Here is a 113,523-nt window from a genome sequence, read left to right on the forward strand (position 1 = left end):
GTCCAGACCGCGCTCACGATGTACGCCCTGGTGATGGCGTCCCTGATGATCACAGGTGGCAAGGTCGGTCGACTCCTGGGCAGGAAGCGTGCGTTCGCGATCGGCTGTGTCATCTACGGCTGCGGATCGTTCACGACATCGCTCGCTCCGAACCTGCCGGTGCTCATCCTGGGCTGGTCGTTCCTCGAAGGCGTCGGCGCGGCGCTCATCATGCCGGCGGTTGTCGCGCTCGTGGCATCGAACTTCGGCCGGCCCGAGCGGCCACGCGCCTACGGTCTGGTCGCCGCCGCGGGCGCGATCGCCGTCGCCGCCGGGCCGCTCGTCGGCGGGCTGTTCACGACGTACGCGTCCTGGCGATGGGTCTTCGCGGGCGAGGTGCTGCTCGTACTGGTCATCCTGGCCTCGGCCAGGAGAATGTCCGACACGCCGCCCGAGCACGACGGCGGGCTCGACCTCGTCGGCACCCTGCTGTCGGCTCTGGGCCTGGGCCTGGTCGTGTACGGCGTCCTGCGCTCGGGGACGTGGGGGTTCGTCATCGCCAAGCCCGGCGCGCCGCAGTGGCTGGGGCTGTCCCCGGCAGTCTGGTTGATCTTCGCCGGATGTGGGGTGCTCGCCGGATTCCTCGCCTGGGAGCGACGCAGGCGGGACCGGGGCGGGGCAGTGCTCATCGACCCCGCGATTTTGCGCCACAGGCACCTTCGCGGCGGACTTGGCTCGTTCTTCTTCCAGTACCTGCTGCAGGCGGGGCTGTTCTTCTCCGTACCACTGTTCCTGTCGGTCGCGCTCGGACTGTCCGCGATAGAAACCGGCCTGCGACTCCTCCCGCTGTCCGTCACCCTGCTGCTCGGGGCGGTCGGTGTGCCGAAACTCTTTCCGAACGCGTCACCTCGCCGCGTCGTCCGGCTCGGCTTCCTCTCGCTGTTCGTCGGAATTCTCATGCTGGTCGCCGCACTCGACCTCGGTGCCGGACCCGAGGTCGTCACGTGGCCCATGCTCCTGGCCGGGCTCGGTGTGGGTGCACTCGCCTCGCAACTCGGCAGCGTCACCGTGTCGGCGGTGCCCGACGCCCAGGCACCGGAGGTCGGCGGCCTGCAGAACACCGTCACGAACCTGGGCGCATCCATCGGGACGGCTCTCGCCGGCACGGTGTTGATCTCCGCGCTCACCACGTCGTTCATCACCGGGATTCAGGACAATCCCGCGATTCCCAGGGAACTGTCCTCGAAGGCAGCCGTCGAACTGACGAGCGGAGTGCCGTTCATCCCCGATGCAGATCTGAGGCGGGCCCTCGACGCCGCGGGTGTGCCTGCTCCGACTGCGGACGCCATCGTCGACGAGAACACCAAAGCTCGCCTTGTCGGTCTCCGTGCCGCACTGGCGGTTCTGGCTCTGATCGCGCTCGCGGCCACCTTCGTCTACCGCGGCATTCCCACCCGCCAACCGGGCACTCACGTGGACGGTGGGGACGCATGAGCAGGCCGAACTGGTGCTCCCACCAATGTGATCGCTACCCGCCATCACGTTCGGGCTGTACCAGCGTGTGCGGCAGGTAGGCCGACGCGACGAGGCCGATGACGGCAACCACGGCCAGCACGATCATGGCGAGCCCGTACGCACGCGCGGGAGTTGCGGTGATCCCGGCGACGAGGATCGTTCCGGCGATCGCCGTGCCGAGGGAGGAGCCGAGGTTGGACACGCTGCGGGACAGGCCGGAGATCTCGCCCTGGCGTTCCTCTCCGAAGCTGGACTGGACGACGTTCACCGAGGGAGTGAGCATGACGCCGAGTCCGAGTCCGATCAGGAGAAGGCCGGGCGCGAATGCCCATGCGCTCGGGGAGCCGATCACCATTGCGAGCAGGACGACGATGCCGGCGATCGACACCACGAACCCGGTGAGGACCAGCGTGCGCTGTGAATGCCGCTTGGCCAGTCGTTCGGCGGCGAGGGAGGACAGGAGGAGACCGCCGGTCGCGGCGGTGAAGATCACGCCGGTCTGGATCGCGTCGTAGCCGCGTACGACCTGAAGGTAGGCGGCGACGACGAACGAGGTCCCCATCAGCAGCAGCCACTGGGTGTTCTGCGTGATGAGGCCGAGGTTGGAAGTGCGGCTACGGAACAGGCTCGTCGACAGCAGCGGTTCCTCTCCGGCGTGTTCCTTTGCCCGTACGGAGCGGAAGAACAGCGCGAGGACGAGGCCGCCGGCGACGAGGAGGCCGAGCATCAGCCAGCCGTTGTCGTCGGCGGCCAGGATGCCCATGACGACAAGGACGAGCCCGACGGAGGAGAGAACCGCGCCTCGAGTGTCGAACGGCCGCGTGGGCTCCGGCGCAACCGGGTCGTCGAGGTGACGGCTCAACCAGACGATCACGACGATGACCAGAGCCTGGAACACGAAGGCAGCCCGCCAACTGATCGCCGAGGTGATGACGCCACCTATCAGCGGTCCCGCGGCGGCGCCGACGCCTCCGAGGGCGCTGATGACACCGAACGCGCGTGCCCGCGAGGTGATGTCGGCGAACAGCAGTGTGGCGAGGATGTAGACGGGCGGGATCAACAGTGCAGTCCCCACGCCTTCAAGAATGGAGTTTCCGAGAATGAGGATTCCCAGGCCCGGAGAGACCGCGCTGAGCACAGCACCGACTCCGTAGACGACGAGTCCGACCGTGAAGCAGCGTTTTCGCCCATAACGGTCCGTCAACTTTCCGCCGGGGATCATCAACGCGGCCATGACGAGCAGGAAAATCGTGATCGCCACCTGTACGCCGCGGACGGTCGTGTCCAGGTCCCGGCTGATGTCGTTGATCATCACGTTCATGTTGGAGCCGGCGAAGCTACAGATGAACTGGGCCAGGGCAAGAGGAATCAGGGCCGAACGAAGCGCTCTTGGCGGACGTCCACCCCTGACGGACTCGTCCTGAATTCCCATAAACCTCGAACCGGCACCGATGGAACCACGCACTTATATCGTAGCTTCACTTGTGGAGCGCGTTCGCAGGTGCTTCCCTAGATTTCAAGAGAAAGTCTCCTGCCGGGGCGAAACCTGTGACTTTCCAACACAATTCGATCCCGACACCGGGCGTGGGTCGGGCCGCGCGCCCCGGAGACAATGGAAATGCTATTTCCAGGGGGATCAGATGGACGCCTATCCGGAGATCGACGACCATGCGCTGATCGGTGATCTGCAGACGGCGGCCCTGGTCGCAACCGATGGCACGATCGACTGGTTCTGCGCACCGCGGTTCGACTCACCGAGCATCTTCGCCGCCCTGCTCGACCGCCGTCGCGGAGGCAGTTTCCGGATCGCACCGGTCGGTACCGAATACGTGACCAGACAGCTGTATCTACCGGGCACGCCGATCGTGGTGACGCGGTTCCTCAGTGCGGACGGTGTGGGCGAAGTCATCGACTTCGCACCGATTGCCGGTGACAAGGCCACCGACCGGCACCGCCTGGTGCGGATGGTGCAGGTGGTTCGCGGCCAGATGCGCTTCCAACTCGACTGCGAGCCGAGATTCAACTACGGACGTGACACGGCGCAGATCGAAGTGACCCCCGACGGTGCCGTCTTCCGCAGCCCCACCATGACGATGAACGTCTGCGCCTCGCGTAAGCCGAATCACCGCCTGGTCCGGGAGGAGGACGTCCGGCGCACAGAACACGGTATGCAGCTCGTGGCCGACCTGGCGGCCGGCGACATCGGCGGCGTCGTGCTGGAGACCTCACCCACCGAACCCGTACGCGTCGTCCAACCACACGAGCTGAGGGCGCTGTTCGAGCAGACACGCGACTTCTGGCGGTCCTGGATCAGCCAGTCCCGCTATCGAGGACGCTGGCGGGAGATAGTCGAACGCTCCGCGATGACGCTGAAGCTGATGACGTACGCGCCGACCGGTGCCCTCGTCGCCGCGCCCACCGCCGGACTGCCCGAGCAGATCGGCGGCGAACGCAACTGGGACTACCGCTTCACCTGGGTACGCGACGCCTCGTTCTCGGTGTACGCGCTGCTCGGGCTGGGTTTCACCTCCGAGGCGCAGGCGTTCATGAAGTGGCTGGGAGACCGGGTTCGCAACGCCACGGAGGACTCGGGCGCCCTGCAGATCATGTATCGCATCGACGGATCCCCGCACCTGGAAGAAGAGGTCCTCGACCACTTCGAGGGGTACAAGGGGTCCCGTCCGGTCCGGATCGGCAACGCCGCCGCCGACCAACTTCAGCTCGACATCTACGGCGAAGCGCTGGACTCGCTGTATCTCGCCGACACCCACGATCTGCGCATGTCCCACAACGCCTGGCGTCACACCACCGGCCTGATCGAGTGGCTGTGCGACCACTGGGATCGGCCCGACGACGGGATCTGGGAGACCCGCGGCGGCAGGCAGAACTTCGTGTACGGCCGCCTCATGAGCTGGGTCGCCTTCGACCGCGCCATCCGCCTCGCTCACAGCCGTGGCCTTCCCGCCGACATCAGCCGCTGGACGGACATGCGCAACCGGGTCTACGACCAGATCATGGACCACGGCTTCAACGGCAAACGCGAGGCCTTCGTCCAGCACTACACGACGGACGTACTCGACGCGTCGCTGCTTTCCATGCCTCTCGTCGGGTTCATCGCCCCCACTGACCCGATGTGGCAGTCCACCCTGCACGCCATCGACCACGAACTCGTCTCCGACAGCCTCGTCTACCGCTACGACCCCATCGCCTCACCGGACGGCCTCCGCGGCTCCGAGGGCACCTTCACCATCTGCACCTTCTGGTACGTCGACGCACTCGCCCGATCCGGGCGCCTCGAGGACGCAAGGCTCACCTTCGAGAAGATGCTGACCTACAGCAACCACCTGGGCCTCTACTCCGAGGAGATCGCACCTACGGGCGAACAGATCGGAAACTTCCCCCAGGCCTTCAGCCACCTCGCCCTCATCACCGCAGCGATGAACCTGAACTACCAACTCGACCACGGCCCCGGCTACGTCGAACCCGTCCTCGGACACGGCCTGACCACCCACTGACGTCTACGTTCGGGAGCGTTGGTCGCGGCCTGCCCGCAGGGTCGGTACCTATACCGACCCTGCGGACTTCGGTACACCGAAACGGCGCAGGGCGACGGCAATCAACGTCGCCACCTTCTCCAGCGTGGCAACGAGTTGTGCATTCGGAACGCCTGCGCGTGTCCAAAGGGCACCGATCGCCCCGAACGGCGCGTCCACACCGATGGGAGACATGATCATGCTGTGTACCGGCACCGGCAGCTCCTCCTCGCGACAGGTGCGCTGATCCTTGTGGACGTCAGATGACACGGCCGTAGTCGCGTGCACTATCGCCCATCCGCTGAGGCACTTGGTGACAGGAAATCGAGAACCCAGCCAGAGCGGGAACTGGGAGTCTTCTGCCACGTGGTGGGATTCGTCGCCATCCGCCAGGACCAGAGTTGTCCCGGCCGCATCAAGCAACTCACGTGCCAGCCGGCACGCCTCCGCCTGTAGCTCGTCAAGAGTCGAGCAAGCCTCAAGTCGCCCTTGGAGATGTATGAAAGGATTCTGGGGATCCATGACGGTCTCAATTCCAGGGAAATCTACCGCTTCCCGGGCCGATACACGATATGCCAATGGACTCGCAAATTCGGGCTGGGGCGTACCTTCCGCCTGCTGCTCACGCTACCTCGTGACTGGGACCGGACTCCTGGGGGACACCCGTCCCTTGCATGTGCAATTTCGTCGGGCAATGTTACCCGTGACGTCAGGTCGAGTGGTCATTCCGGGCCGCAGTCCGGTGTCTTTGGTAGATGCCTGACAAAGACCCTGCTTCAGCAGAAGCACTGCTCGGCTTCCACCAGCCGAGGGGGTTTTCATGAACATGGCTGAGGATTTCCGGCCAGTTTGGGACCGGGTGATCGGGTTCCTCCCGAACCTCGTAGGGTTCCTGGTACTTCTGGTCATCGGCTACATCGTCGCCAAACTGGTTGCAGCCGCCGTGCGAAAGATCCTCGAGAAGGTAGGTATCGATCGACGCCTGCAGGAGTCTCACGGGCACAGGTACCTGTCGGTCGTGGCCGGCGACAGTCCGGCGCATCTTGTCGCCAGGTTGGTCTTCTGGCTGATTTTCCTGATCTTCGTGTTCGTCGCGGTCGGCGTACTGCACATCGCAGCGCTCACGACGTTCATGTACAGGATCATCGCGTACCTGCCGAACATCGTCGCGGCGATCCTCATCTTCGTCGTCGCGGCGATCCTCGCCGGCCTGGTCGCTGCCGCCGTCAACAGGACGATGGGAGACAGCCCGACCGGAAAGATCGCCGGAACCGTTCTTCCCGCCCTGATCATGGTCATCGCGGGCTTCATGATCCTGCAACAACTGAGAATCGCCGAGCAGATCGTGCAGATCGCGTTCGCCGCGACCATGGGGGCACTCGCACTCGGCCTCGCGCTGGCCTTCGGTCTCGGCGGCCGGCCGATCGCACAACGAATGCTGGAAGACGCCTACCGCAGGAGTCAGGAGCAGCGGGAGGAAAGGAGGCGCCGGGAGTACGCCAGAGGCTCCGACGAGATGGGCCATGAGAGAACGCCCACCACGACGGGAGAGGAGCCCGCGACCGAGAGGAAACCCCCGTCAGGAGAGGACCAGCCCCCGCCTGGACTGTGATCCGCACCAGCAAGTCCGGGAAGTGGATTCGGATACGGCCTGCATCGGCGGATCGCAGTCGCGGGTGTATCGAAAATCGCGGGTGACCGACCACTCCGGAGTGGCACCGGTGCCACTCCGGAGCAACTCGGTCAGCCGTCGGCCACCGGACGCCCGACGACCATCGACTTGAGCACGTCGGCCGGGAAGGTCGCCGCGGTCTGCGCGTCCAGTTGGGTGCCCAGGCCGTCGAGCACCCGGGTGAAGAAGGCGCGCGCCGCGGCAGCGAAGACGACATCGGCGATGTCCGCATCGGACAGCCCCACCTCGCGCAGTTCGTCGACGTCGGACTGCCGTACCGACGCGGCATCGATGGCGACCTTGGCCGCGAACCGGTACACCGCCCGATCCTGCGGTTCCAGCGCGGACCCGTCGGAATGTTCGGCGATCGCTCGCACCGACACCTCGTCCGCACACACGTCCCGCAGGAACGACGCGTGCGCGACGGTGCAGTACGTCGACCGCGACACCCGGGCCGCAGCGATCGTGGCGATCTCGAACCGCCGGCGATCCATCCCGTCCCGGACGGTCCTGTTCAGCGTGTTCCACGCCGCCGCCACATCCGGGCGCGACGAGAAGCACGCGGCGTAGTTCGGGAGGAACCCCCAGGCCTCCCGCTGCTGCGCGTAGTACGCGGCGACCTCACCCTCGGCGGCATCCTCGGGCACCGACTCGACGAACATGCGATCCTCCTCAACCTGCCGCGGCTCAGCGAGGCTGGTAGGCCTTGGGCAGCCGCATACCGCGGTCGGCCATGATCTGCCGGACGTGGTTCGGGTAGTTGGTGATGATGCCGTCGATGCCCATGTCCATGAGGGCCTCGATGGTGGCGGGGTCGTCGCAGGTCCACGGGATGACCTTCAGGCCACGCGCGTGTGCCTCCGACACCATGTCGTCACTGACGTAGAAGCGGAACGCGGGATCGCTGATCGTCCCGTTCTGGGGGAAGCCGTACACCGGAGACAGCGCCTTGACGCCGGGGACGGCGGCGACGGCGGCCTTCACGAAGTCGCCGTCGTAGTCGTCGGCGTCGATCCCTCCGAGCCACGGCGAGGCGCCCGGCTGGCCCACCTGGAGGAAGTCGTAGTTCGTCAACGCCACCAGTGGGTACGTCGGCGCGAGCCGGTGCATCTCCTTCAGCGCGCCCCAGTCGAACGACTGGATGGTGACCTGATCCTCGATGCCGGAGGCGTGGATCTCCTCGTACACCCGTCGCACGAACAGCTCACGCGGCGCGGTCTGCTCCGGCGCGCCCGCCTCGACCTTGGTCTCGATGTTCAACGTGACCTGGTTGGCGTGGTAGCTCCTGACGAGGTTCAGCACGTCCTTGAGCTCGACCATCCGGAAGCCGTGGATCACTTCCTGCTCGGGGAACCCGGGCAGCTGCTGGTATCCGCAGTCCATGGTCTTGATCTGAGCGAGCGTCAGGTCCTTGATGTACTTGCCGACGTACGGATACATCGGGTCGCCTGGCGTGACAGGCGCGGTGTCGCGGCACTTCTGGGAACTGATCTGCCGGTCGTGGTTGACGACGACCTTCTCGTCCTTGGTGACGTGTGCGTCCAGCTCCAACGTACTCACACCCAGGCGCAGGGCCTTGGCGAAACCCTGCAACGACTCCTCGGTGGTCATTCCGATGCCGCCGCGGTGCGCCTGCAGGTCGAAGTGCGCCTTCTGCGGCAGCACCCCCGGTCCTGTCGCGGGGGCCGCCTGCGCGGTCACCGGTATGGCGACAACCGGCAGCACGGCCAACGATGCCAGCACATGACGTAAAGACATGGGAACCTCGCAGATGTCCGGTCTTCTCGAATGCTCAGAACCTAGATCGTCAACCGGCTCACTGTGAAGCTTGACCTGCCTGTCGCGCGACGTAATGTAGCCGTGAGAGGACACACCCCCGTGACTTGTACCCTCCAGCAGCCGGTCGGTCAGATGCAGGCCGGCGATCATGGTTGCCTCAGCTTCGACACCGATGCTGAGCAGCGTGAGGTGCTCACCTCCTATATCCGGACCGGGCTGGAGCGGCACGAACAGGTCATGTACTTCGCTGCCGGTGATCCGACGACGGTGCTGGACTTCCTCCGCGACAGGTCACTCGAACCGGACAGGTTCCTGGCAAGCGGTCAGTTCCAGGTGATAGCACCACAACAGGGATTCCACGCCTTCACGCCGTTCGATCCCGACATCATGGTCGGGCAACTGAGGCAGGCAGCCGCACGAGCATTCGAAGCGGGCTACCGGGCTTTACGGCTCACCGGAGAAGAGAGTGCTCTTCGCGGCCGGCCGGGCTCGGAGAGATTGCCGGAGTACGAACAGAAGACCGTCGACATCTTCGCCGAAGGACCTGTCCTGGGTTTGTGCCAGTATGACCGTCGCATTTTCTCCCCGGCCGAGATGACCGCAGCCGAGTCCGGGCACGCCAAATCAGTGGTCCCCGATCCCGTCTACCAGGACGCACGGTTGTTCATCACCCGGATGTTCCGACCGCCGGGCTACCGCATGGTCGGTGAGCTGGACATCGCGCAGGTAGCCGCCTGGCTCGCCTGGATCAGTCGCGCGGCACTGGGCAAGGAGGACGACCTGCATCTGAACCTGGCCGGTCTGCGCTTCATCGACGTCGCGGGCGCACGCATGCTGGCCCTCCTGTCCGACAAGCTCGCGCTGCGTGGCAGACGACTGGTCCTGCACGATCTGGAACCCGCGCAGTGCATCGTGTTTCACCTGGCGGGCTGGGATCGGCTGCCGAACCTCGTCATGACGGCGGAGGTGCCGGCATGAGGGCCGGTGCGGCGAAGGGCTCGGCGGGATACTTCCACGAAGCTGGTTTCTACGCTTCCGACGCGGAGTTCCGCGCGATGATCGTCCCGTTCGTGGAGGAGGGTCTCATCGCCGGCGAGCCGGTCGTCCTCTGCTACGACGAACGTAGGTCCGACCTGCTGCGGTCATGGCTGGGCGAACCATCGGCGGTCACCTTCGTCACCGGCAACGGCCTGTACGCCACACCCGCGCGGGCGATCGCGGCCTACCAGGGCCTGATCGAACGCCACCTCGCGGCCGGCGCACCGCAGGTCCGGCTCACTGGTAGTGTCCCGCATCCGGGCAACGGCGGCCGCTTCGAAGGTTGGGACCGCTACGAGTTCGCCCTCAACACCGTGTGGGCGGGGTTGCCTGCGCACAGCCTGTGCATGTACGACGCCGCCACCGTCCCCGGGCGAGTGCGGGATGTGGTCGAGCGGGCACATCCCCACGTCCTCACCGGCGCCGGGGAGCACCGCACCAACAGCCGCTACGAAGGTCACGCCGCGAACCCCCACCTTCCCGTACCCGCCGATCCGCTGGAGGCGTCGGCGCCCACCGTCGAACTCAGCAACCCCAGCGCGGCCGAAGCCAGGCACGCCATGGAGCGGACGGGACGCGGCCGGGTGAACGACCGTGCACTCGATGAACTGCTGCTCGGCATCTCCGAGGGCGTCACCAACGCGCGCCTGCACGGCGTGCCCCCCATCCTCGTCCACATCTGGGCCACCCGCGATCGCCTGGTGGCCACGGTGCAGGACCAGGGCCACGGACCGACCGACCTGCTCGCCGGCCTCGTTCCCATGTCGAAAACCGTGTTCGGCACCGGCCTCGGCCTCTGGGCCACTCATCTGCTCGACATCGACGCCGCCCTCATCTTCGCGGCAGACAGCTTCTCGTTACGGCTACGCGCCGGCCGAATCCCACCCCCCGAAACGCACTGAGGGCCGAGGCGAAGCCTCAGCCACTCAGTAGCGCAACGGCCTCAGCCGACATCAGGCCGGCACGGCGATGACGCATGTCGTGTACCACAGGTGGGGCGCGCCGTTTCCGTGCTTGGGCGCACGGATGGCCGAGTACGAAGCGTCCGGACGGAAGGGCTCCAGGATCGTCAGTCCGACCTTCTCGTACGCCTTCCGTAGATAGATCTCGTCGTAGGCCACGCTGGACTCAGGGCTGTCCTCCTCCTTGAGCCGATAGGCCCCGTGGTCGTGCGGCCAGATCTCCTCCAGGCGTCGACCCGGGAACCGTTGGTGCGACTCCGCGTTGTAGAGGTTGAACGTAGCCACGAGGACGCCGCCGGGGCGGAGCGTCCGCAGCACCTCGGCGAGGTAGTTTTCCGTGCCGGCCGGAGTGAGGTGGGTGAAGAGTGACCCGGCATAGGCGAGGTCGAAAGAATTGTCCTCGTACGGAAAACGGTAGTCCGCAGCCGTCTGCTCCGGGAAGGTGCTCCCGGTGGTGCTGGCCACGGCCGCGGTGCGAAACTGGAAGTTCGGATGTCTGCTGCCGATGTTCTGCTTGCACCAGTCGACCATGTGATCGAGTACGTCGAAGCCCTCGTAAGCGCCCTTGTCGTTCAGGTATCCGCTGAGAGGGAGCGCCAGGCGTCCGACCCCACAGCCGATGTCGAGTACGCGGTGCGACGGCTGCAGTCCGCACAACTCGACAAGGAACTGCAGTTGGTCCTCCCCGGTGTCCGCGAAGTCGAACCACAGGGGGGAGATTCCTTTACGGATCCGCCGCGGAGGGAGATGCGACACGCGGCTGATGGCTGACTCCGACGCGTTGCGCACAAGCCTCAGTCGATCCTTGAGAGAGTCCTTCACGCCTATTCCCTCTTCTCGTAGAAGCAGTCACCACAATTGACGTGCAGCCGTAGCTGGGCACGCCTGATTCCGTACAAGCAGAATTCAAGTTGACGGTCGCGACTACTCCCGAACCGAAAGTGTGACAAAGGACGGCACTACTGTTGGGACCGCCAACTTCTGAGGCAGAACAATACGTCGGACAGATCGTACGTCGACCCGATTGCGACTGCGGCCGGATCCCATGGATGGCCAGTCCTGGCCTTTTGGCTGTTCGGCTTACAGGAGACACGACTCCTGCTACGCGGAGCCCTTTCCAGTTACAGGCACTGTGGCGCCGGCCGGGCCACCAGGTCCACAAGCATCCGAGCTACCTCTGGCCGGACGGGGCAGTGCGCCGCTTCGGGACCGGCCGGTGAGGGCAGGAGAGGTGATTGATCGTTCCGCCGTCGAACGCGTCCTCACGGCGAACCGCTACCTCGTTCTCGGCACGGCCGACGAGACCGGGAACCCGTGGGTCTCCCCCGTCTTCTACGCGTCCCTCGACTCCGACCACGTGGTCTGGGTGTCGTCCCCGGACAGCCGACACTCCCGCAACATCGCCAGCCGGGCCGCGGTCGCGATCACGGTGTTCGACTCCACCGGGGCCGGGTGGGTGCAGGTCGTCCCGGCCATGACTCAAGCCGTACGCCGGTCGAACTCCAGGACGTCCAGCCCGAGTGCGAACCCGGCCGACCGCGGGTCACGTCCCACCACCACCGCCTCGAGTACGTGCGGGCCCTCGGAGAGAACGCGGTCGGGCAGCGTGAGCGTCTGCCGGGCGAGGGCCGGGCGGTAGGTGTCCACGGGCGGGCCGACTGCCTCCCCGTCGACCGACAGGAGGTACTGCCCGCCGTCGCGGTCCTTGCTCACCGTCAAGGCCATGGACCACGGACCGGCGCGGTCGAGGTCGAAGGTGGCGCGGAACCGGTCGCCCGGTCCCGACGAGTCAACCAGGAGCTGAGCGTCGCCGGACCACTTGCAGCCGTTCATTCCCTGGTTGGGCTGCGTCGTGAGCCCACCGGACGCCTCGGCGACGGACAGCAGGGACTCCGCCTCGACACAGAACGACTCGCCGTCGCGCAGCGCCCGCACGATCCGGCCGGGGTAGTCGGTCACCACCCCGTCGATCCCGTACGGCACCATCCCGAGGACATCGGCCGCCGTACTCGTGTTGAGCAGGACGCCGAGCCCGAGCTTGTGCAGGCGTTCCACCTGGTCCTGCGGGAAGCTCGGCTGCCCGGTGCCGATGAAGTCGGCGTACCCCGCGATCTCCTCGAGTTCGGCCAGCGGCGAGTGCGCGCGCACGACCAGCGCGCCGACGGTCGCCTCCGGGCGAAGGTGTCGGTAGCGAGCCGCGTGGTCGCGTTCGATCGAACCGATCACGACCTGCGGCACGGAGGCGCCGGAGCCGACCAGGTGCCGGTCGAGTGCCGCCGCCACCTCGCCCGCGAGGTCGTCCTCCTCGCTCGGCCGCTTCAGCTCGAGCAGCAGCCCGGTGCGACTCCCCCGGACCAGGTCGAGCGCCTCCCGCAGCGTCGGGATGCGCTGACCGGCGAAGCGTTCGTCGTTCCACGAGCCCGCGTCGAGCCGGCGGAGCTCGTCGAGGGTGAAGTCGCGAGGTCGCCAGGGTGAGCGCCCGGGAAAGACCTGCACTGCGTCGGTCGTGCGGAGCAGGTCGGCGTCGTGGAAGAGCACGAGTTCGCCGTCGGCTGTTCGTCGTACGTCGGTCTCGATGAAATCAGCGCCCTGATCCAGGGCGGCCGAGAACGCCGCCAGGGTGTTCTCGGGAGCGTCACCCGACGCGCCGCGGTGCGCGATGACCACCGGGCACGTGCCGGGGTCCAGGCGTCCCGTCCACCTGCGCATCCGGACCTCCCGTCGGCCGACCTGTGAGTCCATCGCTGCAGCATAGGCTGACGACCGCGGACGGGGTTCAGTCCGCGAACTGCTCCTTGAGCCCGGACCCGCTGCTGGGGCAGAGTCGGCCCGATGCGGATCTCGTTCAACGACGGCTGGTCCTACCGTGCGCCGGCCAGTCCGTTCGCCGTTCTGGAGGCCGGGCAGGCCGCACCGGTGTCGGTGGTGCTGCCGCACGACGCCCTGCGGGACACCGAGCGGACACCCGATGCGCCCTCCAGGGGAGCGTCCGCGTACTACCCGCCGGGCAACTTCACCTACCTGAAGTCGTTCGACGTTCCGCCCGACTGGTCCGGGAAGGTCGTCTCCCTGGAGATCCAGGGCGCGTACGCCCATCCGATGGTGTTCTGCAACGAGGAGTACGCCGGGAACAGGGCGAACGGCTACACCAGGTTCGTCGTCGAGCTCACACCGTACCTCCGGGTGGGCGAACGCAACGAGCTCCGTGTCGAGGTGCGGTCCGGCCAGGACTCCCGCTGGTACTCCGGAGCCGGCCTGCACCGCCCGGTGATGCTGCACGTCACCGAACCCGTGCACGTCGGCCCCGACGGAATCCGGGTCACGACCCTGGACGTCGATCCGGACCAGGCGGTGGTGGAGGTGGCGACCCGCGTCACCAACCGCGGCCTGACCACCGCCCACGTCACGCTCGGCACCACCGTGCTCGACCCCGACACCCGACCGGTCGACGCCGACGAGGTGCCGGTGACCGTGCCACCCGGTGAGACGTGCCTCGTCCGCCGGCGCTGCTACCTGCCCGACCCGGTGCTGTGGAGCGTCGACCGGCCCGCCCTTTACAGCGTGCGTACGTCGATCGGGTCGTCCGGCGACGACCGGGAGACCACCTTCGGCGTCCGGACCGTGCGGGTCGACCCCCGCCACGGCCTGCGGATCAACGGCGAGCCGGTGCTGCTGCGCGGTGCGTGCATCCACCACGACAACGGCCCGCTCGGCGCCGCCGCCGTCGGCCGGGCCGAGGAACGCCGGATCGAACTCCTCAAGGCGGCCGGGTTCAACGCGATCAGAGCCGCCCACAACCCGGTGTCCGTGGCGATGCTCGACGCCTGCGACCGGCTCGGGATGCTGGTCATGGACGAGGCGTTCGACATGTGGGTTCGCGGCAAGACGCCGTACGACTACGCACTGGACTTCCCGCAGTGGTACGAGTCCGACCTGGCTGCCATGGTCGCAAAGGACTACAACCACCCGAGCGTGGTCATGTACTCGCTCGGCAACGAGATCGCCGAGGTCGGCACCCCACACGGCGCCGTCCTCGCCCGCCGGATGGCCGAGGTGGTCCGCGCCGAGGACCCCACCCGGCCGGTCACGAACGGCGTCAACTCGGCGCTGGTCGTCCTCGACGAACTCGCCGACCGGCTACGCGAGCAACCGGCCGGGCTGAACGAGATGATCGACGACGCGATGAACACGCTGTCCACCGGCGAGAACGTCACCCGTCGCACGGCGGAGTCCCACTCGGTGCTCGACGTCGTCGGCCTCAACTACGCCGAGGCCCGTTACGCCATGGACCGTGAGCTGTTCCCGCACCGGGTCATCGTCGGCTCGGAGACCTTCCCCTCCCGGATCGGCCGGCTGTGGCCCATGGTCGAGCAGCACTCCCACGTCATCGGCGACTTCACCTGGACCGGCTGGGACTACCTCGGCGAGGTCGGTATCGGCGCCACGACGTACGCGGAGGACACCACGGCCGTCGCCGCGCTCGAGCGCGAGTTCCCCTTTCTCACCGCCTGGTGCGGCGACCTGGACATCACCGGCCACCGGCGCCCGGTGTCCTACTACCGCGAGATCGTCTACGGGCTGCGCCACGAGCCGTACCTCGCCGTGCGGCGGCCCGAGCACCACGGTCACTCCGTCACGCTGCAGTCGCCGTGGGCGTGGAGCGACTCGGTGAGCTCGTGGACCTGGCCCGGGTACGAAGGACAGCCGGTGACCGTGGAGGTCTACGCCGACGCCGACGAGGTCGCGTTGTTCCTCGACGGCACCGAGGTCGGCCGGAGCCCGGTCGGTGACTGGCGCCCGAAGGTCGCCGTGGTCGAGACGACGTTCCGGCCGGGCACGCTGGTCGCGGTCGCCTACGCCGACGGTACGGAGGTGGGGCATACCAGCCTCTCGACCGCGACCGGCCCGGTGCGGCTGACGGCGGCCGCGGACCGGACCGAACTGCGGTACGACGGGACCGACCTGGCGTACGTCAGTCTCGCACTCACCGACCACGAGGGGCGGCTGGTGTCCGGGCAGGACCGGCCGGTCACGGTCGAGGTGTCCGGCGCCGGCACGCTGGCCGGGATGTGCAGCGCCAACCCCAGGACCGCCGAGCGGTTCGCCGACCACACCTGGCGCACCTTCGACGGCCGTGCCCTCGCTGTCGTACGCCCCACCGCGGAAGGCCCCATCACCGTCACCGCGACCACCGAGGGCTGCGCTCCGGTCGAGGTTGCCCTGCACGCCTAGCGATCGAGGCCGAACGCTCCGTCGGCGATCGCCGGCACCGGTCGGAGCCCAGCACATCGGGGGCGGTTTCGGAGGCAGATCTCCGAAACTTCCCCGGCGACGGCTGGTTTCCCGTTTTGCCAGCGCGCCCTGTCTCCTCGTGTTTTGATCGGTGATCATCTCGGCATCTCGGGGGGAGACGTCGTGCGTGTCCAATCGCTCTCGTCTGCACTCGGTGGTCCACGCCATCGGGCTGTAGGACTGCTACTCGCGATGTGCCTGGGCGTGGCATCGCTGCTCTTCCTGTCGACGCCGCGTGCAGCCGCCGCGCCGTGCGATCCGCCGGTGCTCAACCCGGTCGCCTGTGAGAACACCCAGGCGGGCTCCACCGACTGGGACGTGTCGAGTCCCGACAGCGCGGCGCTGCAGGGTTTCTCCACCGACATCAGCGTGAACCGCGGCTCGACCATCGGGTTCAAGGTCGACACCGCGCTGACGTACACGATCAACATCTACCGGATGGGCTACTACGGCGGCGCGGGTGCCCGCAAGGTCACCAGCATCGCGAACGTCGCACCGACCAACCAGCCCAACTGCAACAAGGACACCGCGACCGGCCTGATCGACTGCGGCAACTGGTCGACCAGCGCGACCTGGGCCGTCCCGTCGACCGCGGTGTCCGGCATCTACTTCGCCGAGTTGAAGTCCGGCACGACCCGCGGCCACATCGTGTTCGTGGTCCGCGACGACGCAAGCCGCTCCGACCTGTACTTCCAGACCTCCGACACCACCTGGCAGGCGTACAACGCGTACGGCGGCAACAGCCTCTACGTCGGCGGCCCCGCCAACCGCGCCTACAAGGTCAGCTACAACCGCCCGTTCAACACCAACAGCGGCGACACCTTCCACGACTTCGTGTGGAACGCGGAGTATCCGATGGTCCGCTTCCTCGAGGCCAACGGGTACGACGTGAGCTACGAGACCGGGGTCGACACCGACCGGTACGGCTCACTGATCAAGCAGCACAAGGCCTTCATGTCGGTGGGCCACGACGAGTACTGGTCGGGCCAGCAGCGCACGAACGTCGAGGCGGCCCGCGACGCCGGCGTGAACCTGGCGTTCTTCAGCGGCAACGAGATCTTCTGGAAGACGCGGTACGAGAACAACTACCGGACGCTGGTCACCTACAAGGAGACCCACGCCAACGCGACGATCGACCCGCTCGACCCCACGGTGTGGACCGGTACCTGGCGTGACCCGCGGTTCAGCCCGCCCGCTGACGGCGGCCGGCCGGAGAACAGCCTCAGCGGCACGATGTTCATGGTCAACTGCTGTGCCACCGACATGCACGTCGGTGGTGCCGACGCGAAGCTGCGGTTCTGGCGCAACACCAAGGTGGCCAACCTCGCCGCCGGCGCCACCACGACGCTCGGGCACGGGATTCTCGGCTACGAGTGGGACGAGAGCCCGGACAACGGGTCCCAGCCCGACGGGCTGATCCACCTCTCCACCGACACCCACGACGTCTCCAGCTACCTGCAGGACTACGGCTCGTCGTACGCGTCGGGCACCGCCACCCACCACCTCTCGCTGTACCGCGCACGCAGCGGGGCGCTGGTGTTCGGCGCCGGAAGCATCCAGTGGGCGTGGGGTCTGGACGACACCCACTGGAGCGACGTCTCGGGCGCCACGTCCGACCCGGCGGTCAAGCAGGCGACCGTCAACCTCTTCGCCGACATGGGCGCCCAGCCGGCGACGTTGCAGACCGGACTGGTCGCGGCCACCCAGTCCACCGACACCACACCTCCCAGTACGACGATCACCTCACCGGCGGCCGGTGCGACTGTTCCGGTCGGCCAGCCGGTCACCATCAGCGGTACGTCCTCGGACACCGGTGGGGGCGTGGTCGCGGGAGTCGAGGTCTCCGTCGACGGCGGCGTGTCCTGGCACCCGGCCACCGGCCGCGGGTCCTGGTCGTACACGTTCACACCGACCGTCAGCACGGACCTCGCGGTGATGGCCCGGGCGACCGACGACAGCGCACGGATGGAGACGCCCGCTCCGGCGCGCACGGTGACCGTCGGCAACGGGTCTCCGCCTCCGGTCAGCTGCCCGTGCACCATCTGGCCGAGTTCCACGGTGCCGGCCGTGGCGGCGGAGTCCGACTCCGCCGGAGTCGAGGTCGGGGTCAGGTTCCGTACGACCAAGGCCGGGACGATCACCGGCATCCGGTTCTACAAGGGTTCGGGGAACACCGGCACCCACGTGGGGTCACTGTGGACCTCCGGCGGGGCCAAGCTGGCATCGGTCACCTTCAGCGGTGAGTCCGCCTCGGGCTGGCAGCAGGCCAACTTCGCGAACCCGGTGACCGTCGCCGCCAACACCACGTACGTGGCGTCGTACTACGCGCCGAACGGTCACTACGCGATCTCCGAAGACTACTTCGCCACGGGGGTGGCCCGCGGCCCGCTGACCGCGCTGGCGGACAACGCCGACGGCCCGAACGGGGTCTACAGCTACGGCACCGGCGGGTTCCCCGGCCAGGGATACCGATCGACCAGCTACTGGGTGGACGTGGTCTTCGACGACGGTGGCGGCGCCTCGGACACCACGCCACCGACGATCACGGCGCGCACCCCGGCGGCGGGCGCGTCGAACGTCGCCACCAACACCACGGTGACGGCCGCCTTCAGCGAGCCGATCCAGGATTCGACCGCGCGGGTCAGCGTCGCCCCGGCGAGCGGCACGGCGGTGGCCGGGACGACGTCCTACAACGCCACGGCGCAGACGGTCACCTTCACGCCAAATGCGTCACTGAGCAACAGCACCTCCTACACGGTCACGGTGTCCGGCGCCAAGGACAGCGCGGGCAACACGATGAGCCAGGACAGCTGGACGTTCACCACGGCCGCCCCGTCAAGCAGCGGTTGCCCGTGCACGATCTGGGCCGGCACCGCGACTCCGGGAACCCCGGACGAGGCGGACGCCGGCTCGGTCGAGTTGGGCGTGAAGTTCCGTACCAGCCAGGCAGGGTTCGTCACCGGGATCAGGTTCTACAAGGGCCCCGGGAACACCGGCACCCACACCGGAACACTGTGGAGCCGGACCGGCACGAAGCTCGCGACGGCCACCTTCACCGGCGAGTCCGGTGGCGGATGGCAGCAGGTCAACTTCGCCAGCCCGGTGGCCGTCTCGGCGAACACCACGTACGTCGCGTCGTACTTCACCACCGCGGGCCACTACTCCGTCGACGAGAACTACTTCGCATCCGCGACCACGCGAGGCCCGCTGACGGCTCTGAGGAACGGCACCGACGGCGTGAACGGTGTCTACCGCTACGGCGCCAGCGCATTCCCGAACTCCGGCTACCTGTCCAGCAACTACTGGGTCGACGTGGTCTTCACGACCAGCTGACTCATACCAACTGATTCAGACGAACTGATCAGAGTCGGGGGGCTCGATGTCAGTAATCTCCGGGGGCTACCCGGCCCGCGTCTCGCGGCGCCGGGTTGCCCTGGTGCTCGCGTTCGCCCTGCTGCTCGGCATTCTGGGCAGCCTGTCCACCCAGAGTGCGCGGGCGGCGACCTGCCCGTGCACGATCTTCGGCTCACAGACGCCCGGAACGCTCGCCGAGGCGGACACCGTTCCGGTGGAGCTGGGCGTGAAGTTCCGTGCCGACCAGGACGGGTTCATCACCGGGATCCGGTTCTACAAGGGCCCGGGGAACACCGGCACGCACACCGGTTCACTGTGGAACGCCGCCGGCACCCGGCTCGCGACGGTGACGTTCACCGGCGAGTCAACCTCCGGTTGGCAGCAGGCGAACTTCGCCACGCCGGTGACGGTCACCGCCAACACCACCTACGTCGCCTCCTACTACGCGCCGGTCGGGCGATACTCAGCCGACGTCGGGTACTTCGCGTCCGGGAGCACCGTGAACTCCCCGCTGACGGCCCTGCAGGACGGTGGCGACGGAGGCAACGGTGTCTACCGTTACGGCACCGGCGGCGGCTTTCCCAACAGCACGTTCCAGTCGACGAACTACTGGGTCGACGTCGTCTTCAACCCCAGCGGGACCGACACCACCAAGCCGACGGTGACCGACCGACTGCCCGCCAGTGGGTCCACCGGCGTCCCGGTCGGGACGTCGGTGTCGGCGACCTTCGGCGAGAGCGTCCAGCAGACGAGCATCAACTTCACTCTGACCGGAGCGAGCGCCGTCCCGGCGACCCTGAACTACAACTCGACCACGCGGACGGCCACCCTCACCCCCAACGCACCGCTCGCCACCTCGACCACGTACACAGCCAGTCTCAGCGGCGCCCAGGACCAGTCCGGGAACGTGATGGACACGATCACCTGGACGTTCACCACCGCCGCGACTACCTCCGGCTGTCCATGCACGCTGTGGCCGAACACCACCACCCCGGCTACGGCCGCGACCGCGGACAACTCTGCCGTCGAGGTCGGCGTCAAGTTCCGGGCCGGCCAGGACGGCTTCGTCACCGGCATCCGCTTCTACAAGGGTTCCGGCAACACCGGCACGCACGTGGGCAGCCTGTGGACCCGCACCGGTACCAAGCTCGCCTCGGTCACGTTCACCGGCGAGACGGCGACCGGATGGCAGCAGGCGACCTTCGCCTCGCCCGTACCGGTGACCGCCGGAACGACCTACGTCGCTTCCTACTTCGCACCAGTGGGGCGGTACGCCAACAACAGCGGCTACTTCGCGAACACCGCGACGTCACGTGGTCCGCTGACCGCCCTTCGCAACGGCACCGACGGCCTCAACGGCCTCTACAAGTACGGCGCGAGCGGGTTTCCGACGAACGGCTTCCAGTCGACCAACTACTGGGTCGACGTAGTGTTCGACACCAGCGCCACCGACACGACCGCACCCTCGGTGGTGTCCATGGCCCCCGCTGACGCAGCGACCGGAGTCGCGGTGTCCACCCCGGTCACGGCGACGTTCTCCGAGGACGTGAGCGCCGCCACCATGACGCTGACCGGCCCGAACGGCGCCGTGGTGCCGGCGGCCTTCAGCTACGACACACAGAGCCTGACGGCGACCCTGACCCCGAACGCAGCGCTGGCCGCCTCGACGAGCTACACGGTCTCGGTCAGCGGGGCCAAGGATGCCGCCGGCAACACGATGACGCCGGCGACCTGGTCCTTCGCGACCGGTGCACCTCCGCCGCCGGGCATCGCTCAAGGTCCGGGAGGACCGATCGCGGTCGTCACGAGTTCGGGCAACCCGTACTCCAAGTATCTCGCCGAGATCCTGCGCACCGAGGGGCTCAACGAGTTCGCCACGATCGACGTGTCCACACTGTCGGCTTCGAAGCTGGCCTCGTACGACGTGGTGGTGCTCGGTGCGGTGACCGTCGACTCCGACCAGGCGGCGACCCTGTCCACCTGGGTCAACGGAGGCGGCAACCTGATCGCGATGAAGCCGAGCAGCACGCTGTCCGGTCTGCTCGGGCTCACCCCCGCGGGTGGTTCGGTGGACGACGGATACCTCAAGGTCGACACCACGACGGCGCCGGGCTCGGGCATCGTCTCCGACACGATCCAGTTCCATGGTTCGGCCGACCGGTACACCCTCTCCGGTGCCCAGTCGATCGCGACGCTCTACTCCAACGCGACTACGGCGACGAGCAATCCGGCCGTCACTCTGCAGGGCGTCGGCAGCAACGGTGGAGAAGCGGCCGCCTTCACCTACGACCTGCCCCGGTCGATCGTCGCCATGCGTCAGGGCAACCAGGCCTGGGCAGGGCAGGAACGCGATCGTCAATCGCCGATCCGATCCGATGACATGTTCTTCGGTGGCAGCTCACCGGATTGGGTCAACCTGAGCAAGGTGGCGATTCCGCAGGCCGACGAGCAGCAACGGCTGCTGACCAACCTGATCGAGGTGATGAACCGGGAGAAGAAGCCGTTGCCACGGTTCTGGTACTTCCCGCGCGGGCTCAAGGCTGTGATCGTCGGTACCGGTGACGACCACGGCAACGGCGGAACTCCGGGCCGCTTCGACCAACTGCTCGCCAACAGTCCCGCGAACTGTTCCGTGATCGACTGGACCTGCTATCGGTACAGCTCGTACGTCTATCCGAACACTCCGCGCCTGACCAACTCGGCCGCGGTCTCGTACACCAACCAGGGTTTCGAGGTCGGTGTCCACGAGACGACGAACTGCGGCGACTTCACGCCCACGTCGCTGGCGAACAACTACGCCAATGACCTGTCGGCCTGGCGGAGCAACTACCCGGGTCTCCCGTCACCGGTCAGCAACCGAACTCACTGCATCGCGTGGAGTGACTGGGCGTCGCAACCGAAGACCGAGCTCGCCAACGGCATGCGGATGGACGGCAACTACTACTACTGGCCCGGCAGTTGGATCCAGGACCGGCCAGGGTTCATGTCGGGATCCGGCATGCCCATGCGGTTCGTCGACACCGACGGAAGCATGATCGACGTCTACCAGGCGGTCACCCAGATGACCGACGAGTCGGATCAGACCTACCCGTTCACGGTCGACCAGCTGCTGGACAACGCGACCGGACCCCTCGGGTACTACGGCGCCTTCACGGCCAACATGCACACCGACGCTCCGACCGAGCCGCAGAGCGACGCGCTGATCTCCTCGGCGCGAAGTCACAACGTGCCGATCGTCAGCGGTAAGCAGATGGTCACCTGGCTGGACGGGCGCAACGCCTCCGCGTTCGGGAACATCACCTGGAGCGGCAACACGCTGAGCTTCACCGTCACCGGCGGGACCGGCTCGAACGAGCTGACCGGGATGCTGCCCACCGCCGGTCCCGGTGGGTCCGTGCTGAGCGCGGTCTCCAGGGCCGGCAGCGGGGTCGACTACACCACCAGCACCGTCAAGGGCCTGGAGTACGCGTCGTTCCGCGCGGCCGACGGCTCCTACACGGCCACCTATTCGGCACCTGCCGCCGGCGCGATGGCGTTCTCCGCCCTGAGTGTCGACAACGGCGCGGCGACCGCCGAGCAAAGCGCCACGGCGTCCTGGACGACGTCTCGAGTGGCGACCAGCGAAGTCGCGATCGGCACGTCCCCGAGCGCCCTGAACACCAAGGTCAAGATCGGTGACGCCACCCGGAAGCACAGGCTCGAGACGCGGCGGCTGAAGCCCGGCACGAAGTACTACTACCGGGTCACCTCGACCGACCTGAAGGGCCAGTCGGGCACCTATCCGGCGGCGGACAAGGCGCCGGCCACCTTCACAACGCCGACGAGGGACACCAGGGCCCCCAAGGTCACGTCGGCGCGGGTGACTCCCCTTCCCGGCGGGACGGCGACCGTCCGGTGGACCACCGACGAACCGTCGACCGCGGTGGTCCAGGTGGGCACCAGCAAGGGGAACCTCGAGCCGGTTGCCCGGGCGGACGAGCTTGCCACCGACCACGCCCTGGTACTGACCGGCCTCGACCCCGGCAGGACGTACCTGATCAACGGCCTGTCGACCGACGCCGCCGGAAACCAGGGCCAGTCCGGCACCCTGAAGTTCGTCACGCCGGCCTGGGGCGTCAGCGAGCAGAGTGCGCCGTCGTTCAGGCGGGGCTCGCTAGGCGGAGACGCGAACGTCGACGATCAGGATACGCTCGGCCGGGTCACCCTGGCCGGTGACTCGAGCACGGCGAGGTCCGGCACCTTCGTCTCCGGTTTGCTGGACACCCAGGCGATGGTCGTCTGGGACCGGGCGGTCTGGGACGGCACCATCCCGAAGGGCGCCACGGCGGCGCTGCTGGTGCGGACCGGCAGCACTTCCAGCCCGGACGCGACCTGGACGGACTGGACCAGGGTGCCGGCCGACGGACGGATCGACGGCGCGTCGCGCTACCTGCAGTACCGCGTCCAGTTCACCGCCGGGGCCGGTGCGAAGGCCCCGTCGCTGTGGGCCGTCGGCTTCTCCCACAACGCCGACGCTCCACCCGAGGACGCTGAAGGGCCCTGACGGACCCTGACGGACCCTGACGGACCCTGAATGACGCTGAACCGCGAGTGACACAGAACGGGGGACTGGTGGGAGCCGGGCGATGCCCGAGTCCTGCCAGCCCCTCGCTGTGTCGCCGTGGTCGTCGCGCTCAGTGGTGGTGCTTCCTGGCGGGCTTCCCGTGCCTGCGATGCCGCATGGCGGCGATGCCCGCGACGCCGAGCCCGACGGCGACGGCCGCAACTGCGGGTGGCTTTACATGCATGCCGATTCCCCCTTACTCAGTACGCATCTTCCCGGTACGCAGCTTCTCCATTTCCCGTCCGTGAACGGAGAGGGCGTAGATGACGAGAATGTCGACGGCGATCATCACCAGCGACCAGAACGGGAATGCCGCGAGCGTCAGGAAGTTCGCGAACATACTCAGGGCCGCCAGGCAGATACCGACGTAGCGCGCCCACCGCTGACCCGCGAGCACCGCCAGGCCGGTCAGCACCAGCAGCACGGCGAGCCCGATGTGGACCCATCCCCACGCGGTGTAGTTGAAGGCAACGACGAGTCCGGAGGACGGAACGACGAAGTACGTCGTACTGAACAGGGCGGTCAGGCCCCAGATCCCCTCGAACACGCCTACCACGATCAGCACCGCACCCGCATACGTGATCCAGCCGAGCCCGCCGGCACCGGCCGGTCGTACCTCCTCGGCTTCGGCAGGCCTCTGCCCTGCCGGTGCTTCCGCGCGCGATGTTGTGACCTCACCGGGCCGGGCCTGCTCTGGTACCTCTGCCCGCTTTTCCTGTGCCCCGGCGCCGGTGTCGCGCTGTCCCATGTCAGTCATGGCACAACCCCCATTACCTCGTCCCTTCCAATGGATCGGAAGGTCCTCCACAACGCTACTCCGAGGCGGGGTCATCCCCCACCGGGCGAAATCCCTTTAGCTCACGCAAAACTGCGAAAGCTTGGCATTTCCGGTGGGCAACGACAATGTCAAGGTCACCTTGCACACGTCGCCGCGGACCTGGCCGAAGCCGAGGACGCTCTGCGGCTGGGCAGCTACGTCGGCGGCACAGTCGTCTTCGCCGACGGCGGTGAGCTCAGCACCCTGCCCGGCCGAGAAAGGCTAGATTTTCTGCCGACAACGTGTCGGATCTGGCGCGGGGCGTTCGTAGTAGGGCTGAGAGGCGGCCAGAGGTGGCCGCCGGAGCAAGGAGTCGTGACATGCCGCGGTACCTCATCTCGTTCGACAACGCCGCGCCGGACCTCCCCGAGGAGGACCTGCCCGACGTGGCCAAGGCCGCTCAGGCGGTCCGCGAGGAGGCCACGGAGGCCGGAGTGTTCGTCTTCGCCGGCGAGCTGGACTACGCCGTGAAACCCATCGTGGTCGCCACCGACGGGATGGTCACCGACGGTCCGTACCCGGAGAGCAAGGAACTCCTCGGCGGCATCACCATCGTCGAGGTGACCAGCTGGGAGGCGGCGCTGGAGTGGGGCGGAAAGATCGCGGTCGGCTGCCGCACTCCGCAGAAGGTCCGTGCGTTCAGGCGAGGCAGGGACGAGCCTGCGCGATACCTGATCTCGTTCGACAACGGCGACATGAAGTTCCCCACCACCGAGGACTGGGTCGCGGTGGGCGAGACCTCCCACGCAGTGATCCAGGAGGCCATGGACGCCGGCGTGTACATCTACGCAGGCGGACTCGACTACGCCCCGGAGGACCCCGCCGACACGCCGGCGTGGGTCGGCGCGGTGGCCGCGGACGGGACGGTCACCGACGGCCCGCACCCGAAGGCCAAGGAGCCCGTAGGCGGCCTCACCATGGTCAAGGTACCCACCCCGGAAGAGGCGCTGGAGTGGGCCGGGAAGATCGCGGTCGCCTCCCGCCGTGCGCAGTACGTCCGCATGTTCATGCCCGACCCGGCCGTCGACTGAGATCGCGTTGGCAGCGCGGCAGGACTTCGATGCGCCGGGTCCCGACGACCCGGCGCGGATCCTCTGCGTACCAAATCCGTTGCGTTGGCGCCGGCGGACGACGCTACTGTGCGCCAGGTGAAGCCGAAACCGCCCTCCGTCCCCTTGTTCCTGGTCACCGGCGCACCAGGAGTAGGCAAGACGACGCTCCTGCCCGAGCTTGTCAGGCTCGGGCAGGGCCTGGTGGTGATCGACCTGGACGAGCTACTCGAGGACGGCGCCCTGCTCGGCGTGCCGATCGCCTTCCCGGACGCGGCGCCGAACTGGCCGGCGTACAACCGAATGTGGGATCGCATCGTCCACATCGTCCGACGGGCGGGCCATCCGGTGCTCCTGCTCGGTCCTACACCGTCACCGGAGGAGGTGGCCACGACGGCGGATCAGGACGGACCCGTGCACTGGGCCCTCCTCGACTGCGCCGAACCCCTCAGGCGTGCCCGCCTCCGGACGCGTGGTTGGCCGACGGAGTGGATCGAGGACGCCGTGCTCGACGCGGCTCAGACCCGAGAGTTCGTCCCCACCGTCATCACGACTGACGACGAGGACTCGGAGAAGCTCGCGCTACGAATTCTCTCGTGGGCCAGGACCGTCGACGATTCTTCCGCGGAAGAATCCGCCCGGTCCAGGTCAGCAACCTGAAGGTCAGGACGCCTTCGGCGCGGTGTCGGTAGCGAGCTGCGCGGCACGTTGGTGGGAGATCCCAAGGAGTTGCCCGATGTCGCGTAGCGGCAGGCCTGCGTCGACGAGTTCGCGCACTGCCGCCCGGGCCTCCTCCGCAGCCTGGGACTTCGCAAGGTCGCTTGGGCTAAGCAGAGCGCTACGGGCGTCCGGGTCGAGTCGCCAACCGCACTGCGCGGCGACTCGACCCGGCTCCCGTACGGCAGCTACTCGGGGTTTACCAGGCGGGGTTCTCGGGGCCGTCGCCGAAGTCCGGGATCGGCAGCCGGGCGCCGTCCTGGCGAGCCGACTCGAGCGCGATCACGCCCGGCAGCGTGAACCTGGCCGCCTTCCAGGCGTTCACCGGCGGCTGCGTCTTGGTCGTCACCGCGCGGACGAAGTCGTCGGCGAGGAAGTGGTGCGAGCCCTCGTGACCGTTGTGCGCGCCCTCGAACTCCTTGGGCAGCCGGCTGCGGTCCTGCACCTTGGCGTTGCCGGAGGCGAAGCTCTGCATCAGTGCCGGGTCGACGTCACCGAACCCCTCGGGCACCTGACCGCCGCGGGTGTAGAAGAGGTCGCTGATGTCGAGGGTGTCGCCCTTGCGGTAGTCCTCGCCCTCGGTCTTGACGCTCCAGGTGGCGCCGTGGCCGGTCTGCTCCATCACCGAGTCGGTGCCGTAGAAGCGGAACCGGGACTCGTGCCCCTTCCAGTAGCCGACCCGGCGGAACTCGTTGGTGCGCATCGCGCCGCCGTCGGCGAGGTGGAACAACGCGCTCATGTTCGAGAAGTCGTTGCCCCACAGCGACACGTTCTTGTCGAACACGCCGTCGCCGCGGTCGTCGTGGATGCCGATGCAGCTGACGCTGGTGGCGTACGTCGGGAGCGCGCCGAGGACACCGCCGATGGCGTGCGTCGGGTAGAGCATGGGCGGGTAGCTGGCGGTCTTCTTCCATTCGTCGCCACCGCTGTACTGGTAGGCGGCGTAGAAGCCGTTGTCCATGTCGTGGACGTAGTCGCCCTCGGAGTAGAACACCCGCCCGAACGCACCTTCGGTCACCTTGCCCCGGGCCCAGACGACGGCCGGGTTGTAGTAGCTGGTCTCGCCCATCATGTAGATCAGGCCGGTCTCGGTGACCTTGTCGATGATCGCCTTGATCTCGTCGACGGAGATCGCCATCGGCACCGCGGAGTAGACGTTCTTGCCCGCCTCCAGCGCCTGCAGCACCAGCGGGCCGTGGGTCCAGCGCTGCGTCATGACAGCCACCGAGTCCACCTCGTCGGAGGCCAGCATCTCCTCGGCATCGTTGAAGATGCCGGCCAGGTCGTACTTCTCCTGGTGCTCCTTTGCACGCTCCGGAACGACGTCACAGGCGTAGACCGCCTCGACGTCGGGATGCTTCTGCCACAACGAGATGAAACTGCGAGCGAACTGCCCGGTACCGATGACGCCGATCTTCATGTAGATCATCCTTGCCGCTGGTCTTGATCGTGTTCGAGCGGGGGACCGCCCTGCCGGGTTCACACCGACGCGCTTCGTACGTTCTGCGAATCGTGTCAATGTTCCCAGGTCCGGCCCGCGCCCCTCTCGATCGCTGGGCACTGACGGCCGCAGAAGTCCGGAGTCGGACTCGAGGGGACCGCCGACACCCGGTTGACCGCCCGGTTGACCGGCTGTCGCGCGCCCCTCAGGTCACGGAGAGGTACCCGGCACGGTACGTCGCGTGAACGACGACCGCGCCGGGTACCGGTCGCAGCTCAGGGCGTGACGCCGAAGCCCGCGAGGAACGCCAGGTCGTCGGGCTGGTCGATGCGGTACTCGTCGTCGGTTCCGGTGCAGTTCGGACTGACACCGAACGACGTGACCGCGACGACCGTGTTCGCGCCGCGGAACGTCGGCCCGCCCGAGTCGCCGAAGCAGGTGCCGCCCTGGTGGACCTTGCCGTTGTTGTTGCTGAACCGTGCGGCCGTGCCGTACGGCAGCCCGAACAGGCCCCTCAGGGTGACGAGCTGGGTGCTTCCCTGCTCCCGGGTGTCGCCGCCGACGTCGCGGCCCGGCAGTACCTTGTTGAGGCCGTACCCGACGACGGTGAACAGGGCTTCGTGCCGCGGACCGGTCTGGAACTGGTCCAGGTAGCCCTGCGTGGGCAGTTTGCCGTACGTCGGCATCGAAACGGAGTCCTGCAGGTCGAGCACGCCGGCGTCGTGGAGGTAGAACGCGTCCGGGTCGAACTGCGGGTGCGGGTGGGACGTCGCGCGGTGCCAGCTGGGCGAGGAGTTCAGGGCGGCGGCCCAGTCGTGGTATCGCTGGGCGTTCTGGTCCCGGCCGTACGACGAGCTGGACTTGAGGATGCCGAAGTTCGGCTTCTCGTCGAAGTTGATCCACACGTCGTTGCCGCCCGACCCCGATCCGCCGTTGGCAGTGGTCGACGCGCCGTTCAGACCGACGGCGTACGTGCAGTGGCCGGCGGTCAGGGCGATGTGACCGTTCAGCAGCGTGCCCGAGCAGGTGAACCACGAGCCCGGATCGTCGAAGCGGCTGTCGGCCTCGTCAGGCACGTAGAACAGCAGTTCACCGACGAACGGGTGCCGCTGGCCGTCCGGGGTGCCGCGGGTGATCGCCTGCGCGGGCACGGTGCCCGCGATCACGGCGAGGACCGATGCCACGGCAACGAGCAGGATTCTGATGCGCATCCGGGCTCCCTCTGTCAGGTGCGTGGTGCCGCATGTGGTCGCGCATATGGTGCACCCAGATCGGCGCAAGGGGATAGACCCGAAGCGCGGCGCGTCGCCGTCAGGGGCGGAGCGGACGGAAGTACTCGCACGGCGGCCCGGCCACCTCGGCGATGGCCCGGAGCAGGACCCCGTCGCCCACCGGCGACCGGCCGGGCACCAGATCGGTGAGCGGCGCGGTACCAAGACCGGGCGCGTAGGCGTCCAACGCGGCCAGCTTGGCGGCACCTGCCTCGGGGGACCATTCGGCCGCCATGACGTCGTCGGCCGACGTCCCGACGATCCTGGTCGTACCGATCTCACGGTCCGGCACCAGTCCGGACAGGCGCTCGCGGGCGGTGACGACGTCCTCGGAGCGGACGCAGCCGCCGAGCGTCAGGGCCGGGACACCGGTGCGTCCCAGGAGGTCAAGTGCCCGCTGGACGGCTTCGTGTGCGCGCACGTGGTCGGGGTGGCCGGTCACCCCGTCGGCGTCGACCGTGACAAGGACGTCCGGCCGGTAGTCCGTCACCAGGTGCCTGACCGCCTCCGCGATCTCGTCCGGGTCACCGGCGGCCAGCGAACCCGGCCCCGCGTCACCGAGGTCGCGCCAGCGGCCAGGGCCAACGACACCGAACTGGCGCACGCCGAGCGCGGTGCATGCGGAGGCGTACCTCGAGAGTCCAGCCGCGGCCGCTGCCTCGAGGGCGCCGCGATCGGACCTGTCCTGCGCGGCGCGTGCCGGCCCCACTCCGATCGCACCGGCCTCGCCGGCCGTGAGGGTCGCGAGGCGTACGTCGCCTCCGGCCGCGGCACACGCGGCGAACGTCGCGCCCCCGAAGAACGTCTCGTCGTCGGGGTGGGCGAACACGCCGAGCACCTTCCGCCCAGTCACCAGCGCACTCAGGTCAGCGAACAAATCGGCCATCACGGCAGGCTAGAGCCCCACCATTCGGCGCGTTCGACGGCGGAGAGGCGGCGACCCGGACGGGCCGGAGCCGTCGAGCGCGACGGCCGACTTGACCGAGGCGACCAGACCGGGCAACGTCGGCCGCGGACTTCGGGGGAACCTCCTCTGTACGAAGGACGACGGGTCGTGGACTCGTCCACACACCTCGGATAGCTGGATGAATCGGACCCTCCGCATCGTTATCGCCGCAGCCGTCGGCATCCTCGTCGTCACCGGCGGCATCGTGGCGGCGCTGGGCGCAGGCCGTGACCACTTCCGGACAGCGGACCCCACTGCCACCGCCACGCCGTCGCACGCGGCGAGCCGCACACCGACGCCCAGGGCGTCGTCGCCCACGGCCACACCGAAGCCGTCGGTCACCCGGGGAGGGTCGCCGTTCACAGGTCTGCCGATGGGCGGAAGTGCTCCGAAGCGCGTCCTCGCGGTGAAGATCGACAACGTGCCCGCGGCCCGGCCCGCCACCGGCCTGTCCCGAGCGGACATCGTCTACGTCGAGCCGGTCGAAGGCGGACTGGCCCGGATCCTCGCCGTCTTCTCCTCCAGGGTGCCGGCGGCTCTCGGACCCGTGCGGAGTGCGCGGGAGTCCGACATCGAGTTGCTGCGCCAGTACGGGCGGCCGGCGTTCGCCTACTCCGGTGCGAACTCCACGGTGCTCTCGCGGCTTGCGAAAGCTCCGGCGTACGACGTGTCGCCGGCGCACGCCGGCTCGGCGTACTTCCGTGGCAGTTCGCGGCCGGCCCCGCACAACCTGTACGCCAGACCCGGTCAACTGCTGGCTCGGGCACCGAAGGCGAGCACCGCGCGCGACATCGGCTTCCGGTTCGGCGGCCGGCCTGCGGGTGGCCGGGCCGTGGCCACGCATCGCGTCAGCTACCCGTCGTTCCGCGCCGACTTCCGCTGGTCGGCGAAGCAGCACCGCTGGCGGGTGTCGATGGACGGCACGCCGCTGCGGGCCACCGACGGTGCGCCTCCCACCCCCGCGACGGTCGTCGTGCAGTACGCCAACGTTCGCCGTTCGGCGCTGAAGGACTCGGCGGGCAACTACTCGCCGTACACCGAGACCGTCGGCTCCGGCCGCGCGCTGGTGCTGAGGGACGGCCGTGCGTACGACGCCCGCTGGTCGCGGCCGCGTGCTGCCGCGGGTACGCGTTTCACCACGAACTCGGGCCGGCCGATGACCTTCGCGCCGGGACAGACCTGGGTGGTGTTCGCTCCCAGGTGACGCTTGCGGCCCTTACGCGGTGGCCGTCAGTCCCAGACCTGGGCGTACTTCTCGAAGGTCCCCGGATCACTGTGCAGCGGGATCACGCACAGGAGGTGGCCGCCGGGCGCCCGCAGGATTCGGCAGTTGAGCCACCGGTTGACTTCGACGGCCCCGAGGTCAGTCAGCCGCGCGGTCTCGGCGTCCACGTCGTCGGTCTCGATGTCCAGGTGGTAGCGAGCCTGGTCATCGACCGCCTGGATCGCCATCACGAGTCCTGGGAACGCCTCGCGCAGACTGGTGAACTGCTCCTCGCCCGGGACCGGCCGTGCCGGAACTCCCAGCGCCGCAGACCAGAAGCCGGCCGCAGCAGGCACCTCGTCGCGGGGTACGTCGATGAGAAGTGTCGAGAATCGGCTCCGATGCACGGCGGCACTGTAACGCCTGCTTGTCCGGTTCGTCCCAGGCTGAGTGCGGCCGGCTTTCGTCGGCTGTGCAGGTCCTACGCCGACGGGTGGAAGATGGAGGCGTTGGCATTCGTGTCGTGCCGAAAGAAGGTCCGGGATGTACGATTCCGGTGCACTTGAGGCGCTGAGCCAGGAGGAGTGCCGTCACCTGCTTCGCGAGACGAAGATCGGCCGGTTCGTGTTCTGGGACCGGACCCATTACGCCGTCCACCCGGTGCGATACATCTGTGAGAACGACGCCCGGATCGTGTTCCGGACCGAGCACGGGGCCAAGGTGGAGGTCGGGGCCCAACGCCAGGACGTGAGCGTGGAGATCGACCACATCGATCCGATCAACGGGCACGGCTGGAGTGTTGTGGCCAGCGGTCCGGCAAGCCACGTCACCGATCCCTTCCAGGTCGAGCACGTTCTCAGTGAGCTCCCGCAGCCCTGGGCGTCCGACGAGGGCAGGGAGGTCGTGTGCGTCTACGTCGACTTCCTCGAAGGCCGGCGGTTCCAGGCGCCCCCGTTCGTGCCGTAGTGACGTACAACGAGACCGCTGGTCGGCAGGTCCGGCAGTCTGGTCGTACGAAGCGTCAGAACCCGGTTGGCAGGTGGGGCGTTCCCCCCGGCACGTGTCAACCGCCCCTTGGCAACCGGGCAACCGGGCGGCTGGGCGGTCAGCCTCGATCCGGCCGAGCAGGCAGACCAGCCGGAGTCGAGTTCTCGGTGACGAGCAGTTCGGCCTCGACCTCGCCGTGGATGATCTGTCCGGTCGGCTGGAATCCGAGGCGACGGTAGAAGTCCTCCGGGCCGTGCTCGTCGGGAACCCACCGCACGCTCAGCCGCTGACCTCCTCGGCGGAGCACCTCCCTGCAGACGGCCTCCACCGCGAACCGGCCGTACCCTCGTCGCTGGTGGTCCGCGGCGATGTTCAACCGCCAGATGCCGCATCGCTTCGGCGCGGTCTCCGCATCGAAGGCGGCCATCACGAACCCCACCAGCTGGTCGCCGTCACAGACCACGCGCGGCCAGGCCTTCTCGCCGTGGACGTAAGCCTCGGCCAGCGACCAGGCCACCGGCGCCACCATGTCCCTCTGCTCCGGCCGAACCCGGAGCCGGCACGCCTCGCCGACGTTCTCCGGAGTGACCGTCACCAACCGCAGACCTGAAGCCATGCGGGCACCTTATGTAGCCGGTGAACGTCGTCAAGGCCGGTTCCGCGTCCGTGGACATGCTCGACCCATCTACCCCTGGTAACGTCACGTCCCCGCGCCCAAACCGGGTGGCTGCGCGGCGACGCAGGAGGCAGTTGTGCTCATCAATGGAATCATCACCGCCGTTGTCGTCGGCGCCATCCTCGGCGCCCTGGGACGTCTCGTGGTGCCCGGGAAGCAGAGGATCGGCTGCCTGCTCACGGTCGGCATCGGGATTCTCGCAGCCCTCCTCGGCACCGTCGTCGCCCGAGCTCTCCACGTCGCGCACACCCCCGGCATCAACTGGATCCAGCTCGCGATCCAGGTCGGATTCGCTGCCGTCGGCGTGGCGCTGGTGGCGGGAACAACAAGGCGCCGCTGAACCAGCGGGCAGCGAGGCGGCCGGTAAGCCATCAACCCTCGCAAACCTCGCCGTCAGGGCATTCTCGTCACGACGAGCCGTGGTTCGAGCTGCGAGACGTGGGCGTCGCGCGGGAGACTGACAGCCCCGGACGAGGAGACCTACCGCTCATGACCGACGACAGCACCCGCCTCGCCGTCCTGATCGACGCCGACAACACCTCCTCGAAGCTGATCAAGGAGATGTTCGAGGAGCTCGCCGGCTACGGGACCATCACCGTGAAACGGGCCTACGGCGACTGGACCAACCCCCACCTGACCAACTGGCGCGACGTACTTCTCGGCAACGCCATCGCGCCGCAGCAGCAGTTCGCCTACACCTACGGCAAGAACGCGACCGACTCGGCGCTGATCATCGACGCCATGGACCTGCTGTACTCCGGCAACGTCGAGGGCTTCGCCATCGTCTCCAGTGACAGCGACTTCACCCCACTGGCCACCCGCCTGCGCGAGTCCGGCAAGCGGGTCATCGGCGTCGGGGGACGCAAGACACCGAAGGCGTTCGTCGAGGCGTGTGAGAAGTTCGTGTTCCTCGAGGTTCTCTCCGGCGAGCAGACCACGCCCGAGTCGACCACCGAGGCGACGAAGGCCGACCAGCCGCGTCCTATCCAGAGCGTCCTGACCAAGGCACTGAACAGGGTCGACACCGATGACGACGACTGGGCTTCCCTCAGCGCGCTCGGCAACCACCTGAACCGCACCGACCCGGCGTTCGACTCGCGCACCTACGGGTTCGCCAAACTGAGCGAACTCGTCAAGGCGCAACCGTTCCTCGAGACCAAGACAGTCGTCGGGACAGGCGGCCGGGGCAGGTTGTGGCTGCGTCTGAAGGGACGTCGCCCTGCCGAGGAGAAGCCGGTGGCGCCTGAGGCGGTGAAGAAGACCGTCAAGAAGGCGGCCGCGAAGAAGGCCACCAAGGAGGCCGCCAAGAAGACGGCGAAGAAGGCCGCGTCGAAGACGGCGAAGAAGGCTCCGGGTCGATCCTCTGCGTGATCGCATCGCACCGCGACAAAGGCCGCGAGGGACGATGATGGACGACGACGAGTTCTACCGGTGGTACGGCCCGTGGGAGAGCCTGTCCCCGCCCGAGGTTGCCGCCGACGGGTGCGAGCAGTTGTGGGTACGCCGGGACGGCGCCGGCCCGTGGCTTGCCGACCTCGGGCTCACTCCGCACGACGGCACGACCTGGATCTCCAAACGGGACGAACGCATCCGGCTGCCGTTCGATCGGGCCACCTTCGTGGCGACGGACGGGATCCGCTATCTGCGGCCCGAGGTGTCTCTGCACATGAAGGCGAAACTCCTTCGCTCCAAGGACGATGTCGACCTGGACAGCACTCTGCCGCTCCTGCGTCCCGAAGACGTCGACTGGCTACGTGGGACGATCGCGCTCACCCAACCGGACCACCCCTGGCTGGCCGTCCTCGATCAGCGCCGTTCCACGATTCGGCGCGGTTCACCTCCGCACGTAGAGCGATGAGCCTGCGCGGGGACTGGTACCAGATCTCTGAGTTCTTCCGGCCGAGGATTCCAGTCCCGGTACGGAAGAAGGGCAATTCGCCAAGCGATACGGAACGTCCAGAAGATGTTCCAGAGCGGGATGAGAAGGAACAAGCAGTCGCGTCCCATGTCGTGGCAGGGAGACCAGCGGGACACCGCAATTCGCGGGGAGTGGTTTCGTTCGTCCTCAGTCGGTGGCCAGGGAAAGAGGACCTCGTTCGAGAACCTCGGCGAGACGTCGACTAGTAGCGGCGAGAGCCTCCTGGTTCTTGGTCCACACGTTCCAGCCCAGGTGGGTGAAGCCGATGTGCAGCTCGTAGCAGTGGTGCCGGGTGGCGGCATCGACCAGGGCACCGGATTCGGCCCGCACGCCGGGGTCCCGCAACAGCCCGGACAGCGGGTCGGCAGCGGCGATCCCCGGATGCCACGGCGCCCAGAAGCTGCACCAGGCGGCGTCGAAGAGGAAGTCGCCGCGCACCGAGCACTTCCAGGACAGCACGGCCTCGATCCGCTGCGCGTCCGGGCTCACCAGCACGTTGCCGTGCAGCAGGTCACTGTGTAGGAGGTCGCGACGCTCCGGGCAGGCGTCCACCAGATCCGTCACGCGCTTGGTCACCGCCGCGGACAGCGCGGCCAGCTCCCGGTCCTCGGCCAGGGCGGCACCCCATCCGTGCACCAGCTTGTCCGGGTCGTCAGCCAGGCCGGCAAGGAGGAACTCCCGCCAACTCTGGGTTGACGGGGGCTGGTGCCAGACCACCGGGGAGTCCGGGGCCGCCGGCGCTCGGTAGAGCGCGACGAGCAGACGGGTGAGGGTCGGGCTGATCGCGTCTGCCTGCTCGACCGGAGTGTCCTCCAGGAACCGCCCGTAGTGGCGTACCGAGATGGCGTACGCCCGTCCGGATGCGGTGGTGCCCACCTCCCTGACCTCCGGCACGGGCAGGTCCGGACCCGCGAACGCCATCGCCATCCGGTCGGCTTCGTACCAGCTCGCGTCCGGACCGAAGCGAACCACCAGCTCCTCGCCACCCGCGCGGTAAGCCCACGCCGAAGACCACGAGCCACCCGACAGCGGCTCCAAGTCCTCCGCGCCACCAGGCCGTCCCGCAAGGAATGCCTCTACCTCGTCCTGCTTCAGCTCGTCGACGCCCATCGCGCCAGTATCCGCCACGTTCTGGGTAGATAGGGAATCAGGCCGGGCCTGCGACGGAGGGTGAGAGTGTCCGAGCAGAGCGAGCGACCGCGCCTCGACCCGACCGAGCGGGTCGAGTTGCTGCTGCGGGACCTCCGCACCTCCCGGCAGGGACTGTCCTCGCGCGAGGCGGAGCGGCGGCTGGTCCACTACGGCCCGAACGAGATCACCCGCCGAGGTGGTCGTCGCTGGCCGAAGGAACTCGCCTTCCAGTTCACCCATCCGCTGGCGCTCCTGTTGTGGGTCGCCGCGGGCCTCGCCTGGCTGGCCGGGATCGGGGCGGTCGCGGTGGCGATCGTGATCGTCATCGTCGTGAACGCGCTCTTCGCCTTCGTCCAGGAAACCCAGGCCGAACGCGCGGTGGAGGCGCTGGCCGCGTACCTGCCGGTGCGTGCGAAAGCGGTCCGGGACGGCCGCGTGCAGACTGTCGAGGCGACCACCCTCGTCCCCGGCGACCTGGTGGTGATCGGGGAGGGTGACCGGATCTCCGCCGACGCCCGGCTCGTCGAGGGTGGGCTCGAGGTCGACCTGTCCACGCTGACCGGTGAGTCGATGCCGGCGTACCGTTCGGCAGACCTGCTGGACACTCGGGTGAGCCTGCTGCAGGCCCGGGACCTCGTCTTCAGCGGCACGACCTGCACCGAGGGCGAGGCCAGGGCGGTGGTGTTCGCGACCGGCATGCACACCGAGATCGGCCGCATCGCCGCGCTGTCCGAACGAGTCGAGCGGGCGGAGAGCCCGTTGGAGGCGCAGGTACGCCGGGTGGCCTGGCTGATCGCCGTGATCGCCGTGGCGCTGGGCGTGGCGTTCATCCCGGTCGCGATGGTGGTCGCCGGGCTGTCCCTGGAGCACGCGGTGGTGTTCGCCGTCGGACTGCTCGTCGGCAATGTGCCGGAGGGTCTGCTGCCGGTGATCACCCTCGCGCTCGCGCTGGGAGTTCGTGGCCTGGTCCATGCCGGAGCGGTCGTCAAACGCCTGAGCGCGGTGGAGACGCTGGGCTCGACCAGCGTCATCTGCACCGACAAGACCGGGACGCTCACCGAGAACCACATGCGCGTCGCCACCGTGTGGTCAAGTGCCGGCACGGTACGGATGCAAGACGGCGTTGACAGACCGCCCGGGTCACCCGAGTTGGCCGGTTCGTCCCGGCAGGCTGCCGACCGGCTCGCCGCCGTGATCTCGGCCTGCAACAACGCCGAACTCCGCGACACCGGCGCTCCCATGGGCGACCCGACGGAGATCGCCCTGCTGGAGGCCGCGGCCGTGCTCGGCCGTCAGGTGGACGCCGACGAACGACGGCGTCGACGCGTACGGCAGTTCCACTTCGACCCGGTGCTCAAGCTGATGTCCACCGTCGACGAACGCGACAGCGGGGTCTGGGTCGACGTGAAGGGCGCCCCCGAAGCATTGCTGCCGCACTGCGCCAGGCTGGCCGAGGACAATGGAGAGAGCCGTCCGCTCTCGTCGGGACTGCGGCACGAGATCGGCGAACTCGTCGACTCCTACGCCCGAGCAGGTCTGCGCGTCCTCGCGGTTGCCGAACGCCGCCTTCGGCCCGACGAGCCGGTGCCCCTACGTCGTGAGGATGCCGAACGCGACCTGGACTTCCTCGGCCTGGTGGCCATGCAGGACCCACCGCGGCCCCAGGTGGCCGATGCGGTCGCGCAGTGCCACACCGCCGGCGTACGGATCATCGTGGTCACCGGTGACCACGGGCTCACCGCGACCGCCATCGCGTCCCAGGTCGGGATCACCGGCGAGCACCCGACCGTGGTGAGCGGCGACGAGCTCGCGCGGATGCCCGAACCCGACCTGGACGTCGTCCTGCGGAACGAACGAGAACTCGTGTTCGCCAGGAGTTCCCCCGAGGCGAAGCTGCGGATCGCCGACGCGTTACGCGCCGAAGGTCACGTCGTCGCGATGACCGGCGACGGGGTGAACGACGCACCGGCGCTGCGCCGCGCCGACATCGGCGTCGCGATGGGCCGCGCGGGCACCGACGTCGCGAAGGAAGCGGCGACGATGGTGCTGACCGACGACAACTTCGCCACCATCGTGACCGCGGTGCGGGCGGGTCGACAGGTGTACGACAACATCCGCAAGTTCATCGTCTACATCTTCGCCCACAGCACGCCGGAGATCACTCCGTTCCTCGTGTTCGCGTTGTCCGGCGGAGCTGTTCCGCTTCCCCTGACAGTGCTGCAGTTGCTGGCGTTCGACGTCGGCACCGAGACCCTGCCCGCGCTCGCACTCGGCCGCGAACCCGCAGAGCCCGGGCTGATGAACCGGCCACCAAGGCGACGTTCGGAAGGCGTGATCAGGCCGGGCATGCTGGTCCGGGCCTGGCTGTTCCTCGGGGTGATCTGTTCGGCACTGTCAATGGCGGGTTTCTTCTACGTACTCCTGGGCGCGGGATGGCACCCGGGTGATCCCACCGGGCCGGGTGCGCCGCTCCACCACGCCTACCAGCAGGCGACCACGATGACGTTCCTCGGAATGGTCGCGGGGCAGATCGGCACCGCGTTCGCCGCCCGTACCGAGCATGCCTCGCTGCGTTCGGTCGGCGTGTTCTCCAACCGGTTGCTGTTGTGGGGCATCGGTTTCGAACTCGCGCTCACGGCCCTGCTCATCTACACCCCGCCGTTCCAGGACCTGCTCGGCACCGCCGCTCTCACCCCGGACATGATCGTGTTCGTCGTTCCCTTCCCGTTCATCGTCTGGGGTGCCGACGAGATCAGACGTTGGCTCGTACGCCGCTCCCGTCAGCGGAGGTTCAGGGTGTGATGCGGCTCGGAGGCCGTCGCGAGGGAGCCGGTCCGGTCGCCGAGGTGCCGGGCGCTGTTGACCAGGCCGACCATGCTGAACGCCTGAGGCGTGTTGCCCAACTGCCGGCCCGTGCGGGGGTCGTACTCCTCGCTGAGCAGCCCGACGTCGTTGCGCAGTGAAAGAAGGCGCTCGAACAGTTGCCGCGCCTGGTCCTGGCGCCCCAGTGCGTGCAGGGCGTCGACGAGCCAGAAGCTGCACGCCAGGAACACTCCCTCGCTGCCCGCCAGTCCGTCGACGTTCTCGTGGCCGGGGTCGTAGCGGAGTACGAAGCCGTCGACGCTGAGCTCACGCGCGATGGCGTCGACGGTGCCTACGACCCGCGCATCGGTCCAGGGCAGGAAGCCGGTGCGCGGAACGAGGAGAAGGGCCGCGTCGAGCCCGTTGGAGCCGTAGTACTGCGTGAAGGTGTTGCGGTCGGCGTCGAAACCGTGCCGGCACACCTCGGCGTGCACCTCGTCCCGGAGCGAGCGCCACTTGTCGACCGGCCCGTCAAGGTGGTGGCGTTCGACCGCCTTGATCGCCCGGTCGAAGCCGGTCCACGCCATCACCTTGGAGTGGACGAAATGCTGGCGTGGCCCGCGTACCTCCCACAGGCTGTTGTCCGGCTCGCGCCAGTTGCCCTCGAGGAAGTCCAGCAGTGCGCGCTGGAGATCCCACGCCTGGTCGGTGGCGCCGATGCGGGTCTCCCGGGTCAGGTGCAGGCCGTCGAGGACCTCTCCCCACACGTCCAGCTGGAACTGGTCGGCTGCGGCGTTTCCGACCCTGACCGGCGACGAGCCGTCGAACCCCTTCAGCCAGTCGAGTTCGTATTCGGGAAGGCGGCGGGTGCCGTCCAGCCCATACATGATTCGCAGGTCCGCCGGATCGCCGGCCGCCGCACGAAGCAGCCAGTCACGCCAGGCCCTGGCCTCGTTCACGAACCCGGCGCCGAGCAGGGCCTGCAGGGTGAAGGTGGCGTCGCGAAGCCAGCAGTACCTGTAGTCCCAGTTCCGCTCTCCGCCGAGTTGCTCCGGCAGTGACGTCGTGGCCGCGGCCAGGATGCCCCCGGTAGGCGCGTACGTCAGTGCCTTCAGGACGATCAGCGCCCGCCGGACTTCACTCGACCACGGCCCGTCGTAACGGCACTGCTCGATCCACCCGGTCCAGAACGCATCGGTCTCCGCCAGTGCCCGGTCGGGATCGATCGCAGGCGGGGGTGAATGGTGGGAGGGCGTGTACGTCAGGACGAACGGAACCCGCTGCCCGGCCTTGACGGTGAACTTGCTGTGGGTGGTCAGGTCCCGCCCGTGCAGCGGAGCATCCGTACGCAGCCAGAGCGCGTCCGGGCCGGCAACCGCGCACAGTCCGGTCGGTTCCCGCCGTACCCACGGGACGATGTGCCCGTAGTCGAAGCGGATCCGCAGCTGCATGGTCATCGGCACGGTCCCGGACACGCCCTCGACGATGCGGACGATGTCGGCGGCGTGGCCCCGGGGCGGCATGAAGTCGATGACGCGGACCGAGCCGGAGGGAGTGTCCCAGTGGGTTTCCAGGACCAGCGTGTCGCCGCGGTAGCGACGCGTGGTGGCTCGTCCAGAATCGTCACTGCTCCCGGCCGGCGCGATCCGCCAGTGACCCGCCTGCTCGTCGTGGAGGAGCGCCGCGAAGCACGCGGAGGAGTCGAACCTGGGCAGACATGCCCAGTCGATGGAGCCGTCAAGTCCGACCAGGGCGGCCGTCTGCAGGTCGCCGATCATGGCGTAGCTCTCGATCGAGGCGGGCAAGAGCCGATCCTTTCGACGACGACGCGGTGGGGCTGAGCGGGAGTGTAGGCCGTCAGAGTGTGAGAACGACCTTGATGTCGTCGGGCTCGGCGGTGAGCGCCTCGCTGAAGCGCTCCAAGGGGACTCGGCGGCTGACCAGGCGGTTCAACCAGTCCAGGTCCGCGTCGGCCAGCGCTGTCGCGGCGGCGGCGTAGTGGCGTTGGTTCGCGTTCACCGAGCCGATCACCACGTCGTTCTCCAGCACAATGCTCCGGTTGGTAGCGCCGGCGTCGATGGTCAGCCGGTGCCCACCGGCCGACACACCCGTGAGGCAGACGATGCCGTACGGCGCGGTGGCGGCGATGGCGTCGAAGACCACCTCCCCCACCCCGGTCGCCTCGATCACCACGTCCGGCTCCAGCTTGGCCACCACGTCCGTGACCGGATCGGAATGGTATTCCGCACCGAGCGCCCTTACCGCGTTGGGTTTCTGGCCACTTGTCACCAGGTCGGTGACGTGGACGTCGAGTCCACGCTGTCGACCGATGAGGGCCGCGAGCAGCCCGATGGGGCCCGCCCCGGTGACCAGGACCCGCTGCGGCTCGAACCACGACCGTGCGCCCACCCGGTCGATCTGGTCCCATGCCTTGGCCACCACGCTGGTCGGCTCCACCAGGTTTCCGACCGACTCCAGCCGCGGGTCCACCCGGATCGCGTAGTCCGTCTCCACCGTCCACAGCTCGCTGCCGTACCCGTCGAGTTCCTTGATCCCGCGCTCGGTGTAGTGGCCGTTGCGGCACATGTCGAACTCACCCCTGGCGCACGCCCCGCACGGCACCGGATCCGGCCGACGGACCACCCCCACGACCAGGTCGCCGCCGGCGAACCCGCTGCCGTCCGGTGCGCTGACAACCCGCCCGAACGACTCGTGCCCGAGCACCAGCCGGGACGACCCTGGAGGCGCCCAGCCGTAGTGGCCACCGACGATCTCCCGGTCCGTGCCGCAGATCCCTATCGCGAGACCGCGTACGAGCAGCTCGCCGTCGCCCGGCGAAGGATCGGGCAGCTCCTCCACCGACACCGGGATCGAGTTGCCCTTGCCGGCGGTGCCCGGCTGGACGGTCAGTGCGCGCATCTGGCTGGCTCCAAGTCGGCTCGTGTTCGCTTGCGTGGAAGAGACAACGTACGCGTACTCCCCCAGAACCCGACCCTCGCCCACGTCTCGTTCACGACTACAGAGGCGGACAGCAAAGACTTGTTCAAGCGCCCAGGGGTCTGTCCCGCGGACACTAGTTTTGCGAACGCTTGAAGCGGTTCCTTCTGTACGTCTCGACCGCTTTGCGGCTGGACCGCCACATGCCGTCCGAGGCGAGTTCGGCCTCGAGCCTGCCTCGTCGCGCCGCCTGCCGCAGCGCCTGGTAGGAAAGGGCCTTCGTGGCCAAAGAGCTGAGCGGCACCAACCGCTCCGGCCCGGCGACGCTCGGGACGACGAAGCGATGCAGGTTGTCGATGACGGAGCGCGCGATCAGCTCCCCCAGCGCCCCTGGATCGCCGTCGTCGGCTCGGGCAAGCGCGTCAAGATACCGATCCCTGTCTCGCTTGAAGATGATCGCGGGCGGATAGCCGAGGCGAACAAGAATCAGGTTGAGCACCAGCCTGCCCACCCGGCCGTTGCCGTCGATGAAGGGATGGATCCGCTCGAATCCGCAGTGCAGTGCCGCCAGCCACACCGGCAACTCAGCAGGTGAGCATGCTCCGGTACGCACAGCTTCGCCGAAGTCGTTGGCCTCACGCACCCAGCCCGACAGCTGTGGCTCGACGTCGGTCCAGGACGGAGGCCGCATGCCCTTGCCGAACGGTCGAATGTCGTGGCGACGGAACTTGCCGGGCGACTCGTCAGCGGTGGCATCCGGGTGTGGCGCGACCTCCCACACCATTGCCATCGTCTCATGATGGATCTGACGAACCTCGGTGATGGTGATCAGTCCGTCCAATCGCCACTCCGCGGGTTCGAGAGCCTGGCCGTAGACCCAGCGTGCGGCCTCCCCGTAGCCGAGGACCTCCATGTAGTCCTTCAGGTCCTTGGCTCCGACCGCCCGGCGTTCGTCCAGGAGTGCTTCCACCTCCCGCAACACCAGCGTGTTGCCCTCGATGGCGGTCGAGTTGTGCGCCTCCAGGTGCCAGATCTCGTCCCAGATCTGCTCCGCCGCACCCGGCCGAGGGAGGCCGCCGAACCGCCGCAACTCGTCGGCGGCGGCTGCAAACCGCGCGTACACCGTTTCGCGCCTTTGCCTCCCTTTGGGAGCCATCCGAGCCTTCCCGAAGTTGATACACCTGGTCGGCAGCTAAATGTACAGGACAACTTCGCGAAGTTGATACACCAGAAGAGCGGTTAAAGGTACAGGACAACTTCGTGTCGAGATGGTCTCCGGATCACTCGCCGTCGTGGTTCGGCACCCACCCGAACGGCGCGGTGGCGCGCGCGGACAGGCAGCAGGTCGCTCCGCTCCGGGGTTGGGGTGGGATAGTGCTCCGTGGCACCACAGTTACCGGTGCCGGACACTGGAAGGGCATCGGGAAACGCAGGACGCCATGACCGGAAGTGAGCGTGCGATGGCGAGGCCGAAGGGGCAGCAGCAGGGGGAGCCAGGGCGGTCGACACGCGCCAGGGTGGCGGCGCTCAGGGCGGAGCAGGCCCGCCAGGCGCAGCGGCGACGGCTGGCGATCGTGGGCGGCGCGGTGGCCGTGGTGCTCGTGGTGATCGCCGCGATCGTGGGGATCTACCTGACCAGAGGCAGCGGCACCAGCACCCAGCAGGCCGGCGGAAGCGGGGCCCAGCCGTCGGTGGAGAAGGCGGTGACGACCGTCCCGGCCGAAACCCTGGCCGCGGTCGGCAAGGGCAGCGTCCAGCAGTGGCCCCAGTCGGTGAAGGCGAAGCCGGTCACGGCGGGCGGGAAGCCGAAGGTGCTCTACGTCGGGGCGGAGTACTGCCCCTACTGCGCGGCCGAGCGCTGGTCGATGGTGATGGCGCTGAGCAGGTTCGGCAGCTTCAAGAACCTCGGTACGACCCACTCCGCATCGGAGGACGTCTTCCCCAACACCGCGACGTTCAGCTTCCACGGCGCCGGCTATTCAAGCCGCTACCTCAGCTTCGTCGGCAAGGAGCTGACCACCAACCAGCGCAGCGGGAACGGCTACAAGCCGCTGGACAAGTTGACGGCGGCCGAGCAGTCGCAGCTCAACCAGGTCACGGGAGGCGGCCAACTGTCGTTCCCGACCGTCGACTTCGGCGGCCGCTACCTGGTGTCGGGCTCGCAGTACGACCCCTCGGTCCTGCAGGGCAAGACGATGCAGCAGATCGCGTCCGCGCTGAAGGACCCGAACGACCCGGTAGCCAAGGCCGTCGACGGATCGGCCAACACGATCACCGCGACGCTGTGCAAGCTCACCGGCAACCAGCCCGGCAACGTGTGCGGTACGAGCACGGTCAAGCAGCTGCAGAGGCACCTCGATGCCGCAAGCTAGCCGACCGGCCTGGGCGGCGCCGGTGTCGCTGGTGTTCTGCCTGGTCGGGCTCGGCCTGTCGGCATATCTGACGTACGCCCACTTCACCAGCGCGAGCGCACTGGCCTGTCCCGACAGCGGAACGGTCAACTGCATCCGGGTCACGACCAGCCCGCAGTCGATGATCTTCGGTGTCGTCCCGGTCGCCGTCGCGGGCCTGGCGTACTTCATCGGGATGACGGCCCTCTGCCTTCCGGCGGCCTGGCGGTCAGAGTCGGCGCTGGTGCGCTGGGCCCGGCTCGCCGGCGGGGTCGCCGGTGTCGCGATGGTCTGCTACCTGATCTACGTCGAACTCCTCGTCGTCGGCGCGGTCTGCCTGTACTGCACCGCCGTCCACATCGTGACGTTCCTGCTGTTCGTAGCCATCCTCGCCGCCGACGTCCTGTCGATCGGGCGCGCGCACGCCGACGACCTGGCCCAGGACCTGGCCCAGCCTCAGTCCTAGCCGGCGACCGCGAGGCGTTCGCGCCGGGCGAGTTCGGCCTCCGTCGGCACCTCGAAGTCCATCTCCCCGATCGGGATCTCACCGTCGCGAACGTAGGTGTTGATCATCACCCCGGTCTTCGAGACCCAGCTGTCGACGAGCTTCAGCGCGGCCGGGGGCGTGCCACCGTCGAAGAGCCGCTTGCCGGAGCCGAGGACGACCGGAAAGATCCACGTGCGGAACTCGTCGATCAGGTCGTGCCGCAGCAACGTCTGGATCAGCCCGGGGCTGCCGTGCACCTGGAGCTCGGGCCCGTCCTCCCGCTTCAGGGCGGCGACGTACTCCGCCACATCCCCAGGGATCAACGTCGAGTTGTTCCACTCGACCCGATCAAGTGTCGTGGACGCGACGTACTTCCTTGTGCTGTTGAGATGCTCGGCGACCGGTCCCTCGTCGTAGGGCCAGTGCGCGGCGAAGATCTCGTACGTCCCACGGCCGAGGAGAAGCTCGTACGACGTCTCCGACGCCCGGTTCAGCATCTCCTCGTCGAAGTAGGTCACGGCCCAACCGCCCCTGGTGAAGCCGCCGGTCGGGTCCTCGTGCGGTCCGCCGGGCGCCTGCATGACTCCGTCCAGTGAGACGAACGTGGGGACGGCGAGAGTTCTCATCGGTTGCTCCTTCGTTGTAGAGGCCTTCTCCCCTCTACAACGAGTGCCGGTGAGAAACTCATCGGTCCAGGCTCAGCGGCAGCCCGAACATCACGAAGTACGCAGAACCATCGAAGGACGTGATCTCGGCGATCTTGCCGTCCTCGACCCGCAGTACGTCGACCGCCAGCGGCTCGAACCGCGTCTGCCCCGGTGCCCGCAGGTAGTGGGCGGCGCCCGGCTGGCGGTTCGCCCAGACGGGCACGCTGCGCAGGTTGCCGAACGCCGGGGTGAAAGCCTGGGTCGACGCGAGCATGATCGCGGCTCGTCCTTCGAACCAGGTCGGGTGCGGCGGCATCGTCAGGCGCGCGTCATCACGCAGCAGCGCTGCGAGCGCATCGGCGTCGGCGCTTTCGTGCGCCTCGACGTAGCGGCGGAGAAGCTCCCGCTCCTCGCTGGTCGGTTCCGAACTCGTACGCCAGTTCGTCCGCTCTCCGAGGCGTTGTCGAAGTGTCGACCGGGCCCGCTGCAGGGCGCTGTTGGCCGACGGGACGGTGGTCTGGAGAAGCGACGCCGACTCCTTGGCGGACCAGCCGAGGACGTCGCGGAGGATGAGCGCGGCGCGCTGGCGAGGCGGCAGGTGCTGGATCGCGGCGATGAAGGCGAGCTCGATGGTCTCCCGGGCGACAACGATCGCACCCGGTTCCTCGCCGGGCGGCGCGACGGCCTGGTCGAGCAACCGGTCGGGGTACGGCTGCAACCACGGCAGGTCCGCGGGCGGGGACGGCGGGACCGTCGGATCCGCTGCGGGCGCGACGTCGGGTGGCAGCACCCGCCGCGACCGAGAGCGGAGTACGTCGAGGCATGCGTTCGTCGCGATCCGGTAGAGCCACGCCCGGAACGAGAACCGTCCCTCGGTGCCGAAGCTCTCCCGGCTCCGCCAGGCACGCAGGAAGGTCTCCTGGACGAGATCCTCGGCGTCCTCGAGTGAGCCGAGCATGCGGTAGCAGTGGACCTGAAGCTCACCGCGGTGGCGTTCGAAGAGCGCGGTGAACGCGGCCTCGTCCCGAAGGTCAGGCTGCTCCGCGGTGTCCGTCGGGTCACGTCCGGTGGACAAACGGCGGCCGTGACTCACGACCGCCTGAGGATCGCATCCGGCATCGGGTGGACGTCGACCGGCCCCAAGCCGGCGACGACCACGGGGTCACCCGCACGGATGGCCTGTACCTGGTCGGGGGTTTCGGCCTCGACGACGGCGACACCCCAGAAGCCGACCGGGTCCGCGACCGGACCGAAGACCACCGCGGTGCCCTTGTCCGCGAGGTCCTGCCAGTAGGCGACGTGTTCGTGCATGACCGCCGCCTCGGCTTCGGTCATGGTGGTGGGGAAGTCCGGGCGGGGCACGAACCTGTAGAGGAAGTAGCTCATGCGTACTCAGCTACCACCGGCCCCCGCGCGATGTCCAGCACATCGACTCACGTCGCCGGGTGAGGGATTCGCGGATGTGACGCGCGCGCCACGGACTCACGACGCGCGCCACGAACTCACTCGGTGGGGAACGCCTGGTCTCCTTCGCGCCGCTCCCGGTTTCCGGCGACCATGAGACCGGCCCGCCCGAGGGACTGTCCCGCGGTCTGGCGGTTGTGTGGGTGGCGGTAGCCCATCCGGACCAGGCGCCGGGGCTGCGACGAGCGGTTGATGTCGGACCCGTGCACCGTGTTGATCGTCATCAGTACGACGTCACCGGCGTTCGCCGGAACGGGCACCGTGTCGGCCAGGCGGTAGTCGTCCATCGGCAGGTGCGGCGAACACGGACCGTCCTCGGTCTCGGTGATGTGCTGCAGCGCCCCGCCCTGGTGCGAGCCCTCCAGGAACCGGATCTCGCCGTTTCCGCTGTTGGTGTCGTCCAGATGCAGGAGTACGTCGATGAACCGGCCGTCGTCGTGCTTGTAGAACGGGTGGTCCTGGTGCATCGGGAACGGCATCCCGGTCTCGGGCACCTTCACGTGCATCGTCGTGTGGTGGAACTCCACGTCGGGCCCCAGCAGCTTCGACAGGACCGCGACCAGCCTCGGGTTGGAGATCGCCCGCAGCCAGGGGGCCGAGTAGTACTGCAGGTCGTGCATGCCGGCGAACTTGCCGGCGCGCTCGGTCTCCTCGTCCATGTACGCCTGCCGCCACGGCCCAGTCCACTCCGAGTCGCGGTTGGCCCACTCGAGGATCAGCCGGTCCAGCTCCCGCTTCAGCTCGGCGGTCTCCTCGGAGGTGAACACCTGAGGGACCCGCAGGTAGCCCCGCTCCCAGAAGAACTCCGCATCGCTGTCTGTGAGCACCTGGCCCTGCCCGACGGTCGCGGTCATGACGACGCCTCCAGTAGATCCGTACGAACCCAACCCTCAGCGTCCCACAGGCGGTGTCGCGAACGCTGCGATGGCAGGCGATCACGACCAGATGTGGCTACCTCCGCGGGTGAGGTCGACCAGCTCCGGTCCGGCTCCCGGCGGCGCGGACGGGTGCCGGCATGGCGGCCGTACGCCGACGATCAGCGCGCCTCCGCCGCGGTGCGGGCGCGGCCGCCGTCGGCACTCACCGAGATCTCCATCCTCGCCCGATACAGCCGCGGCGCTTCGGAGAAATCGACCCGCAGTTGCGCGGTGGCCTTGCCACCCGGCGCGATCCGCGCGGCGACGGGCACCGGGAACCTGGCCGGGTCGCGCCCCTCGACCACCGGTCGCTTCGAGCCCGGCCAGTCGGCGCCGCCGGCCGGGACGAACGCGTCGAGGCGTACGTCGTGGGCATCCCCCGCCCCTGTGTTCGTCACCTCCACGGTCCAGGTGGTCATTCCCGGAGGGCCGGCAGGTCGGGAAACCCGCAGCGACGCGGTCAGCCGTGCGGCCGGCGGCGCGGCCGGCTCGTCCACCTCGAGAAGCAGGGTGTCCCATCCCAGGCCGTCACCGGCGGGGGTGCCGGCGCCGCGGGTGAGGGTCACGGTGTTCGCGCCGGTTCGGAGCATCGCCGCCGGGAACGACAGGACGGCAAGGCGGGGATGCCCGCTGCGGTCGGCCTGCCGGGGGATGGTGGAGTCCTTGTTGTCCGGCAGGGTGCCGGTGATGTCGTCCGTCGAGCCGTTGACCGCCACCGTCGGCGGACTCCCCTGCTGCATCGAGGACGACATCGTGAGGTACGCCGTGCCGGTGTAGGCACGGTCGAGATCGAACCTGATCGTCCAGGTGCCCTCCTGGGTCTGTGCGTAGTACCAGTCCTCGGGCTCCCAGCTACGGCCGATCGTGAACGTCAGGTCGCCGGGCACCTTCGACGGTTTCTCGTAGCTTCGCGGGTGGGACCAACTCGCCGGGTCGGTGGCGAGCGCGAACTCCGCGCCGGTGCGGCCGGCTCCTCCGATCTGCCACAGGAAGGTCGTCCGGTCGGTCGGCGTCCACATCAGCTCGCCGAGATCCTGCACGCGTCCGCTCACGGTGATGCCGGTCCGCTTGTACTGGTCGGTGACGGAACCCCTGCCGGCAAAGGCGTACAGCGTGTACGTGCCGGCGTTCGTCGTCCCTGGCTTCCACGCCGGCGGAACGCCGGGGATGCGGAAGCTCCCGTCTGGTTGGGTTTTCACGAAGTAGGTCGGTTCGTGCACCGTGTAGAGGTCGTCCACGTCCTGCGTCGTCAGCACCACCCACACCTCGCCGGCGGCACGTCCGTCCGCGATGCGCAGCCGACCGGTCACGGTGGTCCGCTCACCCGGGCCCGGATACAGCGGATCGTCCACCCAGGAGGCGCCTCGCCGGTCGGCCGCGATCTCCTCGTCGGCGATCCGCCGCGCGTCGGCGATCATCGCCGACGGGTCGTCCGGGTCCCCGGTCGTGACGTAGGTGAGCCACGGACCGTAGAGGCGCCGGTAGCCGGCCGGCAGTGCGTACGCGGGAAGGCCGTAGTGGTTGGCACCGAAGTAGTTCAGGACGATCGCGTCCTGGTGGATTGCGAGATCCTGGTGGTTCGGCCCCACACCGTAGTACGCACACAGGGTGTCCTCGGTGACCCCGCCCAGCGGCGTGAACCACACCCCGAAACCGTGGCCGTAGTGGCCGAACATCGGGTTCTCGTGGTGGTAGAGACTCCAGTTGTACTTCGAGTACACAGTGCCCCGCGGAAGGTTGCCGGAGTTGCTGTCCGGTGCCGGCAGGTCGGGGTTGTTGATCCCGTCAACGCGCCAGGTCTCGTCCTGCACACGTTCCTGCGTGTTCAGATAGGCGTACGTCGGTTGCCGGCCGCTGCCCCGCTCCCAGCTGAAGGCGTGGTCGAAGATGGCGCGGTCCCACCGGCTGTTCATCCGTACTTCGTTGATCTCGGTGGCTTCCCGCGCGGTCATGACGTCGTAGCCGTAGAGACCACGGCGGCCGCTGCGCATGATCAGGTGATGCTCGTGGCCCAACGGCGAACTCGTGGTGTCGACGAGCGCGACCTCCACCAGGTCGGGGGTGAGCCGGAGCACCTGTACCTGCGAGCAGACCAGCCCGGCCTTACCGCCCCAGGCGTCGACGTAGAACGACCGGCCCGTGAGGTTGTGGGCGAGTTCGGTGCCGTCGACGACGACCGAGCTCACGCTCGCGTTGCTCGCGCCGAACGTGAACCGGATCAGTCCGTTGTCGAGGACGAGTTCGCCGACCTCGCTCGGATAGGCGTACGTGCGAACTTCGGCCGGGACGCCGTCGACGAGCACCCTCGGAGCGTTCCCGCCGGCGCTGGTGGCTGCTGACGCGACGCCACTACTCGTGCCGAGGGCCGTGACAGCCGCAGCCGCGCCGAACACGCCGAGCGCCTGCCGGCGCGAGACCCTCCCCGATCCGATCTCCATCCGCCTTCTCCTCCCGTGAGTGACACTAGGAGAGCGCTTTCCCGCATCGGCCCACAACCGGCATGCGTGCATCCGGTCGGCCAGCACCGGACGTGCCGGCCTGTCGGGATGTCAGCTGGACACCGGGCACTCCAGCCGGCGCTCCGGCTCCTGGTTCGTGGCCGCGGGAGTCGATCGGTGCAGCAGCGCGTAGCCGGCGAAGCTCAGCAGCGCTGCGGCCACGGTGACGATCCCCAGCGGTACGGCGGTTCCGGCTCCGGCGAGGCCGACGAGCGGTGCGGTGAGACCACCGAACGCGAAGCGGGCCAGGCCGAGCAGTGACGAGGCCGATCCGGCGACATCGGGGTAGTTCTCCAACGCCAGCGACGTCGCGGGCGGCGCGGTGACGGCGACCCCGCTGACCAGGGTGAGCAGCGAGACGACGATCGCGGGCAACGGCAGGTGGGCCACGGCCGTGACCAGCACTCCGCTCGCCCCGGCCACGACCATCACCTGGCCGACGGCCAGCGTTCCGCGCACCGACCACCGCGCCGAGATCCGGCCGGCGAGGAACCCGAAGGTCACGAACCCCAACGAATTGAGGCCGAACGCGAGGGAGTATCCCTGCGGCGAGAGTCCGTAGATGCCCTGCAGCACGAACGTCGCGCCGCTCAGGTAGGCGAACAAGGCAGCGTTGACGAACCCGGTGACGAGTACGGCCCCCAGGAAGACCTTGTCGGTCAGCAGCCGGCGGAAGACCCGGCCGCTGTCGACCAGGCCGCCCGTGTGCCGCCGGGCCGGCGGGAGGGTCTCGCGCAGTACGCAGGCACTGGCGACCAGGATCGCGGCACCGACCAGGGCGAGGAACCCGAAGGCTCCTCGCCAGTCGGTCAGCCTGGCGAGCTGCCCGCCGATCACCGGACCGACGATCGCCGCCAGTCCCGCGAGCACGGTGAGCCGGCTGTAGTACCGCAGCAGGCGGGCACCGGAGTACAGGTCCCGGCCCGCCGCCTGGGCGATGACGATGCCGACCGCACCGGCCAGCCCCTGCACCAGGCGGGCCGCGACGAGCGCCTCGATGGTCGGGCTCAGCGCGCACAGCACCGACGCGGCGATGTACGCGAGTACACCCACCAGCAGCGGCCGTCGCCGCCCGAACCGGTCGGAGAGCGGGCCGGCGACGACCTGGCCGGCGGCGAGCCCGAGCAGGCAGGCCGTGACGGTGAGCTGCGCGGCCGACGTACTCGCACCGAGATCGTCGGTCAGCGCGGGCAGGACCGGCAGGTAGAGGTCCATCGAGATCGGCCCGAAGACGGTGAGCAAGCACAGGACGGCTGCCATCATGGGCGGAGCAGCACCTTGATCGCGCGCCGTTCGTCCATCGCCTGGTAGGCCTCGGCGGCCTTCTCCAGCGGAAGCTCCAGGTCGAAAACCCTGCCAGGGTTGATCTTCCGGTTCCAGATGAGGTCGATCAGCTCGGGAAGGTACTGCCGAACCGGGGCCGGGCCGCCGTGCAGATGTACGTGGGAGAAGAACAGCTCCGCACCCGGCAGAGCGACGTCGTGGGAGACGCCGACGTAACCGACGTGGCCACCCGGACGGGTGGCCCGGATCGCCTGCATCATCGACTCCTGCGTACCCACCGCCTCGATCACCGAGTGCGCGCCGAGGCCGTCGGTCAGCTCCTTGATCCGGGCGACTCCCTCGTCACCGCGCTCGGCCACGACGTCGGTGGCGCCGAACTCCCGGGCGAGGTTCTGGCGGGACTCGTGCCGGCTCATCGCGATGATCCGCTCCGCGCCGAGCTGCCGGGCGGCGAGTACGCCGAGCAGGCCGACGGCGCCGTCACCGACGACCGCGACCGTCTTGCCGGGGGCGGCCTGCGCGGCCACCGCGCCGAACCATCCGGTGCCGAGTACGTCGGAAGCGGCCAGCAGGCTCGGGACCAGGTCGTCGGCGGGCTGGCCGGGGGTCGCGACCAGGGTGCCGTCCGCGAGGGGGACGCGGAGGTACTCCGCCTGCGTACCGAGCGCGCCCATGGGCACCCGGTTGACGCAGGAGGTCTGGTAGCCGGCCCGGCAGTTCTCGCAGGTGTTGTCGCTGGCGAAGAACGAGCCGACGACGAACTGCCCCGGCCGGATCGTGGTGACCTGCTCGCCGACCTCCTCCACGACGCCGACGTACTCGTGTCCCATCGGGGCGGGACCGTCGACCGTCTCGATGCCGCGGTAGGGCCACAGGTCCGAGCCGCACACGCAGGCGGCGGACAGCCGGACGACCGCGTCGGTGGGCTCGACGAGCTTGGGCTGCCCCCGGTCCACGACGCGCACGTCGCCCGGGGCGTTCAGTACTGCTCCTCGCATATCGGTACTTCCTCACAGGGGTCGGGTGGTGCCGTGGTGTCGGGCGGTCCGGTTCGTCGCCGGGCGGTCCGGGTCGACGCCGGGCCGACCGGCCGCTCCCATGAAAGCCCGGTCGGCGCGCGTGTGGGAGGTCGCGTTTGTGGGGGTAGAAGCTCGACCCCCTTCGGTGACAGCGAACCCGGGGGCGGCGGTCGTACCGTGGGGGCGTGGACAACCGCTCCGACATCCGTGACTTCCTCGCCACCCGGCGTGCCCGGCTCAGCCCGGAGCGAGTCGGGCTGCCCTCCGGCAGTGGGCGCCGCCGGGTGCCCGGGCTGCGGCGCGAGGAGGTCGCCGTCCTCGCCGGAGTGAGTACGGAGTGGTACACCCGGCTGGAGAAGGGCCACATCAGCGGCGTCTCCGAGGAAGTCCTGGACGCGGTCGCCCGGGCGCTCCAGCTCGACGAGGCCGAACGCGTCTACCTCTTCGACCTGGCCCGCGCCGCGAAGCCTGCCCGTACGGCACGGCGACGGACCAGGACCCGGGTCGCTCCGGCGGTCCAGTGGATGCTCGACTCGATGACCGCCTCTGCGGCCTTCGTACGCAACGGCCGGATGGACATCCTCGCGATCAACCCCCTCGGCCGTGCGCTGTACGCACCGATGTACGACAGCGACACCACCGACGAGCGCGGCCAGGTCAACATCGCGAGGTTCCAGTTCCTGGACCCCAGGGCACAGGACTTCTTTGCCGACTGGGACAGCGCCGCCAACATCACTGTTGCCCTGCTGCGCTCGGAAGCCGGCCGCCATCCGTACGACAAGGCACTGCGCGAGCTCGTCGGCGAGCTCTCCACCGTCAGCGAGGAGTTCCGCACCCGGTGGGCCGCCCACAACGTGCGCATCCACCACAGCGGCGTCAAGGCGTTCGCCCACCCCGACGTCGGTCTGGTCGAGATCACCTATCACTCCATGCAGCTTTCGTCGTCGGAGAACGACCTGCACGACATGACCATCTACACCGCCGAGCCGGGATCCGCCTCCGAGGACCGGCTCAGGCTGCTCGCGAGCTGGGCGGCCACCCACCCAGCTCTGACTCACACCCCCGCAGAGGAAGTGAAGTAGGCATCAGGGCAGGCCGGCGCGGTCGAGTTCCTCGCAGAGGGCGCGCTTGGGCTTGTGGGTCGTTCGCAGGGCGAGCAGGTGAGCGTCGAACTCGTCCAGGTGACCGCAGCCCTCGGCCAGGGTCCGCGCCTCCGCCAGGAGACCGGCCGCCTCGTGGTACGAACGCCGGTCCTTCTTCTCGATCTCCAGGTCCGCGGCGGCTCGCAGCACCACGATCGCGTCGTCGGGATGGGAGACGCGTTGCCCGGGGACCGGCTCGTCGCGCAGAACGCTCAGCGCACTGTCACGCCGGCGAGCGAACGCCTTCTTCCCCGCCAGCTTGCGCAGGGCGATGTACGCATCCACGCTCGGACGTTCCGCGAAGTTGTCCCACAGCAGTTCCTGCGCCCTGGCCCGATCACCTGTGCGTACGTGGCATTCTGCGGCCAGGCTGCGCAGTCGTGGATCCGGCGGGAAGTCCGACAGGCCACGCTCGAGCCACTGCAGGGCCTCCGCGTGCCGACCGTCCTCGTGCAGCCGTTGCGCGATCCGCAGAACGTCGTACGCACTGGCGACGTCCCGCGACAAGACGTCGACCAGCGCGTTGGTTCCGCCCTCGCACTCGGCGAGGCGTTCCATCAGGAACGTGACGGTGAACCTGCGGCTGCCGTAGTCGTGGGATCGCTTTGGCGGCAGGGCGTTCCACGCGTCCTCGACGAGTTCGCGGTACCTCGCCATCCCTGCGGTCCCGAGCACCGAAACGTAGTCGGGCACGGCGGTGAGGAACACTTCGTACTCGCTGCGGAGGGCGCGTTCGGCGAGGAACTCCGCCAGCTGTGGAGGATCCGGCGCAGAAGCCGAGCAGGCGTCAAGATGGACTTGCTCCGCCCGCTCGATGGCCACCCGCAGCCCGCCGTCGGAGTCGTCGATCAGGCCGGCGACAGACTCCAGGAGATCCAGCGCGTACACCGCCAGTTCTCTTGCAGCGTCGGGGAAGCCGTCCCCGATCAGCTTTGCCACCTCGGTCAGCGCTTCGTCGACGCCCCAGAAGTACGCTTCCGCCTCGCGGTGGTCAACGAAGTAGCCGACGTCGACCGTCTGCTCCAGGCGGCTGCGAAGGTGCCGGTCGTCGAACGCCTCACTGGCATCGGCGCCGGCGGCCACCTCCAACCGCGCACGCAGCAACGGGTCGTTGTCCGCCGCCCGCAGCAGCTCCGCGACCAGCCACGGCCCCTCCTGGCGGAGCAGGAAGTTTCGCAGCCGGCGGTCGCGTCCGCCCTTGCTCTTCGCGTCGGCCTTGCCCTTGCCGGTGCTCGTGCCGGCTCTCTTGCGCCGGCCGCCCTTCCCCTTGCTCACGGTTGAGGCTTCGGGCGGAGCGTCTGCGCTGTCCAGCCACGCCAGCGCCGCCGCGACGCAGTGTTTGCAGAAGAAGCCCTCGGCGCCGTACGGACAGTTGCACCGGCCTTCCAGGCCGACCGGCGTCAGGTCGAGCCGCACGCGATAGGCGCGCCCGCCGTCCACGATCGCGGACACGGCCCGGCCGTCGACCGTCAGCTCTCGAACCCGGCCCGACAGGTAGTAGTCCCGGCCTCGTTGGAACGACCCGGGGTCGGCCGCCGCGCTGACCATCGGTTCACTCACCGAGATCGCCACCATGCCGGCTGATCATGCCACGCCGCCGGTGCGCGCCGGAGACCGGGTAGCACAAAACGTAGCGGATCGACTACCTTACGGAGCCAGGCTACCGGGTCCGCTTCAGCTGTACGCCAGCACGAGACTTACCTGCCGGGTAAGCTTCGTGTAGTATTGGGGAGGAGTCATGCACGATTATTACCAAACCGGTTAGTTTGATGCTTAACACAATGCGGATCCTCTACGAGCTCGCCGAACCGCAAGCGGGATACTTCACTGCCCGGCAAGCTGTCGAAGCAGGCGTGTCCCACAGAACCCTGTTCGGACGTGCCAAGCGCGGCGACATCGAGCCTGTGCGTCATGGGATCTACCGCTTGCGCGATTTCCCCAGCCATCCGTTCGAGGACGTAGCGGCCACCTGCCTGTGGGCGGGCCACGGCAGTGCGGCAAGCCATGAAACCGCTTTGGCGGTCCACGGCCTGTCCGACGCGATGCCCGCCACCATTCACATCACGGTCCCCAGGCTCTTCCGCGGGAAACAGGCCGGCGTGAGGATCCACTGTGCCGCCTTGGCCGACGATGAGCGACAAGTTCGGGAGAGCGTTCCGGTCACCACGATCGCCCGCACCCTCAAAGACGTCGCCGCCTCCAGCGATCCCGATCTGGTGCGGCAGGCAGTGGCGCAATCGGTGGTGCGCGGCGCGCTGAGTCGCCGAGAACTGCGCAGGATCGTCCGCGAGGCGCCCGAACTCGCCCCTCTCGCCGTAGACGCCCTCGTCGAGGGCAGATGAGCGCGCAGGAGCGATTCAAGACGCCGGCCGCCTTTCGAAGGGCCCTTGAACAACGGCTACGCGGCGAAGCACTCAGCACCGGAACACCGCTGAACCGGCTACGTAGGGAAGCAGCGTCCAACCGGCTCCTGGTCAGGCTTTGCCTGGTCGACTCCGACAGGTGGGTTCTCAAGGGTGGTCTCGCGCTGATCGTCCGAATTGGTGTCGGCGTACGCGGTACGAAGGATGTCGACACCAACTGGCGCTCCGACCGTCGCGACCTCGAGGAGACCTTGACCTTCGTCGAAGAGCTTGATTTCGGGGACTGGTTCAACTTCCGCATCGGCGACCCGCGACCACTACAAGGTGAAGGCGAGCCGGGCGCGCTGCGCTACCCGGTAACCGCGAGCCTCGACGGACGTACGTTCGAGCAACTCAGCCTGGACGTCAACTTCGTCAGCCCCAACGACCCGCGCCCCGTCGACCTGGTGGCGATGAGGCGCAACGCTTTCCAGTTCGTCGACGAGCCTCCCCTACGGGTTCCGATGGTTACGCCCAGCCAGCAACTCGCTGAGAAGCTACATGCCTACACCCGGCTCTACGACGACGAGCCCAGTAGCCGCGCCAGGGACCTGTTCGACATGCTTGTCATAGCCGACCAGGTTCAGCTACCCGACTCCACGGCGCTGACAGTCGCTGTACGTCAAACCTTCGACATCAGAGCGACCGCCTGGCCGCCAAGCCTCGCAGCACCACCAGCTGATTGGGCCATGCCTTGGCGGGCATTCATCACCGACTACCCCCTTCAGTGGGAGAGCCTCGACGAGGCTTACACGGCGCTGAAGGAGTTCTGGGCACCCATCCTCAGTCAGACCACAACCAAATTCTCCACCTGGGGCCCGCATCAGTGGCGATGGAGCTGACGATATTCCGGCGAAAGCGGACAAACCGCCCGTGCGACGCCAGCACAGTTCCGCTGAGGGACATTCCATCCGCCGTCGCCCGATGAGTTCGGGGAGCGGACCGGGTCTACACCCCGAGCCACAGGACGTGGACACGAACGAAGATCGTTGGGGAGCCCATGACAGCCACCGCACTACCGAAGATCGTCGACGCCGAGACCTGGAAGCGTCACCTCGATGAGCTGCGCGTCCGGGAGAAGGCAGCGACCCGAGAGCTCGACGCGATCGCCGCGCAGCGCCGCCACATGCCGGCGGTCCGGATGCCCGACTACACCCTCGAGGGCGAGGAGGGGCCGGTCCGGCTCGCCGACGTCTTCGACGGCAAGTCGCAGCTGATCGTCTACAACCACATGTGGTTCCCGGGCGAGGAGTGGCAGTGCCCCGGCTGCACCGGGTTCACCGCGCAGTTCACCCGGCTGGACTTCCTGGACAACTACGACGCCCGGTTCGTCATCGTCACGCAGGGCCCGATCGACGAGGCGCTCGCCTACAAGCGACGGGTCGGCAACCAGATGACGTGGTACTCCACCGCGAACAGCTCGTTCGGTGCGGACGTCGACGCGCCGGCCGGCGGCGGGTTCGCTGTCAACGTGTTCTTGCGCGACGGCGACACGGTCTACCGCACCTGGCACACCAACGGCCGGGGCACCGAGCAGCTCAGCCACTTCTTCGGGTTGATCGACCTTCTGCCGTACGGCCGGCAGGAGGAGTGGCAGGACTCCCCCGACGGCTGGCCGAAGGCGCCCACCTACAGCCGATGGGAAGGTTCGCAGGACATCGCCGCGCTCTACGGCCCGCGCGCCTGAGCGCATCGGAGGCGGGGCCGACCACGACCGGCCGGCCCCGCGGCGGCAGCAGAACCCCTGTGGAGGAGAAGCGCATGACCAAGGTGACCAGCGACCTCTCGATCTCGGCCGATGGTTACTCGGCCGGACCGAACCAGACCGAGGAGCGCCCGTTCGGCGACGACGGCGGAGACGGCTGGGGCGACAAGCTGCACGCCTGGATGTTCGAGACCCCCGAGGAGGACCCGGCAGGCGGTGACGCGAACGTACAGGCCGCCGCCGCCCGGGCCGAGGTGGCGGCGCCCGGCGCATTCGTCATGGGGCGCAACATGTTCGGTCCCGTTCGCGGCGAGTGGGATCGGGACTGGAAGGGCTGGTGGGGCGACGACCCGCCGTTCCATGCCCCGGTCTTCGTACTCACCCACTACCCGCGCGACCCGCAACCGATGAACGGCGGCACGACGTACCACTTCGTCACCGACGGAATCGAGTCCGCACTGAAACAGGCGCGCGAGGCCGCAGGGGATGGCGACGTGTCGATCCAGGGCGGAGCGACCACGATCAACCAGTACCTCGCCGCCGGCCTGATCGACGAGCTGCGGCTGCACATCGTGCCGTTGACGCTCGGCGCCGGCACCCGGCTCTTCGACGGCGTCCCGCCGCTGAAACTCCGGCAGGTGGAGTCGCCGGCGGCGAAGGGCTCGGTCACGCACGTGACCTATCGGGTGCTGCGCTGACCAGAGGTCACCCGCGCATCGCGACGCCATGCCGCCAGTAGCCCATGAACGCCACCTGCCGGCGGTCGAGCCCGGCTTCCCTGACCAGGCAGCGTCGCAGCGTGGTGACCATCTTCGACTCCCCCGCGATCCAGGCGTAGAGCCCGCCGCTTTCACCCGCACCGGCTGCCGAGTCCGTCGTCAGCTCGCCGGAGGAGGAGTACGTCGGGGTCTCCCACAGGTCGGGTAGCACCTGACGGTCGTCGACCAGGGCGTCCGTCGGAGCGAGCCCGAGATGGCGGCGCACCGCGGCGACCTGGCGCCGGCCGTGCGCCGCGCCGTCGCGGGGCAGCCAGACCACGTCGATGCCGGCGGGCACCGGGATGTCCTGCACGTCGCCGGACTCCGGGACCTCGAGGAAGGCCGCGCCGCGTACGCCGGCGTCCAGGGCGGACAGGATGGCGCACGCCGCCGGCACCGCGGTCTCGTCCGCCACGAGGAGTACCTCCCGTAGCCCGCCCGGGGCGAACTCGATGCCGCCGAAGTACTCACCTCTCCTGGGCCCGACCAGCACCAGCCGGTCGCCCACGCGCGCCTTCGCCGCCCAGGACGAGCCGGGCCCGGACTCCCCGGGCCCCGCACCGCGTTCGGGGTGTTCGGCGTACTCACCGTGCAGCACGAAGTCGACCACCACCCGCGCGTCGCGGCCGGATCCACGTACTTCGCGAACGGTGTAGGTGCGCATGTGCCCGCGCTCGGCGTCCGGGAGGTTCAGCCAGGCGGAGTACCAGGACTCGTGGCCGGAAAGACTTGGCAGCTCACCGCTCACGCCGGGGAAGATCAGCTTGATGCGCTGGTCGTACAGCTCACCCTGCACACCGAAGTCGGCGAGCTCCGGGCCGGCCAGCTCCACCCGCATGAAGCTCGGCGAGAGGCGTTCGACGTCGACGGCCTCCACCTCGCCGAGGATCATCGGCAGGGTGCGCCCGGAGGTTGCTGTCATCGTGCCTCCTGGTGATGGCGTCCGATCGGGACGACCAGCGGCGTGTGCGACACCGGGTCGGTGACGACCCGGCTGTCCAGGCCGAAGATCTTCCGTACGTTGTCCTCGGTGACCACCTCGCCGGGTGCACCCTCCGCGATCACCCGGCCCTCGCGGAGCGCGACCAGGTTGTGGGCGTATCGCGTTGCGAGGTTCAGGTCGTGCAGCACCATCACGATCGTGGCGCCCCGACGGTGGTTGAGGTCGGCGAGCAGGTCGAGCATCTCCACCTGGTGGGCGACGTCGAGGTAGGTCGTGGGTTCGTCGAGCAGCAGCAGGTCGGTCTCCTGGGCGAGCGCCATCGCGATCCAGGCCCGCTGGCGCTGGCCACCGGACAGTTCGTCGACCACCCGTTCGGCGAGACCGACGGTGCCGGTGAGGGTCATCGCCTCCACGACCGCACGTTCGTCGGCCGCGGACCGTCGGCCGAAGATGCCCTGGTGAGGATGCCGGCCGCGGGAGACGAGATCCACCACGGTCACGCCCTCCGGGGTCACCGGCGACTGCGGAAGCAGCCCGAGCGTTCGGGCCACCGCCCTGGTCGGCAGGTGGTGGATGGCGGAACCGTCGAGGAGCACCGATCCTCCACTCGGCCTGAGCAGCCGGGCCATGCCGCGCAGCAAGGTCGACTTGCCACAGGCGTTCGGGCCGACGACGGCCGTGACCTGATGGTCCGGGATCCGTACGGACAGCCGCTCCACGACGGCCCGGTCGCCGTACCCGAGCGTCACGTCCTCCGCGCGCAGGCGTGCCGACACGGCTGCGGTGCTGGTGCTCATCGCGTTCTCCTTCCGGTACGGCCGCCGGCCAGCAGCCAGAGCAGGAACGGCGCGCCGAGAGCGCCGGTGACGACGCCGACGGGGAAGTTGATGTCGGCGAGCAGGTAGTCGGCCACGTGGTCGGCGGCCACGACGATGGCCGCGCCGGTGAGGGCCGCTCCGAGCAGTGTCGTACGCCCGGCATTGAGGCCTCGGGCGAAGGGACCGGCGAGGAAATGCGACGAACGCCACCGGCCCGGCCGCCGCCACCCCGCACGCGGTCAGCACCACCGCGACCAGGAGCAACAGGTCGGCACGGCTGCCGGGCACGCCGAGTCCTGCGGCGGTGTCCTCGCCGAGCTCCAGGGTCCGCATGCCCCGGCCGAGCCAGGCGACCGTCGGCAGCAACCCGACCAGCACCACCGCCAGCAGGCCGATGGTGGGCCACGCGGCGCTGCTGACACTGCCCGTCAGCCAGCGCAGCACCACCTGGGCGTCGTACTCGTCGGCCCGGGTGAAGACGTACTGGATCACCGACTGCGGGGCGGCGGCCGTGCACACGCCGACTACCACCAGCCGGTAGCCGCCGCCGGGTCCGGCCACCAGCCGCACGAGGACCGAGACCGCGACGGCGCCGGTAACCGCGGCCAGCGAGACGGCCGGGCCGCCGAGCCCCAGGATCACGATCGCGACCACGGCGGCGGCGCTGGCTCCCACGCTGACGCCGATGACGTCCGGGCTGGCGAGCGGGTTCCGGAGAACGGTCTGGAAGATCGCGCCACCGGTCCCGAACGCCGTACCCACCAGCACCGCGAGCACCGCCCGCGGCAGCTTGCTCTCCATCAGGATGTACGTCGCACCGGGGATGTCCGTGCCGGTGAGGATGCGGAAGAAGTCCGGGATCGTGATGGTGAAGTCGCCCAGCAGCACCCGGGCGGCGAAGGCGAGCAGCAGCACCGCCGCCAGTCCGCCGACGACCGCGCGGTGCCGGCGCCGTGGGATCCGCCGGGCCCTGCGTACGGTCTCGGTGGCGGTCTCGGTGGCGATCTCCACCGCGCCGTCGACCACCGCCGCTTCGGTGTCGAGGCGGGCCATCACAGCCCTCCCATACGTCCGCGGCGGAGCAGTACGAGGAAGGCGGGCACACCGACGACGGCCGTCATGATCCCGACCTGCACCTCGGTCGGTGGGAGTACGACCCGGCCGACGGTGTCCGCGAGACCGACCAGAAGCGCGCCGCCGACGGCGCTGAGCGGAACGACTCGCGCGTGCCGGGGCCCGGTCACCGCTCGGACCGCGTGCGGCACGATCAGGCCCACGAAGGCGATCGGCCCGGCCAGCGCGGTGGCGGTGCCGGCGAGCAGCACGATGGCAAGCCCGAGAACGAGTTTGTCGAGCCAGACGCGGCGGCCGAGTCCCCGGGCCAGGTCGCTGCCGAGGACCAGCGTGTCCAGCATTCGGATGCCGGCGAACGCGAGCACCAGGCCGGCCACGAGGAACGGCAGCCCGGCGGCCAGCACGTCGAACCCCCGTCCGCCCACGGTGCCCACCTGCCACAACCGGAAGGACTCCATCGTCTTCCGATCGACGAGCAGCACGCCGGAGGTCCAACTGCTCACCGCTGCGGTCACCGCCGCGCCCGCGACGGCGAGCTTCAGCGGGCCGGCACCGTCGCGACCAAGGGACGCGATCACGTGCACCACGACGGCGGCGACCGCCGCGCCGCCGAACGCGAACCAGAGGTACTGGTGCAACTGCGAGACCCCGAGGTAGGAGATCGCGAGCACCATGGCGAAGCTCGCCCCGGCGTTGACGCCGAGGATCCCCGGGTCGGCCAGCGGGTTGCGGGTCAGCCCCTGCATGCAGGCCCCGGCCACGCCGAGTGCGGCTCCCACCGCGAACGCCAGCACAGTGCGTTCCAGCCTGGCCTGGTAGACCGCGTGCAGCGGGTTGCCGGGGTCGAACAGCGCCGCCCACGACAGCCCGCTCGACCCCACCAGAACGGACGCGGCGAACACCCCGGCCACCGCCACCGGCATGACGGCAGCGGCCAGGGCGACCCGTCCCGGCGCCCGCGGGTGGGCCTGGCTCGGCGCCTGTCGGGGCGCCTGACTCGGGATCTGCGCCAGCGTCACGAGCGGTCGACCGCCTGCGCTACGTGCGGCACGAAGTGCTCGATGACGTACGGGATCGACAGCGGAGTCGGGTTGGTCACCGCCAGGCTGACGTGCTTGTCGGCCTCGGCGTAGGCGTGCCCGTCGGCGATCGCCGGGATCCTGCCGATCAGCTTGTGGTCGGTGAACGTCTTGTGGTCACCGGGGTTCTCCGACCAGGTGAGCAGGACGTCGGAGGTGAGCTCCGGTGCTCGCTCCGCCGACACCGTTCCGTAGAACTGGCCCGGCTTGATCGCCCTGGCCACCGCCGGCGCGTCCACCAGGCCGAGGTCGTGCATGAACGACACCCGGGGGTCCTGCGGGGCGTAGATCCCGACCGAGGACAGGTCGGTGGTGGTGAGGTAGGCGAAGATCAGCGACCTGCCCTCGAGCTGGGGGTACTTCGCCCGCGCGGCCCTGATGCGCTGCTCGGTCTTCGCGGTCACCTGCTCGGCGGCCTCGCTTCGCCCGAGCGCCCTGCCGACCAACTCGAGGGACGTACGCCAAGGCGTGATCCAGGCGGCCTCGGGATAGGCGACCACCGGGGCGATCTTGCTCAGCTTGTCGTACTGCGCCTTCGTCAGGCCGGAGTTGGTGGCCAGGATGACGTCCGGGCGCAGCTTGGCGATCTCCTCCGCGGGCGGGCCGTCGGAGTCGTCGTACCTCACCGGGGCCTTCATGCCGGTGCTCTTCAGCCTGGCGTCGAACCAGTCCGACGAACCGGCCTTGTTGCCGCCCCAGGTCAGCTTGGTCGCCCCTACCGGATCCACCCCGAGCGCGAGCGCGTTGTCCTGGTCGCTCCACCCGAGGGTGGCGACCCGCTTCGGCTCCTTCTCGATGGTGGTCTCGCCGAAGGCGTGCCTGATCGTCACCGGGAATGCCTTGGCCCCGGCCTTGGTGTCGGTGTCCGCGGCCCGGGTCTGCCCGTCGCCGGACGTCGAACCGGTCGAGCAACCGGTCAGCGCCAGTGCGGTGGCGGCAGCGATGCCGGCCAGGAGTCGACGTCTCGACATGTCGTGATCCAGTCTCGTGTGGGACGAACGTGACTTAGGTTAGCCTAAGCTACCTTCATCGCGGAGTTTGACCCTCGACCGGACAGTTGTTCGCCAAGCCGGTGCGAACACCACGACACCGGACGACGTGACACGCACGTGCCTTGGCGGTGGGGGTCGAAGTCCCCCGGTCCGTGCGCCGATCGGATGCGAGCGTGGTCACCAGAACCGCCACAGTCCGGGGAGGAACCATGGGCATGATCACCACCACCGACGGCACGCGGATCTACTACAAGGACTGGGGATCCGGACCCGCCATGGTCTTCAGCCACGGCTGGCCGCTGACCGCCGACGCGTGGGACGACCAGCTGATGTTCATGGCCTCACACGGCTACCGCGCGATCGCCCACGACCGGCGCGGCCACGGCCGTTCGTCCCAGCCGTGGAACGGCAACGACATGGACGCCTACGCCGACGACCTCGCCCAGCTCATGGAAGCACTCGACATCAACGACGCGGTCCTGGTCGGCCACTCGACCGGCGGCGGCGAGGTGGCTCGCTACATCGGCCGCCACGGCTCCGGTCGCGTGGCCAAGGCCGTGCTCGTCAGCGCTGTGCCGCCGTTGATGCTCAAGACGCCGGACAACCCGAAGGGCCTGCCCATGGAGGTGTTCGACGAGATCCGAGCGGGCGTTGCCGGGGATCGTTCGCAGTACTGGCAGGACCTCAGCGCGCCCTTCTACGGCGCCAACCGTCACAGGTCCAGGGTGTCGCAGGGAGTACGGGACGCGTTCTGGCTGATGGGCATGACGGTCGGACTCAAGGCGGCCTACGACTGCGTGAGGGCATTCTCCGAAACGGACTTCACCGACGACCTGCGCCGTATGGACGTGCCCACCCTGATCATCCAGGGCGACGACGACCAGATCGTCCCCATCGACGCGTCCGGCCGCCACTCGGCCGAGATCCTCGCGGACGCGACGCTCAAGGTCTACCGGGGCGCCCCGCACGGGCTTACGGCCACGCACAGGGACGAGCTCAACGCCGACATCCTGGAGTTCGCGGGCGTGCCGGTCCCGACCCAGCGCGGGAGGCGGTAGCCGGCGGGTCTCGGTGTCAGCCGGCGGTCAACCGAGCACGTAGTGAAGGTGTACGACTCCGCTACCGAAGCGATGCTCGTCCAGCAACCGGAGCGGGACGCCAACCCCGTCGGGCAAGGCACGCCTGCCACCACCGACGATCACCGGGTTGAGGAACAGGTGGCATTCGTCGACCAGCCCTGCCGCGATCGCCTGGCCGGCAATCTCCGCCCCACCGATCGAGATGTCCCGGGCCCCGGACTCCTTGAGCCGCTTGACCACTGTGGGATCGAAGTCGCGCTCGATCCGGGTCCGGGCGCTCGACACGGCCTCGAGCGTACGTGAGTACACGATCTTGTCGGCGGCCCGCCAGAGCCCGGTGTAATCCTGCGCAACCGCCGGTTGACGGCTGGCGTCCACGGTCTCCCAGTACGTCATCGTCTCGTACATCTTGCGTCCGTAGAGATAGGTGCCGATCGGCCGCTCGAGTTCGTTGACGAACGCGTGCACCTCCTCGTCCGGCGCCGCCCACTCGAAACCGCCGCCGGCGTCCTCGACGTAACCGTCCAGCGACGCCAGCGCGGAGTAGATCAGCCTGGCCATGTCAGTTTCTCCTTGTCAGCGCAGAGAAGCCCGGCACCTTTCATACCCCACGGTCCCGACACAGCCCTGCCCTGGCGAGGGTGCGTTGCGAAGAGGGCGTCGGAGGAGGTCACGGCCGCGCGAGCCCGCTCACGCCCCCGAGCGGAAGCCCCGCATCAGCGCCGCGAGTTCGCGTAGCTCCGCCAGGTGGACCCTGGTGAGCTGGGCGAGGGTGCGCTCACCCTCCTCGGTGAGCCGCAGGTGTACGCGGCGGTGGTCGTCGGGGTCACGTTCGCGCTCCACCATCCCGTGGACGGCGAGCCGGTCGACGAGCTCACCCGCGCTGTGCGCCTTGACGAGCAGGGCGTCCGCGATCTCGCCGATCGTCGGCCCGCCCGGCGTCGTCGATCCGCGGACCGCCAGCAGCAGCTGGTGCTGGGCGTGCGTCAGACCGTGATCGGCGGCGGCTTCGCGGCTCCATCGGTCGAAGCGGCGGAGTTGGTTACGGAATGCCAGCAGCTGTCGGTACTGCGTGTCGGTGGGCACCCGGCCAAGTCTATTACCTCGTACTACGATATATCTTGAGTCCGTGAGCACCTCGTCATCTCCGGTCCGCGACGTCCGCCACCTGGGCGACTTCACCGCCACGGCGCGGATGCTGACCATCACCGGAATCGCTTTGCCCGTTGGGCTCCTGTCGGCCGGCCTGGCCTGGGCACTGCTCCGGCTGATCGGACTGATCACCAACGCCGTCTTCTACCAGCGCCTGGCGACGTCGCTGGTCGCGCCCGGCAGCGGATCACACCCCGCCTGGCTCCTGCTGCTCGCCCCGGTGGCCGGCGGTCTCGTGATCGGGCTGATGGCGCGGTACGGCTCGGAGAAGATCCGCGGTCACGGCATGCCCGAGGCCATCGAGGCGATCCTGATGGGCGGGAGCAAGGTCCAACCGCGGGTCGCGGTGCTCAAACCGGTCTCCGCCGCGGTGGCGATCGGTACCGGCGGGCCGTTCGGTGCCGAGGGGCCGATCATCATGACCGGTGGGGCGGCCGGGTCGATCGTCGCGCAGTTCCTCCACCTGACCGCGGACGAGCGGAAGACGCTGCTGGTCGCCGGTGCGGCCGGTGGCATGGCGGCGACGTTCAACGCGCCACTCGCCTCCATCCTGCTCGCCGCCGAACTCCTGCTCTTCGAGTTCCGTCCACGCAGCCTCGTACCCGTCACCGCCTCGGTCGCCGTGGCGACGGTGGCCCGGGGAGCTCTGCTCGGGCACGGCGCGATCTTCCTCAACACCGCACCGCTGCACCTGGTCTGGTCCACGTACCCGCTCTGCGTGGTCTCCGGGGTCGTGTCCGCACTGCTCGCCGTGGCCGCGACTCTCCTCGTGTACGCATCGGAGGACGCGTTCCGCCGGCTGCCGATCCACTGGATGTGGTGGCCCGCCATCGGCGGACTGGTGGTCGGCATCGGCGGACTGATCCAGCCCCGAGCTCTCGGTGTGGGGTACGACGTCATCGACGCCGAGCTCACCGGCCGGATCGCCCTCGGCGCGGTCGTCGGGATCCTCGTCGTCAAGACCCTGATCTGGTCGCTGTCCCTCGGCTCGGGCACCTCCGGCGGCGTACTGGCGCCCATGTTCATGATCGGAGGCGCGCTCGGCGCCCTGGAAGCCCACGTGTTCCCCAGCGTGGGCCTCGGGTTCTGGGCGCTCATCGCCCTCGCCGGAGTACTCGGTGGCGTCATGCGCTCGCCGCTGACCGGTGTCGTGTTCGCCCTCGAGCTCACCCACCGGTTCGACGCGCTCCTCCCCCTCGTCGTGGCCGCCACCTCCGCGTACGCCGTCTCGGTGCTGCTGCTGAAGCGCTCGGTGCTCACCGAGAAGATCGCCCGCCGCGGTTACCACCTCAGCCGCGAGTACGACGTCGACCCGCTCGAGATCATGTTCGTCAGCGAGGTCATGACCACCCGGCTCGTGGAGTTCGACCACGATCTCGACGCCGCCACGGCGTACCAGGCGCTGACCAACCCCGGCGACGACTACGCCGCCTGGCGGCAGCAGCTCTATCCGGTGGTCGGGCCCGGCGAGACGGTGGGCGTGGTCACCCGCGGCGCGCTCTACCACGCCCACAGCACCTCTCCGTCGGCACCGGTGGGATCACTGGTCGTCCGCTCGCCGGTCACCACCGGCGCCGACCAGACCCTCCGACACGCGGCCGAGCTGATGGCGGCGCACAACGTCACGACTCTACCCGTGCGGGAGACCAGGGATGCCGGCGAGGTCACCGGCACGGCCACCGACACGGGCACCGACGCGATCACCGGCATCGTGACGCTGCCGCAGTTGCTCGGCGGGCGGGCGCGCGACCAGCAGGAAGCCCGGGAACGCGAACGTGTCCTGCAGGTCCGGCTCATCGGCCGTACGCCGGCCGGACGCGCAGCCGGACGCGCAGCCGGACGCGCAGCCGCACGTCCGTGAGTGCGACCGGCTCCTGCGGGCCCCGCGGATCCGGGGACCCCGCAGGAGCCGGATCGCTCAACCCAGGCGAGAGTCCAGCGCGGTGCCGTACCTGTCGCCGGACTCCGGAGCTCCGGTCACCTGCTTCCAGATCGTCGCACCGTGGCTGACGACTACCACGGCACCGGCGCCACCGTCCTCGCCCGGCGCTCCGACCATGATGCGCGGATTCCAGGTCACGTCGAACCCGTTGCCCGCGACCAGGCTGGAACCGAACCGGTCACCGGTCTCCTCGATCCCCGCCGTACTCGCCTCGGTCAGCGAAGCGCCACCGCCCCAGATCTCGTCCACCATTCCGGCGTCGCGGATCGAGCCGAGGTCCTCCCCCGGCGCCCCGATGAGCACCACGTCGGTGTCGGAGTCCTCGCTCGGCGGGTAGGACGCGAGGGCCGCGCCGAACCGGTCGCCCGCCTCGGCCGAGCCCGCGACCGGTCCGCCGGGGCCGGTGGAGTTCTGCGTGTAGGCCGGTCCCGGTTCGGCGGGGATGCCGTCCTCGTTGGTGTCGCCGAACGTGTTGACCATCCCGGCGTCGGCCAGACTGCCGACGTCCTCACCGGGTACGCCGATCCACAGGCCGCTGGGTGCCGCGTTGTCGAGCGCACTGCCGAAGCCGTCGCCCGGCTCGGCCGTTCCAGGCATGCCGGGGGTGTCCTGGCTGACCATTGTGTACGCGGCGACCTTGGGGTCGATGCGCACGTAGACGGCTCCGGCGCCCTTCGCGCCGTTCACGGTCCTACCGGGCGCGCCGAGCGCCCAGGAGCCCTGGACCGCGGCGCCGAGCCGGTCACCTGCCTGCGCTGAGCTGCCGAGTTCGGGCGAATTCTCGGTGAGGATCGTGCCCGAGACGGTCGGGTCGCCGGACCGGGGGAGGGAGAGGACCGTGACGGCTCCCGCGTCCACCGCGCCGCCGACGTCCCACCGGGGCGCGCCGACGGTCAGGCTGGCCGGGGTGGAGCTCGACCCGGGGTACGCGAACAGCGTGGAGCCGTACGCCGCACCCGCCTGGGCCGGACCGGGCACCCCACCGCTGCCCTGCGTCAGGACCTTCCACAGGTGCAGGCCGGTGGACGACCCTCGGTAGAGGTAGACGGCCCCAGCGTCCGCGGCGGTGCCGACGTCGCGACCGGGTGCACCCACCACGAGGTCGGAGACCGAGTCCCCGTCCACGTCCAGCACCGCGACGGCCGTACCGAAACGGTCGCCGGCGTGGTAGCCGGAGGGGTAGAGGATCTGGTGGCGACCGTCCGCGTACCGCACCTCGACCGCACCAGCATCCGGCTGCGTGCCCAGATCCTCACCAGGGATGCCGATCGCGGCGATCGTCGGTGGTGTCAGGGCGAGCGCCGGCGCGGCGGGCGCGACGACGGAGAGGGCCGCGGCGACAGCGACGACAGGGATCGCTCGCATACGCATACATGAACTCCTTGGGTTGTCGTCCGTCCTCACCAAACCGGCGCAGGCCGCGAGGCGATGGCTTCTGCGATGCCGAGGACCTGAACGACTCACGGAGTCAACGAAAGGTTGCCGGGAACCGACTGTTGATCATTCTGTATCCGAACGAGCAGCGCAATCCCGTGACGAAGTCTCGGCCGGAGCGCTCGGCTCACCCTTCCGGCCCGAGGTAGCGCTGGACGTCACGGGTGAGCAGCGCACCCAGTTCGCCGAGCACGACCCCGACCTCCTCACGAGTCGGCGTGACGTGCCCGGGACCCTCGTCGTTGTGCGGGCCGATCCAGGCAAGCGCACGGGCGGCGTGGCCCGCGAGTGCGGGATGGTGCCGGCCGAGCATCTCGGCCCCGTCCGTACGCGCCGTGGTCCAGGTGCGGTCGGGGATGGAGTACACCACGGCGGCCGCCATCAGCAGGCGACGGGCAACCAGCACCGCGACCGCCTCCACCTCGGCCGGGGTGGCCGCGGCCTCCAGGCGTTCGGTGAAGTGCCTGAGCTTCGGAGCCAACTCCCCCACGAACTCGCGGGCGATCGCCCTGTCCGGCCGGCATCGCGGGAGGTCCGGCCGCAGGTCGATGCCGGCGACGCCGACGCAGTAGTGCTTCAGGAAGCAGCGTTCCGCCCTGCCGGCGTCGTCCTCGGCGAGGAGTTTCTCAAGCTGTACGGGCGAAACGCCCACCTCCCGCACGACGGATCGATGCCGGGCCGACAGCTCCTCACCGAGCAGGCGACACGTCTCCAGGGCGTCCGGACCGATGACGACCGCCGCCAGATCCAGGTCCGAGGCGGGCGGAACGGCCTGCCCGGTGGCAACGCTCCCATAGAGGTAGAGCCCATGCAGTTCTGTGCCCAGGGCGGCGCGGATCGTCGTCCGAACGTCGGCCAGCACGGCGTCGTAAGGTGCGCGAACGTTGGCGATGCGCGCGCCTGTGGTGATGAACCCGTCCGCGTCGAGTCCCTCCGCCGGGTCCGCCGCCATGCCTGCTCCTCCCCTCGCCCCGTCGGGAAACTACTACCACCGTTGGCTGTCCTCGCAATCGGGACGCCCCCTTCCCGGTGGTGGTCGCGAGCCACCAAGGACAGCACTACCTTGTGTCGATGATCGGCGAGGACGCGAACGGGGCACGCAACGAGACTCACGCCGCAGAGAACGTCGACGCGCCGCGCCGAAGCGATCGAGTACGCGTGGTGTTGCTGGACGACGCGGATCGCCTGCTCTTGTTCTCTCTTCGCGACGAGACGGACGGCTCGACGCGCTGGTTCACCCCCGGCGGTGGCGTCGAGCCCGGAGAGACTCACCGGAAGGCAGCCGTACGAGAGCTACGGGAGGAGACCGGGCTGACCGACGTCATCCTCGGCCCGGAGCTCTGGCGGGGACGGCCGTGGAACACGGTCCGGGACGGCGTGACGTACGAGGTTCACCAACGCTATTTCGTGGCTCGGGTTCCGGCGTTCACGATCGACACCTCGGGCTTCGAGGCCCTGGAGCTTTCGGCGATCACCGGCCACCGCTGGTGGACTCTCGCGGAGCTGGCGGCGACCACGGACCTGCTGCGGCCGGCCGGGCTGGCGGAGTTGCTGCGAACGCTTCTGGTCGACGGCCCGCCGAGCCGGCCGATCACCGTCGACGGATAGCCGCCCCGGGGCCGCCGTCAGCTCTGGGCCGCCGTCACCTCGGGGCTCGGTACGAGCGACCCCGAAGGTCGGAGTATCCGGCGAGGTAGTCCTCGAAGGTCACCTTCCCGACCGCGTGGTCCGGAGCCAGATGCGCGCCGGCCCGGTAGGCACCGAAGGTCTTCCCCGGAAGGCGCATCGGAAGGATACGCCGCCGCCGGCCGCTCGCCCGCAGGTACGCACCGGCGAACTCACTCGCGTGGCGTACCTCCGGACCGGCGACGTCGGGCGCACGGCCAACGGGTTCGCCGATCGCGAGCGTGGCGAGCCGGTCGGCGACCTCACCGGCGTCGACGGGCTGGAATCGGAAGTCGGGAACCGGCATCACCGGCACCCTCGCCGCCGAGGCGAACACCGCGCGCAGCAGGTCGTGGAACTGCGTGGCCCGCAGGACGGTGTGCGGCAGACCCGAGGCCTGGACCATCTGCTCGGCCGCCAGTTTTCCCTTGTAGTAAGGCAGCGGAACACGATCGACACCGACGATGGAGGTGTACAGCAGGTGCGGTGATCCGCCACGGCCGGCCGCTTCGACCAGCGTACGTACCAACTGGACCTCCTGCTGCCGGCCGAACGCGGTCGCACAGTGCACGATCGCGTCCACCCCGGCGACGGCCTCCGCCACGCCGGTACCTGATCGCAGGTCCGCGGTCGCCCACGCGTACGGCGAGCGGTCGTCGGCGGGCCGAGCGCGGCGGCTCGTCACTCGCACTTCCGTGCCCGCGTCGAGCAGGCGCCGGACCACGAGGCGGCCGAGCAGGCCGGTGCCACCCGTGACCAGGATCTGTCGGGGCATGGTCGTCTCCTTCCGCCGCCTGACGAGTGGACGCGAATCCTCCTACTCGGCGGTCTCGTCCAGATGCTCCACCAGCCGGAACAACGCCGGTAGTGCCGCACGTACCTTCGTCCGATCCTTCTCCGACAGCGCACCGAGAGCGGCGTCCAGCCGGCGTTCGTGCGCCTGGGTCCAGGAGGCGAGTTCCGCCCTGCCGGCGTCGGTGAGGCTGACGACCGAGGCGCGACGGTCGTTGGGGTCGACCTCCCGGGTGATCAGCCCACCCGCCATCAGCTGTCCGACGAGCGTGCTGACGGTGCTCGGTGCCAGTCGCTGACGGGCCGCGAGGTCGCCGGTGCGGGCCGGCGAGTGCTCGGCGAGAACCTGCAGCAGCTCGACCTGGGCCATCGGCAGCGCTTCCCACGGATATTCGGTACGAATCGAGGAGCGCAACGCCCGCCGCAGTCGGGTGACGGCCTCGGTGAGCTGCCGGGCGTCGGACGTGACGGTCGGCTGGGGATGCTCCTGGGACGGCTGCGATGGCATGTCCCAAACCCTAGCTACTCCTTCGTCCCCGGCGGGTCCTCGCGGGCGAGCCAGGCGGTCACCACCGCGACGGCGGTGGCGAGGACCAGCACCACCACGGCACCGCGCTCCCCCGCACCACCCGCGACCGGTCCGGCGAGGTGGAACGCCAGGGTCACCAGCGCCACCCCCAGCGCGGTGCCCAAGCCGCGGGCCATGTTGACCAGCCCACCGCCGGTCCCGGACGAACGCGTCGGTACGGCGCGCATGATCGTCGCGTTGTTGGCCGGTGTGAAGATCCCGAGCCCCAGCCCGACCAGTGCCAGCACCGGCGCCAGCCGGCCGGGCGTGAACGGTACGACGAGCAGGGCCGCCAGGGCGAGGCCACAGGTCACGAGGCCGAGGGTCGCGCGTCCGCGACCACCGAGGCCCGGCGGGAGCACGCGGTCGGCGCCGGCGGCGGCGAGCGCGAACCCCGCCGGGAGGGCGGTGAGAACGAGCCCGGCGGTGAGTTCGGACACGCCGTGGGCGGTCAGTGCGACCGGCACCATCACCAGCGGACCGAACAGCACGAGGTAGCCACACATCGCACCGAGCAGCCCCCACGACACTGCGCGGTTGCGCAGCAGCGTCACGTTCACCAACGGCTCGGCGGCCCGGAGTTGCCGGCGGCCGAACGCCACTCCTGCCAGCACCGCCACCGCGAACAGCCCCACGACGGCGGCGAGAGGGAGGTCGAACCCGGACGCCGCCGACACGCCGAGCAGCGCCGCGGTGGTCGCCACGCCCAGCAGGACGAAGCCCCGCCAGTCGAACCGCCTGGACGTGTGGTGGCGTACGCGGGTACGCGGCAACAGGTAGTGCCCGGCGACCAGCGCCAGAACGCCCACCGGGACATTGACCCCGAACACCCACCGCCAGCCGAGGGTGGTCACCAGCACTCCACCCACGGTCGGTCCCAGAGCCAGCCCCAGCGCCTGTCCCGCGGCCTGCACACCCAGCGCGGTGCGCATCCGTTGCCGTGGAGCGCTGGTGACGATCAGCGCCACGCTGTTGGCCTGCAGCATGGCCGCGCCGACGGCCTGCAGCACGCGGAAACCGATCAGGGCGATGAGCGTCGGCGCCAGCCCGCACGCGGCCGACGCGACCGTGAAGACGATGAACCCGTAGAGGTAGAAGAGTTTTCTGCCGTACGCGTCCGCGAGCCTGCCGACGGGAACGAGCAACGCCACCAGCGTGAGCAGGTACGCCACGGACACCCACTCCACCGCGGCCAGCGAAGCGGTGAACTCCCGCCGGAGTGCGCCGTAGGTCAACGTGACGATGCTGGCGTCGAGTTGGCCCATGAACGCGCCACCGCACACGGTCGCCACGGCCAGCCACCAGGCACGCGCGTGGTTGCGTACGCGCTCCGGCCGCGGACGCTCGTGGGCGAGTACGGCGGCCAGCGAGTTCGGTCGCAGGGCAACGGGCATGCGGATCGTCAGCTCATTTCGGGAGGTGATCGTCCGGCCGTACGGCAGAACCGCCGACGACCACTCCGATCAGGATACTACTGACACCGAAATATTCGGCAACCGAATCGACTGTGCCTGCCACCTCCGCCGATGGCGTCCGACCCCGGAACCTGGCCTGCCGGCTCCGGTTCCGGCTGTCCGCCGATACCCCCGGGGAATGCACCTGCTACCGTCGCGGTTGTACCCCCCGGGGTATCCAGACGAAGGAGCGGGCATGGAGATCGAGGCGAACCAGCTCAAGGACGTCGTGAACCGCCTGAAGCGGGTGCAGGGCCAGCTGGGCGGCGTCATCCGGATGATTGAGGAAGGGCGCGACTGCGCCGACGTGGTGACCCAGCTCGCGGCCGCGGCCCGGGCGCTCGACCGTGCCGGCTTCAAGATCATCGCCACCGGCCTGCGGCAGTGCATGGTCGAGGAGGAGGGCGAGCGGAAGCTCGACGAGGCCCAGTTGGAGCGGCTGTTCCTCTCCCTCGCCTGATCCCGACTTCCGCTCACCCACGCAGCAGACCGACACGACCGACCGACCGACACGGCCGATCCACCGGGAGGTGATACTCATGACCCAGATCGAGACGATCGAGACATCCAGCCTGGGCGACCGCAGCTATCTGGCCACCGACGGCGAGGTGGCGGTGGTGGTCGACCCGCAGCGCGACATCGACCGGGTTCTCGACCTCGTCGAGCGGCATGGCGTCCGCGTCACCCACGTCCTGGAGACCCACGTCCACAACGACTACGTGACCGGCGGGCTGGAGCTTGCTCGCCGGCTCGGCGCCACCTACGTGCTGTCCGCCGACGACAACGTCGCCTACGAGCGGCAGCCGGTCGGCGACGGTGACGTACTCACCACCGGCGGGCTGCGGGTTCGGGTGCTGCACACCCCCGGCCACACCCACCACCACCTGAGCTACGTGCTCGAGGACGCGGACGGCCGACCGGAGGCGGTGTTCACCGGAGGTTCTCTGCTGTACGGCACGACCGGGCGCACGGACCTGGTGGGCCCGGAGTTCACCAAGGAACTCACCCACGCGCAGTACGCCTCCGCCCGGCGGCTGGCCGAGCTGCTGCCACCGCGGACGAAGGTCTTTCCCACCCACGGGTTCGGCAGCTTCTGCTCGGCCTCGCAGTCCCAGGCCGAGGAGTCGACCATCGAGCACGAGAGGACCGTCAACCCCGCCTTGACGTTGGCCGAACAGGAGTTCGTCGACGACCTGATCGCGGGCCTGGACGCCTTTCCGACGTACTACGCCCGGATGGCGCCGATCAACCGCCAGGGACCGGCGCCGGTCGATCTCTCGCTTCCCGAACGCGTCGACGGAACGGAGCTTCGCCGCCGGATCGAGTCGGGCGAGTGGGTCGTGGACCTGCGCGACCGCAGGGCCTTCGCCGCGGGACACCTGGCCGGCTCGCTCGGGTTCGAGTTGTCCAGGAACTTCGTCACCTACCTCGGCTGGCTCTACCACTGGGGCACGCCGCTGACGCTGGTCGGGGAGTCCGAGGAGCAGATCACCGACGCCCGCCGCGAACTCGTCCGCATCGGTGTCGACGCGCTGGCCGGCATGGCGGTCGGCGACATCGCGGTCCTCGCCGACGGCCAGGAACTTCGCTCGTATCCCGTCAGCGACTTCGCCGGACTTGCCAGCGAACGCGCCGAACGCGGCGTCCACGTGCTGGACGCCCGCCGCAACGACGAGCGCCGAGCCGGCGGTGTGGCCGGTTCGCAGCACATTCCGCTGCACGAACTGGGCGACCGCCTGGACGAGGTGCCCGACGGTGAGGTCTGGGTGTACTGCGGTTCGGGTTACCGCGCGTCCATCGCGGCCTCGGTCCTCGACCGGCCGGGCCGGCAGGTCGTGCTCGTCAACGACAGTTACGATTCGGCCCGCAAAGCCGGGCTTGACACCGAGAACCCGTGAGGAGCCTGATGACCCAGGCAAACCATCAGGTCGACGCGCCGACCGTGGCCGGCTGGCTCGCCGCCGATGACCGTTGCGACACCGACCGCGGCGACGCGGTGACCGTCGTCGACGTCCGTACGCCCGCGGAGTTCGAGTCCGCCCACATCCGGGGCTCCTACAACGTGCCGTTGCGACTGCTCGGTGAGCACGCCGGCCAGTTGCGTGACCGTCTCGGCCACCGGGTCGTCCTCGTGTGCCAGTCCGGCGTCCGGGCCGACGAGGCCAGGAAGCGCCTCACGGCAGTCGGCATGGACGGGCTGCACGTCCTGGACGGCGGCGTACCCGCGTACGCCGCTGCCGGTGGAGACGTCGTGTACGGGCGCCAACGGTGGTCGATCGAGCGGCAGGTACGCCTGGTCGCGGGCCTGCTCGTCCTGCTCGGCACGCTGACCAGCCTGGTGGTGCCGTGGATGCTCGCCCTCGCCGTGTTCGTCGGCGCCGGCCTGACGTTCGCGGGGCTCACCGACAACTGCATGATGGGCCGCCTGCTGGCCCGCCTGCCGTACAACCGGGGCGACGAGCCCAGCGCCGAGAAGGTTCTGGACCGGCTCCCCTCCAACCGGGCCGCATGACGGTCGGCTCGTACTCCCTGCAGGCGCCGCCGCGATGACCGCGGCTCTCCTGCTGGGCCTGCTGATCGGTGTCCTGCTGGGCCTCCTGGGCGGGGGCGGTTCCATCCTCGCCGTCCCGGCCCTGGTCTACGGCGTGGGCATGCCACTGCGTACCGCGATCCCCACATCCCTGGCCGTCGTGGGCATCTCGGCACTGACCGGCCTCGTCCCACGCCTGCGGACCGGGCAGATCCGGTGGCGGGTCGCCGCGGTGTTCGGCCTGTCCGGCGCGGCGGCCGCCTTCGGCGGTGCCGCTGTCAACCGGCTGTTGCCACCGTGGGTCGTGCTGGCGGGTTTCGCCGTCCTGATGGTCGGTGCCGGCCTGCGCATGCTGCGCGAACCCTCCGACGCAGGAGGCGCCTGCGCACTGCCGGGTGGCGGTGTCCACTGGCGGACTTGCCTGCCCAAGGCCGTCGCCACCGGAGCCGTCGTCGGCTTCCTTACCGGGCTGTTCGGTGTCGGCGGCGGCTTCCTCATCGTCCCCGCGCTCGTGCTTCTGCTCGGCCTGCCGATGACGGCCGCGGTCGGGACCTCGCTCGTCATCGTCGCCGTGAACGCCGCGGCCGGATTCGTCGCCTACGCCGGCCACGTCACCCTCGACTATGCCCTCACCGCGGCGTTCGCCGGAAGTGCGGTTGTCGGCTCCCTCGTCGCGGGGCGCGCCGCCACCCGGCTCGACGCCGGTCGGCTGCGCCGCTGGTTCGCCTACCTCGTCCTCGCCGTGGCGGTCCTCGTCGTCGTACTCCTCATCGTCGACCCGGCCGCGATCGCGCACTGACGTCCGCCTGCAGGAGCGCGTCGAAGGCCCGGTCGATGAGATCCGGTAGTTCCTCGGCACCTTCTTCTTCCACCCAGGCGGCGATCGCTGTCGTGAGGGCGCCCAGCGCTGCTGCGGCGACGACCCTGGCCTCCAGGGTGACGCTGCCTGCGCGTGCACGAGCGGCCAGCGCGCGAGCGAGCATCTCCTCCGTGGCGCCCAGGTTGCCGGCCAACCTCGCCCGCAGGGCGGGGGTTCGCAGCACCAGCCGGCAGCGCACGAGCAATCCCTCCCGGTCGGTGGCGTAGACGGGTCCCAGCCCCTCCCGGACCGCCTCACGCAGCGCGGTGAGCGGCCCCTCGCCGGCGGGCCGCCGCTCGATGAGGTCGACCAGGATCGGGTCGTACTCGTCGTTCTCGACCACTGCCTCCTTGCTGGGGAAGTACCGGAAGAACGTCATGTGGGAAACACCCGCGGCGGCGGCGATCTCGGCGACGGTCGTCGCTTCGTAGCCCTGGGCGACAAAGAGTCGTAGTGCCTGTTCCTGGATCGCGCGGCGGGTCCGCGCCTTGCGTTGTTCACGGAGTCCCGGTCGCCGACCGCTGTCAGCGTCCCCCGCACTCTCTTTCCCGGAACGCCGTCCACCCGGCGTGCTCACCCTCGACCTCCCCCCAGTGCGTGGCTGATCCACGCGCTCAGCCTCTCTACCGCGTCGGTCATCTCGGCTCCATCCACGCGGCAGGCCAGGTGCCCGTCAGGACGGACGAGAAAGATGTCACCGGCCGACGAGTCGAGGGGTTCCAGCACGGTCACCAGGTCTGCGCCGAGTTGGGCCGAGGCGGCGGCTGCAGCCGATGCGACGATCGTACGAGATCCCAGCAGAACCCATCGTCCGCCGAGCTCGGCGTGGAGCCGGGTGAGGGTCCCGTCGGCGTGCCGGCAGGGCAGGTCCCGCACCCGGTCACCGGCCCGCGGGCGTCGGCGAGCGGCCGCGAACCCAAGACGGCCCGCGCCGCGCCCCAGAACACCCCGCCGGTAACCGACCTTCAGCTGTGATGCCTGCTCCCAGATCAGCCGCTGAACGGAGGGGCGTCGAAGCAGGGGCACGAACACTCCGTCCCGGATCAGGCGTGCAGGCGCGCTGTCCCCGAGTACGACTCTCGTCATCGCGCTGGTTGAGCCGAGCACTTCCGAAGCGATCGGCCGACGCTCCTCCTCGTAGGTGTCCAGCAGCGTGGCGTCCGCACGTCCACGCGCAACGAGCGCGAGCTTCCACGCGAGGTTCTCCGCGTCACCCAGTCCGGTGTTCATCCCCTGCCCACCGAGTGGGCTGTGGATGTGTGCGGCGTCCCCGGCGAGCAGGATCCGCCGCTGCCGGTAGCGGTCCGCGAGTCGGCGATGAACGCGGAACGTCGAGGTCCACGCCACGTCCCGCACAGTGGGGGCGTCGAGTCCGGTGTGCTCACACCACGAGGCGAGCAAGGCGGACACCACCTCGTCCCCCGTCGCGACAGTGGGGAATGGTTCAGCCGGCGCCATCAGCCGCCACAGGTCGTTGCCCGGCAGCGGAAACGCGCCCAGCATCTGGTCGGCGCGTAACCACACGGCCACCTCGTCACGAGGGATCGGGAGGTCGGCGTGGACGTCTGCCAGCAGGAACCGCTCGATCAGCGCGACCCCCGGGAAGCCGACACCCGCCAGCTTGCGGACCTGACTGTGCGCGCCGTCGCAGCCGACCACCCAGGACGTCCGAACCTTCTCCTGGGGTGCGCTCGCGTCGCTTCGCCCGCCTGTCGTGACGATGACCCCCTCGGGATCCTGGGTCACGTCGGCCAGCTCCTGGCCCCACTCCACCGAGCCACCGAGGTCACCGAGGCGCGTACGCAACGCGGCTTCCACCTCTGCCTGGGAGACGAGGAGTCCCGGCCTGGTCACCAGCGGCGTCTGCCGCCCGACCTCCAGAGTCCCCGCCCGGGAGCCGCCCACGTGGATCGCGATCCGGCCGATCCGCACCGAGCGGTCCGCTAGGTCGCCGAGGGCGCCGAGGTGATCGAGCACCTCCGTGCCGCGTGGTTGCAGCCCGACCGCGCGGGAGGTGGTGGCCGGGCCCTGCGTCTTGTCCAGTACGCGGACGGAAACTCCACCGGCGAGCAAGCCGCAGGCGACGGCCAGCCCGGTCGGGCCCGCGCCGACGATCACGACGTCCACATCAGAGGTCACGCGATCAAGTGTTATCGATTAACATTCGTTAGTCAATATCACTTCGGTGATCGCATCCCGGATGGGGCGCCGCGGGCCAAGGCGCCCGTCCGGCAGGTCCGCACACGAATACGGATCAGTTCCCCGGAAGGGGTATAACGCGTACCTATGAGATTCGCTACCTGGAACGTCAACTCGGTCGGTGCGCGGCTGCCACGGCTCGAGCAGTGGCTCGATCTCGCCGAGCCCGACGTGTTGTGCCTGCAGGAGACCAAGTGCGCCGGGGGCGCGTTCCCGAGCCAGGGCGCGATCGAGCGTGGTTACCAGGTGGCGGCGCACGGCGAGGGCCGCTGGAACGGCGTCGCGATCCTGTCCCGCGTGGGGCTGGAGCAGGTCTCCCGCGGCTTCCCCGGGGAGCCGCTCGCGCCCGCCGCGGCCGACGGCGATCCCACACTCGTCGAGGTTCCGGGCCGGTCGGTGCCCGAGGCACGCGCTGTCGGCGCGACCTGCGGGCCGCTGCGGGTGTGGTCCGTCTACGCCCCGAACGGGCGGTCGCTCGACAGCCCGCAGTTCCCGTACAAGCTGCGCTGGCTGGCAGCACTGCGCGGCGCCGTCGAGTCCGAAGTGCGGTCCGACACTCCGTTCGTCATCGCCGGGGACTTCAACGTCGCGCCCGCCGACGAGGATGTCTGGGACCCGTCGGCGTTCGTCGGCTCGACCCACGTCACCGACGCCGAACGCCAGGAGCTTGCCGAGCTTCGGGCGCTCGGGCTGGAGGACGTGCGGGCGCGGGCTCTCAAACACGGCACGCCGTACACCTACTGGGACTACCGTGCCGGGATGTTCCACAAGAACCAGGGCATGCGGATCGACCTGGTGTACGCGAGCCGGCCGGCGGCCTCGCGGGTCACCGACGCGTACGTCGACCGCGAGGCCCGCAAGGGAAAGGGCCCTTCCGACCACGCCCCGGTGGTCGTCGATCTCGACCTGTGAGCGGGAGCGTCAGGCCGGCCAGTTCGGTGAGCGGCCGAGGTGGGCGACCAACCGGTCCAGGCGCGATCCACCGGTGAAGGCGACCTCCGGGCCGAACGGGGCGCCGGACACCAGCCGCGCCTCGCCGGTCGGCACGATTTGCGCGATCTCGTACGCCATCCCCACGGCCGCCGGCTCCAGCTCTGCCGGCACGCCCAGCGCCTTCGCGACGTCCCAGGAGTGCACGGCGTAGTCGACGAGGTGGGCGCTGATCGCCTGCCACCCCGGCAGCGGCTGGTCGCCGAAGTCCGGGATGAGGAACATCCGCTCCAGTACGCCGTCCGCGGCGAACGCGTCCAGCACGCGTTCGGCGGAGTCCCGGTAGGCGCCGAACGGATCGTCGCCGAGGGAACGCTCCTCCCACACCTTCGGGTTCTCCTCGCCCCTCGCCGCGGCGGCGAAGCCGTTGTGCTGCGCGGCCATGTGGGCCAGTAGATCTTCCAGCGTCCATTCCGCGCACGGCGTCGGCCTGGTCAGGTCTGCCCGCGTGGCCCGCGCGAGGAGGTCGACGCTGGCGCGGACCGCGTGCGCGTCGAGCGCGACGAGATCGACGGAACCGACGGAACCGGCGGCCGGCCGGTCGTCGGGTAGCTGCGTGATCGAGCTCTGATCATTGGTAGGCATGCGCATATCGTATGCTCAAGCACATCGTCGCGCCACTGTTATCTTCGGGCACGTGACCGACCGGACCGGCAGACGCCGCGACAGCGAGAGGCGCGATGACGACCGCCGCGACCTCGCCGCGATGGTGCATCCCGTGCTGCGGTTGCTCGTCGCCGCCGAGTTGCCGGTACTCGCCGCGCACGACGTCTCGATGTGGGGCTACAGCGTGCTCACGGCCCTGGACGAGGGACCCGTACGCACCCAGGCCACGTTGGCGGAGGCGATCGGGGCGGACAAGACAAGGATCATCGGCACGCTCGACGAACTCCAGGACGCCGGCCTGATCTCGCGTACGCCCGACCCGAACGACCGCCGGGCCCGGCTGCTGTCGATCACGGACGAGGGCCGCCGGGTTCGCCGGGCGGTGCGCTCGGACATCCGGGCGAAGGAGAAACACCTGCTCGCCCGGCTCACCCCGGCCGAACGCACCACCTTCGTGCGCGCGCTGGAGAAGCTGTCCGCACTGTCACCGGACGACCTCCCCGACGCCCAGGGTCTGCCCTAGCTGCTGGCGCTGGCGTAGGAACGCAGGCCGCGCCGCCACTGCGCCCGCACGAGCGCCACCACGACCGCGGTGAGCACGACGCCTCCCGCCACCGGCAGCCAGCCGACGCCGCCGTGCAGTGCCTGTGCCGGCAACGTCGACGCGAACGCGACCGGAAACACGAACGTGAGGAACGTACGCACGGCGAACGGGAAGAACACCAGCGGATAGCGGCCCGACTCGGCCAGGCTGGTGTAGAGCATGCCGATCGGGTTCACCGACTGGATCCAGAACGCGGTGAACGACATCGCACACCACACACTGGCGAGCAGCACCGTGCCGCAGGCCGCGAGCACCAGCGCCTGCACGATCTCCAGCGGGTTCGGGGTCGCACCCGAGCGGACCAGGCCGAACACCAGCAGCGCCACGCCACTGGCCACGTTGCCGAGTTCGGCGACGTTGATCCACCGCAGCGTCAGGTAGAACTGGCTGGACACCGGTCGTATGAGCACCACGTCGAGCTCGCCCTCGGTGATGTAGGTCGTCATCCGGTTCAGGTTGGGCGCCACGAACGCCGCGAGCACCCCCGTCACCACCTGGTAGACACCGACGAGGGTGAGCACCTGCGCCTGTGACCAGCCGCGCATGTCGTCGGTGTAGCCGTACAGCAGGAGAATCGGAACGAGCGCAAGCCCGAGTTGCACCACCCCGACACCCAGAGTCGTCACGAAGTGCGCGCGGTAGTGGGTCTCGCGCACGATCGCCTGCGACAGGAACCGTCGCCACAGGCGCAGGTGCCGCGCCTGCCGCCGCAGCCAGGTCCGGTCGATCGGCTCCCTCGGGTCGGCGTACGTACGAGTCGGCGCCGAGGTTGGTGTTGGCGTCGTCATGCGCCCACCGCCGAGTAGCCACGGATGCCGGCCGCCCAGACCAGCCGGGCGAGGATGCCGAACCCGACGACGTAGCCGAGCTGAATCCCCATACCGGTGAGGATCTCCGCGTTCGACAGGTGACCGGCGACGACCTCGACCGGGAAGGAGACGGTGTAGCGGAAGGGCTGCAGGTCGATGAAGCCGCGCGACCAGTCCGGCATCAACGCCAGCGGAACGATCGCGCCGGACAGCACGTTCGCGATGATCATCCGTGCCTGGTGCAGCGCCGTCACGTCGTCCATCCAGAACGTCAGCGCGGCGACCAGGATGTCGATCGAGAACACCAGGACGGCGGCGAGCACGACACTGACCGCGAACACCGCGAGGTGACCCGGCCCGGACGGCACCCGCATCGAGTCGCGGAAGATCCACCACAGCACACCGACCATCGGCACCAGGGCGAAGGTCTTGAGGATCTTCTCGGACAGGTTGTTGGCCACGAAGTCCAGCAGCAACGACGCCGGCCGCACCATCCAGCTGGACAGCCTGCCGAGCCTGATGTCGCGGGACAGGAAGATGGTCATCCACGACGAGGTGGCCATCGTGACCATGCTCAGCAACACGAAGTAGGTGGTGAGGTACCGCTCGTCAACCGGCAGTTGCGCGCCGTTCGCGAGCGCCGTACGCCAGATGAGCAACGAGATGATCGGCACACTGATGTTGGCCGCCATGAAGACCGCCCACTCGCCGCGGTAGGTCAGCGACATGGCGACGTGGGCAGCGGTCATCCGACGGAGGATTCGCAGGTTGCGCGGTACGGAGCTCATCGCACCTCCTCCGTCTCGGCGGAGCCGGCCACGCCGACCGTGCCGCGCCGAAGGAACAGGTCACGCATGATCTCCTCGACGTCGGCGTCGGCGACGTCGAGGTCCACCAGCGGGCCGAGCCTGGTCAGCTGCTCGAGGACGTCGCCGGTGCGTTCTCGCTCGACCTCCAGTGAGACGGTCTGGTCCGAGCCGCCGCCACCGACGGCGACTCCGTCGAGGTCGGCCAGCGGGCTCGCGTCGACGGCCCGCGCATACGTCGCCCGGACGAGCTTGCGCGGCCGCGCGGCGTGGACGAGCCCGCTCAGGCTTCCGTCGTACTGCAGCCGCCCGTGGTCGATGACCATCACCCGCGAGCAGAGCGCCTCGATGTCGTCCATGTCGTGGCTGGTAACGAGGATCGTGGTGCCGTGGCGCCGGGTCACCTCGGCGAGGAACGCGCGCACGCGGGCCTTGGCCACCACGTCCAGGCCGATCGTCGGCTCGTCCAGGAAGAGGATCTCCGGGCCGTGTACGAGCGCGGCCATGAGCTCGAGCTTCATCCGCTCGCCGAGGGAGACCTTGCGCACCTGGACGTTCAGCAGGTCGCGTACCTCCAGCAACTCGGCGAGCTCGTCGACGTTGCGCTCGAACTCAGCGGTCGACAGGTCGTACATCTCCTTGTGCAGCAGCAGGCTCTCCATCGCCGGAACGTCCCACCAGAGCATCGTCTTCTGGCCCATGACCAACGCGATGCGGCGGAGGTAGTCCGGCCGGCGCCGAGACGGTGAGTGGCCGAGCACCTCCAGCTGACCGGAGGTGGGGTAGAGCAGACCGGACAGCATCTTCAGCGTCGTGGTCTTGCCGGCGCCGTTCGGGCCGAGCAGGCCGACGACCTCGCCGCGGCCGATCGTGAAGCCGATGCTGTCGACCGCGAGGCGGGTTTGGTACCTGCGGCGGACCAGGCTCCGGACCGCGCCGGCCAGTCCGGCGCCCTGGTCGTGGAACGTGTAGGTCTTGGTGAGCCCCGCCGCGGAGATGACCGCGGGTTGGTCGGGGTGGGCGTGAACGGATGTCACGGGTGGCACCGCTTTCGAGATTCGCTGATGGTTCGGACCGGGCAGCGTCAATGCGCGAGGCGCAGAGCTGGCCCACCAAATCTCGCCGGGCGGGGTCATACCCTGGGGCACCTTTGCGGGTGCCGGGCTGCCACTGGGCAGATTAGGGCGCATCGGCGAGCCGGTCAACCCGGAATCCCAGCGGGTCGGGCGGCGGCGGGAAAACGGCTTCCGCTCCACGGAGCACGCTGGTAACGTGCGATGGCTTGTCGTACGGACAGTAGTGCCGGAGAGCAGGGACCGAACCGAGCCGGTTGCGCCGCCACATCGAAGGCGGCCCTGGAGCGGGGGCCCGCGCCCACTGCTGACGAGTGCCTGACAACCATCGTGGAGGCTCCGTCAATGCCCTCTGCCCCATCCACTCCCTCCGCTCCGTCGAACGCCGCTGCCGCGTCCGAGCCCGCCGTCGATCCGGAACTCGCCGCCGAGCGCGCGCACCTGCGAGCCGCTCGGGCCGCACTGGAACTCATGCACGGCGACGTGGTCGACACCGAGACGCCGCTCATCGTCAATGCCGGCACCGACAGCTACTGGGACAACAAGTTCTTCCAATGGGCGCGCGAACACCGCGCCGAGGTGCTGCTGGACCAGCCAAAGATCCCGTTGTTCTTCGGGCGACTGGACTGCGAGCCGGGTGCGGTGTTCGACGGCGCCGACCATGCCGGCCGTGTGCTGGGCCCCGACGGCGAGGTCGACCGCCTCTACATCGGCCGCCGGCACATCCGCGAGCCCGACGGCGCACAGCTGGTGATCGACTGGCGCGCCCGGGTCGCCATGCCGTTCTACCGCGCCGGGCCGGCCGATCCCCAGCGGGTGCTGGTGCGCCGCCGGCACGGTTTCTCCCACGAACCCGGGCCCGACGGCTTCGTCGACGTGACGGCGTACGAGGACGAGCCGGTGAGCGGCGCGCAGGCCACGGCGACGGAGGGTTTCTCCGACCTGGTGACGGCGGAGATCGAGCGGCCACGATCCGGCCCGATGCGGGACATCGTCGCGACGATCCAGCCCGACCAGGACGTGCTGGTGCGGGCGCCGCTGGACACCACGATCTGCGTGCAGGGAGCACCGGGCACCGGCAAGACGGCGGTCGGCCTGCACCGGGTCGCCTACCTGCTCTACGCCGAACGCAGCCGGCTCGCCCGCGACGGCGGGATCGCGATCATCGGCCCGAACCGTTCGTTCCTGCAGTACATCCGGCACGTGCTGCCGGCGCTCGGCGAGGTCTTCGTCCAGCAGTTGACGTTCCCGGATCTGATCCGGCGCTACTACCCCGACCACGCGCTGGCCGTGCACGAGGAGGAGACCGCGACGGTCACCGTGAAGGGCGACGCCAGGATGGCAGCCGTGCTGCGGCGAGCACTGTGGTCGGGTGTCGGCGTCGGCGACGACGTGGAGGCGGTGGTCTACAGCAAGGGTGCGAGCCGCTTCCGGGTGCCCGACTACGAGGTACGCGAGATCGCGGCTGGCGTGGTCGAGACCGCCACGCGTTATGCCCCCGGCCGCACCACGCTCGCGCAGCGGCTCGCCCACGCCGTGCTGCTGCGGATGGAACAACGAGGTGGAACGCCGGACGACCGGACCCAGAACGCCGTGGCCAGGTCGGCCCCGGTCCGGCGAATCCTCAACCAGGTCTGGCCGCAGCGTACGCCCGAGCAGGTGCTGCACCGGCTGCTCTCCGACGCCGGCTTCCTCGCCGAGGCGGCCGGTGACGACCTCACCGCCGAGGAGCAGAAGGCGCTGCTGTGGCGCAAGCCGTACCGCTCGGTGAAGTCGGTCCGCTGGTCCGAGGCGGACCTGGTTCTCCTCGACGAGCTGGGCGAGCTCCTCGAACGCGAACCCCGCCGCGGCCACCTGGTCGTCGACGAGGCGCAGGACCTGTCCGCGATGCAGCTGCGTGCGCTCGGCCGGCGTTGTCGTACGGCCACCGTGCTGGGCGACCTGGCCCAGGCCACCACGCCGTACGCCTCCACCTCCTGGCAGAGCGTCCTGGCCGAGCTGGGTGCGGGCGAGGCGAGCGAGATCGTCGAACTCACCCGTGGCTTCCGGGTCCCGGCCGCGATCATCGAGTTCGCTGCCAGGTTGCTGCCCTCCCTGCAGCCGGACCTCGCCGAACCCGTCAGCCTGCGGCGGGCCGCGGGAGGACTCCGGATCACCGCGGCCGCCGGTTCCGAGGTGACCGCCGAGGAGGTTCTCCAGGCCTGCCTGCGGATCGACGAGGAGGGTGGACACGCGGGCTCGATCGGTGTCATCGCCACCGACGCGGAGATCAGGCGGGTCTTCGACCTGCTCCACTCCGGCCCCACGCGGTCGGCCCTCGACAAGGCCGGGTTGACACCGGCCATGCTCGGCGACACCGAGAACGCCCTGGAACACTTCCGGCTCGTGTGCGTGCCCGCCTCGCTGGCCAAGGGTCTGGAGTTCGACGGCGTTGTCGTGGTCGAGCCCGCGACGATCGTCGACGCCGAGCCACGTGGGCTGAACCGGCTCTACGTCGCGCTCACCCGCGCCGTGTCCGCGCTGACCGTCCTGCACGCCCGGCCGTTGCCGGCCGAACTCGCCGCGCGCAGCTGACCGGCGTCGCGACGAACGGGTCACGGACCGCGGGGGACGAACCGCCTGAGCTTTCCGGTCGCGGCGGTGCGCGGGATCTCCTCGACGAGGTGCACGGTGATCGCCGCGGCCGGGATGCCGTACGGGCGAAGTGAGGAGCCCAGCGCCGCGACCACGGCGGCGACGTCATGTGACCCGACCACGAGCACGTCCGCGCCGTTCGCGGTCTGGCGTACCTGGTACTCCGAGATCCGCGGGTCGGTGCCCAGCACGTGCCGGAACGCCGCCGCCGGGACCACCTGGTCGCCGTAGTGGAAGTCGTCGTCGCGGCGGCCGGCGACGTCGGCGACCCGTCGCATCGCGCTCCCGCACTCGCACCGCCCGGGCAGGAGCGTGACCTCGTCGCCGAGGTCGTAACGGATGAAGGGGAACGCCCGGCCGGCGAGCCCGGTGGCCAGCGTCCGCGCGGCCGGTTCGTCGGGCCCGACCGGTCTCCCGGCGGCGTCGACGCGTTCCAGGATCACCTCGTCCTCGCAGATGTGCAGACCCTCGCCCTGACCACAGCCGACCGCCTGGACACCGATCTCGGTCGAGCCCCAGAGGTTGTGGACGGGTACGCCCCAGGCGGTGTCGATCGCGTCGCGGTCCTCCTCCCCGAGCGGCTCGGAGTTCGTGCTCACCCGGACCGGACGGATGTCGAGCCCACCCGCGACCACCGCCCGGGCGAGGCGTCCGACCACCGACGCGTAGCCCACGACGTGGGTCGGCCGTGCATCCGCCGCTGCGCGCAGTACCTCGTCGAACGGCGACGCGGCGGGAATGACGAAGGTGCGCATCCACGGCAGGGTGGCGACGTCGAACAGCGGCGTGCTGGCATGTGGTGGTTCACCCGCCTCCAGCACCGCAAGCCGCGCTTGACGGTCTCCCTCACCGGCACTCGAGGTAGCTTCTGCCCGCGTCTGCCACCGCCAGGCCAGGCAGGCCAGTGTGACGAACTGCTCCCAGTCCCACACGTACACACCGCGCACACCGCTGGAGCCACCCGAGCTGAACACCTGTAGACCCGAGGGCGTGTACGAGAACCACTGCTGTTCGGCCAGGACCCGTTCCGCACCGGCACGGTCGATGCCGGGCACGGTGATGATCCGGTCCCACTCGTCGGCGACCTCCTGCTTGACCATCACCGGCAGGCGGGCGAGATCGTCGACCGTCGCGGTGGCCGGATCGACATCCCCGATCCGGGCGGCGTGGAAGGCCGAGCGCTCGCGGGCGATCCCCAGCAGGGACCGCAGGCGTTCGGTCCGGTAGCTGTCGATTCGCTCACGTGGCCAGGCGAGCCGCGTCACATGATCCGCGAGCGAGGCGCGCACGGCGTTCAGGTGGGCGGCTCGCAGCCGCTCGTACGCCGCCTTGGGATCCTCCTGGGCCACCTGCCCAGTGTCCCCCGGGAGTGCCTCGAACGCCTGCCGAACGGCCCTGGCCAGGGCGGGCCCGGCGACAGGTCGCGAGGTCGTTGCCCACACCGGAAGGCGATGCGCGCATCGGTGTGCGACACCCCGACGTCGATGCGACTCTGGTCAGCAGGAGCCCGTCACCAAGCGGGGACCAGGCCGAACGATCAGGAAGCCGCGGGGGTCGGGGATGTCGGGGGGCGTCGCACGGGAGTACCGCTCCGCCCGTGCACGCCGGCGGCGGAGCTGTCTGACCGTGCTGCTGCTCGTGGTGGCGATGGTGTCCGCGGTCGCGGTGGCCCGAGCGATCGTGTCCCGGCTGAACGACAACCTCCGGACCTTCGACGCACGAGGAATCGACACCGACCGCCCACCGCCCGCGAAACCGGGCCGGACCGGCGCCACCCCGGTGAACGTGTTGCTGCTCGGGTCGGACTCACGGGCCGGCGCGAACGACCAGCTCGCCGGCGGGACCGGATCGGCGGGCCGCTCGGACACAGCGATCGTGGTGCACGTGTACGCCGACCGCCGGCGTGCCGTCGCGGTGTCGATCCCGCGGGACGCCCTGGTGGACATACCGCGGTGCCGGCTGCACGGCGGCAACTGGGCGGCCCCGCGCCGGCAAACGATGTTCAACGCCGCGTTCAACACGGGATCAACTGCCGCGGGCAATCCGGCGTGCACCCAGAACACGGTGGAGAAGCTGACCGGTTTTCGCATCGACCACACGATCGTCGTGGATTTCAAGGGATTCGCCGCGATCACGGAGGCGGTCGACGGGGTCCGGGTGTGCGTACCCAACGACGTCCACGCCGGTGACCTGGACCCGGGCCTCAGCGACCGCGGCAGCCTGCTGTTCGCCAAGGGAATGCAGAACGTGTCCGGGCGGCGCGCCCTCGACTACGTACGCCTGCGGCACGGCATCGGAGACGGCTCCGACATCGGCCGGATCAAACGCCAGCAGGCCTTCCTCGCGAGCCTGGCCGCGAAGGTCCGCCGGTCTGGGATCGATCCCACCACGCTGGCGCCGCTCGCCGAGGCGGCCACCCGGGCACTCACGGTCGACCCAGGGCTCGGGTCGGCGCCGAAGCTGGTCGCCTTCGCCATGTCGCTGCGCCACCTGAGCCTGCACGACATCCAGTTCGTCACCGTGCCGTCTCGCTACGCCGGTCGGACGAAGGTCGCGTTCGTCCAGCCTGCCGCCGACCGGGTGTGGGCAACGCTTCGAGCCGACCGGCCACTGGGTGCCGTTGCACCGTCGGGTGGCGAACAGCCCCCGGGAGGCAACCGTCCCTTGACAGGCCTCCGGTCCCCGGAAGGAGGGGTGAGCAACAACCGCGCCCCGATGTCCGGCCTCGGGATCGAGGTCGGCGTCTACAACGGCACCACCGTTCCGCGCCTCGCGCGGGCCGCCGCGAGTCAACTGCAGACGGTCGGCTTCACCGTCGGCCAGGTCGTCGACGGTGGGCAGGCCGGCGTGGCGACCACGACGATCACCTACGACCCCGGCCACTACACCGACGCCCGCACTCTCGCCACGCTCTTTCCCCGCGCGCGACTGCTGCCGACAGCCGGACCGGGCGGGGCGGACGACGGAAGCGTGAACCTCGTGCTCGGCCGCGACTACGCCGCCCGTACGACCACGGCCGAGACACCGCCCACCTCCGTCCCTGCGGTCCGGCCGCGTACCGCCGCCGACAACCCCTGCGAGGACCTGTCCTACGGGCCGCCCATCCCCACGCGCTGACCGCCGATGGCGTCCAGGATCGCGGCCTCAACGGGGTAAGCGCCCTCCCGGTCGGCAAGCGCGAACGACCCCAGCAGCGCAACGCCCGGTTGCGCCATGATCCGTGGAGTCGTCCCGCGGTGCGGCCAGGACGCCGCGTGCACCAGGAACGGGTGGCACAAGTAGACGTCCCCGGCCGCTCCGGTGACGTGGGCGACCTGGCGAGCCGTGCTCGCCCGCTGCACCAGCGGACCCAGCTCCGCCCCGCCGAACCCCTCCTCACCCCGCCGGGCGAGCACCCGCGCCGCGTCCACGTGCGAACCGGCGCGCACCCGCGTCGGCGCGTCGTCGGGTCCCACGTCGGTGAAGAGGAAGAGCGCCAGCAGCCCGCGGTCGCGGCTGCGCACGTTGGTGTGCCAGGAGTCGCCTACCGGGAAGCTGCCCTCCACGTGCCAGCCGGCGTCGCCGGGATCCTCCCTGGAGGGGAAGCGGACGGGCACCGTGCCGCCGACACCTTGCCGTTTCCACCAGCGATCCGGCCCGATCAGCTGGTCGTACGCCTCCCACAGAGCCGGGGAGGTTCCGGCCGCGGCGAACGGCACACCGTCGCTGCCGTCTTCGGGGCAGTCGATGCGTACGACCGGCGACGACCACGACGACCGGTCCGTACGCGAGAGGCCGTCCTCGGCGAGCCGGTCCCAGATCACCTCGACACACGCGTCGACCGTCGCACGCGGGACGGCCGTGGGCACCCGCACGAACCCGTCACGGACGAACGTGGCGATCTGCGCCTCGGACAACATGTGACAGACCCTGGCCGGGTCGGCTCCGTTCGTCAACCCGGTAAGCGGTTGGTTCATGTGCGTGTAACACCAGGGCAACGGATGTGAAATCGCCGGTTGTGACGCTGGGACGACATTCGACTTCCGCGAGATCCCGCGTCCTGAGGATGGTGCCCCGTGAGCTACAAGGCCGAGTACATCTGGATCGACGGTACGGAGCCGACCGCCAGGTTGCGCTCGAAGACCAAGATCATCAGTGATGGTGCGGAGCCGGACACTTGGGGCTTCGACGGTTCGAGCACCAACCAGGCCACGGGCCACTTCTCCGACCTCGTACTCAGGCCGGTCGCCACCTACCCGGATCCCATCCGCGGCGGCAGCAACGTTCTCGTACTCTGCGAAGTCCTCACCGTCGACGACAGGCCGCACGGGTCCAACACCCGGGCGCTACTACGTCCGGTCGCCGAGCAGTTCGCGGGGCAGGAGCCGCTCTTCGGCATCGAGCAGGAGTACACCTTCTTCCGGGGCTCCCGCCCGCTCGGTTTCCCCGAGGCCGGCTACCCGGCCCCGCAGGGCGGCTACTACTGCGGTGTCGGAGCGGACGAGATCTTCGGCCGGGAGATCGTCGAGAAGCACCTCGACAACTGCCTCGCCGGCGGCCTGACCATCTCCGGCATCAACGCCGAGGTCATGCCCGGCCAGTGGGAGTTCCAGGTCGGCCCCTTGAACCCGCTGGACGTCGCCGACCAGCTGTGGATCGCGCGGTGGCTGCTCTACCGCACCGCCGAGGATTTCGGCGTCTCCGCGACCCTGGATCCCAAGCCTGCCAAGGGCGACTGGAACGGCGCGGGCGCCCACACCAACTTCTCCACCAGGGCGATGCGTTCGGGGTACGACGCGATCATCGAGGCCTGCGAGGCTCTCGGCCGCGACGACAAGCCGCGTGAGCACATCAAGCAGTACGGCGCCGGTATCGAAGCCCGCCTGACCGGCGCCCACGAGACCGCACCGTGGAACGAGTACAGCTACGGCGTCTCCGACCGCGGCGCGTCGGTCCGCATCCCGTGGCAGGTAGAGGTTGACAAGAAGGGTTACATCGAGGACCGGCGCCCGAACGCGAACGCCGACCCCTACGTCGTCACCCGCCTCGTCGTCGACACCTGCTGCACCGCCCTCGACAAGGCGTTCCTGCTCTGAGAGTTCGGACGGCACGGACAGCTCGTAGCGACGTCATGTCACCTCAGCGCTGGTCGACCCACGAGCGACGATCGACGGCCATACGGAAGTAGTGCGCGTGGAACGCGGCGCCTCTCTCGTCGCCCCGACCGTCGTTGAAGAACGCGTTCATGGCCATCTTGAACGCGGCCCACCACAGCATCGCGATCTCGAGCTCCTCGCTCGGAGCGTGCCCGATCCGTCGTAGGAACTCCGCCCACCGACCTCGGTGAAGGGACCCGCAGACCTGGAATCCGACGTCGCGCAGCGGATCGGACAGGTCGACGTACTCCCAGTCCAGGAGGTACGGGCGCCCGCCGGCGATCACGTAGTTGTGCACGTGCGCGTCGGGGTGGATCGGTTGGTGCGGGAGTCGCACCACGGCCTCGGCCTGCTCCCGCCAGCGCTCCAGTGACGCCCGGAAACCCGGCTCCTGCAACACGGGCATCGTGGGCGCCGGAGACCGGTCGATCACGGCCACCGCACCGGTGACGTCCAGCCGCCAGAACGCAGGAGTCTCCGCCAGCAGCCGGTGAAGCTCGTCGTCGTCGAGGTAGCTGCGCACCAGATCGGCCCACCGCGGCAGGTTGCCCGCGAACCAGTCGCGGTCGGGATGCGGACCGGTGACCGCCTGCTGGATCGTGTACCTGCGCTTGTCGTACTCCCCGACAGCGACGATCGGCGGAGTGACCCCGATCTCGGACAGGCGGGCAGTGATCCGCGGCGGGGTGTCGACGAGCTTGACCGCGAGTGCCGTGGAGCCGCGATGTACCAATCGGGTTTTGCTTCCGGTTCCCAACGGCTCGGAGATCTGCCAGTCGGGCCCGCCCACCTCGCGAAGAAGCACCTCACGTACGTACGTCGTCGTCAGTTCGGCCATGCGATCCTCTCCGGCTCGCCTCGTCAGGCTTGTGGCAGCAGTTCGGCGCCGAGCGCCGTGGGACACAGGTGGCGTTCGATGTGTTCCACCACGAGCTCGGTCCCGCGGTGGTGGCTGACGTACGGCGGCATGGCCGGGTTGTACATCGCGTCGGTCAGGTCGCGGAGCAGGACCGGCGACAATCCCCAGCGCACCAGGTTTCTCAGCCCGAACGAGCGTCGCAGCACGCACATGTTGGTGTGCACGCCCGCGACCAGGACCAGGTCACGTTTCTCCTGCTGGAGCAGGCTGTAGATCTCGCCGCCGTCGTCGGAGATGGCGTCGCCGTCCTCGATCGTGACGGCAGGGTGCTGGCGGGTCCACACCGGAGACCACGACGTCTCGCCGGTGTCCGAACCACCGTCGGAGTCGTCGATGGGCAGCGGTGGTTCCGGGACGGCGGGGCCGGACGGCGGCTCCACGGGTCGGACGTCCAGCACGCGTCGGCGCGCCGGATGCCCGCGGTAGAAGTCCAGCGTCTCCGACGGCCCGTGCACGATCAGTACGCCGGAGCTTCGCAGGTGGCGGGCAACCTGGTTGACGACCGGAGCAAGCAGGTCCACCCGCTCGGCCGCGCCGCGACTCCAGTGTCGGTCCCAGACGTCGCAGAGCACCAGCGCCGCCTGCCCGGCCTGCACCTGCCGGGTGGACGTCACCGGCTCGCCGTCGTCGCCACGTCGTTGCAGCGTCAGCGACAGAACGTTGTTTCCAGTGCTCATCCGCTCACCTCGTTCATCGGCAAGGACCTCACGAATCCACGCATTTACAACATTGATCGATCTGCCTAGCCTCACCGTCATGACGAGTCCGAGCAAGTCCCTTTCGGCTGCGATCCGGGTCGCGAAGCCGGCCGACATCCCACCCTTGTCCGAGCTCAACGCCGGCCTGTTCGCCGAGGACGCCGGCACCCGCGATCCCTTCGTCGCCGCCGAGTGGCCGGGACGGGACACCTACGTCGCCGAGTTGGTCGCCGACGGTCGACGCAACGTCGCGTTCGTGGCCGACGTCGACGGGGCCGCCGTCGGCTATCTCGTCGGACGACTGCAGGACGCCGGTGACTTCCGCCCGGTGGTGACCGCCGTACTGGAGAGCATGTACGTACGCCCGGACCGTCGCGACGCCGGCGTCGGCACCGCCCTGGTGCACACGTTCCTCGCCTGGGCGAACGAATCCGGAGCCGGCCGGGTCTCGGTCAACGCCTACTGCGCGAACACCGGCGCGATCCGCTTCTACGAACGGTTCGGCCTGCGCTCGAAGACGGTGACACTCGACATGGCGATGTGACCCGGGCTTACCCTCGCACCGGCGCGATACTCGGCCGTGCGGGGAAGGCTGGGGCCGAAGCAGTGAGCGGAGAGGTACGAGAGATGGATCTTGAGTTCAGCGGCGAGATCTGGGAGTGGCGCGGCCCGGCTCCGTACCACTTCGTCACCGTGCCGGAGGGGGAGAGCCTCTCGCTGCGGGAGTCGCCGGCGGGCGAGAGCTACGGGTGGGGAATGCTCCCGGTCCGGGTGCGGATCGGTTCCACCGAGTGGTCGACCTCGCTGTGGCCCAAGGACGGCGGCTACGTCGTCCCGCTCAAGGATGCCGTACGCAAGCCCCTGCGGCTCGGCCCCGGTGACACCGTGACGATCCAGCTCATCGCGGTCGACCAGCCGGCCAGTCGCCGACAGCGCAAGGCGGAGGCGCCACGCCGGCCGACCACACCCGCCGTCCGCCCGGGTGGCCGGAGGGGACCCCAGGTCAGCGACGACCAGCTCACGATCGTCCCCGCGAACGAAGCGCCCTGGCAGGACCTGGAAGCGATCTTCGGATCGAGCGGCGACCCCTCCAGATGCTGGTGCCAGCGGTTCAAGATGCTGCCCGGGGAGACGTGGGCTTCGATGGGGCCCGAGCAACTCGCCGCGCGCCTTCGCGACCAGACCGCCAGCGGTCACCCGGACTCCAAGGCCACGAGCGGCCTGGTCGCCTACCTCGAAGGCGAACCCGTCGGCTGGTGCTCGGTCGACCCGCGCTCTGCCAACCCGCGCTTGCTCCGCAACGTTCCGGTCCCCTGGGTGGGCCGGAACGAGGACAAGTACGACAACAGCGTCTGGGCGGTGACCTGCCTCGTCACTCGTGCCGGCTTCCGCCGCCGCGGAGTGAGCCGGTCACTCGCCCGCGCTGCCGTCGACTTCGCCCGCCGCCGCGGCGCCCGCGCACTGGAGGCCTATCCCCACCTCACCGAGCACAGTCATCTCGGCACTGCCGCGATGTTTGCCGCCGCCGGCATGGTCGAGGTGAGCAGACCCACCAAGAACCGCGTCGTCATGCGCATCGACTTCTGACAGGCGCATACTGCGGGGATGATCGGACGCCTCGAGAAGACGGTCATCGACTGTCCGGACCCGCGCGCCCTCGCCGACTTCTACTGCCGGATCCTCGGCATGCGAATCAACGAGGACAGCGGCGACTGGGTGGTGATCGGTTCGGAGCCCGGCATGCGGCAGGTGGCGTTCCAGCGAACCGAGCTCCGGGTTCCGCCGCGCTGGCCGGACCCGGAGCATCCGCAGCAGCTGCACCTTGACGTCCGGGTGACCGACGCCGACGTGGCCGAGCAACAGCTTCTCGCGCTCGGCGCCCGACGCGTGCCGGCGAAGCGCGAGACGGGATTCCGGGTCTTCCTCGACCCGGTGGGCCATCCGTTCTGCATCGTCTTCGGCGGGCCGGCACACAGCTGAGACATCGCGGCCCCGGATCGTCTCGGGGAGTCAGCCCCTGGCCGCGAGCCACGCCCGATGGAGGTCCGCGAAACCCGCGTACCTCGTGGTGACCGCCTCCTGCACGACCGCGTACACCGGGTCCGGGCCCCGGAAGGCGTCCCGGTCCAACGTGCCGTCCGCCAGGAGGACAAGCACGGTTCGGGCCATCACGTACGCCGTGGTGCAGCTGTCGATCGGCGCACTGAGCGAGAACTCCTCCGGCGCCATGAACCGGCTGGAGCCGAACATCCGCCCCATGTCGTTGCGGTACGGCCCGAGCCGGTAGGAGTCCAGATCGACCACGGTCAGGCGACGGCGGCGGAAGTCGTAGAGCAGGGCTCCGTCGTAGAAGTCCCCCTGCACCCAGCCGGCCGAGTCCAGCACCCGGTGCAGGTCGAGCAACCCGTCGAGCGCTGCAAGGATCTCCTCGGCGGGCAGGGCGCGGAAACGCTGGAACGCGGTGCCGGGGTCGTGGCGCCGATGGGACGGCGTGCCGAGGTGGTCACCGTCCCTCCAGTCGTAGACCAGAAGGGGTCCTTCGGACGACTCGATCAGACCGTGAAAGGCCGGAAGGAGCGGGTGACGGACGGTTTCGGCAAGGCGGGCAGCGGTGCGGAGGAGCGCTGTCCGGCCACCGAAGTCCAGGTACGGCGTGGTGTCGCCTGGGTCGCCGGCGGTCTTGACGAAGTACCGCCTGCCATCCACCGCGACGCCGTAGGAGACGTTGCCGGAATCCTGGGTGTCCGCGCCGAAACGGGCGAAGACCTCGCCGAGCCGTTCGAGACAGCGAATCGGCGCGTCGTCGATCACGGCGGGAAACACCCCACAGACCTTAGCCCTTGGCCGTTCCGCCGGTACGGATGAAGTTCAGGATGTCGGCGTTGACGGCGTCGGCGTGGGTGACGTACAGGCCGTGGCCGGCTCGGGGGTACTCGCGGTAGACGCAGTTGGGGATCACCGCGGCCGTACGCCGTCCGGTGAGGTGCACCGGAGCCGACGCGTCGGCGGCGCCGTGCAGCACGAGCACCGGAATGTCGAGCTTGGCGAGGTCGTCCTCGTGCGCGGCGTTCAGGTTGACCTGCTGCAGCCAGATGGCGGCCATCGGGGCGGTGTTCATGCACTGCCGGATCGTGTCCTCGATCATCGCCGGCATGACGGTGTTGCCAAGCTGGGTGGCGAAGTACGCCTGACCGCCGTTGTAGAGCCACCTCGTCCGGTCGGCGCGCAGGCTGGCCATGGTGGCGTCGATCGCCTCCTGCGGCAGGCCGTCCGGGTTCGCCTCGCTGCGGCGCATCGACGGCAGGCACGCGGCCAGGAAGACCGCCCGGCTGACCCGCTCCGTGCCGTACGCACCGAGATAGTGCGCCGACTCGACCCCGCCGAACGAGTGCGCGACCAGCGTCACCTCGCGTAGGTCGAGATGCTCGAGCAGTGCCGCGATGTCGGCGCTGAGCGTGTCCAGGTCGTACCCCGTCGACGGCCGCTCGGAGCGGGCATGTCCACGCCGGTCGAGCAGGACGCATCGGTAACCCTCGTCGACGAAGCGGGGCAGTTGGTACTCCCACATGTCCGCCGACAGCGACCACCCGGCGACGAAAACGATCGGCGAACCTGTCCCGTAGTCCTCGTACGCGAGGCGGGTTCCGTCAGCGGTCGAGAAGAACGGCACGTCGAATCTCCAGTCACAGAAGGGGTCGTCACGTCAGTCCCGGCACCTGCGGCGATAGTAGGCCCAGGTGAGCGCGAGCAGCAGCGGCCCCCACAGCAGGAGGGGCAGGTAGCACAGGACGAGCAGAGCTTCCCACCAGCCGTTGACGAACGCGAAGCCTTTTCCCGGTGGGCCGAACACGGTGAGTACGAAGAAGTTCACGGTCGCGAAGGTCCAGATCGCCGTCAGTGCGATGGCGCCGCTGGCAGCCAGAACCGTAGCCCCCACAGGCGGAACGCGACGGCCGCCGATCAGCGGCATCCATCGCGGGAACACCTCGCCCCACGGCCGGACCAGTCCCAGCGACAGCAGGCCGACTCCCTCCGACAGCACCGTCAATCCGAGGATGGCCACCGCCTGCCGGCCTGGTGCGAGTCCCAGGGATGCGTCCACGCCGGCCGCGGTGGCGATGCCCATCGAGAGCCCGAGGGCGACAGCCACGCGCCACAACCCGGACGGAAGCAGGATCACCGAGATCAGGTGCGCCGTACGCACCGCCCATCGCGGAGGCCGGCGCCCGTCCCGCGGGCCGAGGTTTCCCGGCCGCGGCCCGAATCTCCCGTTCTGGGGCACAGATGTAGCCGTACGCATGGCCTCCATCCTGCGCGGATCGGCCGGTCACGCCGTCGCTCGGACTCGGGAGGCCCCTCCCCCGCGCGAGTGACCTCACGCCGGCCGGATGCCGGCGAGGAAACGGCGTACCACTGCGAGGAACTCCTCCGGCGCCTCCTTGTGCACGCCGTGGCCGACGGCGATCGTCACGAACTGCCCGGCCGGCAGCCGCGCCGCCATCGCCTCGATCTCCTGCTGGGAGAACGGGCTCGTCGGGCCTCCGGCGACGACCAGCGCGGGCGCGGTGATCTCGGCGAGCCGTTCCCACCAGCGCGGGTCGGGACGGTTGACCTGCCTGACGATGGCGGGGCGTACCGGCCAGTCGAAGCCGAGCGGCCCGTCCGGCCGTTGCGGCTCTGGGCGGCGCTGCGGCAACGGTGGCGGCGTCTCCACCAGGACGAGGACGCTCACCCGGTCCGGGTGGTCCTGTGCCAGCAGATAGCAGACCACGCCGCCCATCGAGTGACCGGCGAGCACCGCCCGGTCCAGGTCGAGTGCGTCCAGGAAACCGAGCAGGTCGGCTGCCATCAGCTCGAACGAGTAGCGACCCGGCCAGTCGCTGCGGCCGAACCCACGAAGGTCGGGTACGTACACCCGCCAGTCCTGCGCGAGACCCGGCACCACCGGGTCCCAGCTCGACCCGTCGGATCCGACCCCGTGCAGCAGGATCAGCGGCGGAGACTCCGGATCGCCGAAGACGCGGTACGCCAACCGCACTTCGCCGACGTCGACCGACCGGAGTTCGTCCACGCCGGAAACATATCGATCACGCCTCGGGCGCGGCTCGGTGGCAGGTGTTCAGGCACGGATGGCCGCCAGGATGACGTCGGTGAGACTGTCGGCGTACTGGTCGGGGTCGGCGTCGGGGTTGCCGGCGAGCTGGCCGAGCATCGCGTCCACCGCGCTCTGGTACGTCACGGCCATGACGCGGGTGTCGAAGTCGCGCAGGCTTCCCTCCCGTTGCCCGCGGCGGAACAGCTGCTCCTGCCCCTGGTAGGTCTCCTCGTACGCGTCGACGCCGAGCCGCGGCGTCCCGTCGGGGTCTCGCAGATTGCGCACGATCTGTTCGATGGCGTCGAGTTGCGGCGCGTGGGTGGAGCGCAGGTGCGCGACCTGGTGGATCGCCGTCCGGAAGATTTCGGGTACGGGCGCGGACAGGTCGAGGCCGTCGGCGATGGCCGTCCGCAGCTCCACGAGGGTGGCGCGTGCGGTGTGCTCCATCAGCGTGTCCCGGTCGGTGAAGTAGTGCGAGACCAGGCCCTTGGAGACTCCTGCCTGTTCGGCGATGGCCGCGAGCGACGCGTTGCCGTAGCCGCGCTCGGCGACCACCTCCACTGTGGCCTGGACGATCTGGCCTCGTCTGGTGTCCTCGCTCAGGCGTCGACGTGGGCCGCGGGTGGACGTCACGGCGTCCTGCGCACATGGCGGGCCAGCAGCACGGTGACGGCCAGCATCACTGCGGCGATGACCACCATCTCGACCCGCATCCAGCCGGGGAAGAACGACAGACATGCCTCGACGAGGTTCACGGCGAGCAGCACACCGGCGATGATCTGCACCGCGCGCAGGGCACTGGAGCTGCCCCGGCGGGCGGCGCGCCAGCGCAGCGACAGCACCACGGCGAAGACCGCCACGATCACCGCGTGGCCCCACGCTTCCTGCGTCGCCCGTGCCGGTGTCTCCTCCGAGAGGACCACCAGGGCCGCGACCGTGCCCAGGGCGAGCACGGCATAGATCCCGATCAGCGCGGACGCCACTGCGGCCTCGTCGCGTCCGGTCGCCACGTTATTGACCATGCGGTCAACAGTATTGGCCGTTCGGTCAATACGCAAGCGTGAGCCCAGGACATGCCCTAAACGAGCTTGCGAGCGTACGGCGGCAGACGGCATCCTCCAGGCGTGCAGATGCATACCGACCAGCTCACCATCTCGCCGCACACCGTGTCCGAACTCGTCCGCAGCCAGTTCCCACAGTGGCGAGACTTGCCTGTCCGGCAGTTCGCCTCGACGGGCACTGTCAATGCCATCTTTCGCCTCGGCGAACGCCTGACGGCACGGTTTCCCTTGCAGCCGCAGGACATTGAGACGGCACGGCGCTGGTTGGAGAGCGAGGCCGACGCGGCCCGCGAACTGCTGGGGCGTACGCGCTTCCCCACTCCCGAGCCACTCGGCATGGGCGAGCCGGGCTTCGGCTACCCGATGCCGTGGTCGGTCCAGACCTGGGTGCCCGGCGTCATCGCCACCGAGGACGACCCGGGCGGGTCGGAGGCCTTCGCGTACGACCTGGCCGAGTTCGTCCGCGACGTACGCACGATCGACGTACGGGGCCGCACGTTCAGCGGCTCCGGACGCGGCGGGGAGCTCGGCCGGCACGAGGAATGGATGGAGACCTGCTTCCGGGAAAGCGAGCAACTGCTCGACGTTCCACACCTGCGTCTGGTGTGGGCCAGGTGGCGGGACCTGCCCCGCAGTGACCACCCGGACGTGATGACCCACGGCGACCTCGTGCCGGGCAACGTTCTCGTCGCAGACGGGAAGCTGGCAGGCGTACTCGACGTGGGTGGACTGGGACCCGCCGACCCGGCCCTCGATCTGGTCGGCGCCTGGCACCTGCTCGAAGCCGGCCCTCGCCGGATTCTGCGCCGCGAACTCGGCTGCGACGACCTGGAATGGGAACGCGGCAAGGCGTGGGCGTTCGAACAGGCGATGGGCGCCGGGTGGTACTACCAGCACACGAATCCGGCCATGAGCACGATGGCCCTGCGCACCGTGGCCCGCCTCGTCGAGGACTCGCCCACGCCCTGACCCTCGATCCTTCCGCTCTGACGCCGAAGCCGCAGGCAGTAGGCTCCGACCGCCGCGGGCTCCGACCGTCACGATCGTGGGATCGTTCCCAGGACCTCCCGGTTGTAGTGGTCGGCGATCTCGTCGCTGGTCGCCAGCCAGACGTCGGGGTGGTTCGCTGCGTACTCGAGTGCCTTGTCGAGGTACTTGTGCCGGCTCGGCTGCCCGATGACGAACGGGTGCAGGGCAAGCGCCATCACCCGGCCGCTGTCGCCCGCGTCGGCGACCAGTTGGTCGAGGTGATCGGTGAACATCTGCAGGAAGTCCGGTCCGGTGAAGCCCTTGAGCCCGAAGATGCCGAGGTCGTTGAGTTCGACGGTGTACGGCACGCTCAGCATGCCCGGCACGTTGAGGGCATAGGGCTGGTCGTCGTTCGTCCAGTCCAGTACGTACCGCAGCCCGAGGTCGGCCAGCAACCGCGGCGTGGAAAGCGTCTCGGTCAGCGCGGGACCCATCCACCCCAGCGGTCGTTGCCCGGTGGCCTTCTGGATCGTCTCCACGATCTCGGTCAGCTCGGCGACCTCGGCCTCCGGCTCCAGGTCGGCGTGCAGGGCGGAGTTGGTGCGGCCGTGGGCCAGCCACGCCCACTGGCGACTTCGCCCCGCCTCGATGATCTGCGGGTAGTGCTCGGCGACCTCGGAGTTGAGCAGGACGCTCGCGCGTATGCCGTGCCGGTCCAGGGACTCGATCAGCCGCCAGATGCCCACGCGTACGCCGTAGTCGCGCCAGCCGTAGTTGAGCGCGTCCGGCAAAAGGGTGGACGTGTCCTGGATGATGCTGGTGGACGGCTTGTCCAGATGGAAGTGCTCGACGTTCAGGCCTACGTAGAACGCCACTCGTGCACCACCCGGCCAGTGGATGGGCGCGCGCTCGGTGATCGGGCTGTAGTCGTACAGCGTGTTCTCCATGATTTCCTCCGTTGTCCCGGACGAATCGGTCGTCACGCAGCTATCGTGAACCTTCACACTGGTGTGATGGTCAAGCGGAAACGGAGAAGTCATGCAGATCGGTGAGCTCGCGGAGCGGACCGGGGCTTCCCGCCGGCTGCTGCGCTACTACGAGGAACAGGGCCTGATCACCGCCGAGCGGCTGCCGAACGGCTACCGGGACTACGACGACCGCACGGTCGACCGGGTGGCGCAGATCCGCGGCCTGCTGGACTCCGGCCTCCCGACCAGGATCATCCAGCAGATCCTTCCCTGCCTGAACACCCCGGCCGTGCTGGTCTGCGCCGACGACGCGACACCCGACGTCGTGGAGGCGCTGGAACGCGAGCGTGACCGCATCGCCCGGCAGGTGGAGTTCCTGACCGGCAACCTGAGCGCCATCTCCGACTACCTGGAAGCCGTCACCACCCCGCGGGTGAAGCGTCGCCCCGCGCGATCGAAGGCGCAGGCGGAGGCCCTGCCCGCGTAAGTGGCTACGTCGGTGGCCGCCCGGAACTCGACTCGGGTCAGACGCCGACGACTCCGTCGATGCGTTCCCGCAGCAGATCGGCGTGGCCGTTGTGACGGGCGTACTCCTCGATCATGTGCACGTAGACCCAGCGCAGCGAGGGCGCGATGCGCTGTCCGCCACGGATTCCGGTGCCCAGCGAGTCCAGGCTCGGCTGACCTGCCGCGACGCGGCGGCTGTGGGCGACCTCGGCGTGGAAGCGCGCCATGACGGTGGCCGTGTCGACGTCCGCAACATCGTCGAAGTCGATGTCCTTACGGTCGTCGGCGCCGTCGGTGGTGTCGGTCTCCGACGCACCCACGGATGCGGTGGATGCGAACGCCGAACGGAACCAGTTCCGCTCCACGCCGGTCAGGTGACCGACCAGGCCCAACAGGCTGAGCGTGGACGGCGGCACCGACCTGGTCCTGAGCTGTTCGTCGGCGAGGCCCTCGCACTTGGTCAGGAGAGTCGCCCGGTGGAACTCCAGCCACGACTCGAGCATCGCCCGCTCCCCCGCCGAGACCGGCGGATCCTCGCGTACGACGGCAACCGAGTTTTCCCGCTCGCTCATCCAGGCAGTCTAGGACGTCGGCCCTCGCAACACGCGATGCTCAGACCCCCGGGCCCAACGCCAGCGCGACCGCGACCGGCGCCAGAAACAGCAGCGGGTACGGGATGTGCGCGTACGAGCGAGCCCGCACGACGGTGATCAGCGCGCCGACGAAGTAGAGGATCAGACCGACACCCGCCGCCACACCGACGAACGGGACGAACAGTCCGACCACGAGTCCGACGGCGCCCGCCGCCTTGGCAGTACCGAGCCACGGCCACCAGGACCGGGGAACGCCGTACTCCGCCAACGACCCCACCACCCACTTCGCGTGCATGAAGACGGCGAGGGCGGAGAAGCCCACCCAGGCAGCTGCCGCGAGGGTGACCACGATATGTGCAACGGACATGGAAGGCGCTCCCTTCAGCGGTTACCCGCCGGCCGGCTCCTGGCCGGCCGGACCTGACCTCGTAGACACCGGGCAGCACACCCGTGTGACAACGCTCTGGGAGACTGGCGGAGAGCGCCCGGCGCGTCCGCGTCACGGCGGTCCACGTACCTCGGTCCTTGCCACCTCGATCACGTTCGGAGCCTGCGATGGCCGCACTGCCACACGCCCGGTACGAACCCGTTCGGCTGGCCCAGGTCCGGCCGCGGGGCTGGCTGCTGGACTTCCTCCGCCGCCAGTGCGCCGGGATCACCGGCCACCCGCAGGCCAGCGGCTATCCCCTGGACCACACCTTCTGGGACGACCCGTCCAAGCTGCCGGACGTGGCCGACCCGGCGATGGCCTGGTGGCCGTACGAACAGACGGCGTACTGGGTGGACGGCGCGCTCAAGGCGGGCTTCCTGGCCGGTGACGACTCGGTACGCGAGCTGGCGGTGGCGCAGGTCGAGGGCGCGATCGCGACGGCGGCGCCGGACGGCTTCATCGGCCCGGAGATGTTCCGCGACCGCGACCGGTGGGCGTACCTCGTCTTCTTCCGCGCCGTACTCACGCAGTACGACATCACCGGCGACCGGCGGCTGATCGACGCGCTCGTCCGTCACTACCGCAGTACGCCGCATCCGATGGGCTTCGCGCGTGACGTGTCCGGAGTCGAGATCCTGCTGGCGCTGTACGCCGAGACCGGTGCGCCCGACCTGCTGGAGCAGGCGACCGACCTGTACGCCCGGTTCAACGCCCAGGACAGTGAGCACGCTCGCGACTTCACCCTGGCCGGCATGCGTTCGGACCGGCCCGTCACGACGCACGGCGTGACCTTCAACGAACTCGCCAAGCTCGGCGCGCTGATGTACGCGGCGACCGGCGACCGCGACAGCCTGGACGCGACGGTGCACGCGTACGCCAAGGTCGAACGGGACCACCTGCTGGCCGACGGGCTGCACTCCGGCGCGGAGGCGATGAGCGGCAACGGGCCGCTGGAGTCCCACGAGACCTGCACCATCTCCGACCACACCTGGTCGCTTGGGTATCTGCTGCGGATCACCGGCGACCCGCGCTATGCGGACCGGCTCGAACGCGTTGTTTTCAACGCACTTCCCGGTGCGGTGACGAAGGACTTCACCGCGCTGCAGTACTTCTCCTGCGCCAACCAGGTGATCGCCACCAACGCCAGCAACCACAACCCGATGTCGCGTGGTGACAACCGGATGTCCTTCCGCCCGGGTCATCCGGTGCAGTGCTGCACCGGCAACGTCCAGCGCGCCTTGCCGAACTACGTCGAACGCATGTGGATGCGCAGCCAGGATGACGGCCCGATTGGTGGCCCGAGTGGCGGCGGGGGTGAGGAGATCGTCGCAGCGTTGTTCGGCCCGAGCCGGATCGAGGTGTCACTTGCCGGCACGGCAGTGACGATCGAGGAACAGACGAGGTATCCCTTCGAGCCGGGAGTCGCGTTCACCGTGACGCCCGAACGTCCCGCCCACTTCACCTTCACGGTACGCATCCCCGAGTGGTGTCAAGCGCCGGTTGTCACCGTCGGCGGCGATCCGATCGACCGGGCTCCGGTCCCGGGCACCTTCTGCCGGATCGAACGCGAATGGCACCCAGGCGATCGGGTCGAGGTGCAGCTTCCCTTCCCCCTGACGTCGAGGCACTGGGCCGACGGCGGGATCAGCCTCGAACTCGGCCCGCTGACGCTGAGCCTTCCCGTCTCCGCCACCCTCACCGCCGACACCGAGGACGACTGGGAACAGACCCCGGTCGAGTTCCGGTTGTCCGGGCCGCAGCACCGGCTGCCCGGCTTTCCCGCGTACACGCTCGTCCCGGAAAGCGCGTGGGCGTACGCGCTGGCGGTCGACGAGACGAACCTCGCCGACGCCGCCGAGGTGGTGTGGACGGACAGCGATGCGTTTCCACTCGACGTCGACACTCCGGCCGTACGGGTCAGCGTGCCGGCCCGGCGCGTACGCGAGTGGGCTCTGGTCGAGACCGACCGGGTGAGCCGTCTGCTGCCGTCGTTCGAGAACGGCCGGTTCCGCATGGTCGAGCACGAGGTCGAGGGCCGGTTCGCCCTGACTCCCCCGCTCCCCGCGCCGGACACTCTTGCCGAACGCCTGGAGGACGGGGTCGAGCGGATCGAACTCGTGCCGTACGGCAACACACTCCTCCGGCTCACGGTCTTCCCGGCGGCGGAGCCGGAGACCTCAGCGCGGTAGTTGCGTCATCACCCAGATGGGCAGGGGCTCCTCGACTGTTCGCGCCACCTGCCAACCGGCGCGGCGGTACATCTCGACATTGGCGGGGTTGCTGGTCTCCAGGACCGCCGGCAGACCGTCCTTGGCCGCGCGGCGCAGCCCGGCGTTCATGACGGCGTGACCGAAGCCTCGGCCCGCACTGTCGGGATGGGTGCCGAGGACACCGAGATACCAGAACGGCGTGGTCGGCAGCGCCGCGTGCACGGCCTCGTCGTAGGCACGCACGCGTGCCCGGACCTCGGCCGGCAACCGCGCGTCGAGGCCGTCGCCGGTCGGATCGGTCGAGTCCGCCGAGTCCGCCGAGTCCGCCGAGCCGGCTCCGGTCGACGGGGGCTGCCACATCGCGACCGAGGCGCCGCCGGCGACCGTCCAGATCGCCTGGCTGTGCACCCGCCGGTCGAACAGGTCGCCAAAGAAGGCCGCGGCGTACGGCGGGTAGGTGTCCTCGTCTGGGAAGAGGTACCGCAGCACCGGGTCGTTGGGAAACGCGGCCACCAGCGAACCGATCACGCGGTCACGGTCGGCCGGGGTGGCGACGGCGATCTCGACTGTTGTCACCCGTCCGACCGTACCGGCCGCGGATCGTCGGCTATTGACCCCCGACGGGCGCGGGTGGTCTGCTTGCCCGCATGCTGCGTGGACGAGCCACCCCCGACCCCTCGGCCGATCCGGCGAAGAGGAGCGACTACTGGGGTGTCGTGCTGGGCGCGCCCGACCCCCAGGTGCTGGGCGCCTTCTACGCCGAGGTGCTGGGCTGGGAGATCAGGGGGAACGAGCCGAACTGGGTGACGCTCTACCCCGGTGAGGGCGTGGCGTACCTCGCCATTCAGCGCGAGGCCAACTACGTCCGGCCGGTGTGGCCGGAGGTGCCGGGTCAACAGCAGATGATGTCGCACCTGGACGTCGAGGTGCAGGACCTCCACGTGGCGGTGGAGCATGCCGTCGAACTCGGCGCGGTGGTCGCGGACTTCCAGCCGCAGGACAACGTGCGCGTCATGCTCGACCCCGCGGGCCACCCGTTCTGCCTCTACTCCTGACGCTGCCCGGACCGGCTCCGCTGCCGGCGCACGGTCAGCACAGCGAGCCCGGCGAGGAACGCGACCACGCCGACGGCGAGCCAGCCGGGTGAACCGCCAACCAGCGGTTGACAGTCAGCGACGCACAGCACGGGTTTGATGCGTACGAGGTCGGCTCCCTGCAGCACCCACAGGGCACCGAGCGCGACCAGGACCGCACCCACCAGCATCCGCGCGATCTTGCGTACGTTCACGACACTCTCACGCCCCTCACCATCCGACTGTACTCAGGCAACCTTAGAAGGTAACCTTAAGAAATGCCAGCAGACGAGACAAGCTCGGCGCCGTTCCTGCCGCAGCTCATCGCCCAGTCGTTCGCCCTCCTCATGGACGACCTGGTCCAGCACCTCGTGGACTCCGGCTACGACGACCTGCGACCCACGCACTGCCTGAACGTGTTCCGGTTCATGGACTGCGGCGGCACCCGGCCCACCACGCTGGCCAGGCGCGCCGGGATGACTCCGCAGGCGATGGGCGAGCTCGTCGGTTATCTCGAACGCCACGACTACGTCCGCCGGGTTCCCGACGCGACCGACGGCCGGGGTCGGGTCGTGGTCTACGCCGACCGCGGTACGCAAGCCGCCGAGGTCGCGACGAAGTACTTCGCGGACCTGGAGTCCCGCTGGGTCGACGCGCTCGGCAACGACCGCCTCGCGGACGTGAAGTCGGCGCTCGCGCAGATTGCCGGCGGGGCCTGCGACGCCGACAACGGCGTCGACGGTGCCGGCGGCGCCAGAGGCAGGGCCGGTACGTCGAAGGCCCCGGCGTCGTGAAGCGGTCCGCCCGCGCCCTGGTCGAGTACTGGGACCGGCGCGCCCCCTCGTACGACACGAAGATGGCCGGCGTGGACCGCCGCTTCCTCGCCGACAGCCGCCGCTGGGTCTGCGGACGCACCCGCGGAGCCACGCTGGAGGTCGCCGTCGGCACCGGCGCCAACCTGCGCCACTACCCCCGCAACGTCGAGTTGACAGCCGTCGACTGGAGTCCGGCCATGCTGGACATCGCACGGCAGCAGGCCAACCAGGATGGGCGCACCGTCACGTTTCACCATGCCGACGCGGGTGCGCTGCCGTTTCCTGCCGGGACGTTCGACACCGTGGTCTGCACCTTCTCCCTGTGCTGCGTACCGGACGAACGCGCCGCTCTCGTCGAGGCACTTCGCGTACTCCGGCCGGGAGGAAGCCTGTTGCTGGCCGACCACGTGGCCTCGTCCTCGTGGTGGCTGCGTGCGGTGCAACGTGCGGCGGAGCTGGCGAGCGGACCTCTGCAGGGTGAGCACTACACCCGCCGACCGGTCACCACCCTTGCCGGGCTCGCCATCACCTTCGAGGAGTCCGAACGCCTCACCCTCGGCGCGATCGAACGCGTCCACGCCCGCAAGTCGTAGGCCGATCTCGCTCCGAACGGGGCGCAGTCCGGCATACTTCCCCTCAGCCGGTCGGCCTGAAGGGGGAACGTCGTGACCGAGGCCACGAACGCAGCGCACGCTGCCGGCACCCGAGCCGGCGACGTCGCCCGTCTCGTCCCCGCCGGCCTCGCGGAGAGGATCCGCTCGTACTACCCGGCAGGCGCCGGCTGGCTGGAGGAACTCCCGCGCCTGATCGCGACCTGCGCACGCAGGTGGGACCTCACCTTGCTGCCCGCGTTCGAACCCGGTGGCGACTCGAGTTGGACCGCTCCGGTGCGGCGCAGGGACGGCGAGTTGGCGGTCCTCCAGATCACCGTGCCGATGCCCGTCACCAGTGATCACGTCACTGCTCTGAGGGCCTGGGCAGGCCGAGGTGCCGTACGCCTGTTCGCGCACGACGAGGCGATCCAGGCCACGCTGATGGAGTGCTGCGTACCCGGCACGCACGCCGAGCATCTCCCGCCGGCCGACGCGGACGACGTAGCGGTGGCCGTGCTGCCGCACCTGTGGGCCGCCGACCTGTCCGGCCTACCCGGACTGCCCGAGTCCGGCCGCCTGGAGTCACTGGACACGGCGGCAGGCAAGCGTGGCTTGCTGATGGAGGAGCGTGCCGAGCAGTTCGGCGACGTCGTCGACACCGCTCCGTATCTTGAAGCTGCGCGGCTGTTCACCTCGCTGCCGGAGTCCGCGGATCGTTCCGTCCTGCTACACGGCGACTTCCACCGGCGAAACGTCGTGCTGTCGCAACGCGGCTGGCTGGCCATCGATCCGCTCGCCATGGTGGGCGATCCGTCCTACGACGCGGCGTTGTTCCTCCAGCACGATTTGGACGGCGCGGTCACTCCCGCCCGGGTGGACACCCTGGCCGACTGGCTCGAGCTCGACCGCGAGCGGACCCGGAGGTGGCTGTTCGCCCTCGGCGTCCAGGCGGCGTCGTGGCACCTGTCGATCGGCGACCGCGCCATGCACGACGCGATCATCGGCTCCGCTCTCAGCCTGCGGGCTTGACGAACACGCAGAACTCGTTGTCCTCGGGGTCGGCGAGAACCGCCCACCGGAAGCCGTGCTCGGTCAGGTCTGTCGCAACCGTCTTCGCGCCGAGGCGGAGCAGACGATCCACCTCTGCTTCCAGGTCCTGTACGCCGAGGTCGAGGTGCATCCGGTTCTTTGCCGACTTCGGCTCGGGAACCTTCTGCAGAAGTAGCGGTGGGCCTTGCTCGGACACCAGGCTCAGGTAGGGCGGTGCGTCGAAACCACGCCGATATGCCAACGGCGAAAGGGCCGTCTCCCAGAACTCGGCCAGCGCATCGAGGTCGAGGCAGTCCAGCGTCACGACTATCTGCATCCACGCCACGTTAGCCGCCGGCTGCGTTCGCGCCTAAGCGTTTTCAAGCCGGCCGATGATCTCGGTGGCGACGTCAGTGGGTGCCTTCTGGTTCGTGTCCACCACGGTCGCGGAGGTACGCAGCCACGGCAACGCCGCCTGGTAGTCCGCCAGCCGCCTCAGCCGCCACTCCTTCGCCTGCGGGAGTTCGGTGTCGTGCTCGATGCGGCGTACGAGTTCGTCGTGTTTCGCGTCCAGCACGAAGTGCCTGACCTTGACACCCTCTGCAGCCAGCGCATCGAAGATCTCCCGGGCGTACTCCTGCACCACGACGGTCTGCGGCACGACGAGCGTCCCACCGACATAACGCAGGAGCTGGATCGCCGTCTGCGCCACCAACGGCCGCCACGGTGGATGGTCCTGGAAGTCGGCCACGCGTTCGGTGGTGAGCACGTGTCCGAGCATGAAGCCGACCTGCTCGGAGTCGAAGATGCGCGACTTCGGCAGGAGGCGTACCAGCTCGGTCGCCGTGCTCGTCTTCCCGGCACCGAAGGGTCCGTTCAGCCAGACGATCACGAGATCTCGATCGGCTGTCGCGGACGGCGGGTGTCGGCGTAGACGACGCCTGGAGCTCCGACCATGGCACGCTGCCTGGGTGTCAACGGCTCGAGTTCGTGCGGAGCCCACTGATGGGACAGCCACGCCCACTGGCCGGGCGCGTACTTGTAGAACAGCGCTCGCCGCAGCCCGGGCTCCTTCCAGTCCAACGAACCGTGGGTCAGTGCCTCGGTGAAGATAACGACGTCGCCGGCCTTCAGCTCCACGTGGCGCACCCAGGGATCGTCACGATCTGCTCGCGTGTCCAGGAAGGGGGACGGGAAGTTCGCCTTGTGGCTACCGGGAACGCACACGAAACCGCCGTCTTCCGCCGAGACGTCCGTCAGCGCGAAGCTCACCACGGTCAGTCCGGCGGAGATGGTGCCGTTGCGGACGTGGTACCAGGCGCAGTTGCGTGGCCGGTCGTCGGGGAAACCGTGCAGGTCCAGGCCAGGGGAGCCGGCGACCATCTGGATGCCGTACGAATGGTCGAGCCGGACTCGCTCGTCGACGAACTCGATCAGGTACGGCAGGACGCGCGGGTGGTCGATGAGATCCAGGAACGGTTCGCCGAAGTTGGGCAGCCACTCCAGAGCGCCTTCTCGTCCGGCCTCGTCGAGATCGTCCAGCCCCTGCTGGTCGAGCACCTTGTTGAGTCGCGCCACCTCGTCGGTGTCCAGCACTCCGCGTAGGAGGAGATAACCGTTGAGGTCGAACAGATACCGTTCCTTGTCACTCACGCCCATCTCAGAATCCCTTTCAGATCGGTCGATCTGCGACGATCAACGGCTCGCGGAGCATCGCTCGTCGATGAACGGTATCTGCCAGCGCGCTGCCACGTCCTTCATGCCAGCCGAGCGTAGGACATCAACCGGGGCATCTCGCTCCACCAACTTTCGTCAGGAATCCTTGACAGATGATCACCGTCAGGCCACCCTGACACCATGATCGAGACGACGGAACACCACGACGGCAGCGAGGACAGAGTGCACGTCAAGGTGACTCTCGGCATCAGCGGCGACTGGCGCGCCGAGCCGCTGAAGGTGATCACGGGCATCACCGAAGGCACGAAGTCACTCGACGGATCCTTGGCCGAAGCCGTACGCGAGGCGCGCAAGCAGGGCATCACCTGGGCGCAGATCGGCCAGGCACTCGGCGTGAGCCGTCAGTCCGCCTGGGAACGCTTCTCGGTCGACTGAGACCCGTCAGGCTCGCGACCTCGGGCTCGCAGGGTCCGGACGCCGGGCCTGCAGTGCGCAGAAACCAAGCTGCGCTGCGGAGTCGGTGATGTCAGGCTGCCTCCGTGATCACGATCAGAACCGTACGAACGACAGACCTGCCGGTTCTGTGGGCGATGGCGGTCCTGCCGCACCACGGCGCCACCGCCGACTCGTCGGTCCCGATCCCTCTGCCCGCTTCCTGCGCACCACCGGCGGAGTTCCCCGATCTCGCCGACCCGGCCGCATCGCTGCTCGAAGCGGGAGGCGACCTCCTCGTGGCGGAGGCGGGCGGCCACCTGGTCGGGATGGCAGGCTTCCAGCCGACCGGGCAGCCGGGACGAGCCGAAGTCGTGCACGTCCGGGTCCACCCGGCCCTGCGACGGCGCGGCGTCGGACGCAACCTGATGGCTGCTGTGGAAGCCGAAGCGGCACGTCGCGGCTTCACCGAGACCTGGCTCGACACAGCCACGAACATGCCTGAGGCCATGGCCTTCTACGAAGGCATCGGCTATGTCGAGACCGGCCGCGAGAGCAGACCGGAGTGGCACTGGACGCTCGTCTACTACCTCAAGGAACTCACGCCATGACAGGGCGCAGGCGATCATGTGGCAGCTGAGCGCACTTCGCCTCATCGAGACTGCCTCCCTTGCTCACGGGGCGCTCCGCGTCCAGGGGTTCGGGTCGCTCGCGGCTGGTGCGGTTGACGAGTGGAGTGACGTGGACGCCTTGGTGGTCGTCCCCGATGGCGCGCTCGCGTCGTTCTGGCCCGAACGCACCTGGCTTCCGCCCCTGGACCAGCTTGGCGAGTCGGTCGCCTACAAGCATTGGCCGTTCCCTCCCCACTCGGGCGTGACGCAGGTTCTGCTTGACGACGGGCGCCACCTCGACATCATGGTGATCGAGGAACAGTCCGTGAACGACCGGTTGAAACTGCTGGCCGACCTCAGACCCGTGGTGAACAACGAATCGTTGGCCCATATCGCCAACGAGATCCTCTTCGATGCGATGGGAGCGGTCGGACGATCGGCCCGTGGCGAGCGGCTGCTCGCCACGCAGCTCGCGCTCAAACTCATGGATCACTGCCTGGCCGCGGCGCTGGCGGTTCGCGAGCTTGAGACAGGCACCTGCGTGCACCCGGGTCCCACGGTGCAGGACTCGCTCGCCGACCTTCTGCCGGCCGTACCTGCGAGTCCCAGACCGGCCGACGTACTCGCTCTGGTCGCTGCCGCCATGGACTGCTTCGAACGCATCGTCGGCCGAACCGACCACGCCCCGCCGTTCCCTCGTGTGGCGATCGACCGGCTCATCGCGCGGGCGGCTGGTCAGACATGAGCCCGGGAACGCGGACGTCTCCTGTCACGCAAGGTGCCGCTGCCAATCTGCCCTGTGGGTGTCGAAGTAGTCGATGCTGCGACGCGCGAACGCAGTTTCCATGGCAAGCAGCCGTACGTGCAGTTGATCCAGGAACTCCTCGCGCTCGAGCAGTCCGTACGCGTCGCAGAAGAGGCGAAGGCGGCGACCGCGTGGTGGTGCGGGAATCCCCATCCGAGCGCAGCTCTCGTCCGGGTACGGGTTGCGCTGGATCGTGTCCACCGACCACGGCGGCCCGAACCACTCCAAGCTGGACGCCGAGCAGCGTTATCCGAGCCTGCTGCAGGCGCGTCGCGCGGTTCCCGACGTACTCCAGTTCTACGGCATAGAGCTGGACACCCCCGCCGCCGACCACTCCAGCCTGATCATTCCGCGGGTCGCGACGGAACGAGACATCCTCTTCGACCTCGAACGACGGTTCGGCGCGCGCGACCCGTTCCCCGCGGACCCTTCGCAGAACACCGAGGCGAAGATGGTCGAGGCGCTCCGCGTGATGCGCCAGCTCCCGCACAAGCCGGTCATGTTCGCCAACCACCCGGCCCGCTCGGCCACCGGCCTCGGCGCGTACGGCCTGGACACCCCCGAGGAGTTCCGCAACTGGAACGACACCGCACCCGACGTGCTCACCGGGTTCGAGGGGGCTCCTGGTCACCAGGCCGGTGCGCTCAACAACGACGGCACGATCGATCCCACTGGAGCTCGCGGTGGGTACGGCAGCTACCCCACCATGGGTGGGTTCGACCAGATGACCGCACGGCTCGGCGGCCTGTGGAACTCCCTGCTCGGTGAGGGCCGGCGGTGGTGGATCACCTCCACCTCCGACTCGCACGTGCACTACACCGAGGGCGGTTCGGACTTCTGGCCGGGCGAGTACTCCAAGACGTACGTACACGCGACGACCGACTACGCGGACGTTCTCGACGCGCTGCGCAAGGGCCGGATCTTCGTGACGCTCGGGGACCTGATCGACCGGCTCGACCTGACCGCGACGGCACAGCCCGGCAACTCGGTGACCGTGGGCGAAACGCTCCGGCTGAACAACAAGAACCGCCGGGACGTCGAGGTGGAGGTACGGGTCCGCCAGCCCCGCGGGGACAACTCCGCCGGTGACCGCCCGCAGGTGAAGCGGGTCGACGTCATCACCGGTCAGATCACCGGCCGCGTCACCGACCGTTCGGCCGACACCAACTCCACCACCAAGGTCGTCGGCCGCTACGACGCGGGCGACTGGAAGCGCGAGGGTGACTGGATCGTCGTCAAGCACACCTTGCGCGACGTCGACGGACCGATGTACGTCCGGGTCCGCGGCACCAACACCGACGAACTCGAACCGCTGCCCGACGCACACGGGTCCAACCCGTGGGAGGACCTCTGGTTCTACTCGAACCCGATCTTCGTCGAACCCTGAGACGCCAGCAGTTCTCGGACCGCCGCCCGGGGAACGGACCGGGCGGCGGTTTCCAGCCAGTCGAGCGGCGTGTGGCCA

The 113,523-nt window shown here is 69.1% G+C and carries 110 protein-coding genes and 1 pseudogene (2 of these 111 only partly in view); 50 read left to right on the forward strand and 61 right to left on the reverse strand.

Annotated features, from left to right (window positions below; translation table 11 throughout):
• A protein-coding gene (locus F4554_RS29630; protein WP_179790891.1) for an MFS transporter crosses the window boundary here: on the forward strand, positions 1-1,473 show its 3' portion. Its footprint begins 150 nt before the window's first position; only the last 1,473 of its 1,623 coding nucleotides appear in the window; its start codon lies off the left edge, out of view; the stop codon is at positions 1,471-1,473.
• A 34-nt stretch (positions 1,474-1,507) separates the two neighbouring features.
• Here F4554_RS29630 and F4554_RS29635 read toward each other — a convergent pair whose 3' ends face one another.
• A complete protein-coding gene (locus tag F4554_RS29635) occupies positions 1,508-2,926 on the reverse strand; it encodes an MFS transporter (RefSeq protein ID WP_179790892.1) in 1,419 nt (472 codons plus the stop codon).
• A gap of 208 nt (positions 2,927-3,134) precedes the next feature.
• Here F4554_RS29635 and F4554_RS29640 point away from each other — a divergent pair, with 208 nt between their 5' ends.
• Positions 3,135-5,009 (forward strand): glycoside hydrolase family 15 protein, encoded by a 1,875-nt coding sequence (locus F4554_RS29640; protein WP_179790893.1) that lies wholly within the window; start codon positions 3,135-3,137, stop codon positions 5,007-5,009.
• A 48-nt stretch (positions 5,010-5,057) separates the two neighbouring features.
• Here the strand turns inward: F4554_RS29640 and F4554_RS29645 are convergent, their stop codons facing one another.
• Complete coding sequence (locus F4554_RS29645; RefSeq protein ID WP_179790894.1) at positions 5,058-5,549, reverse strand: GAF domain-containing protein; 492 nt, start codon at positions 5,547-5,549, stop codon at positions 5,058-5,060.
• Between the two features lie 298 nt (positions 5,550-5,847).
• On the opposite strand from F4554_RS29645, the gene F4554_RS29650 reads away from it, so the two are divergent.
• Positions 5,848-6,639: a mechanosensitive ion channel family protein gene (locus F4554_RS29650; protein WP_179790895.1), complete on the forward strand. Its 792-nt coding sequence runs from the start codon at positions 5,848-5,850 to the stop codon at positions 6,637-6,639.
• A 131-nt stretch (positions 6,640-6,770) separates the two neighbouring features.
• On the opposite strand, the gene F4554_RS29655 is transcribed toward F4554_RS29650, so the two are convergent.
• Together F4554_RS29655 and F4554_RS29660 are read right to left on the reverse strand one after the other, a co-directional pair.
• Positions 6,771-7,361 carry a peroxidase-related enzyme gene (locus F4554_RS29655; RefSeq protein WP_179790896.1) on the reverse strand — a complete coding sequence of 197 codons (591 nt, stop codon included), beginning with the start codon at positions 7,359-7,361 and terminating at the stop codon, positions 6,771-6,773.
• Positions 7,362-7,386: 25 nt separating this feature from the next.
• Positions 7,387-8,457, reverse strand: a complete 1,071-nt coding sequence (locus F4554_RS29660; RefSeq protein ID WP_179790897.1) for a glycerophosphodiester phosphodiesterase family protein — start codon at positions 8,455-8,457, stop codon at positions 7,387-7,389.
• Positions 8,458-8,610: 153 nt separating this feature from the next.
• On the opposite strand from F4554_RS29660, the gene F4554_RS29665 reads away from it, so the two are divergent.
• Both F4554_RS29665 and F4554_RS29670 read left to right on the forward strand, forming a co-directional pair.
• Positions 8,611-9,456, forward strand: a complete 846-nt coding sequence (locus F4554_RS29665; RefSeq protein ID WP_238341438.1) for an MEDS domain-containing protein — start codon at positions 8,611-8,613, stop codon at positions 9,454-9,456.
• Complete coding sequence (locus F4554_RS29670; RefSeq protein ID WP_179790899.1) at positions 9,453-10,418, forward strand: anti-sigma factor RsbA family regulatory protein; 966 nt, start codon at positions 9,453-9,455, stop codon at positions 10,416-10,418. Before F4554_RS29665 ends, F4554_RS29670 begins: the two co-directional genes overlap by 4 nt.
• 51 nt (positions 10,419-10,469) lie before the next feature.
• Here F4554_RS29670 and F4554_RS29675 read toward each other — a convergent pair whose 3' ends face one another.
• The gene (locus F4554_RS29675) at positions 10,470-11,234 is read right to left on the reverse strand and encodes a methyltransferase domain-containing protein (protein WP_179790900.1); all 765 of its coding nucleotides are present in this window, start codon (positions 11,232-11,234) and stop codon (positions 10,470-10,472) included.
• 289 nt (positions 11,235-11,523) lie between these two features.
• Between F4554_RS29675 and F4554_RS34210 the strand changes: the two are divergent.
• Positions 11,524-11,883: pseudogene (locus F4554_RS34210) on the forward strand (pyridoxamine 5'-phosphate oxidase family protein); the annotation flags it as partial.
• A 74-nt stretch (positions 11,884-11,957) separates the two neighbouring features.
• On the opposite strand, the gene F4554_RS29685 reads toward F4554_RS34210, so the two are convergent.
• On the reverse strand, positions 11,958-13,220 hold the full coding sequence (locus F4554_RS29685; RefSeq protein ID WP_179790901.1) for a glycerophosphodiester phosphodiesterase family protein: 1,263 nt from the start codon (positions 13,218-13,220) through the stop codon (positions 11,958-11,960).
• A gap of 90 nt (positions 13,221-13,310) precedes the next feature.
• Between F4554_RS29685 and F4554_RS29690 the strand changes: the two genes are divergently transcribed.
• The 3 genes from F4554_RS29690 (at position 13,311) to F4554_RS29700 (ending at position 23,667) form a co-directional block, all read left to right on the forward strand.
• The gene (locus F4554_RS29690) at positions 13,311-15,710 is read left to right on the forward strand and encodes a glycoside hydrolase family 2 TIM barrel-domain containing protein (RefSeq protein ID WP_179790902.1); all 2,400 of its coding nucleotides are present in this window, start codon (positions 13,311-13,313) and stop codon (positions 15,708-15,710) included.
• 264 nt (positions 15,711-15,974) lie between these two features.
• Positions 15,975-19,103, forward strand: a complete 3,129-nt coding sequence (locus F4554_RS29695) for a DUF4082 domain-containing protein (protein WP_202889520.1) — start codon at positions 15,975-15,977, stop codon at positions 19,101-19,103.
• Positions 19,104-19,149: 46 nt separating this feature from the next.
• Positions 19,150-23,667, forward strand: a complete 4,518-nt coding sequence (locus F4554_RS29700; RefSeq protein ID WP_179790904.1) for a DUF4082 domain-containing protein — start codon at positions 19,150-19,152, stop codon at positions 23,665-23,667.
• Between the two features lie 256 nt (positions 23,668-23,923).
• Here F4554_RS29700 and F4554_RS29705 read toward each other — a convergent pair whose 3' ends face one another.
• On the reverse strand, positions 23,924-24,484 hold the full coding sequence (locus F4554_RS29705; protein WP_179790905.1) for a DUF7144 family membrane protein: 561 nt from the start codon (positions 24,482-24,484) through the stop codon (positions 23,924-23,926).
• 380 nt (positions 24,485-24,864) lie between these two features.
• Between F4554_RS29705 and F4554_RS32755 the strand changes: the two genes are divergently transcribed.
• Both F4554_RS32755 and F4554_RS29715 read left to right on the forward strand, forming a co-directional pair.
• Positions 24,865-25,575 (forward strand): YciI family protein, encoded by a 711-nt coding sequence (locus F4554_RS32755; RefSeq protein WP_179790906.1) that lies wholly within the window; start codon positions 24,865-24,867, stop codon positions 25,573-25,575.
• A 117-nt stretch (positions 25,576-25,692) separates the two neighbouring features.
• Positions 25,693-26,253 (forward strand): P-loop nucleotide/nucleoside kinase family protein, encoded by a 561-nt coding sequence (locus F4554_RS29715; RefSeq protein WP_337796251.1) that lies wholly within the window; start codon positions 25,693-25,695, stop codon positions 26,251-26,253.
• Between the two features lie 256 nt (positions 26,254-26,509).
• On the opposite strand, the gene F4554_RS29720 is transcribed toward F4554_RS29715, so the two are convergent.
• The 3 genes from F4554_RS29720 to F4554_RS29730 all read right to left on the reverse strand — a co-directional run bounded on the left by F4554_RS29720 (position 26,510) and on the right by F4554_RS29730 (position 29,908).
• Positions 26,510-27,730, reverse strand: a complete 1,221-nt coding sequence (locus F4554_RS29720) for a Gfo/Idh/MocA family protein (RefSeq protein WP_179790907.1) — start codon at positions 27,728-27,730, stop codon at positions 26,510-26,512.
• A gap of 296 nt (positions 27,731-28,026) precedes the next feature.
• Positions 28,027-28,962, reverse strand: a complete 936-nt coding sequence (locus tag F4554_RS29725) for a trypsin-like serine protease (RefSeq protein WP_179790908.1) — start codon at positions 28,960-28,962, stop codon at positions 28,027-28,029.
• 100 nt (positions 28,963-29,062) lie between these two features.
• A complete protein-coding gene (locus F4554_RS29730; RefSeq protein WP_179790909.1) occupies positions 29,063-29,908 on the reverse strand; it encodes a PIG-L family deacetylase in 846 nt (281 codons plus the stop codon).
• 199 nt (positions 29,909-30,107) lie between these two features.
• On the opposite strand from F4554_RS29730, the gene F4554_RS29735 reads away from it, so the two are divergent.
• Positions 30,108-31,172: a DUF3048 domain-containing protein gene (locus tag F4554_RS29735; RefSeq protein WP_179790910.1), complete on the forward strand. Its 1,065-nt coding sequence runs from the start codon at positions 30,108-30,110 to the stop codon at positions 31,170-31,172.
• 26 nt (positions 31,173-31,198) lie between these two features.
• Here the strand turns inward: F4554_RS29735 and F4554_RS29740 are convergent, their stop codons facing one another.
• Complete coding sequence (locus F4554_RS29740) at positions 31,199-31,579, reverse strand: VOC family protein (RefSeq protein ID WP_179790911.1); 381 nt, start codon at positions 31,577-31,579, stop codon at positions 31,199-31,201.
• Between the two features lie 136 nt (positions 31,580-31,715).
• Here F4554_RS29740 and F4554_RS29745 point away from each other — a divergent pair, with 136 nt between their 5' ends.
• Positions 31,716-32,138 carry a pyridoxamine 5'-phosphate oxidase family protein gene (locus tag F4554_RS29745; protein WP_179790912.1) on the forward strand — a complete coding sequence of 141 codons (423 nt, stop codon included), beginning with the start codon at positions 31,716-31,718 and terminating at the stop codon, positions 32,136-32,138.
• 139 nt (positions 32,139-32,277) lie between these two features.
• On the opposite strand, the gene F4554_RS29750 is transcribed toward F4554_RS29745, so the two are convergent.
• Positions 32,278-32,775, reverse strand: a complete 498-nt coding sequence (locus F4554_RS29750) for a GNAT family N-acetyltransferase (RefSeq protein ID WP_179790913.1) — start codon at positions 32,773-32,775, stop codon at positions 32,278-32,280.
• Positions 32,776-32,911: 136 nt separating this feature from the next.
• On the opposite strand from F4554_RS29750, the gene F4554_RS29755 reads away from it, so the two are divergent.
• The 3 genes from F4554_RS29755 (at position 32,912) to F4554_RS29765 (ending at position 34,693) form a co-directional block, all read left to right on the forward strand.
• Positions 32,912-33,175: a GlsB/YeaQ/YmgE family stress response membrane protein gene (locus tag F4554_RS29755; RefSeq protein ID WP_179790914.1), complete on the forward strand. Its 264-nt coding sequence runs from the start codon at positions 32,912-32,914 to the stop codon at positions 33,173-33,175.
• A 149-nt stretch (positions 33,176-33,324) separates the two neighbouring features.
• Positions 33,325-34,206 carry an NYN domain-containing protein gene (locus F4554_RS29760; RefSeq protein WP_179790915.1) on the forward strand — a complete coding sequence of 294 codons (882 nt, stop codon included), beginning with the start codon at positions 33,325-33,327 and terminating at the stop codon, positions 34,204-34,206.
• Between the two features lie 34 nt (positions 34,207-34,240).
• The gene (locus tag F4554_RS29765; protein WP_179790916.1) at positions 34,241-34,693 is read left to right on the forward strand and encodes a hypothetical protein; all 453 of its coding nucleotides are present in this window, start codon (positions 34,241-34,243) and stop codon (positions 34,691-34,693) included.
• Positions 34,694-34,900: 207 nt separating this feature from the next.
• Here F4554_RS29765 and F4554_RS29770 read toward each other — a convergent pair whose 3' ends face one another.
• On the reverse strand, positions 34,901-35,863 hold the full coding sequence (locus F4554_RS29770) for a phosphotransferase family protein (protein WP_179790917.1): 963 nt from the start codon (positions 35,861-35,863) through the stop codon (positions 34,901-34,903).
• Between the two features lie 66 nt (positions 35,864-35,929).
• Between F4554_RS29770 and F4554_RS33320 the strand changes: the two genes are divergently transcribed.
• The gene (locus tag F4554_RS33320) at positions 35,930-38,686 is read left to right on the forward strand and encodes an HAD-IC family P-type ATPase (protein ID WP_179790918.1); all 2,757 of its coding nucleotides are present in this window, start codon (positions 35,930-35,932) and stop codon (positions 38,684-38,686) included.
• Here F4554_RS33320 and F4554_RS29780 read toward each other — a convergent pair.
• From F4554_RS29780 to F4554_RS29790, 3 genes are all read right to left on the reverse strand, one after another.
• Positions 38,665-40,491, reverse strand: coding sequence for a glycoside hydrolase family 15 protein (locus F4554_RS29780; RefSeq protein WP_202889521.1), 1,827 nt, complete (start codon positions 40,489-40,491; stop codon positions 38,665-38,667). The genes F4554_RS33320 and F4554_RS29780 overlap by 22 nt on opposite strands.
• A 52-nt stretch (positions 40,492-40,543) precedes the next feature.
• Positions 40,544-41,605, reverse strand: coding sequence for a glucose 1-dehydrogenase (locus tag F4554_RS29785; RefSeq protein WP_179790919.1), 1,062 nt, complete (start codon positions 41,603-41,605; stop codon positions 40,544-40,546).
• A gap of 154 nt (positions 41,606-41,759) precedes the next feature.
• Complete coding sequence (locus F4554_RS29790) at positions 41,760-42,746, reverse strand: Fic family protein (protein ID WP_337796252.1); 987 nt, start codon at positions 42,744-42,746, stop codon at positions 41,760-41,762.
• 337 nt (positions 42,747-43,083) lie between these two features.
• On the opposite strand from F4554_RS29790, the gene F4554_RS29795 reads away from it, so the two are divergent.
• Complete coding sequence (locus F4554_RS29795; RefSeq protein WP_179790921.1) at positions 43,084-43,995, forward strand: DUF929 family protein; 912 nt, start codon at positions 43,084-43,086, stop codon at positions 43,993-43,995.
• Positions 43,982-44,479, forward strand: coding sequence for a vitamin K epoxide reductase family protein (locus F4554_RS29800; protein ID WP_179790922.1), 498 nt, complete (start codon positions 43,982-43,984; stop codon positions 44,477-44,479). The genes F4554_RS29795 and F4554_RS29800 overlap by 14 nt, the downstream gene beginning before the upstream one ends.
• Here the strand turns inward: F4554_RS29800 and F4554_RS29805 are convergent.
• The 7 genes from F4554_RS29805 to F4554_RS29835 form a co-directional block, all read right to left on the reverse strand.
• Positions 44,476-45,126, reverse strand: coding sequence for a dihydrofolate reductase family protein (locus F4554_RS29805; protein WP_179790923.1), 651 nt, complete (start codon positions 45,124-45,126; stop codon positions 44,476-44,478). The two genes, F4554_RS29800 and F4554_RS29805, sit on opposite strands and share 4 nt — an antisense overlap.
• A 58-nt stretch (positions 45,127-45,184) precedes the next feature.
• Positions 45,185-46,240, reverse strand: a complete 1,056-nt coding sequence (locus F4554_RS29810; RefSeq protein ID WP_337796253.1) for an RNA polymerase subunit sigma-70 — start codon at positions 46,238-46,240, stop codon at positions 45,185-45,187.
• Positions 46,237-46,533, reverse strand: a complete 297-nt coding sequence (locus F4554_RS29815) for a YciI family protein (RefSeq protein WP_179790924.1) — start codon at positions 46,531-46,533, stop codon at positions 46,237-46,239. Before F4554_RS29815 ends, F4554_RS29810 begins: the two co-directional genes overlap by 4 nt.
• A gap of 116 nt (positions 46,534-46,649) precedes the next feature.
• On the reverse strand, positions 46,650-47,465 hold the full coding sequence (locus F4554_RS29820; protein ID WP_179790925.1) for a phytanoyl-CoA dioxygenase family protein: 816 nt from the start codon (positions 47,463-47,465) through the stop codon (positions 46,650-46,652).
• A 182-nt stretch (positions 47,466-47,647) separates the two neighbouring features.
• A complete protein-coding gene (locus F4554_RS29825; protein WP_179790926.1) occupies positions 47,648-49,966 on the reverse strand; it encodes a polysaccharide lyase family protein in 2,319 nt (772 codons plus the stop codon).
• A gap of 111 nt (positions 49,967-50,077) precedes the next feature.
• Positions 50,078-51,289 (reverse strand): multidrug effflux MFS transporter, encoded by a 1,212-nt coding sequence (locus tag F4554_RS29830; RefSeq protein WP_179790927.1) that lies wholly within the window; start codon positions 51,287-51,289, stop codon positions 50,078-50,080.
• Positions 51,286-52,308: a zinc-dependent alcohol dehydrogenase family protein gene (locus F4554_RS29835; protein ID WP_179790928.1), complete on the reverse strand. Its 1,023-nt coding sequence runs from the start codon at positions 52,306-52,308 to the stop codon at positions 51,286-51,288. The genes F4554_RS29830 and F4554_RS29835 overlap by 4 nt, the downstream gene beginning before the upstream one ends.
• 206 nt (positions 52,309-52,514) lie before the next feature.
• Here F4554_RS29835 and F4554_RS29840 point away from each other — a divergent pair, with 206 nt between their 5' ends.
• Complete coding sequence (locus F4554_RS29840) at positions 52,515-53,411, forward strand: MmyB family transcriptional regulator (protein WP_179790929.1); 897 nt, start codon at positions 52,515-52,517, stop codon at positions 53,409-53,411.
• A 3-nt stretch (positions 53,412-53,414) separates the two neighbouring features.
• On the opposite strand, the gene F4554_RS29845 is transcribed toward F4554_RS29840, so the two are convergent.
• Entirely contained in the window at positions 53,415-55,031 is a 1,617-nt protein-coding gene (locus tag F4554_RS29845; RefSeq protein ID WP_179790930.1) for a DUF6880 family protein, read from the reverse strand.
• Between the two features lie 221 nt (positions 55,032-55,252).
• Here F4554_RS29845 and F4554_RS29850 point away from each other — a divergent pair, with 221 nt between their 5' ends.
• The 4 genes from F4554_RS29850 (at position 55,253) to F4554_RS29865 (ending at position 58,276) form a co-directional block, all read left to right on the forward strand.
• Positions 55,253-55,813, forward strand: a complete 561-nt coding sequence (locus F4554_RS29850) for a type IV toxin-antitoxin system AbiEi family antitoxin domain-containing protein (protein WP_179790931.1) — start codon at positions 55,253-55,255, stop codon at positions 55,811-55,813.
• Positions 55,810-56,715 (forward strand): nucleotidyl transferase AbiEii/AbiGii toxin family protein, encoded by a 906-nt coding sequence (locus F4554_RS29855; RefSeq protein WP_179790932.1) that lies wholly within the window; start codon positions 55,810-55,812, stop codon positions 56,713-56,715. The genes F4554_RS29850 and F4554_RS29855 overlap by 4 nt, the downstream gene beginning before the upstream one ends.
• 158 nt (positions 56,716-56,873) lie before the next feature.
• Positions 56,874-57,560: a DUF899 domain-containing protein gene (locus F4554_RS29860; RefSeq protein WP_179790933.1), complete on the forward strand. Its 687-nt coding sequence runs from the start codon at positions 56,874-56,876 to the stop codon at positions 57,558-57,560.
• 74 nt (positions 57,561-57,634) lie between these two features.
• On the forward strand, positions 57,635-58,276 hold the full coding sequence (locus tag F4554_RS29865) for a dihydrofolate reductase family protein (protein WP_179790934.1): 642 nt from the start codon (positions 57,635-57,637) through the stop codon (positions 58,274-58,276).
• A 7-nt stretch (positions 58,277-58,283) separates the two neighbouring features.
• Here F4554_RS29865 and F4554_RS29870 read toward each other — a convergent pair whose 3' ends face one another.
• Genes F4554_RS29870 through F4554_RS29890 form a run of 4 tightly spaced genes read right to left on the reverse strand, consistent with a single transcriptional unit; the run spans position 58,284 to position 63,221 of the window.
• Positions 58,284-59,258, reverse strand: coding sequence for a siderophore-interacting protein (locus tag F4554_RS29870; RefSeq protein WP_238341439.1), 975 nt, complete (start codon positions 59,256-59,258; stop codon positions 58,284-58,286).
• Positions 59,255-61,150 carry an iron chelate uptake ABC transporter family permease subunit gene (locus tag F4554_RS34255; protein ID WP_425546770.1) on the reverse strand — a complete coding sequence of 632 codons (1,896 nt, stop codon included), beginning with the start codon at positions 61,148-61,150 and terminating at the stop codon, positions 59,255-59,257. The genes F4554_RS29870 and F4554_RS34255 overlap by 4 nt, the downstream gene beginning before the upstream one ends.
• Entirely contained in the window at positions 61,150-62,190 is a 1,041-nt protein-coding gene (locus tag F4554_RS29885; protein ID WP_337796254.1) for a FecCD family ABC transporter permease, read from the reverse strand. Before F4554_RS29885 ends, F4554_RS34255 begins: the two co-directional genes overlap by 1 nt.
• The gene (locus F4554_RS29890) at positions 62,187-63,221 is read right to left on the reverse strand and encodes an iron-siderophore ABC transporter substrate-binding protein (RefSeq protein WP_179790936.1); all 1,035 of its coding nucleotides are present in this window, start codon (positions 63,219-63,221) and stop codon (positions 62,187-62,189) included. The genes F4554_RS29885 and F4554_RS29890 overlap by 4 nt, the downstream gene beginning before the upstream one ends.
• Before the next feature lie 236 nt (positions 63,222-63,457).
• Between F4554_RS29890 and F4554_RS29895 the strand changes: the two genes are divergently transcribed.
• Positions 63,458-64,300 (forward strand): alpha/beta fold hydrolase, encoded by an 843-nt coding sequence (locus F4554_RS29895; protein WP_238341440.1) that lies wholly within the window; start codon positions 63,458-63,460, stop codon positions 64,298-64,300.
• A 27-nt stretch (positions 64,301-64,327) separates the two neighbouring features.
• On the opposite strand, the gene F4554_RS29900 is transcribed toward F4554_RS29895, so the two are convergent.
• Both F4554_RS29900 and F4554_RS29905 read right to left on the reverse strand, forming a co-directional pair.
• The gene (locus F4554_RS29900; RefSeq protein WP_179790938.1) at positions 64,328-64,882 is read right to left on the reverse strand and encodes a dihydrofolate reductase family protein; all 555 of its coding nucleotides are present in this window, start codon (positions 64,880-64,882) and stop codon (positions 64,328-64,330) included.
• A gap of 129 nt (positions 64,883-65,011) precedes the next feature.
• Positions 65,012-65,407: a MarR family transcriptional regulator gene (locus tag F4554_RS29905; RefSeq protein WP_202889522.1), complete on the reverse strand. Its 396-nt coding sequence runs from the start codon at positions 65,405-65,407 to the stop codon at positions 65,012-65,014.
• A gap of 43 nt (positions 65,408-65,450) precedes the next feature.
• Here F4554_RS29905 and F4554_RS29910 point away from each other — a divergent pair, with 43 nt between their 5' ends.
• The gene (locus F4554_RS29910) at positions 65,451-67,334 is read left to right on the forward strand and encodes a chloride channel protein (protein ID WP_202889523.1); all 1,884 of its coding nucleotides are present in this window, start codon (positions 65,451-65,453) and stop codon (positions 67,332-67,334) included.
• A gap of 57 nt (positions 67,335-67,391) precedes the next feature.
• Here the strand turns inward: F4554_RS29910 and F4554_RS29915 are convergent, their stop codons facing one another.
• Positions 67,392-68,786, reverse strand: a complete 1,395-nt coding sequence (locus F4554_RS29915; protein WP_179790941.1) for an integrin alpha — start codon at positions 68,784-68,786, stop codon at positions 67,392-67,394.
• 190 nt (positions 68,787-68,976) lie between these two features.
• Complete coding sequence (locus F4554_RS29920) at positions 68,977-69,801, reverse strand: nucleotidyltransferase domain-containing protein (RefSeq protein WP_179790942.1); 825 nt, start codon at positions 69,799-69,801, stop codon at positions 68,977-68,979.
• A 119-nt stretch (positions 69,802-69,920) separates the two neighbouring features.
• On the opposite strand from F4554_RS29920, the gene F4554_RS29925 reads away from it, so the two are divergent.
• A complete protein-coding gene (locus F4554_RS29925) occupies positions 69,921-70,457 on the forward strand; it encodes an NUDIX hydrolase (RefSeq protein WP_179790943.1) in 537 nt (178 codons plus the stop codon).
• Positions 70,458-70,491: 34 nt separating this feature from the next.
• On the opposite strand, the gene F4554_RS29930 is transcribed toward F4554_RS29925, so the two are convergent.
• From F4554_RS29930 to F4554_RS29940, 3 genes are read right to left on the reverse strand one after another with little or no spacing between them, the layout of a single operon-like run.
• Positions 70,492-71,289, reverse strand: coding sequence for an SDR family oxidoreductase (locus tag F4554_RS29930; RefSeq protein ID WP_179790944.1), 798 nt, complete (start codon positions 71,287-71,289; stop codon positions 70,492-70,494).
• Between the two features lie 42 nt (positions 71,290-71,331).
• Positions 71,332-71,814 carry a MarR family winged helix-turn-helix transcriptional regulator gene (locus tag F4554_RS29935; RefSeq protein ID WP_179790945.1) on the reverse strand — a complete coding sequence of 161 codons (483 nt, stop codon included), beginning with the start codon at positions 71,812-71,814 and terminating at the stop codon, positions 71,332-71,334.
• 14 nt (positions 71,815-71,828) lie between these two features.
• Positions 71,829-73,268, reverse strand: a complete 1,440-nt coding sequence (locus F4554_RS29940; RefSeq protein WP_179790946.1) for an MFS transporter — start codon at positions 73,266-73,268, stop codon at positions 71,829-71,831.
• A 256-nt stretch (positions 73,269-73,524) separates the two neighbouring features.
• Between F4554_RS29940 and F4554_RS29945 the strand changes: the two genes are divergently transcribed.
• The 4 genes from F4554_RS29945 (at position 73,525) to F4554_RS29960 (ending at position 76,657) form a co-directional block, all read left to right on the forward strand.
• Complete coding sequence (locus tag F4554_RS29945; RefSeq protein ID WP_179790947.1) at positions 73,525-73,788, forward strand: metal-sensitive transcriptional regulator; 264 nt, start codon at positions 73,525-73,527, stop codon at positions 73,786-73,788.
• A gap of 79 nt (positions 73,789-73,867) precedes the next feature.
• On the forward strand, positions 73,868-75,226 hold the full coding sequence (locus F4554_RS29950) for an MBL fold metallo-hydrolase (protein WP_179790948.1): 1,359 nt from the start codon (positions 73,868-73,870) through the stop codon (positions 75,224-75,226).
• 8 nt (positions 75,227-75,234) lie between these two features.
• Positions 75,235-75,840 (forward strand): rhodanese-like domain-containing protein, encoded by a 606-nt coding sequence (locus F4554_RS29955; RefSeq protein WP_179790949.1) that lies wholly within the window; start codon positions 75,235-75,237, stop codon positions 75,838-75,840.
• Positions 75,841-75,874: 34 nt separating this feature from the next.
• On the forward strand, positions 75,875-76,657 hold the full coding sequence (locus tag F4554_RS29960) for a sulfite exporter TauE/SafE family protein (protein WP_179790950.1): 783 nt from the start codon (positions 75,875-75,877) through the stop codon (positions 76,655-76,657).
• Here F4554_RS29960 and F4554_RS29965 read toward each other — a convergent pair.
• A complete protein-coding gene (locus F4554_RS29965) occupies positions 76,626-77,294 on the reverse strand; it encodes an acyl-CoA-like ligand-binding transcription factor (RefSeq protein WP_179790951.1) in 669 nt (222 codons plus the stop codon). The genes F4554_RS29960 and F4554_RS29965 overlap by 32 nt on opposite strands.
• Positions 77,291-78,856, reverse strand: coding sequence for an FAD-dependent oxidoreductase (locus tag F4554_RS29970; protein WP_179790952.1), 1,566 nt, complete (start codon positions 78,854-78,856; stop codon positions 77,291-77,293). Before F4554_RS29970 ends, F4554_RS29965 begins: the two co-directional genes overlap by 4 nt.
• A gap of 147 nt (positions 78,857-79,003) precedes the next feature.
• On the opposite strand from F4554_RS29970, the gene F4554_RS29975 reads away from it, so the two are divergent.
• Entirely contained in the window at positions 79,004-79,828 is an 825-nt protein-coding gene (locus F4554_RS29975) for an exodeoxyribonuclease III (protein WP_179790953.1), read from the forward strand.
• A gap of 9 nt (positions 79,829-79,837) precedes the next feature.
• Here the strand turns inward: F4554_RS29975 and F4554_RS29980 are convergent, their stop codons facing one another.
• Positions 79,838-80,491 (reverse strand): TIGR03086 family metal-binding protein, encoded by a 654-nt coding sequence (locus tag F4554_RS29980; protein ID WP_179790954.1) that lies wholly within the window; start codon positions 80,489-80,491, stop codon positions 79,838-79,840.
• A gap of 52 nt (positions 80,492-80,543) precedes the next feature.
• On the opposite strand from F4554_RS29980, the gene F4554_RS29985 reads away from it, so the two are divergent.
• Positions 80,544-81,035 carry a MarR family winged helix-turn-helix transcriptional regulator gene (locus F4554_RS29985; RefSeq protein WP_337796255.1) on the forward strand — a complete coding sequence of 164 codons (492 nt, stop codon included), beginning with the start codon at positions 80,544-80,546 and terminating at the stop codon, positions 81,033-81,035.
• Here F4554_RS29985 and F4554_RS29990 read toward each other — a convergent pair.
• The 3 genes from F4554_RS29990 to F4554_RS30000 are packed head-to-tail and all read right to left on the reverse strand — an operon-like array spanning position 81,032 to position 83,768.
• The gene (locus tag F4554_RS29990) at positions 81,032-81,904 is read right to left on the reverse strand and encodes an ABC transporter permease (RefSeq protein ID WP_179790955.1); all 873 of its coding nucleotides are present in this window, start codon (positions 81,902-81,904) and stop codon (positions 81,032-81,034) included. The two genes, F4554_RS29985 and F4554_RS29990, sit on opposite strands and share 4 nt — an antisense overlap.
• Positions 81,901-82,713 (reverse strand): ABC transporter permease, encoded by an 813-nt coding sequence (locus F4554_RS29995; RefSeq protein WP_179790956.1) that lies wholly within the window; start codon positions 82,711-82,713, stop codon positions 81,901-81,903. Before F4554_RS29995 ends, F4554_RS29990 begins: the two co-directional genes overlap by 4 nt.
• Positions 82,710-83,768, reverse strand: a complete 1,059-nt coding sequence (locus tag F4554_RS30000; RefSeq protein WP_337796256.1) for an ABC transporter ATP-binding protein — start codon at positions 83,766-83,768, stop codon at positions 82,710-82,712. The genes F4554_RS29995 and F4554_RS30000 overlap by 4 nt, the downstream gene beginning before the upstream one ends.
• A 381-nt stretch (positions 83,769-84,149) precedes the next feature.
• Here F4554_RS30000 and F4554_RS30005 point away from each other — a divergent pair, with 381 nt between their 5' ends.
• The gene (locus F4554_RS30005) at positions 84,150-86,378 is read left to right on the forward strand and encodes a HelD family protein (RefSeq protein WP_179790958.1); all 2,229 of its coding nucleotides are present in this window, start codon (positions 84,150-84,152) and stop codon (positions 86,376-86,378) included.
• A gap of 20 nt (positions 86,379-86,398) precedes the next feature.
• Here the strand turns inward: F4554_RS30005 and F4554_RS30010 are convergent, their stop codons facing one another.
• Positions 86,399-87,787, reverse strand: coding sequence for a phenylacetate--CoA ligase family protein (locus tag F4554_RS30010; protein WP_179790959.1), 1,389 nt, complete (start codon positions 87,785-87,787; stop codon positions 86,399-86,401).
• Between the two features lie 277 nt (positions 87,788-88,064).
• Here F4554_RS30010 and F4554_RS30015 point away from each other — a divergent pair, with 277 nt between their 5' ends.
• Positions 88,065-89,555: an LCP family glycopolymer transferase gene (locus F4554_RS30015; RefSeq protein WP_179790960.1), complete on the forward strand. Its 1,491-nt coding sequence runs from the start codon at positions 88,065-88,067 to the stop codon at positions 89,553-89,555.
• Here F4554_RS30015 and F4554_RS30020 read toward each other — a convergent pair.
• Positions 89,528-90,337 (reverse strand): phytanoyl-CoA dioxygenase family protein, encoded by an 810-nt coding sequence (locus F4554_RS30020; protein WP_179790961.1) that lies wholly within the window; start codon positions 90,335-90,337, stop codon positions 89,528-89,530. The genes F4554_RS30015 and F4554_RS30020 overlap by 28 nt on opposite strands.
• 156 nt (positions 90,338-90,493) lie before the next feature.
• Here F4554_RS30020 and glnII point away from each other — a divergent pair, with 156 nt between their 5' ends.
• Positions 90,494-91,513, forward strand: coding sequence for a glutamine synthetase (glnII, locus tag F4554_RS30025; protein ID WP_179790962.1), 1,020 nt, complete (start codon positions 90,494-90,496; stop codon positions 91,511-91,513).
• Between the two features lie 43 nt (positions 91,514-91,556).
• Here the strand turns inward: glnII and F4554_RS30030 are convergent, their stop codons facing one another.
• Together F4554_RS30030 and F4554_RS30035 are read right to left on the reverse strand one after the other, a co-directional pair.
• On the reverse strand, positions 91,557-92,411 hold the full coding sequence (locus F4554_RS30030; protein ID WP_179790963.1) for an aminoglycoside phosphotransferase family protein: 855 nt from the start codon (positions 92,409-92,411) through the stop codon (positions 91,557-91,559).
• Positions 92,412-92,434: 23 nt separating this feature from the next.
• Positions 92,435-93,169, reverse strand: coding sequence for an isochorismatase (locus F4554_RS30035; RefSeq protein ID WP_179790964.1), 735 nt, complete (start codon positions 93,167-93,169; stop codon positions 92,435-92,437).
• Between the two features lie 79 nt (positions 93,170-93,248).
• On the opposite strand from F4554_RS30035, the gene F4554_RS30040 reads away from it, so the two are divergent.
• The 3 genes from F4554_RS30040 to F4554_RS30055 all read left to right on the forward strand — a co-directional run bounded on the left by F4554_RS30040 (position 93,249) and on the right by F4554_RS30055 (position 95,170).
• A complete protein-coding gene (locus tag F4554_RS30040; protein ID WP_179790965.1) occupies positions 93,249-93,734 on the forward strand; it encodes a GNAT family N-acetyltransferase in 486 nt (161 codons plus the stop codon).
• Between the two features lie 83 nt (positions 93,735-93,817).
• On the forward strand, positions 93,818-94,777 hold the full coding sequence (locus F4554_RS31675; RefSeq protein WP_202889525.1) for a GNAT family N-acetyltransferase: 960 nt from the start codon (positions 93,818-93,820) through the stop codon (positions 94,775-94,777).
• A gap of 18 nt (positions 94,778-94,795) precedes the next feature.
• Positions 94,796-95,170: a VOC family protein gene (locus F4554_RS30055; RefSeq protein WP_179790966.1), complete on the forward strand. Its 375-nt coding sequence runs from the start codon at positions 94,796-94,798 to the stop codon at positions 95,168-95,170.
• A 30-nt stretch (positions 95,171-95,200) separates the two neighbouring features.
• Here the strand turns inward: F4554_RS30055 and F4554_RS30060 are convergent, their stop codons facing one another.
• The 6 genes from F4554_RS30060 to F4554_RS30085 all read right to left on the reverse strand — a co-directional run bounded on the left by F4554_RS30060 (position 95,201) and on the right by F4554_RS30085 (position 99,307).
• A complete protein-coding gene (locus tag F4554_RS30060; protein WP_179790967.1) occupies positions 95,201-96,001 on the reverse strand; it encodes a serine/threonine protein kinase in 801 nt (266 codons plus the stop codon).
• Between the two features lie 22 nt (positions 96,002-96,023).
• Entirely contained in the window at positions 96,024-96,860 is an 837-nt protein-coding gene (locus F4554_RS30065) for an alpha/beta fold hydrolase (protein WP_179790968.1), read from the reverse strand.
• A gap of 33 nt (positions 96,861-96,893) precedes the next feature.
• Positions 96,894-97,490 carry a hypothetical protein gene (locus F4554_RS30070; RefSeq protein ID WP_202889526.1) on the reverse strand — a complete coding sequence of 199 codons (597 nt, stop codon included), beginning with the start codon at positions 97,488-97,490 and terminating at the stop codon, positions 96,894-96,896.
• A 75-nt stretch (positions 97,491-97,565) separates the two neighbouring features.
• Positions 97,566-98,261, reverse strand: coding sequence for an alpha/beta fold hydrolase (locus F4554_RS30075; RefSeq protein WP_179790969.1), 696 nt, complete (start codon positions 98,259-98,261; stop codon positions 97,566-97,568).
• A gap of 48 nt (positions 98,262-98,309) precedes the next feature.
• Positions 98,310-98,918 carry a TetR family transcriptional regulator gene (locus F4554_RS30080; protein ID WP_179790970.1) on the reverse strand — a complete coding sequence of 203 codons (609 nt, stop codon included), beginning with the start codon at positions 98,916-98,918 and terminating at the stop codon, positions 98,310-98,312.
• A complete protein-coding gene (locus F4554_RS30085; protein ID WP_179790971.1) occupies positions 98,915-99,307 on the reverse strand; it encodes a hypothetical protein in 393 nt (130 codons plus the stop codon). The genes F4554_RS30080 and F4554_RS30085 overlap by 4 nt, the downstream gene beginning before the upstream one ends.
• A gap of 108 nt (positions 99,308-99,415) precedes the next feature.
• On the opposite strand from F4554_RS30085, the gene F4554_RS30090 reads away from it, so the two are divergent.
• Positions 99,416-100,315, forward strand: coding sequence for an aminoglycoside phosphotransferase family protein (locus tag F4554_RS30090; RefSeq protein ID WP_179791867.1), 900 nt, complete (start codon positions 99,416-99,418; stop codon positions 100,313-100,315).
• A 68-nt stretch (positions 100,316-100,383) separates the two neighbouring features.
• Here the strand turns inward: F4554_RS30090 and F4554_RS30095 are convergent, their stop codons facing one another.
• Positions 100,384-101,298 carry a polysaccharide deacetylase family protein gene (locus tag F4554_RS30095; protein WP_337796257.1) on the reverse strand — a complete coding sequence of 305 codons (915 nt, stop codon included), beginning with the start codon at positions 101,296-101,298 and terminating at the stop codon, positions 100,384-100,386.
• A 55-nt stretch (positions 101,299-101,353) separates the two neighbouring features.
• Here F4554_RS30095 and F4554_RS30100 point away from each other — a divergent pair, with 55 nt between their 5' ends.
• Positions 101,354-101,770, forward strand: coding sequence for a MerR family transcriptional regulator (locus F4554_RS30100; RefSeq protein WP_179790972.1), 417 nt, complete (start codon positions 101,354-101,356; stop codon positions 101,768-101,770).
• 37 nt (positions 101,771-101,807) lie between these two features.
• Here F4554_RS30100 and F4554_RS30105 read toward each other — a convergent pair whose 3' ends face one another.
• Both F4554_RS30105 and F4554_RS30110 read right to left on the reverse strand, forming a co-directional pair.
• On the reverse strand, positions 101,808-102,362 hold the full coding sequence (locus F4554_RS30105) for a DinB family protein (protein WP_179790973.1): 555 nt from the start codon (positions 102,360-102,362) through the stop codon (positions 101,808-101,810).
• A gap of 40 nt (positions 102,363-102,402) precedes the next feature.
• Positions 102,403-102,750 carry a DoxX family protein gene (locus F4554_RS30110; protein ID WP_179790974.1) on the reverse strand — a complete coding sequence of 116 codons (348 nt, stop codon included), beginning with the start codon at positions 102,748-102,750 and terminating at the stop codon, positions 102,403-102,405.
• Between the two features lie 188 nt (positions 102,751-102,938).
• On the opposite strand from F4554_RS30110, the gene F4554_RS30115 reads away from it, so the two are divergent.
• Positions 102,939-105,002 (forward strand): beta-L-arabinofuranosidase domain-containing protein, encoded by a 2,064-nt coding sequence (locus F4554_RS30115; RefSeq protein WP_179790975.1) that lies wholly within the window; start codon positions 102,939-102,941, stop codon positions 105,000-105,002.
• On the opposite strand, the gene F4554_RS33880 is transcribed toward F4554_RS30115, so the two are convergent.
• On the reverse strand, positions 104,991-105,599 hold the full coding sequence (locus F4554_RS33880) for a GNAT family N-acetyltransferase (RefSeq protein ID WP_179790976.1): 609 nt from the start codon (positions 105,597-105,599) through the stop codon (positions 104,991-104,993). The genes F4554_RS30115 and F4554_RS33880 overlap by 12 nt on opposite strands.
• Before the next feature lie 71 nt (positions 105,600-105,670).
• On the opposite strand from F4554_RS33880, the gene F4554_RS30125 reads away from it, so the two are divergent.
• Entirely contained in the window at positions 105,671-106,078 is a 408-nt protein-coding gene (locus F4554_RS30125; RefSeq protein ID WP_202889527.1) for a VOC family protein, read from the forward strand.
• On the opposite strand, the gene F4554_RS30130 is transcribed toward F4554_RS30125, so the two are convergent.
• Positions 106,069-106,311: a hypothetical protein gene (locus tag F4554_RS30130; RefSeq protein ID WP_238341442.1), complete on the reverse strand. Its 243-nt coding sequence runs from the start codon at positions 106,309-106,311 to the stop codon at positions 106,069-106,071. The genes F4554_RS30125 and F4554_RS30130 overlap by 10 nt on opposite strands.
• Before the next feature lie 63 nt (positions 106,312-106,374).
• On the opposite strand from F4554_RS30130, the gene F4554_RS30135 reads away from it, so the two are divergent.
• From F4554_RS30135 to F4554_RS30145, 3 genes are all read left to right on the forward strand, one after another.
• Positions 106,375-106,890, forward strand: coding sequence for a MarR family winged helix-turn-helix transcriptional regulator (locus tag F4554_RS30135; RefSeq protein ID WP_179790977.1), 516 nt, complete (start codon positions 106,375-106,377; stop codon positions 106,888-106,890).
• Complete coding sequence (locus F4554_RS30140; RefSeq protein WP_337796258.1) at positions 106,887-107,504, forward strand: class I SAM-dependent methyltransferase; 618 nt, start codon at positions 106,887-106,889, stop codon at positions 107,502-107,504. The genes F4554_RS30135 and F4554_RS30140 overlap by 4 nt, the downstream gene beginning before the upstream one ends.
• A gap of 72 nt (positions 107,505-107,576) precedes the next feature.
• Complete coding sequence (locus tag F4554_RS30145) at positions 107,577-108,533, forward strand: aminoglycoside phosphotransferase family protein (RefSeq protein WP_179790978.1); 957 nt, start codon at positions 107,577-107,579, stop codon at positions 108,531-108,533.
• On the opposite strand, the gene F4554_RS30150 is transcribed toward F4554_RS30145, so the two are convergent.
• From F4554_RS30150 to F4554_RS33885, 3 genes are read right to left on the reverse strand one after another with little or no spacing between them, the layout of a single operon-like run.
• A complete protein-coding gene (locus tag F4554_RS30150) occupies positions 108,517-108,870 on the reverse strand; it encodes a VOC family protein (RefSeq protein ID WP_179790979.1) in 354 nt (117 codons plus the stop codon). The genes F4554_RS30145 and F4554_RS30150 overlap by 17 nt on opposite strands.
• A gap of 33 nt (positions 108,871-108,903) precedes the next feature.
• Positions 108,904-109,425, reverse strand: a complete 522-nt coding sequence (locus F4554_RS30155; protein WP_179790980.1) for an AAA family ATPase — start codon at positions 109,423-109,425, stop codon at positions 108,904-108,906.
• A complete protein-coding gene (locus F4554_RS33885; RefSeq protein WP_179790981.1) occupies positions 109,422-110,186 on the reverse strand; it encodes a phytanoyl-CoA dioxygenase family protein in 765 nt (254 codons plus the stop codon). The genes F4554_RS30155 and F4554_RS33885 overlap by 4 nt, the downstream gene beginning before the upstream one ends.
• Before the next feature lie 204 nt (positions 110,187-110,390).
• On the opposite strand from F4554_RS33885, the gene F4554_RS30165 reads away from it, so the two are divergent.
• From F4554_RS30165 to F4554_RS30175, 3 genes are all read left to right on the forward strand, one after another.
• The gene (locus tag F4554_RS30165; RefSeq protein WP_179790982.1) at positions 110,391-110,645 is read left to right on the forward strand and encodes a helix-turn-helix domain-containing protein; all 255 of its coding nucleotides are present in this window, start codon (positions 110,391-110,393) and stop codon (positions 110,643-110,645) included.
• Between the two features lie 104 nt (positions 110,646-110,749).
• A complete protein-coding gene (locus tag F4554_RS30170) occupies positions 110,750-111,253 on the forward strand; it encodes a GNAT family N-acetyltransferase (RefSeq protein ID WP_337796259.1) in 504 nt (167 codons plus the stop codon).
• A 130-nt stretch (positions 111,254-111,383) separates the two neighbouring features.
• Complete coding sequence (locus tag F4554_RS30175) at positions 111,384-111,998, forward strand: hypothetical protein (protein WP_179790983.1); 615 nt, start codon at positions 111,384-111,386, stop codon at positions 111,996-111,998.
• Between the two features lie 24 nt (positions 111,999-112,022).
• Here the strand turns inward: F4554_RS30175 and F4554_RS30180 are convergent, their stop codons facing one another.
• Positions 112,023-112,211 carry a hypothetical protein gene (locus F4554_RS30180; protein WP_179790984.1) on the reverse strand — a complete coding sequence of 63 codons (189 nt, stop codon included), beginning with the start codon at positions 112,209-112,211 and terminating at the stop codon, positions 112,023-112,025.
• Between the two features lie 40 nt (positions 112,212-112,251).
• On the opposite strand from F4554_RS30180, the gene F4554_RS30185 reads away from it, so the two are divergent.
• The gene (locus F4554_RS30185) at positions 112,252-113,445 is read left to right on the forward strand and encodes a CehA/McbA family metallohydrolase domain-containing protein (RefSeq protein WP_179790985.1); all 1,194 of its coding nucleotides are present in this window, start codon (positions 112,252-112,254) and stop codon (positions 113,443-113,445) included.
• Here the strand turns inward: F4554_RS30185 and F4554_RS30190 are convergent.
• Positions 113,415-113,523: the 3' portion of a globin domain-containing protein gene (locus F4554_RS30190; protein ID WP_179790986.1), read on the reverse strand. Its footprint extends 1,373 nt past the window's final position; the window shows 109 of its 1,482 coding nt (coding positions 1,374-1,482); the start codon falls outside the window, past its right edge; the stop codon is at positions 113,415-113,417. The two genes, F4554_RS30185 and F4554_RS30190, sit on opposite strands and share 31 nt — an antisense overlap.

Origin of the sequence: Actinopolymorpha rutila (assembly GCF_013407855.1) — a bacterium.
GTDB classification, from domain to species: domain Bacteria; phylum Actinomycetota; class Actinomycetes; order Propionibacteriales; family Actinopolymorphaceae; genus Actinopolymorpha; species Actinopolymorpha rutila.

Coding starts and splice junctions, on each gene's coding strand:
- F4554_RS29635 (WP_179790892.1), bottom strand. CDS start 2,926: ATGGGAATTCAGGACGAGTCCGTCAGGGGTGGACGTCCGCCAAGAGCG.
- F4554_RS29640 (WP_179790893.1), top strand. CDS start 3,135: ATGGACGCCTATCCGGAGATCGACGACCATGCGCTGATCGGTGATCTG.
- F4554_RS29645 (WP_179790894.1), bottom strand. CDS start 5,549: ATGGATCCCCAGAATCCTTTCATACATCTCCAAGGGCGACTTGAGGCT.
- F4554_RS29650 (WP_179790895.1), top strand. CDS start 5,848: ATGAACATGGCTGAGGATTTCCGGCCAGTTTGGGACCGGGTGATCGGG.
- F4554_RS29655 (WP_179790896.1), bottom strand. CDS start 7,361: ATGTTCGTCGAGTCGGTGCCCGAGGATGCCGCCGAGGGTGAGGTCGCC.
- F4554_RS29660 (WP_179790897.1), bottom strand. CDS start 8,457: ATGTCTTTACGTCATGTGCTGGCATCGTTGGCCGTGCTGCCGGTTGTC.
- F4554_RS29665 (WP_238341438.1), top strand. CDS start 8,611: ATGCAGGCCGGCGATCATGGTTGCCTCAGCTTCGACACCGATGCTGAG.
- F4554_RS29670 (WP_179790899.1), top strand. CDS start 9,453: ATGAGGGCCGGTGCGGCGAAGGGCTCGGCGGGATACTTCCACGAAGCT.
- F4554_RS29685 (WP_179790901.1), bottom strand. CDS start 13,220: ATGGACTCACAGGTCGGCCGACGGGAGGTCCGGATGCGCAGGTGGACG.
- F4554_RS29690 (WP_179790902.1), top strand. CDS start 13,311: ATGCGGATCTCGTTCAACGACGGCTGGTCCTACCGTGCGCCGGCCAGT.
- F4554_RS29700 (WP_179790904.1), top strand. CDS start 19,150: ATGTCAGTAATCTCCGGGGGCTACCCGGCCCGCGTCTCGCGGCGCCGG.
- F4554_RS29705 (WP_179790905.1), bottom strand. CDS start 24,484: ATGACTGACATGGGACAGCGCGACACCGGCGCCGGGGCACAGGAAAAG.
- F4554_RS32755 (WP_179790906.1), top strand. CDS start 24,865: ATGCCGCGGTACCTCATCTCGTTCGACAACGCCGCGCCGGACCTCCCC.
- F4554_RS29720 (WP_179790907.1), bottom strand. CDS start 27,730: ATGAAGATCGGCGTCATCGGTACCGGGCAGTTCGCTCGCAGTTTCATC.
- F4554_RS29725 (WP_179790908.1), bottom strand. CDS start 28,962: ATGCGCATCAGAATCCTGCTCGTTGCCGTGGCATCGGTCCTCGCCGTG.
- F4554_RS29730 (WP_179790909.1), bottom strand. CDS start 29,908: ATGGCCGATTTGTTCGCTGACCTGAGTGCGCTGGTGACTGGGCGGAAG.
- F4554_RS29735 (WP_179790910.1), top strand. CDS start 30,108: ATGAATCGGACCCTCCGCATCGTTATCGCCGCAGCCGTCGGCATCCTC.
- F4554_RS29745 (WP_179790912.1), top strand. CDS start 31,716: ATGTACGATTCCGGTGCACTTGAGGCGCTGAGCCAGGAGGAGTGCCGT.
- F4554_RS29750 (WP_179790913.1), bottom strand. CDS start 32,775: ATGGCTTCAGGTCTGCGGTTGGTGACGGTCACTCCGGAGAACGTCGGC.
- F4554_RS29760 (WP_179790915.1), top strand. CDS start 33,325: ATGACCGACGACAGCACCCGCCTCGCCGTCCTGATCGACGCCGACAAC.
- F4554_RS29765 (WP_179790916.1), top strand. CDS start 34,241: ATGATGGACGACGACGAGTTCTACCGGTGGTACGGCCCGTGGGAGAGC.
- F4554_RS29770 (WP_179790917.1), bottom strand. CDS start 35,863: ATGGGCGTCGACGAGCTGAAGCAGGACGAGGTAGAGGCATTCCTTGCG.
- F4554_RS29785 (WP_179790919.1), bottom strand. CDS start 41,605: ATGCGCGCACTGACCGTCCAGCCGGGCACCGCCGGCAAGGGCAACTCG.
- F4554_RS29795 (WP_179790921.1), top strand. CDS start 43,084: ATGGCGAGGCCGAAGGGGCAGCAGCAGGGGGAGCCAGGGCGGTCGACA.
- F4554_RS29800 (WP_179790922.1), top strand. CDS start 43,982: ATGCCGCAAGCTAGCCGACCGGCCTGGGCGGCGCCGGTGTCGCTGGTG.
- F4554_RS29805 (WP_179790923.1), bottom strand. CDS start 45,126: ATGAGAACTCTCGCCGTCCCCACGTTCGTCTCACTGGACGGAGTCATG.
- F4554_RS29815 (WP_179790924.1), bottom strand. CDS start 46,533: ATGAGCTACTTCCTCTACAGGTTCGTGCCCCGCCCGGACTTCCCCACC.
- F4554_RS29820 (WP_179790925.1), bottom strand. CDS start 47,465: ATGACCGCGACCGTCGGGCAGGGCCAGGTGCTCACAGACAGCGATGCG.
- F4554_RS29825 (WP_179790926.1), bottom strand. CDS start 49,966: ATGGAGATCGGATCGGGGAGGGTCTCGCGCCGGCAGGCGCTCGGCGTG.
- F4554_RS29830 (WP_179790927.1), bottom strand. CDS start 51,289: ATGATGGCAGCCGTCCTGTGCTTGCTCACCGTCTTCGGGCCGATCTCG.
- F4554_RS29835 (WP_179790928.1), bottom strand. CDS start 52,308: ATGCGAGGAGCAGTACTGAACGCCCCGGGCGACGTGCGCGTCGTGGAC.
- F4554_RS29850 (WP_179790931.1), top strand. CDS start 55,253: ATGCGGATCCTCTACGAGCTCGCCGAACCGCAAGCGGGATACTTCACT.
- F4554_RS29855 (WP_179790932.1), top strand. CDS start 55,810: ATGAGCGCGCAGGAGCGATTCAAGACGCCGGCCGCCTTTCGAAGGGCC.
- F4554_RS29860 (WP_179790933.1), top strand. CDS start 56,874: ATGACAGCCACCGCACTACCGAAGATCGTCGACGCCGAGACCTGGAAG.
- F4554_RS29865 (WP_179790934.1), top strand. CDS start 57,635: ATGACCAAGGTGACCAGCGACCTCTCGATCTCGGCCGATGGTTACTCG.
- F4554_RS29870 (WP_238341439.1), bottom strand. CDS start 59,258: ATGACAGCAACCTCCGGGCGCACCCTGCCGATGATCCTCGGCGAGGTG.
- F4554_RS34255 (WP_425546770.1), bottom strand. CDS start 61,150: ATGGCCCGCCTCGACACCGAAGCGGCGGTGGTCGACGGCGCGGTGGAG.
- F4554_RS29890 (WP_179790936.1), bottom strand. CDS start 63,221: ATGTCGAGACGTCGACTCCTGGCCGGCATCGCTGCCGCCACCGCACTG.
- F4554_RS29895 (WP_238341440.1), top strand. CDS start 63,458: ATGATCACCACCACCGACGGCACGCGGATCTACTACAAGGACTGGGGA.
- F4554_RS29900 (WP_179790938.1), bottom strand. CDS start 64,882: ATGGCCAGGCTGATCTACTCCGCGCTGGCGTCGCTGGACGGTTACGTC.
- F4554_RS29915 (WP_179790941.1), bottom strand. CDS start 68,786: ATGCGTATGCGAGCGATCCCTGTCGTCGCTGTCGCCGCGGCCCTCTCC.
- F4554_RS29920 (WP_179790942.1), bottom strand. CDS start 69,801: ATGGCGGCGGACCCGGCGGAGGGACTCGACGCGGACGGGTTCATCACC.
- F4554_RS29925 (WP_179790943.1), top strand. CDS start 69,921: ATGATCGGCGAGGACGCGAACGGGGCACGCAACGAGACTCACGCCGCA.
- F4554_RS29930 (WP_179790944.1), bottom strand. CDS start 71,289: ATGCCCCGACAGATCCTGGTCACGGGTGGCACCGGCCTGCTCGGCCGC.
- F4554_RS29935 (WP_179790945.1), bottom strand. CDS start 71,814: ATGCCATCGCAGCCGTCCCAGGAGCATCCCCAGCCGACCGTCACGTCC.
- F4554_RS29940 (WP_179790946.1), bottom strand. CDS start 73,268: ATGCCCGTTGCCCTGCGACCGAACTCGCTGGCCGCCGTACTCGCCCAC.
- F4554_RS29945 (WP_179790947.1), top strand. CDS start 73,525: ATGGAGATCGAGGCGAACCAGCTCAAGGACGTCGTGAACCGCCTGAAG.
- F4554_RS29950 (WP_179790948.1), top strand. CDS start 73,868: ATGACCCAGATCGAGACGATCGAGACATCCAGCCTGGGCGACCGCAGC.
- F4554_RS29955 (WP_179790949.1), top strand. CDS start 75,235: ATGACCCAGGCAAACCATCAGGTCGACGCGCCGACCGTGGCCGGCTGG.
- F4554_RS29960 (WP_179790950.1), top strand. CDS start 75,875: ATGACCGCGGCTCTCCTGCTGGGCCTGCTGATCGGTGTCCTGCTGGGC.
- F4554_RS29975 (WP_179790953.1), top strand. CDS start 79,004: ATGAGATTCGCTACCTGGAACGTCAACTCGGTCGGTGCGCGGCTGCCA.
- F4554_RS29980 (WP_179790954.1), bottom strand. CDS start 80,491: ATGCCTACCAATGATCAGAGCTCGATCACGCAGCTACCCGACGACCGG.
- F4554_RS29990 (WP_179790955.1), bottom strand. CDS start 81,904: ATGACGACGCCAACACCAACCTCGGCGCCGACTCGTACGTACGCCGAC.
- F4554_RS29995 (WP_179790956.1), bottom strand. CDS start 82,713: ATGAGCTCCGTACCGCGCAACCTGCGAATCCTCCGTCGGATGACCGCT.
- F4554_RS30005 (WP_179790958.1), top strand. CDS start 84,150: ATGCCCTCTGCCCCATCCACTCCCTCCGCTCCGTCGAACGCCGCTGCC.
- F4554_RS30020 (WP_179790961.1), bottom strand. CDS start 90,337: ATGTTGTCCGAGGCGCAGATCGCCACGTTCGTCCGTGACGGGTTCGTG.
- F4554_RS30030 (WP_179790963.1), bottom strand. CDS start 92,411: ATGGCCGAACTGACGACGACGTACGTACGTGAGGTGCTTCTTCGCGAG.
- F4554_RS30035 (WP_179790964.1), bottom strand. CDS start 93,169: ATGAGCACTGGAAACAACGTTCTGTCGCTGACGCTGCAACGACGTGGC.
- F4554_RS30040 (WP_179790965.1), top strand. CDS start 93,249: ATGACGAGTCCGAGCAAGTCCCTTTCGGCTGCGATCCGGGTCGCGAAG.
- F4554_RS31675 (WP_202889525.1), top strand. CDS start 93,818: ATGGATCTTGAGTTCAGCGGCGAGATCTGGGAGTGGCGCGGCCCGGCT.
- F4554_RS30055 (WP_179790966.1), top strand. CDS start 94,796: ATGATCGGACGCCTCGAGAAGACGGTCATCGACTGTCCGGACCCGCGC.
- F4554_RS30070 (WP_202889526.1), bottom strand. CDS start 97,490: ATGCGTACGGCTACATCTGTGCCCCAGAACGGGAGATTCGGGCCGCGG.
- F4554_RS30085 (WP_179790971.1), bottom strand. CDS start 99,307: ATGGTCAATAACGTGGCGACCGGACGCGACGAGGCCGCAGTGGCGTCC.
- F4554_RS30090 (WP_179791867.1), top strand. CDS start 99,416: ATGCATACCGACCAGCTCACCATCTCGCCGCACACCGTGTCCGAACTC.
- F4554_RS30100 (WP_179790972.1), top strand. CDS start 101,354: ATGCAGATCGGTGAGCTCGCGGAGCGGACCGGGGCTTCCCGCCGGCTG.
- F4554_RS30105 (WP_179790973.1), bottom strand. CDS start 102,362: ATGAGCGAGCGGGAAAACTCGGTTGCCGTCGTACGCGAGGATCCGCCG.
- F4554_RS30110 (WP_179790974.1), bottom strand. CDS start 102,750: ATGTCCGTTGCACATATCGTGGTCACCCTCGCGGCAGCTGCCTGGGTG.
- F4554_RS30115 (WP_179790975.1), top strand. CDS start 102,939: ATGGCCGCACTGCCACACGCCCGGTACGAACCCGTTCGGCTGGCCCAG.
- F4554_RS30125 (WP_202889527.1), top strand. CDS start 105,671: ATGCTGCGTGGACGAGCCACCCCCGACCCCTCGGCCGATCCGGCGAAG.
- F4554_RS30135 (WP_179790977.1), top strand. CDS start 106,375: ATGCCAGCAGACGAGACAAGCTCGGCGCCGTTCCTGCCGCAGCTCATC.
- F4554_RS30150 (WP_179790979.1), bottom strand. CDS start 108,870: ATGCAGATAGTCGTGACGCTGGACTGCCTCGACCTCGATGCGCTGGCC.
- F4554_RS30165 (WP_179790982.1), top strand. CDS start 110,391: ATGATCGAGACGACGGAACACCACGACGGCAGCGAGGACAGAGTGCAC.
- F4554_RS30180 (WP_179790984.1), bottom strand. CDS start 112,211: ATGGGGATTCCCGCACCACCACGCGGTCGCCGCCTTCGCCTCTTCTGC.